The sequence below is a fragment of the Pseudomonas guariconensis genome (genome assembly GCF_015680235.1).
Lineage (GTDB): Bacteria > Pseudomonadota > Gammaproteobacteria > Pseudomonadales > Pseudomonadaceae > Aquipseudomonas > Aquipseudomonas guariconensis_A.
The window spans coordinates 56,468-168,098 of the sequence record NZ_JADLJL010000005.1 but is presented as its reverse complement, the minus strand read 5'-3'; the positions used below and the strand labels follow the sequence as shown (position 1 = coordinate 168,098).

General features: G+C 64.7%; 103 protein-coding genes (2 of these 103 cut by a window edge). 62 read left to right on the top strand and 41 right to left on the bottom strand.

All coding sequences use genetic code 11. The features are described 5' to 3' along the window. Positions 1–386, top strand: partial view of a DUF4399 domain-containing protein gene (locus tag IRZ56_RS06315; protein WP_196144154.1) — the 3' portion only. 91 nt of this gene lie to the left of the window's left edge; only the last 386 of its 477 coding nucleotides appear in the window; its start codon lies beyond the left edge, outside the window; its stop codon occupies positions 384–386. Positions 387–569: 183 nt separating this feature from the next. On the opposite strand, the gene serA is transcribed toward IRZ56_RS06315, so the two are convergent. Further along, positions 570–1,799, bottom strand: a complete 1,230-nt coding sequence (serA, locus tag IRZ56_RS06310) for a phosphoglycerate dehydrogenase (protein WP_196144153.1) — start codon at positions 1,797–1,799, stop codon at positions 570–572. 170 nt (positions 1,800–1,969) lie between these two features. Here serA and IRZ56_RS06305 point away from each other — a divergent pair, with 170 nt between their 5' ends. From IRZ56_RS06305 to IRZ56_RS06290, 4 genes are all read left to right on the top strand, one after another. Then, the gene (locus IRZ56_RS06305) at positions 1,970–3,367 is read left to right on the top strand and encodes an FAD-binding oxidoreductase (protein WP_196144152.1); all 1,398 of its coding nucleotides are present in this window, start codon (positions 1,970–1,972) and stop codon (positions 3,365–3,367) included. 25 nt (positions 3,368–3,392) lie between these two features. After that, complete coding sequence (locus IRZ56_RS06300; protein ID WP_196144151.1) at positions 3,393–4,058, top strand: fumarylacetoacetate hydrolase family protein; 666 nt, start codon at positions 3,393–3,395, stop codon at positions 4,056–4,058. 226 nt (positions 4,059–4,284) lie between these two features. Then, positions 4,285–5,211: an SdiA-regulated domain-containing protein gene (locus IRZ56_RS06295; RefSeq protein WP_196144150.1), complete on the top strand. Its 927-nt coding sequence runs from the start codon at positions 4,285–4,287 to the stop codon at positions 5,209–5,211. Positions 5,212–5,302: 91 nt separating this feature from the next. Next, complete coding sequence (locus tag IRZ56_RS06290; protein ID WP_196144149.1) at positions 5,303–6,214, top strand: SdiA-regulated domain-containing protein; 912 nt, start codon at positions 5,303–5,305, stop codon at positions 6,212–6,214. A 307-nt stretch (positions 6,215–6,521) separates the two neighbouring features. Here IRZ56_RS06290 and rpiA read toward each other — a convergent pair whose 3' ends face one another. Then, positions 6,522–7,196: a ribose-5-phosphate isomerase RpiA gene (gene rpiA / locus IRZ56_RS06285; protein WP_196144148.1), complete on the bottom strand. Its 675-nt coding sequence runs from the start codon at positions 7,194–7,196 to the stop codon at positions 6,522–6,524. Positions 7,197–7,339: 143 nt separating this feature from the next. On the opposite strand from rpiA, the gene ilvA reads away from it, so the two are divergent. From ilvA to ptsP, 4 genes are all read left to right on the top strand, one after another. Next, positions 7,340–8,854 (top strand): threonine ammonia-lyase, biosynthetic, encoded by a 1,515-nt coding sequence (gene ilvA, locus IRZ56_RS06280; RefSeq protein WP_196144147.1) that lies wholly within the window; start codon positions 7,340–7,342, stop codon positions 8,852–8,854. 39 nt (positions 8,855–8,893) lie between these two features. Next, positions 8,894–9,319 carry a DUF2269 family protein gene (locus IRZ56_RS06275; protein ID WP_196144146.1) on the top strand — a complete coding sequence of 142 codons (426 nt, stop codon included), beginning with the start codon at positions 8,894–8,896 and terminating at the stop codon, positions 9,317–9,319. 233 nt (positions 9,320–9,552) lie between these two features. Beyond that, on the top strand, positions 9,553–10,032 hold the full coding sequence (locus tag IRZ56_RS06270) for an RNA pyrophosphohydrolase (RefSeq protein WP_196144209.1): 480 nt from the start codon (positions 9,553–9,555) through the stop codon (positions 10,030–10,032). Positions 10,033–10,054: 22 nt separating this feature from the next. Then, on the top strand, positions 10,055–12,334 hold the full coding sequence (gene ptsP / locus IRZ56_RS06265) for a phosphoenolpyruvate--protein phosphotransferase (RefSeq protein WP_196144145.1): 2,280 nt from the start codon (positions 10,055–10,057) through the stop codon (positions 12,332–12,334). A gap of 102 nt (positions 12,335–12,436) precedes the next feature. On the opposite strand, the gene IRZ56_RS06260 is transcribed toward ptsP, so the two are convergent. Next, entirely contained in the window at positions 12,437–13,183 is a 747-nt protein-coding gene (locus IRZ56_RS06260) for an NRDE family protein (protein WP_196144144.1), read from the bottom strand. 130 nt (positions 13,184–13,313) lie between these two features. Here IRZ56_RS06260 and IRZ56_RS06255 point away from each other — a divergent pair, with 130 nt between their 5' ends. The 3 genes from IRZ56_RS06255 to IRZ56_RS06245 are packed head-to-tail and all read left to right on the top strand — an operon-like array spanning position 13,314 to position 15,954. Beyond that, on the top strand, positions 13,314–14,096 hold the full coding sequence (locus tag IRZ56_RS06255) for a sulfite exporter TauE/SafE family protein (RefSeq protein ID WP_196144143.1): 783 nt from the start codon (positions 13,314–13,316) through the stop codon (positions 14,094–14,096). Between the two features lie 28 nt (positions 14,097–14,124). Next, positions 14,125–14,934 carry a prolipoprotein diacylglyceryl transferase gene (lgt, locus tag IRZ56_RS06250; RefSeq protein ID WP_196144142.1) on the top strand — a complete coding sequence of 270 codons (810 nt, stop codon included), beginning with the start codon at positions 14,125–14,127 and terminating at the stop codon, positions 14,932–14,934. 48 nt (positions 14,935–14,982) lie between these two features. After that, complete coding sequence (locus tag IRZ56_RS06245) at positions 14,983–15,954, top strand: thymidylate synthase (RefSeq protein ID WP_196144141.1); 972 nt, start codon at positions 14,983–14,985, stop codon at positions 15,952–15,954. A gap of 95 nt (positions 15,955–16,049) precedes the next feature. On the opposite strand, the gene cadR is transcribed toward IRZ56_RS06245, so the two are convergent. After that, positions 16,050–16,493, bottom strand: a complete 444-nt coding sequence (cadR, locus tag IRZ56_RS06240) for a Cd(II)/Pb(II)-responsive transcriptional regulator (protein WP_196144140.1) — start codon at positions 16,491–16,493, stop codon at positions 16,050–16,052. A gap of 184 nt (positions 16,494–16,677) precedes the next feature. On the opposite strand from cadR, the gene IRZ56_RS06235 reads away from it, so the two are divergent. The 5 genes from IRZ56_RS06235 to IRZ56_RS06215 all read left to right on the top strand — a co-directional run bounded on the left by IRZ56_RS06235 (position 16,678) and on the right by IRZ56_RS06215 (position 23,893). After that, positions 16,678–18,909: a heavy metal translocating P-type ATPase gene (locus tag IRZ56_RS06235; RefSeq protein WP_196144139.1), complete on the top strand. Its 2,232-nt coding sequence runs from the start codon at positions 16,678–16,680 to the stop codon at positions 18,907–18,909. 10 nt (positions 18,910–18,919) lie between these two features. Beyond that, entirely contained in the window at positions 18,920–19,789 is an 870-nt protein-coding gene (locus IRZ56_RS06230) for a LysR family transcriptional regulator (RefSeq protein WP_196144138.1), read from the top strand. Between the two features lie 257 nt (positions 19,790–20,046). Next, complete coding sequence (locus IRZ56_RS06225) at positions 20,047–21,111, top strand: putative 2-aminoethylphosphonate ABC transporter ATP-binding protein (RefSeq protein ID WP_196144137.1); 1,065 nt, start codon at positions 20,047–20,049, stop codon at positions 21,109–21,111. Position 21,112: 1 nt separating this feature from the next. Beyond that, positions 21,113–22,837, top strand: coding sequence for a putative 2-aminoethylphosphonate ABC transporter permease subunit (locus IRZ56_RS06220; protein ID WP_196144136.1), 1,725 nt, complete (start codon positions 21,113–21,115; stop codon positions 22,835–22,837). A 30-nt stretch (positions 22,838–22,867) separates the two neighbouring features. Continuing rightward, the gene (locus IRZ56_RS06215; RefSeq protein ID WP_196144135.1) at positions 22,868–23,893 is read left to right on the top strand and encodes a putative 2-aminoethylphosphonate ABC transporter substrate-binding protein; all 1,026 of its coding nucleotides are present in this window, start codon (positions 22,868–22,870) and stop codon (positions 23,891–23,893) included. Between the two features lie 102 nt (positions 23,894–23,995). Here the strand turns inward: IRZ56_RS06215 and IRZ56_RS06210 are convergent, their stop codons facing one another. After that, positions 23,996–25,360 carry a GTPase/DUF3482 domain-containing protein gene (locus tag IRZ56_RS06210; RefSeq protein WP_196144134.1) on the bottom strand — a complete coding sequence of 455 codons (1,365 nt, stop codon included), beginning with the start codon at positions 25,358–25,360 and terminating at the stop codon, positions 23,996–23,998. Beyond that, positions 25,353–26,744: a DUF2868 domain-containing protein gene (locus tag IRZ56_RS06205; RefSeq protein WP_196144133.1), complete on the bottom strand. Its 1,392-nt coding sequence runs from the start codon at positions 26,742–26,744 to the stop codon at positions 25,353–25,355. The genes IRZ56_RS06210 and IRZ56_RS06205 overlap by 8 nt, the downstream gene beginning before the upstream one ends. 53 nt (positions 26,745–26,797) lie before the next feature. Between IRZ56_RS06205 and IRZ56_RS06200 the strand changes: the two genes are divergently transcribed. Beyond that, on the top strand, positions 26,798–27,313 hold the full coding sequence (locus IRZ56_RS06200) for a dihydrofolate reductase (RefSeq protein ID WP_196144132.1): 516 nt from the start codon (positions 26,798–26,800) through the stop codon (positions 27,311–27,313). Positions 27,314–27,343: 30 nt separating this feature from the next. Here IRZ56_RS06200 and IRZ56_RS06195 read toward each other — a convergent pair whose 3' ends face one another. Then, positions 27,344–28,735 (bottom strand): L-cystine transporter, encoded by a 1,392-nt coding sequence (locus IRZ56_RS06195; protein WP_196144131.1) that lies wholly within the window; start codon positions 28,733–28,735, stop codon positions 27,344–27,346. Positions 28,736–28,980: 245 nt separating this feature from the next. Here IRZ56_RS06195 and IRZ56_RS06190 point away from each other — a divergent pair, with 245 nt between their 5' ends. Then, positions 28,981–30,036, top strand: a complete 1,056-nt coding sequence (locus IRZ56_RS06190) for a haloacid dehalogenase-like hydrolase (protein ID WP_196144130.1) — start codon at positions 28,981–28,983, stop codon at positions 30,034–30,036. A gap of 123 nt (positions 30,037–30,159) precedes the next feature. Here the strand turns inward: IRZ56_RS06190 and ilvD are convergent, their stop codons facing one another. Beyond that, positions 30,160–32,001 (bottom strand): dihydroxy-acid dehydratase, encoded by a 1,842-nt coding sequence (gene ilvD / locus IRZ56_RS06185; protein ID WP_196144129.1) that lies wholly within the window; start codon positions 31,999–32,001, stop codon positions 30,160–30,162. 509 nt (positions 32,002–32,510) lie between these two features. On the opposite strand from ilvD, the gene mgtE reads away from it, so the two are divergent. After that, entirely contained in the window at positions 32,511–33,566 is a 1,056-nt protein-coding gene (mgtE, locus tag IRZ56_RS06180) for a magnesium transporter (RefSeq protein WP_196144128.1), read from the top strand. A gap of 85 nt (positions 33,567–33,651) precedes the next feature. On the opposite strand, the gene IRZ56_RS06175 is transcribed toward mgtE, so the two are convergent. Together IRZ56_RS06175 and IRZ56_RS06170 are read right to left on the bottom strand one after the other, a co-directional pair. Further along, positions 33,652–34,848 (bottom strand): class I SAM-dependent rRNA methyltransferase, encoded by a 1,197-nt coding sequence (locus tag IRZ56_RS06175; RefSeq protein ID WP_196144127.1) that lies wholly within the window; start codon positions 34,846–34,848, stop codon positions 33,652–33,654. A 626-nt stretch (positions 34,849–35,474) separates the two neighbouring features. After that, positions 35,475–36,014 carry a type 1 glutamine amidotransferase domain-containing protein gene (locus tag IRZ56_RS06170; RefSeq protein ID WP_196144126.1) on the bottom strand — a complete coding sequence of 180 codons (540 nt, stop codon included), beginning with the start codon at positions 36,012–36,014 and terminating at the stop codon, positions 35,475–35,477. A gap of 193 nt (positions 36,015–36,207) precedes the next feature. Between IRZ56_RS06170 and IRZ56_RS06165 the strand changes: the two genes are divergently transcribed. Both IRZ56_RS06165 and mutM read left to right on the top strand, forming a co-directional pair. Continuing rightward, on the top strand, positions 36,208–37,020 hold the full coding sequence (locus tag IRZ56_RS06165; RefSeq protein WP_196144208.1) for an HDOD domain-containing protein: 813 nt from the start codon (positions 36,208–36,210) through the stop codon (positions 37,018–37,020). Positions 37,021–37,024: 4 nt separating this feature from the next. Then, positions 37,025–37,837: a bifunctional DNA-formamidopyrimidine glycosylase/DNA-(apurinic or apyrimidinic site) lyase gene (mutM, locus tag IRZ56_RS06160; protein WP_196144125.1), complete on the top strand. Its 813-nt coding sequence runs from the start codon at positions 37,025–37,027 to the stop codon at positions 37,835–37,837. Positions 37,838–37,967: 130 nt separating this feature from the next. On the opposite strand, the gene IRZ56_RS06155 is transcribed toward mutM, so the two are convergent. The 5 genes from IRZ56_RS06155 to IRZ56_RS06135 form a co-directional block, all read right to left on the bottom strand. Next, on the bottom strand, positions 37,968–38,219 hold the full coding sequence (locus IRZ56_RS06155) for a YfhL family 4Fe-4S dicluster ferredoxin (RefSeq protein ID WP_043208655.1): 252 nt from the start codon (positions 38,217–38,219) through the stop codon (positions 37,968–37,970). Between the two features lie 109 nt (positions 38,220–38,328). Next, on the bottom strand, positions 38,329–38,808 hold the full coding sequence (gene coaD / locus IRZ56_RS06150) for a pantetheine-phosphate adenylyltransferase (RefSeq protein ID WP_014861498.1): 480 nt from the start codon (positions 38,806–38,808) through the stop codon (positions 38,329–38,331). Between the two features lie 111 nt (positions 38,809–38,919). Beyond that, positions 38,920–40,518: a GMC family oxidoreductase gene (locus IRZ56_RS06145; RefSeq protein ID WP_196144124.1), complete on the bottom strand. Its 1,599-nt coding sequence runs from the start codon at positions 40,516–40,518 to the stop codon at positions 38,920–38,922. 25 nt (positions 40,519–40,543) lie between these two features. After that, positions 40,544–41,029: a twin-arginine translocation pathway signal protein gene (locus IRZ56_RS06140; RefSeq protein WP_196144123.1), complete on the bottom strand. Its 486-nt coding sequence runs from the start codon at positions 41,027–41,029 to the stop codon at positions 40,544–40,546. Between the two features lie 13 nt (positions 41,030–41,042). Further along, entirely contained in the window at positions 41,043–42,473 is a 1,431-nt protein-coding gene (locus IRZ56_RS06135; RefSeq protein ID WP_196144122.1) for a coniferyl aldehyde dehydrogenase, read from the bottom strand. Between the two features lie 222 nt (positions 42,474–42,695). On the opposite strand from IRZ56_RS06135, the gene IRZ56_RS06130 reads away from it, so the two are divergent. After that, positions 42,696–43,361, top strand: a complete 666-nt coding sequence (locus IRZ56_RS06130; RefSeq protein ID WP_196144121.1) for a TetR/AcrR family transcriptional regulator — start codon at positions 42,696–42,698, stop codon at positions 43,359–43,361. A gap of 36 nt (positions 43,362–43,397) precedes the next feature. Further along, the gene (locus IRZ56_RS06125) at positions 43,398–44,252 is read left to right on the top strand and encodes a sulfurtransferase (RefSeq protein WP_196144120.1); all 855 of its coding nucleotides are present in this window, start codon (positions 43,398–43,400) and stop codon (positions 44,250–44,252) included. 474 nt (positions 44,253–44,726) lie between these two features. On the opposite strand, the gene IRZ56_RS06120 is transcribed toward IRZ56_RS06125, so the two are convergent. The 6 genes from IRZ56_RS06120 to IRZ56_RS06095 all read right to left on the bottom strand — a co-directional run bounded on the left by IRZ56_RS06120 (position 44,727) and on the right by IRZ56_RS06095 (position 51,998). Next, on the bottom strand, positions 44,727–45,722 hold the full coding sequence (locus IRZ56_RS06120; RefSeq protein ID WP_196144119.1) for a hydrolase: 996 nt from the start codon (positions 45,720–45,722) through the stop codon (positions 44,727–44,729). A 47-nt stretch (positions 45,723–45,769) separates the two neighbouring features. Next, entirely contained in the window at positions 45,770–47,134 is a 1,365-nt protein-coding gene (locus IRZ56_RS06115; protein ID WP_196144118.1) for a M16 family metallopeptidase, read from the bottom strand. Next, entirely contained in the window at positions 47,131–48,462 is a 1,332-nt protein-coding gene (locus tag IRZ56_RS06110; RefSeq protein ID WP_196144117.1) for a M16 family metallopeptidase, read from the bottom strand. Before IRZ56_RS06110 ends, IRZ56_RS06115 begins: the two co-directional genes overlap by 4 nt. Before the next feature lie 89 nt (positions 48,463–48,551). Then, entirely contained in the window at positions 48,552–49,154 is a 603-nt protein-coding gene (gene rsmD, locus IRZ56_RS06105; protein WP_196144116.1) for a 16S rRNA (guanine(966)-N(2))-methyltransferase RsmD, read from the bottom strand. After that, the gene (locus tag IRZ56_RS06100) at positions 49,154–50,650 is read right to left on the bottom strand and encodes a M16 family metallopeptidase (RefSeq protein ID WP_196144115.1); all 1,497 of its coding nucleotides are present in this window, start codon (positions 50,648–50,650) and stop codon (positions 49,154–49,156) included. The genes rsmD and IRZ56_RS06100 overlap by 1 nt, the downstream gene beginning before the upstream one ends. After that, positions 50,643–51,998 carry a M16 family metallopeptidase gene (locus tag IRZ56_RS06095; RefSeq protein ID WP_196144114.1) on the bottom strand — a complete coding sequence of 452 codons (1,356 nt, stop codon included), beginning with the start codon at positions 51,996–51,998 and terminating at the stop codon, positions 50,643–50,645. The genes IRZ56_RS06100 and IRZ56_RS06095 overlap by 8 nt, the downstream gene beginning before the upstream one ends. Before the next feature lie 230 nt (positions 51,999–52,228). Between IRZ56_RS06095 and ftsY the strand changes: the two genes are divergently transcribed. From ftsY to rpoH, 4 genes are all read left to right on the top strand, one after another. Then, on the top strand, positions 52,229–53,692 hold the full coding sequence (gene ftsY, locus IRZ56_RS06090) for a signal recognition particle-docking protein FtsY (RefSeq protein WP_196144113.1): 1,464 nt from the start codon (positions 52,229–52,231) through the stop codon (positions 53,690–53,692). Beyond that, complete coding sequence (gene ftsE / locus IRZ56_RS06085) at positions 53,689–54,360, top strand: cell division ATP-binding protein FtsE (protein ID WP_084853794.1); 672 nt, start codon at positions 53,689–53,691, stop codon at positions 54,358–54,360. Before ftsY ends, ftsE begins: the two co-directional genes overlap by 4 nt. Beyond that, entirely contained in the window at positions 54,357–55,382 is a 1,026-nt protein-coding gene (gene ftsX, locus IRZ56_RS06080; protein WP_196144112.1) for a permease-like cell division protein FtsX, read from the top strand. The genes ftsE and ftsX overlap by 4 nt, the downstream gene beginning before the upstream one ends. A gap of 110 nt (positions 55,383–55,492) precedes the next feature. Next, positions 55,493–56,347, top strand: a complete 855-nt coding sequence (gene rpoH, locus IRZ56_RS06075) for an RNA polymerase sigma factor RpoH (RefSeq protein ID WP_084853798.1) — start codon at positions 55,493–55,495, stop codon at positions 56,345–56,347. Positions 56,348–56,479: 132 nt separating this feature from the next. Here rpoH and mtgA read toward each other — a convergent pair whose 3' ends face one another. Beyond that, positions 56,480–57,178: a monofunctional biosynthetic peptidoglycan transglycosylase gene (gene mtgA, locus IRZ56_RS06070; protein WP_196144111.1), complete on the bottom strand. Its 699-nt coding sequence runs from the start codon at positions 57,176–57,178 to the stop codon at positions 56,480–56,482. A 64-nt stretch (positions 57,179–57,242) separates the two neighbouring features. On the opposite strand from mtgA, the gene IRZ56_RS06065 reads away from it, so the two are divergent. The 4 genes from IRZ56_RS06065 to trmB all read left to right on the top strand — a co-directional run bounded on the left by IRZ56_RS06065 (position 57,243) and on the right by trmB (position 59,498). Then, positions 57,243–57,614 carry a DUF423 domain-containing protein gene (locus tag IRZ56_RS06065; RefSeq protein WP_196144110.1) on the top strand — a complete coding sequence of 124 codons (372 nt, stop codon included), beginning with the start codon at positions 57,243–57,245 and terminating at the stop codon, positions 57,612–57,614. A gap of 103 nt (positions 57,615–57,717) precedes the next feature. Next, positions 57,718–57,918 (top strand): sulfur carrier protein ThiS, encoded by a 201-nt coding sequence (gene thiS / locus IRZ56_RS06060; RefSeq protein ID WP_084854288.1) that lies wholly within the window; start codon positions 57,718–57,720, stop codon positions 57,916–57,918. Positions 57,919–57,971: 53 nt separating this feature from the next. Beyond that, entirely contained in the window at positions 57,972–58,766 is a 795-nt protein-coding gene (locus tag IRZ56_RS06055; protein ID WP_196144109.1) for a thiazole synthase, read from the top strand. A gap of 9 nt (positions 58,767–58,775) precedes the next feature. Continuing rightward, positions 58,776–59,498 (top strand): tRNA (guanosine(46)-N7)-methyltransferase TrmB, encoded by a 723-nt coding sequence (gene trmB / locus IRZ56_RS06050; RefSeq protein ID WP_196144108.1) that lies wholly within the window; start codon positions 58,776–58,778, stop codon positions 59,496–59,498. Positions 59,499–59,884: 386 nt separating this feature from the next. Here the strand turns inward: trmB and IRZ56_RS06045 are convergent, their stop codons facing one another. The 9 genes from IRZ56_RS06045 to IRZ56_RS06005 all read right to left on the bottom strand — a co-directional run bounded on the left by IRZ56_RS06045 (position 59,885) and on the right by IRZ56_RS06005 (position 66,465). Continuing rightward, positions 59,885–60,211, bottom strand: a complete 327-nt coding sequence (locus tag IRZ56_RS06045; protein WP_196144107.1) for a DUF3392 family protein — start codon at positions 60,209–60,211, stop codon at positions 59,885–59,887. A 9-nt stretch (positions 60,212–60,220) separates the two neighbouring features. After that, a complete protein-coding gene (hemW, locus tag IRZ56_RS06040) occupies positions 60,221–61,408 on the bottom strand; it encodes a radical SAM family heme chaperone HemW (protein ID WP_196144106.1) in 1,188 nt (395 codons plus the stop codon). Further along, the gene (gene rdgB / locus IRZ56_RS06035) at positions 61,405–62,001 is read right to left on the bottom strand and encodes an RdgB/HAM1 family non-canonical purine NTP pyrophosphatase (protein WP_196144105.1); all 597 of its coding nucleotides are present in this window, start codon (positions 61,999–62,001) and stop codon (positions 61,405–61,407) included. Before rdgB ends, hemW begins: the two co-directional genes overlap by 4 nt. After that, the gene (locus IRZ56_RS06030; protein WP_196144104.1) at positions 61,998–62,432 is read right to left on the bottom strand and encodes a DUF4426 domain-containing protein; all 435 of its coding nucleotides are present in this window, start codon (positions 62,430–62,432) and stop codon (positions 61,998–62,000) included. Before IRZ56_RS06030 ends, rdgB begins: the two co-directional genes overlap by 4 nt. A gap of 32 nt (positions 62,433–62,464) precedes the next feature. Continuing rightward, complete coding sequence (metW, locus tag IRZ56_RS06025) at positions 62,465–63,085, bottom strand: methionine biosynthesis protein MetW (RefSeq protein ID WP_084853812.1); 621 nt, start codon at positions 63,083–63,085, stop codon at positions 62,465–62,467. Positions 63,086–63,092: 7 nt separating this feature from the next. Next, entirely contained in the window at positions 63,093–64,232 is a 1,140-nt protein-coding gene (gene metX / locus IRZ56_RS06020) for a homoserine O-succinyltransferase MetX (protein ID WP_196144103.1), read from the bottom strand. A gap of 88 nt (positions 64,233–64,320) precedes the next feature. Further along, a complete protein-coding gene (locus IRZ56_RS06015) occupies positions 64,321–64,911 on the bottom strand; it encodes a YggT family protein (RefSeq protein WP_196144102.1) in 591 nt (196 codons plus the stop codon). A 10-nt stretch (positions 64,912–64,921) separates the two neighbouring features. After that, a complete protein-coding gene (proC, locus tag IRZ56_RS06010; RefSeq protein ID WP_196144101.1) occupies positions 64,922–65,740 on the bottom strand; it encodes a pyrroline-5-carboxylate reductase in 819 nt (272 codons plus the stop codon). 38 nt (positions 65,741–65,778) lie between these two features. Beyond that, entirely contained in the window at positions 65,779–66,465 is a 687-nt protein-coding gene (locus tag IRZ56_RS06005; RefSeq protein ID WP_196144100.1) for a YggS family pyridoxal phosphate-dependent enzyme, read from the bottom strand. 66 nt (positions 66,466–66,531) lie between these two features. Between IRZ56_RS06005 and IRZ56_RS06000 the strand changes: the two genes are divergently transcribed. Continuing rightward, positions 66,532–67,539 carry a type IV pilus twitching motility protein PilT gene (locus tag IRZ56_RS06000; protein WP_196144099.1) on the top strand — a complete coding sequence of 336 codons (1,008 nt, stop codon included), beginning with the start codon at positions 66,532–66,534 and terminating at the stop codon, positions 67,537–67,539. 161 nt (positions 67,540–67,700) lie between these two features. Here the strand turns inward: IRZ56_RS06000 and IRZ56_RS05995 are convergent, their stop codons facing one another. Then, complete coding sequence (locus IRZ56_RS05995) at positions 67,701–68,333, bottom strand: C40 family peptidase (protein WP_196144098.1); 633 nt, start codon at positions 68,331–68,333, stop codon at positions 67,701–67,703. A 168-nt stretch (positions 68,334–68,501) separates the two neighbouring features. On the opposite strand from IRZ56_RS05995, the gene IRZ56_RS05990 reads away from it, so the two are divergent. Then, positions 68,502–68,921 (top strand): NINE protein, encoded by a 420-nt coding sequence (locus IRZ56_RS05990; protein ID WP_196144097.1) that lies wholly within the window; start codon positions 68,502–68,504, stop codon positions 68,919–68,921. A 43-nt stretch (positions 68,922–68,964) separates the two neighbouring features. Here IRZ56_RS05990 and IRZ56_RS05985 read toward each other — a convergent pair whose 3' ends face one another. From IRZ56_RS05985 to IRZ56_RS05975, 3 genes are all read right to left on the bottom strand, one after another. Beyond that, positions 68,965–69,663 carry an SPOR domain-containing protein gene (locus IRZ56_RS05985; RefSeq protein WP_196144096.1) on the bottom strand — a complete coding sequence of 233 codons (699 nt, stop codon included), beginning with the start codon at positions 69,661–69,663 and terminating at the stop codon, positions 68,965–68,967. Position 69,664: 1 nt separating this feature from the next. Further along, positions 69,665–71,401 carry an arginine--tRNA ligase gene (gene argS, locus IRZ56_RS05980; protein ID WP_196144095.1) on the bottom strand — a complete coding sequence of 579 codons (1,737 nt, stop codon included), beginning with the start codon at positions 71,399–71,401 and terminating at the stop codon, positions 69,665–69,667. Positions 71,402–71,586: 185 nt separating this feature from the next. Continuing rightward, positions 71,587–73,806, bottom strand: coding sequence for a primosomal protein N' (locus IRZ56_RS05975; RefSeq protein ID WP_196144094.1), 2,220 nt, complete (start codon positions 73,804–73,806; stop codon positions 71,587–71,589). A 168-nt stretch (positions 73,807–73,974) separates the two neighbouring features. Here IRZ56_RS05975 and rpmE point away from each other — a divergent pair, with 168 nt between their 5' ends. The 3 genes from rpmE to IRZ56_RS05960 all read left to right on the top strand — a co-directional run bounded on the left by rpmE (position 73,975) and on the right by IRZ56_RS05960 (position 76,462). Next, positions 73,975–74,190 carry a 50S ribosomal protein L31 gene (gene rpmE, locus IRZ56_RS05970; RefSeq protein WP_084853831.1) on the top strand — a complete coding sequence of 72 codons (216 nt, stop codon included), beginning with the start codon at positions 73,975–73,977 and terminating at the stop codon, positions 74,188–74,190. 2 nt (positions 74,191–74,192) lie between these two features. After that, positions 74,193–75,014, top strand: coding sequence for a thermonuclease family protein (locus tag IRZ56_RS05965; protein ID WP_196144093.1), 822 nt, complete (start codon positions 74,193–74,195; stop codon positions 75,012–75,014). 179 nt (positions 75,015–75,193) lie between these two features. Further along, a complete protein-coding gene (locus IRZ56_RS05960) occupies positions 75,194–76,462 on the top strand; it encodes a malic enzyme-like NAD(P)-binding protein (RefSeq protein ID WP_196144092.1) in 1,269 nt (422 codons plus the stop codon). Positions 76,463–76,769: 307 nt separating this feature from the next. Here the strand turns inward: IRZ56_RS05960 and IRZ56_RS05955 are convergent, their stop codons facing one another. Then, on the bottom strand, positions 76,770–79,220 hold the full coding sequence (locus IRZ56_RS05955; RefSeq protein WP_419183251.1) for a penicillin-binding protein 1A: 2,451 nt from the start codon (positions 79,218–79,220) through the stop codon (positions 76,770–76,772). A 163-nt stretch (positions 79,221–79,383) separates the two neighbouring features. On the opposite strand from IRZ56_RS05955, the gene pilM reads away from it, so the two are divergent. From pilM to IRZ56_RS05835, 24 genes are all read left to right on the top strand, one after another. Then, a complete protein-coding gene (gene pilM / locus IRZ56_RS05950) occupies positions 79,384–80,244 on the top strand; it encodes a type IV pilus biogenesis protein PilM (protein ID WP_196144090.1) in 861 nt (286 codons plus the stop codon). Then, complete coding sequence (locus tag IRZ56_RS05945) at positions 80,241–80,780, top strand: PilN domain-containing protein (protein ID WP_196144089.1); 540 nt, start codon at positions 80,241–80,243, stop codon at positions 80,778–80,780. The genes pilM and IRZ56_RS05945 overlap by 4 nt, the downstream gene beginning before the upstream one ends. Positions 80,781–80,890: 110 nt before the next feature. Then, the gene (locus IRZ56_RS05940; RefSeq protein ID WP_196144088.1) at positions 80,891–81,793 is read left to right on the top strand and encodes a pilus assembly protein PilP; all 903 of its coding nucleotides are present in this window, start codon (positions 80,891–80,893) and stop codon (positions 81,791–81,793) included. Then, a complete protein-coding gene (locus tag IRZ56_RS05935) occupies positions 81,699–82,985 on the top strand; it encodes a type IV pilus secretin PilQ (RefSeq protein WP_196144087.1) in 1,287 nt (428 codons plus the stop codon). Before IRZ56_RS05940 ends, IRZ56_RS05935 begins: the two co-directional genes overlap by 95 nt. A gap of 4 nt (positions 82,986–82,989) precedes the next feature. After that, positions 82,990–83,508, top strand: coding sequence for a shikimate kinase AroK (gene aroK, locus IRZ56_RS05930; RefSeq protein WP_196144086.1), 519 nt, complete (start codon positions 82,990–82,992; stop codon positions 83,506–83,508). A 98-nt stretch (positions 83,509–83,606) separates the two neighbouring features. After that, complete coding sequence (aroB, locus tag IRZ56_RS05925) at positions 83,607–84,704, top strand: 3-dehydroquinate synthase (protein ID WP_196144085.1); 1,098 nt, start codon at positions 83,607–83,609, stop codon at positions 84,702–84,704. Positions 84,705–84,719: 15 nt separating this feature from the next. Further along, positions 84,720–86,324, top strand: a complete 1,605-nt coding sequence (locus IRZ56_RS05920) for an AAA family ATPase (RefSeq protein WP_196144084.1) — start codon at positions 84,720–84,722, stop codon at positions 86,322–86,324. A 372-nt stretch (positions 86,325–86,696) separates the two neighbouring features. After that, complete coding sequence (gene gltB, locus IRZ56_RS05915; RefSeq protein ID WP_196144083.1) at positions 86,697–91,142, top strand: glutamate synthase large subunit; 4,446 nt, start codon at positions 86,697–86,699, stop codon at positions 91,140–91,142. Positions 91,143–91,248: 106 nt separating this feature from the next. Continuing rightward, a complete protein-coding gene (locus IRZ56_RS05910; protein ID WP_196144082.1) occupies positions 91,249–92,667 on the top strand; it encodes an FAD-dependent oxidoreductase in 1,419 nt (472 codons plus the stop codon). Positions 92,668–92,895: 228 nt separating this feature from the next. Continuing rightward, the gene (gene hemE, locus IRZ56_RS05905; protein ID WP_196144081.1) at positions 92,896–93,960 is read left to right on the top strand and encodes a uroporphyrinogen decarboxylase; all 1,065 of its coding nucleotides are present in this window, start codon (positions 92,896–92,898) and stop codon (positions 93,958–93,960) included. Between the two features lie 341 nt (positions 93,961–94,301). Beyond that, entirely contained in the window at positions 94,302–95,762 is a 1,461-nt protein-coding gene (locus IRZ56_RS05900; RefSeq protein ID WP_230386166.1) for a lytic polysaccharide monooxygenase, read from the top strand. 53 nt (positions 95,763–95,815) lie between these two features. Beyond that, the gene (locus tag IRZ56_RS05895; protein WP_196144079.1) at positions 95,816–96,328 is read left to right on the top strand and encodes a cytochrome b; all 513 of its coding nucleotides are present in this window, start codon (positions 95,816–95,818) and stop codon (positions 96,326–96,328) included. A 62-nt stretch (positions 96,329–96,390) separates the two neighbouring features. After that, positions 96,391–96,831, top strand: coding sequence for a type II secretion system protein N (locus IRZ56_RS05890; RefSeq protein WP_196144078.1), 441 nt, complete (start codon positions 96,391–96,393; stop codon positions 96,829–96,831). After that, positions 96,828–98,669: a type II secretion system secretin GspD gene (gene gspD / locus IRZ56_RS05885; protein WP_196144077.1), complete on the top strand. Its 1,842-nt coding sequence runs from the start codon at positions 96,828–96,830 to the stop codon at positions 98,667–98,669. Before IRZ56_RS05890 ends, gspD begins: the two co-directional genes overlap by 4 nt. Next, positions 98,666–100,129: a type II secretion system ATPase GspE gene (gene gspE, locus IRZ56_RS05880; protein ID WP_196144076.1), complete on the top strand. Its 1,464-nt coding sequence runs from the start codon at positions 98,666–98,668 to the stop codon at positions 100,127–100,129. Before gspD ends, gspE begins: the two co-directional genes overlap by 4 nt. A gap of 1 nt (position 100,130) precedes the next feature. Then, positions 100,131–101,336: a type II secretion system inner membrane protein GspF gene (gene gspF / locus IRZ56_RS05875; protein WP_196144075.1), complete on the top strand. Its 1,206-nt coding sequence runs from the start codon at positions 100,131–100,133 to the stop codon at positions 101,334–101,336. Between the two features lies 1 nt (position 101,337). Then, the gene (gene gspG / locus IRZ56_RS05870; RefSeq protein WP_196144074.1) at positions 101,338–101,784 is read left to right on the top strand and encodes a type II secretion system major pseudopilin GspG; all 447 of its coding nucleotides are present in this window, start codon (positions 101,338–101,340) and stop codon (positions 101,782–101,784) included. Further along, positions 101,781–102,245: a type II secretion system minor pseudopilin GspH gene (gspH, locus tag IRZ56_RS05865; protein ID WP_196144073.1), complete on the top strand. Its 465-nt coding sequence runs from the start codon at positions 101,781–101,783 to the stop codon at positions 102,243–102,245. The genes gspG and gspH overlap by 4 nt, the downstream gene beginning before the upstream one ends. After that, positions 102,214–102,606, top strand: coding sequence for a type II secretion system minor pseudopilin GspI (gene gspI, locus IRZ56_RS05860; protein WP_230386167.1), 393 nt, complete (start codon positions 102,214–102,216; stop codon positions 102,604–102,606). The genes gspH and gspI overlap by 32 nt, the downstream gene beginning before the upstream one ends. Then, positions 102,593–103,186, top strand: coding sequence for a type II secretion system minor pseudopilin GspJ (gene gspJ / locus IRZ56_RS05855; RefSeq protein WP_196144072.1), 594 nt, complete (start codon positions 102,593–102,595; stop codon positions 103,184–103,186). Before gspI ends, gspJ begins: the two co-directional genes overlap by 14 nt. Further along, on the top strand, positions 103,183–104,040 hold the full coding sequence (locus IRZ56_RS05850; RefSeq protein ID WP_196144071.1) for a general secretion pathway protein GspK: 858 nt from the start codon (positions 103,183–103,185) through the stop codon (positions 104,038–104,040). Before gspJ ends, IRZ56_RS05850 begins: the two co-directional genes overlap by 4 nt. Then, positions 104,033–105,142: a type II secretion system protein GspL gene (gspL, locus tag IRZ56_RS05845; RefSeq protein WP_196144070.1), complete on the top strand. Its 1,110-nt coding sequence runs from the start codon at positions 104,033–104,035 to the stop codon at positions 105,140–105,142. Before IRZ56_RS05850 ends, gspL begins: the two co-directional genes overlap by 8 nt. Beyond that, complete coding sequence (gene gspM, locus IRZ56_RS05840) at positions 105,139–105,609, top strand: type II secretion system protein GspM (RefSeq protein ID WP_196144069.1); 471 nt, start codon at positions 105,139–105,141, stop codon at positions 105,607–105,609. The genes gspL and gspM overlap by 4 nt, the downstream gene beginning before the upstream one ends. A 71-nt stretch (positions 105,610–105,680) precedes the next feature. Continuing rightward, positions 105,681–106,028 (top strand): YgiW/YdeI family stress tolerance OB fold protein, encoded by a 348-nt coding sequence (locus tag IRZ56_RS05835; protein WP_196144068.1) that lies wholly within the window; start codon positions 105,681–105,683, stop codon positions 106,026–106,028. Between the two features lie 101 nt (positions 106,029–106,129). Here the strand turns inward: IRZ56_RS05835 and IRZ56_RS05830 are convergent, their stop codons facing one another. Then, on the bottom strand, positions 106,130–107,380 hold the full coding sequence (locus tag IRZ56_RS05830; RefSeq protein ID WP_196144067.1) for an MFS transporter: 1,251 nt from the start codon (positions 107,378–107,380) through the stop codon (positions 106,130–106,132). Positions 107,381–107,501: 121 nt separating this feature from the next. Here IRZ56_RS05830 and IRZ56_RS05825 point away from each other — a divergent pair, with 121 nt between their 5' ends. Next, positions 107,502–108,383: a LysR family transcriptional regulator gene (locus tag IRZ56_RS05825; RefSeq protein WP_196144066.1), complete on the top strand. Its 882-nt coding sequence runs from the start codon at positions 107,502–107,504 to the stop codon at positions 108,381–108,383. A 116-nt stretch (positions 108,384–108,499) separates the two neighbouring features. On the opposite strand, the gene IRZ56_RS05820 is transcribed toward IRZ56_RS05825, so the two are convergent. The 4 genes in view from IRZ56_RS05820 to IRZ56_RS05805 are tightly spaced (each overlapping or abutting the next) and all read right to left on the bottom strand, a layout consistent with a single transcriptional unit that may run on beyond the window. Continuing rightward, positions 108,500–109,729: a beta-ketoacyl-ACP synthase gene (locus tag IRZ56_RS05820; RefSeq protein ID WP_196144065.1), complete on the bottom strand. Its 1,230-nt coding sequence runs from the start codon at positions 109,727–109,729 to the stop codon at positions 108,500–108,502. After that, positions 109,729–110,457 carry a 3-oxoacyl-ACP reductase FabG gene (gene fabG, locus IRZ56_RS05815; protein WP_196144064.1) on the bottom strand — a complete coding sequence of 243 codons (729 nt, stop codon included), beginning with the start codon at positions 110,455–110,457 and terminating at the stop codon, positions 109,729–109,731. The genes IRZ56_RS05820 and fabG overlap by 1 nt, the downstream gene beginning before the upstream one ends. Continuing rightward, a complete protein-coding gene (locus tag IRZ56_RS05810; protein ID WP_196144063.1) occupies positions 110,450–110,920 on the bottom strand; it encodes a hotdog family protein in 471 nt (156 codons plus the stop codon). Before IRZ56_RS05810 ends, fabG begins: the two co-directional genes overlap by 8 nt. Beyond that, positions 110,917–111,631, bottom strand: the 3' portion of a protein-coding gene (locus IRZ56_RS05805) for a beta-ketoacyl-[acyl-carrier-protein] synthase family protein (RefSeq protein ID WP_196144062.1). It continues 479 nt past the right edge of the window; 715 of the gene's 1,194 nt are visible here — the last part of the coding sequence; the start codon falls outside the window, past its right edge; it ends in the stop codon at positions 110,917–110,919. Before IRZ56_RS05805 ends, IRZ56_RS05810 begins: the two co-directional genes overlap by 4 nt.

The following is a 111,631-nucleotide window of genomic DNA, read 5'->3' as shown; positions in this document are numbered from 1 at the left end:
AGCCGCCCCAGGGCGCCAAGGTCTTCATCGTTGCCCCTGCCGATGGGGCTACCGTCGACAAGACCTTCACGGTCAAGTTCGGCATCGAAGGCATGGGGCTCAAACCTGCGGGCGACCAGACGCCGCATACGGGCCATCACCACTTGCTGGTGGATGTGGACAAGGCGCCCCTGGCCGACCAGCCGTTGCCGACCAGCCTGATGCCGGAAAACAACGCCCCGCTGCCGGCCGGCCCGCAAGTGCTGCACTTCGGCAAGGCACAAACCGAGGCCACCATTACCCTGACGCCGGGCAAGCACACCTTGCAGCTGGTGTTGGGCGACATGTACCACGTGCCGTTCAAGCCGAGCGTCGAGTCGCAGAAGATCACCGTGAGCGTGAAGTAACTGCGAAATGCGGGCGCTGCACGCCAATCGCCGGCAAGCCGGCTCCCACAAGTAACGCGTCAGCCTTGAGGCCAGCACTGTCTCTGTGGGAGCCGGCTTGCCGGCGATGGGCTGCGTAGCAGCCCCAAGTGCAGCCGATAAGGCTTAACTGACGGGCATTAACCCTTCACGCAGCGGTATGGCTTAAAACAGCACGCGGGAACGGATGGTACCCTTGACCTGCTGCAGCTTCTCCTGCGCCAGGTCGGAGTATTCGGCATCCACGTCGATGACCACGTAACCGACTTTCTCGTCGGTCTGCAGGAACTGGCCGGAGATGTTGATACCGTTCTCGGCGAACACCTTGTTGATCTCGCTGAGCACACCCGGGATGTTTTCGTGGATGTGCAGCAGGCGGTGCTTGCCAGGGTGCGCCGGCAGGGCGACTTCCGGGAAGTTGACCGACGACACGGAAGTACCGTTGTCGCTGTACTTGACCAGCTTCTCGGCCACTTCCAGGCCGATGTTGGCCTGGGCTTCGGCAGTGGAACCACCGATGTGCGGGGTCAGGATCACGTTGTCCAGGCCGCGCAGTGGGCTTTCGAACTGCTCGTCGTTGGAGCGCGGCTCGACCGGGAACACGTCGATGGCGGCGCCGATCAGGTGCTTGTCCTTGATGGCGGCAGCCAGGTGGTCCAGCTCGACCACGGTGCCACGGGCGGCGTTGATCAGGATCGAGCCCTTCTTCATCGCGCGGATTTCCTTCTCGCCGATCATCCACTGGGTGGACGGCAGCTCAGGCACGTGCAGCGAGACGATGTCGGCCAGGCCCAGCAACTCGTGCAGGTTGGTCACCTGGGTGGCGTTGCCCAGCGGCAGCTTGGTCAGCGGGTCGTAGAAATACACCTGCATGCCCAGGCTTTCGGCCAGGACCGACAGCTGGGTGCCGATCGAGCCGTAGCCGATGATACCCAGCTTCTTGCCACGGATCTCGAAGGAGTTGGCCGCGCTCTTGATCCAGCCGCCGCGATGGCAGGACGCGTTCTTCTCGGGGATGCCGCGCAGCAGCAGGATGGCTTCGGCCAGCACCAGCTCGGCGACGGAGCGGGTGTTGGAGTAGGGGGCATTGAACACGGCGATGCCGCGCTCGCGAGCCGCGGCCAGGTCGACCTGGTTGGTGCCGATGCAGAAGCAGCCGACGGCGACCAGCTTCTTCGCGCAGTCGAAGATTTCTTCGGTCAGCTGGGTGCGGGAGCGGATGCCGATGAAATGGGCATCGGCGATCTTTTCCTTCAGCTCGGCTTCCGGCAAGGAACCAGTGAGGTACTCGATGTTGGTGTACCCGGCAGCCTTGAGGGTATCGACCGCATTCTGGTGCACACCTTCAAGAAGAAGGAACCTGATCTTGCTCTTGTCGAGAGAAGTCTTGCTCATCTGCGTAAACCTGTATCCCGGAGAAAAAATGGCAGGGGGGTAAAGCGGCGCGGCGTCGGCCTTAGCACGAACGGCGGGAGCGCTATGCTAGCATACGCGACAGAATCTGAGCTTATCCCGACAGGTGAAGAGTGCTCAGGGTCACTATGAATAGTTCGAGAGTTCTACCGATGACCAACACAGCGGTACTTGATGAGCTGATGACCCTGGTCGACCCGAGCAAGGTCCTCACCGACCCAGCTTCGCTGGAGGCCTACGGCAAGGACTGGACCAAGCACTATCCACCGGCACCTTCGGCAATCGTCTTCCCGCGCTCGATCGAGCAGGTGCAGGCCATTGTCGCCTGGGCCAACCGCCACAAGGTCGCGCTGGTGCCCTCTGGCGGGCGTACTGGCCTTTCCGGCGCTGCGGTCGCGGCCAATGGCGAAGTGGTGGTGGCATTCGACTATATGAACAAGGTCCTGGACTTCAACGCCTTCGATCGCACCGTGGTGTGCCAGCCAGGCGTGGTCACCCGCCAGTTGCAGCAGTTCGCCGAGGAGCATGGGCTTTACTACCCGGTCGACTTCGCCTCGTCCGGCTCCAGCCAGATCGGCGGCAACATCGGCACCAATGCTGGCGGGATCAAGGTCATTCGCTACGGCATGACCCGCAACTGGGTCGCGGGCCTCAAGGTGGTGACTGGCAAGGGCGAGGTGCTCGAGCTGAACAAGGACCTGATCAAGAACGCCACCGGCTACGACCTGCGCCAGCTGTTCATCGGTGCCGAGGGCACGCTGGGCTTCGTGGTCGAGGCGACCATGCGCCTGGACCGGGCCCCGCGCAACCTCACCGCCATGGTCCTGGGCACCCCTGACTTCGATTCGATCATGCCGGTGCTGCACGCCTTCCAGGGCCGGCTCGACCTCACCGCCTTCGAGTTCTTCTCCGACAAGGCCCTGGCCAAGGTCATGGGCCGCGGCGATGTGCCGCCGCCGTTCGAAACCGATTGCCCGTTCTATGCCTTGCTGGAATTCGAAGCCTGCAACGAGGACGTGGCCAACGAAGCCCTGGCCACCTTCGAACAGTGCGTCGAGCAGGGCTGGGTGCTCGATGGCGTGATGAGCCAGAGCGAGACCCAGCTTAAGAACCTGTGGAAACTGCGCGAGTACATCTCCGAGACGATTTCCCACTGGACGCCCTACAAGAACGACATCTCGGTCACCGTCTCCAAGGTGCCGGCGTTCCTGCGCGACATCGATGCCATCGTCGGCCAGCACTACCCGGATTTCGAAGTGGTCTGGTACGGCCACATCGGCGACGGCAACCTGCACCTGAACATCCTCAAGCCCGACGACATGGCCAAGGACGAGTTCTTCGCCCGCTGCGCCACGGTGAACAAGTGGGTGTTCGAGATCGTCGAGCGCTATAACGGCTCGATCTCCGCCGAGCACGGTGTGGGCATGACCAAGCGCGACTACCTGGGCTACAGCCGCTCTGCCGCCGAAATCGCCTGTATGAAAGCGATCAAGGCGGTATTCGATCCAAACGGCATCATGAATCCGGGTAAGATCTTCGCTCCTGAATAAAAAGCAGTATCCAGAGGAGTCGGCCATGAGTTACCAGCACCAGTACCTAGACGGCACGCGCATCCACTTCCCGCTGGGCAAGGTGGTATGCATCGGCCGTAACTACGCCGAACATGCCAAGGAGCTGGACAACCCCATTCCCAGCGAGCCGCTGTTGTTCATCAAGCCGGGCAGTTGCGTCGTGCCTCTGGAAGGTGGCTTCAAGATCCCGAACGACCGTGGTGCGGTGCACTACGAGGCGGAGATCGCGGTGTTGTTGGGCAAGCCGCTGTCCACCCATCCATCCGAGGAAGAGGTGCGTGACGCCATCTCCGGCTTCGCCCCTGCCCTGGACCTGACCCTGCGCGACGTGCAGGCCAGGCTCAAGGAAAAGGGCTTGCCGTGGGAGTTGGCCAAGAGCTTCGATGGCGCCTGCGTACTTCCGCCGTTCGTGGTCGCCGACAGCTTCGAGGACCTGGCCGATATCGGCATCCGCCTGTCGATCAACGGCCAGGTGCGCCAGGACGGCAATAGCGCTCTGATGCTCAACCCCATCGTGCCGATCATCCAGCACATCGCGGCGCATTTCTCGCTGCAGCCGGGCGATGTGATCCTCACCGGTACGCCGGCTGGCGTGGGGCCGCTGGACGTTGGGGATGAGCTGGTGCTGGAGCTGCCGGGGGCGAGCCGGTTCGAAAGCCGGGTGCTCTGACACCGCGTATGGTGTGAGTGTGCTGGGGCCGCTGAGCGGCCCTTTCGCGGCACAAGGCCGCTCCTACAGGGCGCGCCCGTACCCCTGTGCCGCGAAAGGGCTGCGAAGCAGTCCTCCAATCGACGATTTGCCATTTTTTTCACAAAGCATCTGGATAATCCTGCCGATCACCCTCATCCGCCGGCGTTATGGAGAACTTCGGCAACAGATCCAGGAAGCATCGTCGATGGTCGTCTCCCCCAGCGCTCCCGTTCCTCCCCTGCACAAACGCAGCCTCTTGCGGCGCTGGCAGCTCTGGCTCGGCCTGGCCGTGGTACTCGGTTACGGCCTGTCGGTGATCATGCACTGGGATGACCGTGGTCTGCTGTGGATCAAGGAAGCCATGCAGAGCAAGGCCGAGCGGGTGGAAAGCGTCTGGTTGCCGAACTACGTGGCGGACATCGAAGCCAAGGTGCTTCCTGGCATGTCCGACGACGAACCGTCGGACCTGGCGTTCAACCCGCTGACCCGGACCCTGTTCTCTGTCATGGGCAACAACCCCTTCCTCGTCGAGTTGGACCTGGACGGTGAAGTGCTGCGCAAAATGCCGCTGGTGGGCTGGGACAACCCCGAAGGCGTCGCCGTATTGGCCAACGGTCAGCTGGCGATCGTCGACGAGCGTAAGCACGACCTGACCTTGGTGACCGTGGATGCCCATACCGCCAGCCTGAATCATGCCGACTTCCAGCACTACGACCTGGGCAAGTCAGCCAATAAGAACAAGGGCTTCGAGGCGATTGCCTGGGACCCTGCACGCCAGCGGTTGCTGATCGGCGAGGAGCGTCCGCCCAAGCTGTACACCTGGGCCACCGACGGCAAGAGCCCGCTGACGGGCGACAAGCAGGCGCTGCCCAGCGACGAGCTAGACCTGCGCAACCTCTCGGCGCTTGGCGTGGACCCCCGCACCGGCCACGTGCTGGTGCTGTCCGCGGATTCCAACATGCTGCTCGAGCTGGACGAAAAAGGTGAGCAGGTCAGTTTCATGACCCTGTTGGGCGGTTTCAATGGGCTCAAGCATACGATCCCGCGGGCCGAAGGCGTAGCCATGGACGACCAGGGCACGCTGTACATGGTGAGCGAACCTGATCTTTTCTACCGATTCAGAAAAAACTGACTGAGCCCGTCGTTTTTTGGGTAGTGGCATTAAGCTTTATTTCAGCTGATTCGTGGTTAGATTCGTCATTCCTTTGTCGAGCCTGCCCTTCATGCGCCTTAGCCCACGCCTGTTTCGTTTCCTGATCGTCCTCTTGGTGGGGGGGCTCGTGCTCGCTGGGCTCGCGGCGCAGGAGTTTCGCCTGTTCGAGCGCGGCTGGTTCAATCTGCGCACCTGGTGGCAGCCCGCCGAGCTGAGCATGGGGCTCGATCGCTACCAGGTCGTGGTCGAGGGGCAGCCCATCGAGGGGCTGGATGACGACCTCTCGGCGTTGACCTACGACCCGGACCGCAAGAGCCTGTTCACCGTCACCAATGCCCGTTCGGAACTGATCGAGCTTTCCCTGGACGGGCGCATCCTGCGCCGTGTGCCGCTGACAGGGTTCGGCGACCCGGAGGCCGTCGAGTACGTGGGGCCCAACAGCTACGTGATCACCGACGAACGCCAACAGCGGTTGATTCGCGTGCGCCTGGACGACGACACGCTGTTCCTCGACGCCAACGATGCCGAGCAGCTCACGCTGGGCATTGGCTTGAACGGCAACAAAGGCTTCGAGGGCCTGGCCTATGACTCCGTGGGCAAGCGCCTGTTCGTGGCCAAGGAACGCGACCCCATGATGATCTACGAGATCCACGGTTTCCCTCACGACAAGCCCGAACAGCCCTACGCCGTGCATGTCGTGCAGGATCGCAAGCGCGATTCACGGTTGTTCGTGCGGGACCTGTCGAGCCTGCAGTTCGATGAGCGCAGCGGCCATCTGCTGGCCTTGTCGGACGAGTCGAGGCTGGTGCTTGAGCTGGATGTGAAGGGGCGGCCGCTGAGTACCCTGTCGCTGAACAAGGGCTTCCAGGGCCTCAAGCGCAGCGTGCCGCAGGCCGAGGGCATCGCCATGGACGATGCCGGGACCATCTACCTGGTCAGTGAGCCGAACCTGTTCTACGTGTTCAAGCAGCCCGCAGATTGAGGGGCGTTTGCTGCCCATCGCGGGGCAAGCCCGCTCCCACAATGACCGCAGCGACCTCTAGGCATGCGCCGACTTGTGGGAGCCAACAGTCTCCCCGACCCTATCGCCGGCAAGCCGGCTCCCACAGGTACGGCGGTGTCTCTGAAAACAGCGCAGGCCTGGTGGGAGCCAACTGATTTGAGTTGCTTGCCCCGGCCCTATCGCCGGCAAGCCGGCTCCCACAGGTGCGGCGGTGTCTCTGAAAACAGCGCAGGCCTGGTGGGAGCGGGCTTGTCCCGCGATTCGAGGGCGAAGCCCTCGTGGGAGATTACTCGGCCTTGAGGCTCTTCACGCCTTCGGCGGTCCCCAGCAACAGCAGGTCGGCCGGGCGTGCCGCGAACAGGCCGTTGGTGACCACGCCGACGATGGCGTTGATCTTCTGCTCCAGGCCCACCGGGTCGGTGATCTGCAGGTTGTGCACATCGAGGATGACGTTGCCGTTGTCGGTCACCACGCCTTCGCGGTACACCGGGTCGCCGCCGAGCTTGACCAGCTGGCGCGCCACATGGCTGCGGGCCATCGGGATCACTTCCACCGGCAGTGGGAAGGCGCCCAGCACCGGCACCAGCTTGCTGGCATCGGCGATGCAGATAAAGGTCTTGGCCACCGCCGCGACGATCTTCTCGCGGGTCAGGGCCGCGCCGCCGCCCTTGATCAGGTTCAGGTGCGCGTCGCTTTCGTCGGCACCGTCCACGTAGAACTCCAGCTCGCTGACGCTGTTGAGCTCGTAGACAGGAATGCCATGGCCCTTCAGGCGCTCGGCGGTGGCCTCGGAGCTGGCGACAGCGCCGTCGAAGGCGGTCTTGTGCTTGGCCAGGGCGTCGATGAAGAAGTTGGCGGTCGAACCGGTGCCGACGCCGACGACGCTTTTCTCATCCAGCTTGGGCAGAATGAAATCGACGGCGGCCTGGGCGACGGCCTGTTTGAGTTGGTCCTGGGTCATGCGGGCTCCGAGAGGGGCGGGAGTTTGAAAGCTGCCTATTATAGCGGCAAGCGCCAGCAAAACCTCGGTTTCGCTGTGGTCGCCCGACGTGGCGCTGGGGTAGACTCCCAGGCCTTGTCCCGCGGCCCAGTGATGCTTTCCCGATGCTCGAACAGTACGTCAAGAAGATCCTCACCTCGCGCGTCTACGACGTTGCCGTCGAAACCCCGCTGCAGAGCGCCGGCCAGCTGAGCAAGCGGCTGGGCAACCAGGTCCTGCTCAAGCGCGAGGACCTGCAGCCGGTGTTTTCCTTCAAGATCCGCGGGGCGTACAACAAGCTGGCGCAGCTGAGCCCGGAAGAACTGGCCCGTGGCGTGGTCACCGCCTCGGCCGGCAACCATGCCCAGGGCGTGGCCCTGGCCGCGCGGGAGCTGGGTATCAAGGCGACCATCGTGATGCCCAAGACCACCCCGGAAATCAAGGTCGAAGGCGTGCGCTCGCGCGGCGGCAAGGTGGTGCTGCACGGGGATTCCTTCCCCGAGGCGCTGGCCTATTCCTTGAAGTTGGTGGATGAAAAGGGCTTCGTCTATATCCACCCCTACGACGACCCGCACACCATCGCAGGGCAAGGCACCGTGGCCATGGAAATCCTGCGCCAGCACCCAGGTCGCCTGGACGCGATCTTCGTGCCGGTCGGTGGCGGCGGCCTGATCGCCGGCATCGCTGCCTACGTGAAGTACCTGCGCCCGGAGATCAAGGTGATCGGCGTCGAGCCGGACGACTCCAACTGCCTGCAGGCCGCCATGGTGGCTGGCGAGCGGGTGGTGCTGCCGCAGGTCGGGTTGTTCGCCGACGGTGTGGCAGTGGCGCAGATCGGCCAGCACACCTTCGATATCTGCCGCCATCATGTGGATGAGGTGGTGACGGTCAGTACCGATGAAATCTGCGCAGCTATCAAGGATATCTACGACGATACCCGCTCGATCACCGAACCTGCCGGCGCCTTGGGCGTCGCAGGCATCAAGAAGTACGTAGAGCTGCATGGCGTGACGGGCCAGACCCTGGTGGCCATCGACTCGGGCGCCAACGTCAACTTCGACCGCCTGCGCCATGTGGCCGAGCGCGCCGAGCTGGGCGAGAAGCGCGAGGCGATCATCGCCGTGACGATCCCTGAACGCCCGGGCAGCTTCAAGGCCTTCTGCGAGGCCATCGGCAAGCGCCAGATCACCGAGTTCAACTACCGGTACCACGCCGACAAGGAAGCGCACATCTTCGTCGGTGTGCAGACCCACCCGGAAACCGACCCGCGCGCCGCCTTGGTGCAGCAGCTGGTCGAGCAAGGCTTCCCGGTCACCGACCTGACCGATAACGAGCTGGCCAAGCTGCATATCCGCCACATGGTCGGTGGCCATTCGGCAGGCGCCAGCGACGAAATGGTGCTGCGCTTCGAGTTCCCGGAACGCCCGGGCGCCTTGTTCAACTTCCTGACCAAGCTGGGCGGGCGCTGGAACATCTCCATGTTCCATTACCGCAACCATGGCGCGGCCGATGGCCGGGTGGTGGCAGGCCTGCAGGTGCCGGACGACGAACGCCACCTGGTGCCGGCGGCCCTGGCCAAGATCGGCTATCCCTACTGGGACGAGACCGACAACCCGGCGTACAAGCTGTTCCTGGGCTAAAGCGACTAAGCTTGGCCTAACACTCAAGGACGTGAAGCAATGGAATACCTGACCACCCTCAAGGCCGTGCACATCGCCGCCACTGTGTTGCTGCTGGCCGGCGCCTTGGGCCTGGCCGCCTGGACTGTCCTCGCGCGCCGGCGCGGCGACGCCCAGGCTTATGGCAAGCTGCTGCGCCGGCCGCTGGTGTTCGTCTGGCTGCTGATGGGGCTGTGCCTGGTGAGCATGCCGTTCACCGGCTGGTGGCTGGTGCACCTGGTCGGCTGGCCGCTGGGCCAGACCTGGATCCTGGCTTCGAGCGTCATCTATACCCTGGGTGCGTTCAGCGCCTGGTGGCTGCTGGTACGCCTGAACCGGCTGCGCAAGGCCGAACCGACCGGGCTGCGCTTTACCCTGGCGTTGGCGGTGATCAGCGGTGTGTGCTTCCTGTCCATCGCCGGGCTGATGGGCGCCAAGCCGGTTTGACCTTTGGGGGCGCACGCTGTCTCTGTAGGAGCGGCCTTGCGCCGCGAATGGGCCGCGCAGCGGCCCCGTCCTGTCACCTGCCTTTCACCAAAGCCAGGTATACCAGTGTCCCTGGACAGACCCTCGCAAAACACAGAGTTTTCACCTCGCCGCACATAAGCTTGGCGGGCGCGTTGCTGCGCTCGTGACCTTTGTGGAACAATGCGATGACATGCGTTTGCGAGGTTGCTGCCGTGATCGACCCGGATGGTTTTCGCCCCAATGTCGGGATCATTCTCACGAATGATGCCGGGCAGGTGCTATGGGCTCGCCGGATCAACCAGGATGCCTGGCAGTTCCCCCAGGGTGGCATCAACCCTGAGGAGACGCCGGAAGACGCCCTGTACCGCGAGCTGAACGAAGAGGTGGGCCTGGAGCGCGAGGATGTGGAAATTCTTGCCTGCACCCGTGGCTGGTTGCGGTATCGTTTACCCCAGCGGCTGGTGCGCACCCATAGCCAGCCATTGTGCATCGGCCAGAAACAGAAGTGGTTCCTGCTGCGCCTGGTGTCCAACGAGCAGCGGGTGCGCATGGACCTGACCGGCAAGCCGGAATTCGACGGCTGGCGTTGGGTCAGCTACTGGTATCCCTTGGGCCAGGTGGTGACGTTCAAGCGCGAGGTCTATCGCCGCGCCTTGAAAGAGCTTGCCCCGCGCCTGTTGACGCGCGACTGACGACGGAGTCCGACCCCGAGCCATGCTCAATACGCTGCGCAAGATCGTCCAGGAAGTGAACTCCGCCAAAGATCTCAAGACGGCGTTGGGGATCATTGTCTTGCGCGTCAAGGAAGCCATGGGCAGCCAGGTCTGCTCGGTCTACCTGCTCGACCCGGACACCAACCGCTTCGTGCTGATGGCCACCGAAGGCCTGAACAAGCGCTCCATCGGCAAGGTCAGCATGGCCCCCAACGAAGGCCTGGTCGGCCTGGTCGGTACTCGGGAAGAGCCGCTGAACCTCGAGGACGCCGCCGCCCACCCCCGTTACCGCTATTTCGCCGAAACCGGCGAGGAGCGCTTCGCCTCCTTCCTCGGTGCACCGATCATCCACCACCGCCGCGTAGTGGGGGTGCTGGTCATCCAGCAGAAGGAGCGCCGCCAGTTCGACGAAGGCGAGGAAGCCTTCCTGGTCACCATGAGCGCCCAGCTCGCCGGCGTGATCGCCCATGCCGAGGCCACCGGCTCCATCCGCGGCCTGGGCCGCCAGGGCAAGGGGATCCAGGAGGCCCGTTTCGTCGGCGTGCCTGGTTCGCCGGGCGCGGCCGTCGGCAGGGCCGTGGTGATGCTACCGCCGGCCGACCTGGACGTGGTCCCGGACAAGACCGTCGAGGATATCGACACCGAACTCAAGCTGTTCAACAACGCCCTGGAGGGTGTTCGCGCCGACATGCGCAAGCTGTCGGCCAAGCTCGCCACCCAGCTGCGCCCCGAAGAACGGGCGCTGTTCGACGTCTACCTGATGATGCTCGAAGACGCCGCCCTCGGTGGTGAGGTGATCGAGGTCATCAAGACCGGCCAATGGGCCCAGGGCGCCTTGCGCCAGGTGGTGGGCGAACACGTCAATCGCTTCGAACTGATGGACGACGACTACCTGCGCGAGCGGGCCTCGGACGTCAAGGACCTTGGCCGCCGCCTGCTGGCCTACCTCCAGCAAGCGCGCTCGCAGTCGCTGGTGTATGCCGACAACACCATCCTGGTCAGCGAGGAGCTGACCCCGGCCATGCTGGGCGAGGTGCCCGAAGGCAAGCTGGTAGGCCTGGTCTCGGTACTGGGATCGGGCAACTCGCACGTGGCGATCCTGGCGCGGGCCATGGGCATCCCGACGGTCATGGGCCTGGTCGACCTGCCGTATTCGAAGGTCGACGGCATCGAGCTGATCGTCGATGGCTACAAGGGCGAAGTGTTCACCAACCCGGGCGAGGTGCTGCGCAAGCAGTACAGCGACGTGGTCGAGGAAGAGCGCCAACTCGCCCAGGGCCTGGACGCGCTGCGTGAACTGCCCTGCGTCACCCCGGATGGCCACCGCATGCCGCTGTGGGTCAACACCGGCCTGCTCGCCGATGTGGCCCGTGCCCAGCAGCGCGGTGCCGAAGGCGTGGGCCTGTACCGCACCGAAGTGCCATTCATGATCAACCAGCGCTTCCCCAGCGAGAAGGAACAGCTGGCGATCTACCGCGAGCAGTTGCAGGCCTTCCACCCGCTGCCGGTGACCATGCGCAGCCTCGACATCGGTGGCGACAAGGCGCTTTCGTATTTCCCGATCAAAGAAGAAAACCCCTTCCTTGGCTGGCGCGGCATTCGCGTCACCCTCGACCACCCGGAAATCTTCCTGGTGCAGACCCGCGCCATGCTCAAGGCCAGCGAGGGCTTGAACAACCTGCGTATCCTGCTGCCGATGATTTCCGGCATCCATGAGCTGGAAGAGGCGCTGCACCTGATCCACCGCGCATGGGGCGAGGTGCGGGACGAAGGCACCGACGTGCCGATGCCACCGGTCGGGGTAATGGTCGAAATCCCTGCGGCGGTCTACCAGACCCGTGAACTGGCGCGCCAGGTGGACTTCCTCTCGGTCGGCTCCAACGACCTGACCCAGTACCTGCTGGCGGTCGACCGCAACAACCCACGGGTCGCCGACCTTTACGACTACCTGCACCCTGCCGTGCTGCAAGCCTTGCAGACGGTGGTGCGCGACGCCCACGCCGAAGGCAAGCCGGTGAGCATCTGCGGTGAAATGGCCGGCGACCCGGCCGCGGCCGTGCTGTTGATGGCCATGGGCTTCGACAGCCTGTCGATGAACGCCACCAACCTGCCGAAGGTGAAGTGGATGCTGCGCCAGATCAACATGAGCAAGGCCAAGGAACTGCTGACCGAGGCCATGGCCCATGACAACGCGCAAGTTATCCACAGTGCGTTGCAGTTGGCCCTGAAGAACCTGGGGCTGGCGCGCATGATCGGGCCCGGGGCCAACAAGACCTTGTAGCCAAGGTATCTCAAACGCCGGCAAGCCGGCTCCCACAGAAGCGGGATTGCGCTGTCATGTAGCGGGCTTGCCCCGCGATGGGCCGCAAAGCGGCCCCATTCGCTAGGCCAGAATCTCCACCTCGCCCAAATGGCCACCAAACGGCCCGAAACTGCGCTCGATCATCCGCCGCCGCCCTTGGGCATCGACGATCAACACCGTGCTGGCCCGCGTCCCATAGTTCTGGCTGGCGATAAACACACTCGACAGCAACTTCTCGGTCGCCAGCCCCACACCGGTTTCCGGCAGATCTGCCTCTGGCGCGGGCTCGCCATCACCCAGCAACCCCAGCAGCCGCTGCGGGTCCGGGTTGTCGAGCATGCCCTGCAACCCTCTGCGTGCCTTGACCAGCTTGGGCCAGGGTGTATCCAACCCAGCATTGGACACTCCGTATATACCCGGCTCGAGCAGGCGCGGCGCTGCCTCGCGGGCATGAAGGTAACCCAGCCGCTCGCCGTCGCCTACCAGCAGGTTGAACCCTGAATACTGGCTGGCGCGGCTGGCCACCTGGTCCAGGTAGGCGTCCACGCCCAGCGTTCCGCTCAGATACGCTGCCACCAGTTCCCCGCGGGAGCGGGGGCCAAGGGGCTGGCCAGGGTCGCGAATGTTGGTCAAGGCGGCGAACCGGCCGTTCGGGCCGACACCCAGCCAGGTGCCGCCGGCCTCCAGATCGCGCCCGGCATGTACGCCGGGGGCATCCTCCCAGGCGCCCAGGGCCTGGGTGGGGCGGGCATAGAACTCGTCGCGGTTGGCCGCGACGATCAGCGGCAGGGCGTGCCCTGGCCGCCAGGCGAACACGATCAGGCACATGGCGGGGCCTCGGTTGTTTTGGCCACTCTACCGGCTGCTCCCGTGTCGATCCATCATCTAACGCAGAGTTCACTAGAGCCCCAGGGCTGGCATCCGTTACCATGCCGGATTGTTTCCATGGGGGCGGCGAATGGAATTCGTACTCTATCTGTTGTTGGGCGCATGCGCCGGCGTACTGGCCGGGCTGTTCGGCGTGGGTGGCGGCATCATCATCGTGCCGGTGTTGGTGTTCAGCTTCACCTTGCAGGGCTTCGACCCGTCGGTGCTGACTCACCTGGCCGTCGGTACTTCGTTGGCGACCATCGTCTTCACGTCCATCAACGCCGTGCTTGAGCACCAGCGAAAGGGCGCGGTGCAATGGCCGATCTTCGCCTGGATGACCCTGGGCATCCTCATCGGTGCCGGCATCGGCGCCAAGACCGCCTCGCTGATCCAGGGGCCGATGCTGCAGAAGATCATCGGCGTATTCGCCCTGGTGATTGCCGTGCAGATGGCTCTGGATCTCAAGCCCAAGGCCAGCCGTGGCATCCCCGGCAAGCCCGGGTTGGTCGGTGCTGGCGGGGTGATCGGCTGGGCCTCGGCGATCTTCGGCATCGGCGGTGGTTCGCTGACCGTGCCGTTCCTGACCTGGCGCAGCCTGCCGATGCAGAAGGCGGTGGCGACCTCGTCGGCCTGCGGCTTGCCGATCGCCATGGCCAGCGCCCTGAGCTTCATGTGGTTGGGCTGGCATGACGAGCACCTGCCGGCCCACAGCCTGGGTTACGTCTACATCCCTGCGTTGGTGGGCATCGCCGTGACCAGTATGTTCTTCGCCCGCTTCGGCGCGCGCCTGGCACACCGGTTGTCGCCACGCCTGCTCAAGCGTCTGTTCGCCGCGCTGCTGTTCTGCGTCGGCCTGAGCTTCCTGATCTAGCTTCCTGATTTGACCTAGAGGAACCACCATGCTGCCTTACCCGCAGATCGACCCCGTGGCCGTGGCCATCGGGCCGCTGAAAATCCACTGGTACGGGTTGATGTACCTGATCGGCATTGGCGGTGCCTGGCTGCTCGCCTCGCGTCGGCTGAACCGCTTCGACCCCACCTGGACCCGCGAAAAACTCTCCGACCTGGTGTTCTGGCTGTCCATGGGCGTGATCGTCGGTGGGCGCTTGGGCTACGTGCTGTTCTATGACCTGCACCAGTACCTGGCCAACCCGACCTTGATCTTCGAAGTGTGGAAGGGCGGCATGTCGTTCCATGGCGGCTTCATCGGCGTGATGCTGGCGGCGCTGTGGTTCGGCAAGCGCAACAACAAGTCGTTCTTCGAGCTGATGGACTTCGTCGCCCCGTTGGTGCCGATCGGCCTGGGCGCCGGGCGCATCGGCAACTTCATCAACGCCGAGCTCTGGGGCAAGGCCACCGACGTGCCCTGGGCGATGGTCTTCCCGCCGTTCAGCGACCCGGCCCAACTGCCGCGTCACCCGTCGCAGCTGTACCAGTTCGCCCTCGAAGGTGTGGCATTATTTGCCATCCTCTGGCTTTACTCGCGCAAGCCGCGCCCGACCATGGCCGTTTCCGGCATGTTCGCGCTGTTCTACGGCATCTTCCGCTTCATCGTGGAGTTCGTGCGGGTGCCCGACGCCCAGCTGGGCTACATCGCCTTCGGCTGGTTGACCATGGGTCAGCTGCTCTGCGTGCCGATGATCGTCGGCGGCATCTTCCTGATCTGGTGGGCTTACAACCGTAAACCGACGGCCAAGGCCACCGTTTGATTTCCACGGCAGGGGCGATCCTCCTGCCGTTCTTGCTACAGGTAAGCCATGAAACAGTATCTAGACCTGGTCCGCGACGTCATCGAAAACGGCACGTTGCAGGAAAACCGCACCGGCATCCGCACCATCAGCCTGCCGGGCGCGATGCTGCGTTTCGACCTGCAGAAGGGCTTCCCAGCCATCACCACCCGTAAGCTCGCGTTCAAGTCGGCGATCGGCGAGATGGTGGGCTTCCTGCGTGGCGTGAAGAACGCCGGCAAATTCCGCGAGCTGGGTTGCAAGGTCTGGGACCAGAACGCCAACGAAAATGCCCAGTGGTTGGCCAACCCGTTCCGCCAGGGTCATGACGACCTCGGCGAGATCTACGGCGTGCAGTGGCGCCAGTGGCCGGGTTACAAGCGTATCCCGCTGAGCAACCCGGCGGCCATCGAAATGGCCGAGAAGGCAGGGTTCCGCCAGATCGCCCAAGACGAGGAGAACGGCCAGGCGTTCGTCATCCTGTACAAGGCCATCGACCAGGTGCGCCAGTGCCTGGACACCATTGCCAATGACCCGGGCAGCCGACGCATCCTGTTCCACGGCTGGAACTGCGCCCAGCTCGATGAAATGGCGCTGCCGCCGTGCCACCTGCTGTACCAGTTCCACCCCAATGTCGAAACCCGGGAAATCTCCCTGACGCTGTACATCCGCTCCAATGACCTGGGCCTGGGCACGCCGTTCAACCTCACCGAAGGGGCGGCGCTGCTGTCGCTGTTCGGTCGCCTGACCGGCTATACGCCGCGCTGGTTCACCTACTTCATCGGCGATGCCCATGTGTACGAGAACCACCTGGACATGTTGAACGAGCAGATGAAGCGCGAGCCGCTGGCGGCGCCCAAACTGGTGATCAGCGACCGCGTGCCTGAGTTCGCCAAGACCGGCAAGTACGAGCCAGAATGGTTGGAGAAGATCGAGCCGAGCGACTTCAGCCTGGAAGGGTACGAGCACCATGCGCCGATGACGGCGCCGATGGCGGTCTGATCCCAAGTTGCGGGGGCTGCTTTGCAGCCCATCGCCGGCCAGCCGGCTCCCACGGAGCCTGGTGGGTGCCGGCTTGCCGGCGATGGGGCAATCCATCAATGCCCGTGGCTTCTTCCCACATGGGAATGCTCGGTCTCCGGTAGCGACACCGCGCCATTGGTCTCCAGGCGCTGCAAGATCGCGCACTCCGATCCCTTGGCATTGCATCGCTGGCGCAACTCCACCAGTTGCGCCTGCAACGCCATCAACCCATCGATCCGTGCCTGTACATGCTCGATATGTTCGTCGATCAGCGCATTGACGCTGCCGCACGAGCCATCGGGGCTGTCGCGTAGCGTCAGCAGGCTGCGGATTTCGTCCAGGGTCATGTCCAGCGTGCGGCAGTTGCGGATGAAGGTCAGGCGCTCGACATGGGCCTGGGTGTAGAGCCGGTAGTTGCCTTCGGTACGTGCCGGTTCGGGCAGCAGTCGCTCGCGCTCGTAGTAGCGGATGGTCTCCACGGCGCAATCGGTGGCCTTGGCCAGTTCTCCGATCTTCATGGCGAATCTCCAGGAGGGGTTGACCCTATAGTGGCTACAGGGTGTTCACTTGGCAACAACCCCTTCCTGTAGGAGCGGGTTTGCCCCGCGATGCGTCAGCCGCAACGACGCGATTGCCTGACCGGATGCCATCGCTGGGCAAGTCATTCCTACAAAGGCCAGTGCTCACGTTAAGGATGATTCCATGAACCAGCCTGTCAGCCCCGAACACAAGCATGACCACGATCATGGCCATGAACCCCATGCCCACCGTTGCTGCGGCGCCAGTGCTGCGCCGGCCTTGGTGCAACTGACCGAAAAGGCCAGTGGCAGTGCGCGCCTGAGCCGTTTCCGCATCGAGGCGATGGATTGCCCCACCGAGCAGAGCCTGATCCAGGACAAGCTCGGCAAGCTGGCCGGGGTCGAGCAGCTGGAGTTCAACCTGATCAATCGGGTGTTGGGTGTGCATCACACCTTGAACGGCACCGCCGAGATCGAACGGGCCATCGACAGCCTGGGCATGCGCGCCGAGCCCCTGGCCAGTGAGGACGACGGTACCCACACCGCGCCGCAGTCCGGCAAGACGCGTTGGTGGCCGCTGGCGCTTTCCGGCGTGGCGGCGATTGCCGCCGAGGTGGTGCACTTCGCTGGCCTGGCGCCGGAATGGGTCGTTGCCGCGCTGGCGCTGGCGGCCATCCTGGGCTGTGGCCTGGGGACCTACAAGAAGGGCTGGATCGCCCTGAAGAACCGCAACCTCAACATCAACGCATTGATGAGCATCGCCGTGACCGGCGCGGTGTTGATCGGCCAATGGCCGGAGGCCGCGATGGTCATGGTGTTGTTCACTGTCGCCGAATTGATCGAGGCGCGTTCGCTGGACCGCGCCCGCAATGCCATCGGTGGCCTGATGCAACTGAGCCCGGACATGGCCACGGTGCAGCAGCCCGATGGCCAGTGGCGTGAGGTCGAGGTTCGCGAGGTAGCCCTGGGGACCTTGGTGCGGGTGCGCCCGGGCGAACGCATCGGCCTGGATGGCGAAGTGGTCAGTGGACAATCGAGCGTCGATCAGGCGCCGATCACTGGCGAAAGCCTGCCGGTCGAGAAAGCCGTGGGCGACAAACTGTTCGCCGGCACCATCAACCAGGCCGGCGCGCTGGAATACCGCGTCACGGCCCTGGCTGGCCAGTCGACCCTGGCGCGCATCATCAAGGCCGTGGAAGAGGCCCAAGGCGCCCGGGCGCCGACCCAGCGCTTCGTCGACCAGTTCTCGCGCATCTACACGCCAGTGGTGTTCGCCGTGGCCCTGGCGGTGGCGATCTTCCCACCCGTGTTCATGGCTGGCGCCTGGTTCGACTGGATCTACCGTGCTTTGGTGCTGCTGGTGGTAGCGTGCCCGTGCGCACTGGTGATCTCCACCCCGGTGACCATCGTCAGCGGCCTGGCCGCTGCGGCACGCAAGGGCATCCTGATCAAGGGCGGGGTCTACCTGGAGGGCGGGCGCAAGCTGGACTTCCTCGCCCTGGACAAGACCGGCACCATCACCCATGGCAAGCCGGTGCAGACCGACAGCAAAATTCTCGACCCGTTGTTCGAAGGCCGTGTCCAGGCGTTGGCCGCGAGCCTCGCCGGGCGCTCCGACCACCCGGTGTCCGGTGCCATTGCCCAGCATGCCCACGAACAGGGCCTGGCCTTGGGCGAGGTGAGTGACTTCACCGCCCTGGCCGGTCGCGGCGTGAAGGGCGAGATCGACGGCACCCTGTATCACCTGGGCAACCACCGCCTGGTCGAGGAACTGGGCCTGTGCTCGCCCGCGCTGGAAGCCGAGCTCGACCAACTGGAACGCCAGGGCAAGACCGTGGTGCTGCTGCTCGACGGCTCCGGCCCGCTCGCACTGTTCGCCGTGGCCGACACGGTCAAGGACAGCAGCCGCCAGGCCATCGCTGAGCTGCACGCGTTGGGTATCAAGACTGTCATGTTGACCGGCGACAATCCGCACACGGCCCAGGCCATCGCCGCCCAGGTGGGCATCGACCGCGCCGAGGGCAACCTGCTGCCTGCGGACAAGCTCGACAGCATCGAGCAGCTGTATGCCCAAGGGCATCGTGTGGGCATGGTCGGCGATGGCATCAACGACGCGCCGGCCCTGGCCCGTGCCGAGATCGGCTTCGCCATGGCGGCAGCGGGCACCGACACCGCCATCGAGACCGCCGATGTAGCGCTGATGGACGACGACTTGCGTAAAATCCCCGCCTTCGTCAGGCTGTCGCGCCAAAGTGCGGCGATCCTCACCCAGAACATCGTGCTGGCCCTGGGTATCAAGGCGATTTTCCTGGCGATCACCTTCGCCGGCATGGCGACCATGTGGATGGCGGTGTTCGCCGACATGGGCGTGAGCCTGCTGGTGGTGTTCAATGGCTTGCGCCTGCTGCGCAAATAGAGGTAACCCGATGCTGAGCGCCGAGCTCAAGGCTTTCTACATGGTGGCTCGCCTGGGCAGTATTACCTTGGCCGCGAAGAAGCTCGGGCTCAGCCAGCCCACGGTGACCACGCAGATCCGCAACCTGGAGAGCCAATACGCGGTAGAGCTGTTCTACCGTGGCGGGCGGCGCCTGGTGCTGAGCGAGGAGGGCGCGCGGCTGTTGCCGATGGTCAAGGCGTTGCTCCAGCAGGAAGCCGACATCGAGTTCGAGCTGCGCAACAGCGGCCAGGCCCAGGGCGGCTTGCGCATCGCGGCCACCGCGCCGTACTACATCCTCGACCTGGTGAAGGTCTTCCGCGAGCGCCTGCCCCAGGTAGAGCTGACGGTGGAGATCGGCAACTCCCAGCAGGTGCTGGAAATGCTCGAGGACTACCGGGTGGACATTGCGGCGTCGTCGCAGCTGGTGGAGGACAACCGTCTGGTGCGCAAGGTGCTGGGGGCCGACCCGTTGGTGGTGGCGGTGCACCGCAATCACCCCTTGGCCCATCGTGAGGCGGTGTCGATCGAGGCGCTGGCCGGGCATTGCCTGCTGATGCGCGAGCAGGGTTCGACCACCCGCAAGCTGACCGAGCGGATGCTCGAGGGCGCCGGGATCGGTGGTGGGACGCTGCTGGAGATCGGCAGCCGCGAGTCGATCCGCGAGGCGGTGCTGCGCAACATCGGCATCAGCATCATCGCCCGTCATGAAGTGCCGCATAACCCGGAGCTGCGGGTGCTGGCGCTGGACAACGCACCGGTGATGCATGAATACCTGTATTGCCTGAAGGAGCGCCGCCAAGCGCGACTGCCAGCGGCGTTCCTCGGGGTGGCGCAAGAGGTGGCTGGGTCGCGGTTCTGAGCGCCCAATCGCGGGGCAAGCCCGCTCCCACAGGGTTTGCGCAATGCCTGTGGGAGATCACCCAGCCCTTCGGGTTGCGCTGTCGCACAAAGAACGAGTGGTAAGCGCTGCCCTCCGAGCGGGCTTGTCCCGCGATTGGGCCGGCGAATTCACTACAAAATTCTTGAATAGCACTATCGGCAGCTTTTACCTCCAAGCCACATAACCTTCGCATTGAGTTCCTAGCATGGGCCCCATCTGTTCGATGAGGCCCTGTCATGAACAACGTCATCACCACCCCAGGCGCACAAATGAAAGTGCGCGGCATCTACAAGCGCTTCGGCGCCTTCACCGCACTGAACGATGTGTCCCTGGACATCGCCGCAGGCGAACTGGTCTGCCTGCTCGGCCCTTCGGGCTGCGGCAAGACCACGCTGTTGCGCTGCATCGCCGGCCTGGAGCGCCAGGATCGCGGTGAGCTGTACATCGGTGAGCGCGACATCTCCGAGCTGCCACCCCAGGCCCGTGACTACGGCATCCTGTTCCAGTCCTACGCGCTGTTCCCCAACCTCACCGTCGAAGCCAACATCGCCTACGGCCTGACCGGCTGCAGCCGCGAAGAGGCCCGCCACCGCGTGGCCGAGATGCTCGAGCTGGTCGGCCTTTCCGGCAGCGAGAAGAAGTACCCCGGCCAGCTATCCGGTGGCCAGCAGCAGCGCGTGGCCCTGGCCCGCGCCCTGGCGCCGGCACCTTCGTTGCTGTTGCTCGACGAGCCGATGTCGGCCCTCGATGCTCGCGTGCGCGAACACCTGTGCACCGAGCTGCGCCAACTGCAGCGTCAGTTGGGCATCACCACCTTGATGGTGACCCACAACCAGGACGAAGCCATGCTGATGGCCGATCGCATTGCCGTGATGAACCACGGCCAGGTCGAGCAGTACGCCACCCCGCAGGAAATCTACGACCAACCCGCCACCCCCTTCGTCGCCGAGTTCGTCGGTCAGGGCAACTGGCTGCCGTTCCAGCGCAGTGGCGAGCATCATGCCCAGGTCGGTGACGTGAACATGCGCCTGGTCCCGGGCGCCGTGCAGGCGGGCAGTGGCCGCCTGTTCTGCCGGCCGGAGGCGATTACCGTCAACCCGCCGGTGCATGAGGAAAACCTGTTCCCGGCTCTGGTTCGGGAAATCACCTTCCTCGGCAACCGCTGCCGCATGAGTTTCGAACTCAAGGCACTGCCAGGCCATTCCTTGCTGGCGGAAGTGGCCCCGGAGGCCATGCCGCGCCTGGGCTCCCAGGACATCTGGGTGGCCCTGCCGCCGCGCAGCCTGCAGGTCTTTGCCTGAGATGGCCGCGCCAATGTCCGTGCCGATCGCCCAGGCCAAGGCCGCGCCCCGCAGTGGTGTGGCGCTGGGGGATCGCCTTTTCGTCGTCGGCGGCAAGAGCCTGCTGCTGGCCCTGCTCATCCTCGCCGTGCTGATGCCGCTGCTGGCGATTTTCTGGCGCGGCTTCAATGGCGACGCTGGCCAAGGCGGCGGCCTGGTCGCTGCCCGCGAGTTGTTCGCCAGCGAGAACTTCCACTGGTTGCTGGGCAACAGCCTCAAGGTGGCCTTCAGCGTCGCGGCCATCGTCGTGCCGCTGGCCTACCTGTTCGCCTATGCCCTGCAGCGCACCCTGATACCGGCCAAGGGCCTGTGGCGCGGGATTTCCCTGTTGCCGCTGCTGGCGCCGTCCATGCTGCCGGCCATCGCCCTGGTGTACCTGTTCGGCAACCAGGGCCTGTTGCGCGGGCTGCTGACCGACAACGTCTACGGCTTCTGGGGCATCGTCCTGGGCGAGGCCATCTACACCTTCCCCCATGCCTTGATGATCCTGCTCTCGGCGCTGTCGCTGGCCGATGCCCGGCTGTTCGACGCCGCCTCGAGCATGGGCGCAGGGCCATGGCGGGCGTTTCGCAGCGTCACCTGGCCGGGCACGCGCCAGGCGGTGTTCGCCGCGTTCTGCCTGGTGTTCACCTTGACCATCACCGATTTCGGCGTGCCGGTGGTGGTGGGCGGCGACTATCAGGTGCTGGCGCTGGAGGCCTACAAAGCCGTGGTCGGCCAGCAGCAATTCGGCCGTGGCGCGCTGATCGGCATGGTCCTGCTGGTGCCGGCGTTGCTGAGCTTTGCCGTGGATGCCTGGCTGCGTCGTCGCCAGGGCGAGGCCATGAGTGGCCGCGCCCAGGTGTTCCAGCCCAAGCCTTCGGGCAGCCGTGATGCCTGTTTCCTGGCCATAGTGTTGCTGGTGTGCGCGGTGCTGCTGATGGTCATCGGCATGGCGGTGTACTCGTCGCTGGTCACGTTCTGGCCTTACAACCTGTCGCTGTCGTTCAAGCACTATATGTTCGACGATACTGCCGGTGGCGGCTGGCTGGCCTATCGCAACAGCGTGACCATGGCCCTGGCCACCGCCGTGATCGGCAGCGCGGTGATCTTCACCGGTGCCTACCTGATGGAGAAGACCCAGGGCCAACGGCCGCTCAACCAGGCCTTGCGCCTGCTGAGCTTCATCCCCATGGCCGTACCCGGGTTGGTGCTTGGGCTGGGCTATGTATTCTTCTTCAACCTGGCGGGCAACCCGCTGCACGTGTTCTATGGAGGCATGGCGCTGCTGGTGGTGTGCACCATCGCCCACTACCTGACCACCGCGCAGATGACCGCGACCACTGCGTTGCGCCAGCTGGACAGCGAGTTCGAGGCCGCGGCGCTGTCGCTCAAGGCTCCGCTGTACAAGCATTTTGCCCGGGTCACCGTACCGATCTGCCTGCCAGCGCTGCTGGACATCATCCGTTACCTGTTCGTTTCGGCGATGACCACGGTGTCGGCGGCGATCTTCCTGTACAGCCCTGACACCATCCTCGCCGCCGTCGCCGTGCTGAACATGGACGACGCCGGCAACGTGGGCGGCGCCGCCGCCATGTCGACGTTGATCCTGCTGACCAGCGCGACTGCTTCGCTGCTGCTGGCCGGTGCTTCCCGCGGCCTGCTGCGCCGCTCCCAGGCCTGGCGCCAGCGCGCCCCCGGCCATTGACCGACTGCCAACCCTGTAAGGAACCGCATCATGTTCAAGCCCCTCGCACTTGTCGCTGCCGTATCCGCTGTGTTCAGCCTGCAGGCTTCGGCTGCCGCGACCCAGTTGACCGTATACACGGCCCTGGAGGCCGAGCAGCTCAAGAGCTACAAGCAGGCTTTCGAAAAGGCCAACCCGGACATCGAGATCAAATGGGTGCGCGACTCCACGGGCATCATCACCGCCAAACTGCTGGCCGAGAAGGACCGCCCGCAGGCCGATGCGGTTTGGGGCCTGGCCGCATCCAGCCTGGCGATCCTCGACCAGAACGGCATGCTCGAGGCCTATGCGCCCAAAGACCTGGGCAAGATCTCGCCGAACTACCGGGATGCGGCTAACCCGCCGGCCTGGGTCGGCATGGATGTATGGGCTGCGACTATCTGCTTCAACACCATCGAGGCCCAGAAGCAGGGGCTGAGCAAGCCGGTGAGCTGGCAGGACCTGACCAAGCCTGAATACAAGGGCAAGATCGTCATGCCGAACCCGGCGTCGTCCGGCACGGGCTTCCTGGATGTCAGCGCCTGGTTGCAGACCTTTGGTGAACCGCAGGGTTGGGCCTACATGGACGCCCTGCACCAGAACATCGGCCAATACGTCCATTCCGGTTCCAAACCGTGCAAGTTGGCGGCTGCCGGCGAGTTCCCGATCGGTATCTCGTTCGAATACCCGGCCGTGCAGCTCAAGCGCCAGGGTGCGCCGCTGGACATCGTCCTGCCCAAGGAAGGCCTGGGCTGGGAAATCGAGGCCACCGCAGTGATCAAAGGTTCGCCGAAGGCCGATGCGGCCAAGCGCCTGGCCGACTTCTCGGCGAGCCCGGCCGCCATGGAGCTGTACAAGGAAAACTTCGCGGTGCTGGCTGCGCCGGGTATCGCCAAGCCTCAGACCGAGCTGCCGGCGGACTACGAGCAGCGCCTGATCAAGAACGATTTTGCCTGGGCCTCGAAGAACCGCGACCAGATCCTCGCCGAGTGGCGTAAGCGCTACGACGGCAAGTCGGAGAAGGTTGCCCAACAGTAAAGGCATCGCGAGGCCTACGGCCTCGAATCGCCGGCAAGCCGGCTCCCACCTGTCCTGCGCTTGCCGCCGTACTTGTGGGAGCCGGCTTGCCGGCGATTGGGCCTAAAGGTTCTTCACCAAGGCGTCGAGTTGCTCCTGCCGCTCGGTCTGGTTGAGGCGCGCCCCAGGGTTGAGCGACGACCACTGCGGATGTGCCCGCGCACGCTTGAGCGCCTCGGGTAGCTTGCCCTCGCGCCAGGTGCTTTCATCCAGCTCACCCAGGCGAATGCTGTCTTGCGCCGCGTGCCCGCGGCTGTCGAGCGCGGCGATCAGCTGCTGTTGGCGCAACGCCAGCAGGCGCAGCACGGTGTCGTCCACGGTCAGTTCACGCTGGCCCTTGAGCTTGCCCATCAACCGCGACCCATAGTTGCGCGCGGTCTGCAGCGCACCTCCGGCAATGGCCCCGGCCAGCGCTGCGGCGCCCAGGGTCAGGCCGCCCACCAGCAGGTCCACCCCGGCTCCGGCGGCGGCTCCGGCGGCGACGCCGCTGCCCAGGCGCACCCCCAGCAGCTTGAGGGTTTCGGGGTTGAACAGGTCGTCCCCCCAGCGCCCGTCCAGCAAGGGCAGGTCGCTGGCATGGGCGTCCTCGCGGCGGAAGGCGTAGAGTCTGAGCAGCGCCTCGACGCAACGTTGCTCCCGCTGGCGCACTTCGTGGCGCAGGGCTTCGATGGCCTGCGCCTCGGCGGCTGGCTCGGCGGGTACGCTGCGCCGGCAGGCGGCGCAGTCGAGCAGCAGCTCGGCGACCAGGCGCTTGGCACCCTGGCGCCGGGCCAGACGCTGGACCTGTTGGTCATCGACCAGGCGCTGCAGGGCCGGGCGGGCATCTTCCAGGAGCAAGGCCAGACTCTCGTACAGGCGGCGCTCGCCATCTTCCGGTGGCGCCACGCTGTCGAAACGCACCAGCGCATGCAGGCCCAGACGGGCCAAGGCCTCGCGCCACTCCGGCTCACGGTGCTGGTTGCTGGCGACGAAGTTGAGCACCGGTAGCAATGGCTTGCCGCAACTGGCCAGGACTTCCAGTTCGTCGCGGTACTTGGCCAGCACCGGCTCGCGCGCATCGATCACATAGAGCCCGGCGTTGCTGGCCAGCAGCTGGCGCAGCACCTTGGCTTCCTGCTCGAAGCGCTGACGGGCCTCGCTGCCCTGCAGGAAGCGCTCCAGCCGCGCCGGGCCATCCAGGCGTTCGCCGGGGCGTTCCAAGCGCTCCAGGTAGTCGAGCAGGGCGATGGCATCTTCCAGTCCCGGCGTGTCGTACAGCTCCAGCAAGGGCTGGCCGTCCACCGACAGGCGTGCGCCTTCCACGTGGCGGGTAGTGCTGGGGCGATGGGAGACCTCGCCGAAGCCGACGTCACGGGTCAGGGTACGCAGTAGCGAGGTCTTGCCGACGTTGGTATGGCCGACCACGGCCAGCTTCAGGGGCTCAGTCATGGCCATGCTCCAGCCAGGTCAAGGGCGCGGTGTCGGCGTGGGGCAGGCCGAGACGGTCAAGGGCGTCGTGCCAATCGCCCAGGCGGTCGGCATCCAGCGGCTGGCCGGGAAGCGCCTGGAGCAGCCAGATTCGCGTGGCGCCGGCATTGCGTGCTAGCTCGGCCAACAGCGCGAGGCTGCCACGATCCGGCGAGCGGCGCGGGTCGCAGGCGATGGCCAGGCGTGCCGGCGGGAAGCGGCTGAGCTGCTCCAGCAGCTTGTGGCGCGACTCGCGGCTGTCGAGCACACCGGCATTGCCGATGCTATGGGGCAAGGCCGGTGGCCAGGAACGCTGGTCGTCCAGCTCCAGGCCGACCAGCAGGGCGCCGCCGTCCTGGCTTTCGCGCTGGGCTGCCTGGAACTGCGGCAGGGCCTCGGGAGCCGCATCCTGCACGCCGAGCCGCTCGCTGCTGGGCATCAGCACATCGCGCAGCTGGCTATAGCCCGGCAGGTTCAGGTCCAGGGCCAGGCGTTCGCGCCCCTGGCGCCAACGCCACAGGCACAGGGCGGCCAGCAGCAGGCGTGGCAGCAGCCCATACACCAGCACCACGCCGAGCAGCCAGCTGGCCCAGGCCTGGCGTGCCAGCTCCAATGCCGGCAAGGTATCGCCGCTGGCGCGGATCATGGCCTCGTCCGGCACCGCGAAGCCCAGCAGCGACGGTAGTGCGCCCAAGGTTTGGGTCAGGCCGATGAAGGGTTCGGCGGCCAGCAAGGTGGTTTCCCAGACGAAGCCGTAGCGCCGGGTGGCCAGCAGGGCCAGCAGCATGCCCAGCGCGACCGCCATCGCCAGCGACCACAGGCTGTGCACCAGAACGCCCAGCAACCAGCGGTTCAGGCGTTGGCGCTGCAGCATCACCAGCAAGGCCGGGGCCAGGTGTGCGGCCTTGGCGTTGCGCGCCAGGCGTTCGCTGAGCCATAGCCATAGGCGGCCAAGGCCCGCACCGTGCTCGCCGGCCAGTAGCAGGCCCGCAGCCCAGCCCAGCAGCATCAAGAGGTTCAGGCCAAGCAAGCTGCCCACGGCCCAGAACACATTCACCGGGCGCTGGCCATCGCCCAGGGCAGCCAGGCCCAGGCCTGCGCCGCTGAGCGTGGCGAGCAGCGACAGGGCCAGCAAGGCCAGACGCGCGCCTTGTTTCCAATGCCGCAGGGCATCGGCCATGCCATCGCGTTCGGCCAGCCACAGGGCGCGGGTTTCGATGCGCGCCGTCAGGTCGCCGCCCTGCTGGCGGGCGCGACGGTTGGCTTCCTGGTCCTCCAGGGGGCCGGCCTGTTCCTCGCGCAGGCGCACCGCTTCGGTAAGCCAGCGTTTGTCGAATCGGGTGGGTGCAGTCACGAGCTCTTCCATTGCACAAGTCAGGGCAAAGCATAACCCAGGCGCCGGGTGCTATCCTCGCCCCCATGAATACATCACTCCCTCTCAGCCTGATCGCGGCGCTCGCCGAGAACCGCGTGATCGGCATCGACAATTCCATGCCCTGGCACCTGCCGGGGGACTTCAAATACTTCAAGGCCACGACCCTGGGCAAGCCGATCATCATGGGGCGCAAGACCTGGGATTCGCTCGGGCGACCGCTGCCGGGCCGGCTGAACATCGTGGTCAGCCGCCAACCGGGCCTGACGCTTGCCGGGGCTGAAGTGTTCCCGTCGCTGGAGGCCGCGGTGGCGCGCGCCGAACAGTGGGCACGGGAGCAGGGGGTTGGCGAGCTGATGCTGATCGGAGGCGCGCAGCTGTATGGGCAGGCGTTGGAGAAGGGGCTGGTGAACCGGATGTACCTGACCCGGGTGGAGCTGTCGCCGGAGGGGGATGCGTGGTTCCCTGAGTTCGACAAGGCGCAATGGACGCTGACCTCGACTGAGCCGCAGGTCGAGGAAGGCAAGCCTGCCTATCATTTCGAGGTGTGGGATCGGGTTTGAGCACTGGGGCCGCAAAGCGGCCCCAACGCCTTAGGAGTGGCTCAGCTCAGCATGCGCATCGTCGCCCAGCACCTGCTGGTCGGTCTGCTTGAGCAACTGGCTGGTCACGACGCCCGCCATCATCGACCCATTCACGTTCAACGCCGTGCGGCCCATGTCGATCAGCGGTTCCACCGAGATCAGCAGCGCCACCAGTTCCACCGGCAGGCCCATGGCCGGCAGCACGATCAGTGCGGCGAAGGTCGCGCCGCCGCCGACGCCGGCCACGCCCGCCGAGCTGAGGGTGACGATGGCCACCAGGGTGGCGATCCACAGTGGGTCGAAAGTGTCGATGCCCACTGCCGGGGCGACCATCACTGCCAGCATGGCAGGGTACAGGCCGGCGCAGCCGTTCTGGCCGATGGTCGCGCCGAACGAGGCGCTGAAACTGGCGATCGACTGCGGCACACCCAGGCGACGGGTCTGCGCCTCGATGTTCAGCGGGATGCTCGCGGCGCTGGAGCGGCTGGTGAAGGCGAAGGTCAGTACCGGCCAGACCTTGCGGAAGAAGCGCAGCGGGCTGACGCCGGTCGCGGCCAGGACCAGGCCATGAACCACGAACATCAGCCCCAGGCCGAGGTACGAGACCACCACGAAGCTGCCCAGCTTGAGGATGTCGTCCAGGTTGGAGCTGGCCACCACCTTGGTCATCAACGCCAGCACGCCGTAGGGGGTCAGCTTCATCACCAGACGCACCAAGCGCATCACCCAGGCTTGCAGGGTGTCGATGGCGGCCAGCGCACGGTTGCCCTTGTCGGCGTCGTCCTTGATCAGTTGCAGCGCTGCCAGGCCCAGGAACACGGCGAAGATCACCACACTGATGATCGAGGTCGGCTTGGCCCGTGCCAGGTCGCCCACCGGATTGCTGGGGATGAACGACAGCAGCAGCTGCGGGATGTCGAGGTTGGCGACCTTGCCGGCATAGTCGCTGTGGATAGCCTGCAAGCGGGCGCTTTCCTGAGCGCCGGCGACCAGCCCCTCGGCACTGAGGCCGAACAGGTTGGTCAGGACGATGCCGACCAACGCGGCGATGGCGGTGGTCAGCAGCAGCGTGCCGATGCTCAGCACGCTGATCCGGCCCAACGAGGAGGCATTATGCAGGCGGGCGACGGCGCTGAGGATCGAGGCGAAGATCAGCGGCATGACGATCATCTGCAGCAGGCCGACATAGCCGTTGCCGACCAGCTCGAGCCAGCCGATGGTGGCCTTGAGGACCGGGTGGCCGGCGCCGTAGAGCGTATGCAGCACCAGGCCGAACAGCACCCCCAGCACCAGGCCGAGCAATACTTTCTTCGCCAGGCTCCAGTCGGTACGGCGGGTTTGCGCCAGGCCCAGTAGCAGGGCCAGGAACGCCAGCAGGTTGAGTGACAACGGCAGGTTCATTGAAGCTCCAGGGTAAAGCAGAAGGGGCATCGCCTCTGCATGAGCGATTGCGAACGGAAATGCTAACAGCCTGAAAACAAACGAAATTATATCTAAATCGAATTTGCTTAGTCGCTATTGGAATATGCAGGTGTCGTTTTTGCGATGTTGCGTGGCGCTCGAAGCGGGTTGAAGGTCGTTGTAGGAGCTCCGGGCAAGGTGGGGGTTGTCTAGCGTTGCAGGTCCACTGTTCAGGAGAACTTGCAATGAAGTCTGCTCCGAAAGTCCTCGCCGCGGGCCTGGCCCTGCTGCTCAGCGTCGAGACATGGGCCACCGAGCTCAAGCACTGGCCCGCAGAGGCCGCCAAGCAGTTGGACAGCATGATCGCGGCCAATGCCCACAAAGGTAATTACGCAGTCTTCGACATGGACAACACCAGCTACCGCTTCGACCTCGAAGAAGCCTTGCTGCCGTTCATGGAGAACAAGGGTCTGATCACCCGTGACAAGCTCGACCCTTCGTTGAAGCTAATGCCGTTCAAGGACACCGCCGAGCACAAGGAGAGCCTGTTCAGTTACTACTACCGGCTGTGCGAAGTCGACGACATGGTCTGCTACCCCTGGGTCGCCCAGGTATTTTCCGGCTTCACTCTCAAGGAGCTGAAGGTCCAGGTCGACGAGATGATGGCTTCCGGCAAGCCGATACCGACCACCTATTTCGAGGGCGACCAGGTCAAGCGCATGGAGGTGCAGCCGCCGAAGGTCTTCACTGGGCAGACCGAGTTGTTCAATAAGCTCATGGAGAACGGCATCGACGTCTACGTGATCTCCGCCGCGTCCGAGGAACTGGTGCGGATGGTCGCGTCCGATCCCAAGTACGGCTACAACGTCAAGCCGCAGAACGTCATCGGCGTGAGCCTGCTGCTCAAGGACCGCGCCAACGGCCAACTGACCACGGCGCGCAAGCAAATCAGCGAAGGGGGGTATGACCCGAAGGCCAACCAGAACCTGGAGCTGACCCCTTACCTGTGGACCCCGGCCACCTGGATGGCAGGCAAGCAGGCCGCGATCCTCACCTATATCGATGAGTGGAAGAAGCCGGTGTTGGTCGGCGGCGACACGCCCACCAGCGATGGCTACATGCAGTTCCATGGTGTGGATGTGAACAAGGGCGGCATCCACCTGTGGATCAACCGCAAGGCCAAGTACATGGACCAGATGAATGGCATGATCGCCAAGAACGCTGCGGCCCAGGCCAAGGAAGGGCTGCCGGTGACGGCGGACAAGAACTGGGTGATCGTGACGCCGGAGCAGATCCAGTAAGACTGTGTAATGGGGCTGCCTTGCAGCCCTTTCGCGGCACGAGGCCGCTCCTACAGAGATTTGCGTGATCCCTGTAGGAGCGGCCTCGTGCCGCGAAAGGGCCGCGAAGCGGCCCCTTGGCCTTTACAGCCCTTCGAGCATCGCCTTGTTACGCACCGCACCCTTGTCGGCACTGGTGGCCAGCAGGGCATACGCCTTCAGCGCGGTGGTCACCTTGCGTGGGCGGGCTTCGGCCGGCTTCCAGCCTTTCTTGTCCTGCTCGATGCGGCGGTGCGCCAGCTCCTCGTCGCTGACCAACAGGTTGATCGAGCGGTTGGGGATGTCGATGAGGATCTTGTCGCCATCGCGCACCAGGCCGATGGCACCGCCTGCGGCGGCTTCCGGCGAAGCGTGGCCGATCGACAGGCCCGAGGTACCGCCGGAGAAACGGCCATCGGTGAGCAGGGCGCAGGCCTTGCCCAGGCCCTTGGACTTCAGGTACGAGGTCGGGTAGAGCATTTCCTGCATGCCCGGGCCGCCTTTCGGGCCTTCGTAGCGGATGATGACCACATCGCCTGCCTTCACTTCGTCGGCGAGGATGCCGCGCACAGCGCTGTCCTGGCTCTCGAAGATCTTGGCGGTGCCTTCGAATACCAGGATCGACTCGTCGACACCGGCAGTCTTCACCACGCAACCGTCCATCGCGATGTTGCCGTACAGCACCGCCAGGCCACCTTCCTGGGAGTAGGCGTGCTCGACGCTGCGGATGCAGCCTTCGGCGCGGTCGGCGTCGAGGGTGTCCCAACGGGTCGACTGGCTGAACGCGGTCTGGGTCGGGATGCCGGCCGGGCCTGCCTTGAAGAAGGTGTGCACGGCTTCGTCATCGGTCTGGGTGATGTCCCACTTGGCGATGGCTTCTTCCATGCTGCGGCTGTGCACGGTCGGCAGGTCGGTGTGCAGCAGGCCGCCACGGGCCAGCTCGCCGAGAATGCTGATGATACCGCCGGCGCGGTGTACGTCTTCCATGTGGTATTTCTGGATGTTCGGCGCCACCTTGCACAGCTGCGGCACCTTGCGCGACAGGCGATCGATGTCACGCAGGTCGAAGTCCACCTCGGCTTCCTGCGCCGCGGCCAGCAGATGCAGGATGGTGTTGGTCGAACCGCCCATGGCGATGTCCAGGGTCATGGCGTTCTCGAAGGCCTTGAAGCTGGCGATGTTGCGCGGCAGGACCGATTCGTCGTTCTCGCCGTAGTAGCGCTTGCACATTTCCACGATGGTGCGCCCAGCGGTGAGGAACAGCTGCTCGCGGTCGGCGTGGGTGGCCAGGGTCGAACCGTTGCCCGGCAGGGCGAGGCCCAGGGCTTCGGTCAGGCAGTTCATGGAGTTGGCGGTGAACATGCCGGAGCAGGAGCCGCAGGTCGGGCAGGCGCTGCGCTCGTACTCGGCGACCTTCTCGTCCGATGCCGAGGAGTCGGCGGCGATGACCATGGCGTCGACCAGGTCCAGGCCGTGGCTGGCCAGTTTGGTCTTGCCGGCTTCCATCGGGCCGCCGGAAACGAAGATCACCGGGATGTTCAGGCGCAGGGCGGCCATCAGCATGCCGGGGGTGATCTTGTCGCAGTTGGAAATGCACACGATGGCGTCGGCACAGTGGGCATTGACCATGTATTCCACGGCGTCGGCGATGATCTCGCGGCTCGGCAGCGAGTACAGCATGCCGTCGTGGCCCATGGCGATGCCGTCGTCGACAGCGATGGTGTTGAATTCCTTGGCCACGCCACCGGCGCGTTCGATCTCGCGGGCGACCAGCTGGCCCAGGTCCTTCAGGTGCACGTGCCCCGGGACGAACTGGGTGAACGAGTTGGCGATGGCGATGATCGGTTTCTTGAAGTCTTCGTCCTTCATCCCGGTGGCGCGCCACAGGGCACGGGCGCCGGCCATGTTGCGGCCTTGGGTGGAAGTCTTGGAACGATAATCAGGCATGAAGCACTCCTGGCGGCTGAATCAGGTCACGAATAGGGGAGTGAGCTTCTCTTTTCCTTGACGCCGAGGCCGGTTGCCGCTGGCACGGATGGGGGTCGAAGACCGCGCGGGATCGCCGCAGGCTGGACCAGAGCTCATAAACCCGCCGGGGATGACTGGCGATGAATGGGTCGATTCTACACCGCTGGCGCCCGGAGGGAATGGGCATATGGATGGTCGGCGGCCTCTGTACTGGGGTTCGGCGATGTTTTCGTCTTCCCTGGTGTTTGTAGGACGTTTCCCAAATCTGCAAAACCTACCCTGGCGGCGCTGACGCACCCGTTTGCTTGGCCTATTATCCCGGCGCCGCATGTGCGGCTTCACGAGACATGACCTCAATGGACCTTCCCAGTTTCAGTTCTTCGCGAACCTGCAATCTGGCACTGAGCGCGCCGTCGCCAGGGCTTCCGAAGGCTTGAGCCTGTCTGGCTGAGGTCTGCGGGCGCCTGTCACGGCGCCAGGAGAACCTCATGCAACACACCACCGATACGCTTGTTTCGCCCCTCGACCTGCGCCTGGCCGCCCAGGCCCGCCGCGACCACCTGCTGGATGGACGTCGCTACCCCGAAGGCACCGCCGGCGCGTTGATGACCAGCGAATACTCGAGCCTGGACAGTGGCCTGAGCGCCAGCCAGGCCATCGACATGCTGCGGCGCGAAGCCGCCGATGCCGAGACCATCTATCAATCCTACGTCCTGGATGCCCAGCGCAACTTGCTGGGTACCGTATCCCTGCGCGAGCTGATCCTCGCCGCCCCTGACCAGCCGATCGACCGGATCATGGTGCGCAAGGTCATCTGCGTGTGCACCGCCACCTGCCAGGAAGATGTGGCGCGGCTGATGCGCGAGCACGACCTGCTGGCCGTGCCGGTACTGGACGAGCAGGGGCGCCTGGTGGGTATCGTCACCTACGACGATGCCCTGGACGTGGTGGTCGACGAGGCCACCGAGGACTTCCACAAGGGCGCGTCGATCACCAACCATGTCGGCAACCTGAAGGACGCGACCATCGGCCTGCTGTATCGCAAGCGCGTGTTGTGGCTGGTGCTGCTGGTGTTCGGCAACCTGTTCTCGGGCGCGGGTATCGCGGCGTTCGAGGAAACCATCGCTGCACATATCGCCTTGGTGTTCTTCCTGCCGTTGCTGGTGGACAGCGGTGGCAATGCCGGTGCGCAGTCGGCGACCTTGATGGTTCGTGGCCTGGCCACTGGCGAGGTGGTGATGCGCGACTGGTTGCGCATGCTGACGCGCGAATGCGGCGTGGCATTGGCGCTGGGAGGCACCATGGCGGTGGCGGTGGCGTCGCTCGGGGTATTGCGCGGCGGCCCGGAGATCGCCGTGATCGTGGCCAGCAGCATGCTGGTGATCGTGTTGGTCGGCAGCCTGATCGGTATGAGCCTGCCGTTCCTGCTCAGCCGCTTCAGGCTCGACCCGGCTACAGCCAGTGGGCCCTTGGTGACGTCGATCGCCGATGCGGCGGGTGTGCTGGTGTATTTCGGGATCGCGTCGCAGGTGTTGGATATTTGAGTGAAACGGGGCCGCGTTGCGGCCCTTTCGCGGCACTAGGCCGCGCCTACAGGGGGTAGCGTTGTAGGCGCGGCTTTAGTGCCGATCAGCTATTGGGCAGCAACCGGCAGGTGATGCTCTTGATGTAGCGGGTCTCGGCGATGGCCGGGTGTACCGGATGATCCGGGCCCTGGCCACCGCGCTCAAGCAGCTGCAGGTTGCGGTCCAGGTGGCGGGCGCTGGTCAGCAGAATATTGTGCAGGTCGTCCTCTGGCAGGTGCATCGAGCACGAGGCGCTGACCAGGATGCCGTCCTTGGTGAGCATGCGCATGGCCTGTTCGTTGAGGCGGCGGTAGGCGGCCTCGCCGTTCTTCAGGTCCTTCTTGCGTTTGATGAAGGCGGGTGGGTCGGCGATGATCACGTCGAAACGCTCCTCGGCCGCCTTCAGCTCGCGCAGGGCCTCGAACACGTCGCCTTCGATGCAGGTCAGCTTCTCGGCGATGCCGTTGAGCGCCGCGTTGCGCTCCACGCCATCGAGGGCAAAGCCCGAGGCATCCACGCAGAACACTTCGCTGGCGCCGAATGCGCCGGCCTGTACGCCCCAGCCACCGATGTAGCTGAACAGGTCCAGCACGCGCTTGCCCTTCACGTACGGAGCCAGGCGCGCGCGATTCATGCGGTGGTCGTAGAACCAGCCGGTCTTCTGGCCGTCACGCACCGGCGCCTCGAACTTCACACCGTTTTCTACCAGCGGCACCCAGTCCGGTACTTCGCCATAGACTGTCTCGACGTAGCGTTCCAGGCCTTCGGCATCGCGGGCGGCGGAGTCGTTCTTGAACAGGATGCCGCTGGGCTTGAGCACCTGCACCAGGGCGGCGACCACGTCGTCCTTGTGGGCTTCCATGGTGGCCGAGGCCAGCTGGACTACCAGGATGTCGTGGAAGCGATCGACCACCAGGCCCGGCAGCAGGTCGGAGTCGCCGTAGACCAGGCGGTAGCAGGGCTGGTCGAACAGGCGTTCGCGCAGGGACAGGGCGACGTTCAGGCGGTGCACCAGCAGCGACTTGTCCAGCGGCAGCTTGGCGTCGCGCGACAACAGGCGGGCGCAGATCAGGTTGTTGGGGCTGACCGCCACCACGCCCAGCGGTTTGCCGGTGGCCGTCTCGAGGATCGCCTGCTGGCCGGCGCGCAGGCCTTGCAGCGGGGTCGCGGCGACGTCGACTTCATTGCTGTAGACCCACAGGTGGCCGGCGCGCAGGCGGCGGTCGGCATTGGCTTTGAGGCGAAGGCTGGGCAGGGACATGACGTCGCTCCGGGAAAAAAGAGCGGGATTATAGCGTGTTGGCCGAGGCGTGGGCGGTGGCCCTGTCGGGATTTCAACGCGCTTGAAGGCCCAATCGCCGGCAAGCCGGCTCCCACAAGTTGCTCTGTTCCTTGAGTCTGCGAGATCCCTGTAGGAGATTACCCAGCCCTTCGGGCTGCGCTGTCGCGCAGAGGACAAGCTGCTAGCGCCACCTTCTGTGGGAGCGGGCTTGCCCCGCGATCAAGGGCGAAGCCCTTGCCAGGCGACGGTGATATCGGGCCCGGCCCAATCGCGGGACAAGCCCGCTCCCACAGGGCCTACGAAATCAAATAGTTATGCGTTGTTCTATGAGAGCCGGCTCCCACAAGTTGCTCTGTTCCTTGAGTCCGCGAGATCCCTGTAGGAGATTACCCAGCCCTTCGGGCTGCGCTGTCGCGCAGAGGACAAGCTGCTAGCGCCACCTTCTGTGGGAGCGGGCTTGCCCCGCGATCAAGGGCGAAGCCCTTGCCAGGCGACGGTGATATCGGGCCCGGCCCAATCGCGGGACAAGCCCGCTCCCACAGGGCCTGCGAAATCAAATAGTTATGCGTTGTTCTATGAGAGCCGGCTTGCCGGCGATCAGGGGCTCAGGCCGCCAGGGCCTTGACCAACTGTTCGCTGAACGCCGGGATGTCATCAGGCTTGCGGCTGGTGATCAGGTTGCCGTCGACCACCACTTCCTCGTCCACCCAGTTGCCGCCGGCGTTGCGGATGTCGTCCTGCAGGGTCTTGTAGCTGGTCAGCCGGCGTCCCTGGGCCAGTCCGCACGACACCAGCAACCAGGCGCCGTGGCAGATCACCGCCAGCGGCTTGTTGGCCGAGTCATGGCTCTTCACCAGTTTTTGCGCCGCCGGGATGATTCGGATGGTGTCTGAGTTCTGTACCCCGCCTGGCAGTACCAAGGCATCGTAGAGGTCGAGGCTGGCCGCTTCGAAGGTGGCATCCACGGCAAACTCCTCCGCGGGTTTGTCATGGTTCCAGCCGCGCACGCTGCCCTCTTTGTCGCTCAGGATGTCGACCACCGCACCGTTGCGTTCCAAGGCCTCGCGCGGGCCGGTGAGCTCCGCCTGCTCGAAGCCGTCGGTCACCAGGAAAGCCACGCGCTTGCCGTTGAGTGTTGCGCTCATGGGAGTGTTCTCCTATTTCGGGATGGGCCTGTGAAAGGAGGCCTGCAAGGCATGGGGAAAGTTCCGACGTAACGCGCCAGTGGGTGCCCCGCCGGGCGGACGAGGGTAGAATTCGTCGTCCTTACCAAGTGTGCGCCCCATGTCCCAGGAACTCAGCCCCGAACAGATCCAGCAAGCCCTGCAAGGGATCAGCATTCCACCGCAGCCGCAGATCATGGTCGACCTGCAGTTCGAGCAGTACATGCCCGACCCGGACCTGGAGACCATCGCCCGGCTGATCGCTCAGGATCCGGGGCTGTCCGGTGCCTTGCTCAAGCTGGTGAACTCGCCGTACTTCGGCCTGGCCAACAAGATCGGCTCGATCCAGCGCGCGGTGAACTTGTTGGGCAGCCGCTCGATCATCAACCTGATCAACGCCCAGTCGATCAAGGGCGAGATGAGCGACGAAACCATCGTGACCCTCAACCGCTTCTGGGACACCGCCCAGGACGTGGCCATGACCTGCCTGACCCTGGCCAAGCGCACGGGTATCCAGGCGGTGGACGAAGCCTACACCCTGGGCCTGTTCCATGATTGCGGCGTGCCTTTGATGCTCAAGCGCTTCCCCGATTACATGGGGGTGCTGGAAGCGTCTTATGCCAACGCCGGCATGGACACGCGAGTGGTGGACACGGAAAACCGCATCTTCAACACCAACCATGCGGTGGTGGGCTATTTCACCGCCAAGTCCTGGCGCCTGCCGGAGCACATCAGTTCGGCGATCGCCAACCACCACAACGCCTTGGCGATCTTCCGCGACGAGTCTTCGCGCAACACCCCGCTCAAGAACCTGCTGGCGGTGCTGAAGATGGCCGAGCACATCTGCGCATCCCACCGGGTGCTGGGCAACCAGGCCCAAGACCATGAGTGGAACGTGGTCGGCCCGCTGGTGCTCGACTACATCGGGTTGTCGGAGTACGACTTCGAACACCTCAAGCAAACCATTCGCGAACTGGGCGGGCACTGACACCATGCCGGAACTACCTGAAGTCGAGACAACCCGGCGTGGCATCGCGCCGTACCTGGAAGGCCAGCGGGTCAGCCGTGTGCTGGTGCGCGACCGGCGCCTGCGCTGGCCAATCCCCGAGGACCTGGACGTTCGCCTGTCCGGGCAGCGCATCGTCACCGTGCAGCGGCGCGCCAAGTATTTGCTGATCAATGCCGAGGTGGGCACCTTGATCAGCCACTTAGGGATGTCGGGCAACCTGCGTCTGGTAGAGCAAGGCCTGCCGGTGGGCAAGCACGAGCATGTGGATATCGAGCTGGAGTCGGGGTTGGCGCTGCGCTACACCGACCCGCGCCGTTTCGGCGCCATGCTCTGGAGCCTGGACCCGCTCAACCATGAGCTGCTGGTGCGCCTGGGCCCGGAGCCACTGACCGACCTGTTCGATGGCGAGCGTTTGTTCCAGCTGTCCCGCGGGCGGTCCATGGCGGTCAAGCCGTTCATCATGGACAACGCCGTGGTGGTGGGCGTGGGCAACATCTACGCCACCGAGGCGCTGTTCGCGGCCGGCATCGACCCACGCCGCGAAGCCGGGGGGATTTCCCGGGCCCGCTACCTGAAGCTGGCGATCGAGATCAAGCGCGTGCTGGCCGCGGCGATCGAGCAAGGCGGGACCACGCTTCGCGATTTCATCGGCGGCGATGGGCAGCCGGGGTATTTCCAGCAGGAGCTGTTCGTCTACGGGCGCGGCGGGCAGCCGTGCAAGGTCTGCGGCACGACATTGCGGGAAGTGAAGCTGGGGCAGCGGGCGAGCGTCTATTGCCCACGCTGCCAGCGCTGAATTGGCAGGCCCAATCGCCGGCAAGCCGGCTCCCACAGGGGCCGCAATTTAGCTGGCTACCACATAGGCCGCAATTCAGCCTTGTAAGAGCCGGCTTGCCGGCGATTGGGCCCTGCAGGCTGGCCTGGGCTCAGGCCTTGCCGGTGATGCGCTTGTACTTTTCCATCAGCTCGTCGTGGGTCTCCGGGTGGGCTTCATCCAGAGGGATGCAGTCGACCGGGCAGACCTGCTGGCACTGCGGCTCGTCATAGTGGCCTACGCACTGGGTGCACAGGTTGGGGTCGATCACGTAGATCTCTTCGCCTTGGGAGATGGCCGCGTTCGGGCACTCGGGTTCGCAGACGTCGCAGTTGATGCAATCGTCGGTGATGATCAGGGACATGGGGGCTCCGGCCGGGGCTCTTGGCCCGGGCATGTATCAAACCAGTGGGCACAATTGTGCCGCATTCGCGCCCGCTGTGCACGCGGGCGCGATGATCAGGCAGTGGCGGTCACTTTTTGAAGCGTTCGGTCAGCGCCTCGGCCACCACCGGGTGGACGAACTTGCTGATGTCGCCGCCCAGCGCGGCGATTTCCCGGACCAGGGTCGAGGAAATGAACGAGTAGCGCTCCGAAGGCGTCAGGAACAGGCTCTCGACGTCAGGTGCCAGCTGCCGGTTCATGTTGGCCAGCTGGAACTCGTACTCGAAGTCCGACACCGCGCGCAGGCCGCGCAGGAACACGTTGGCACCTTGCTCCTTGGCGAAGTGCGCCAGTAGGCTGGAAAAACCGATGACTTCGACATTGGGCAGGTGCTTGGTGACCTCACGGGCCAGTTCCACGCGTTGTTCCAGAGGGAACAGCGGGTTTTTCTTCGGGCTGGCCGCCACCGCGATGATCACATGGTCGAACAGACGCGAGGCGCGCTCGACCAGGTCGCCATGGCCTTTGGTAATGGGGTCGAAAGTACCCGGGTACAACACTCGGTTCATCGCGTCATCCTGGCTGGAGTGCGTTGGGGAGTCGGATGGTAGCGCAGCGACTGCGCCCGGCCAAGTCGCGCGGCTGATTGGGGGCACTATAGACAGCCTGCCCGTGGCTTGTCATGCGCCCTGTGCCAATCGGCTGGCCAAGGCATCGCTGAGCAAGGCGCAAAGCGCATAGACCGACAGCTGCGGGTTGGCACCGATGCTGGTGGGGAAGAGCGAGCCGTCATGGATCGACAGGTTCTCCAGCTGGTGATGCCGGCCAAGGCTGTCGCACACCGCCTGGCGCGGGTCTTCGCCCAAGGCGCAACCGCCCATCACATGGGCACTGCCTAGCTTGGTTCGGAAGGGCTCCAGGCGCAGCTCGTCGATCATCGCCAGGGTTGGGCGCAGTTCACCGGCGAAGCGGGCATCGCTGTGTATCGGCATCACCCGCACAGCGCCGGCGGCGAACTGGATCTGCGCCATGCTCCGGTAGGCCCGGCACAGGCCATCGCGCAGGTAGTCGGTGAGCGGGTAGTCGAGCACGGGCGAGCTGTCGCCGCGCAGCTCCACCTGGCCGCCCCGGCTTTGCGGGTGGAAGCCGTCGCGCAGGAGCGCCAGCATCATATGGGTGTGGGGCAGTTCGGCCATGCGCCGGGCGTTTTCCTGGCCATGGGCGCCCAGCAGGGTACTGGCCAGGGCCGGGTGCAGCGGGGGCACTTCCAGTTTGTAGCCGATCGGCCCGTCGATACCCCCCTGCCATTGGAACTGGTCGCTGTAGATCGACTGGGGGGCACCGTAGTAGGGGTCGATGCGATCGGCGAACACGGCCGCGCTGAAATTGACCAGGTGCAGGAAGGTGCGCTTGCCCAGGCGCTGGTGCGGGTCGGGCGCTTCGGAGCGCAGCAGCAACCCTGGGCTGTTGATGCCGCCGCCGGCCAGGACATAGTGCCGGGCCCGTACACGGACCTGATGCCCGTTCGGCTGTACACCCTGGCTGTCGAGCGCCTGGCACAGCAGTTGGGAGATGCGTTCGCCGTTGTGCTCCAAGCGCTGCGCACGGGCCAGGTACAGCAGCTCGCCGCCTTGGTCGAGGGTCGCCGGGATGCGGGTCACCAGCATCGACTGCTTGGCATTGACCGGGCAACCCATGCCGCAATAGCCCAGGTTGCGGCAGCCGCGCACATTACGCGGGATCACCGCCCAGCGGTAGCCGAGTGCCTCGCAGCCACGGCGCAGCACATCGTTGTTGGCGTTGGGCGGCATGATCCAGGGCGTGATACCAAGGTCCTGTTCCACGCGTTCGAACCAGGGACGCAGTGCTTCGCTGTCCAGCCCCTTCACGTTGTGTTCGCGCGCCCAATGCTCGAGGGTTTGCGCAGGCGTGCGAAAGCTCGACGTCCAGTTCACCAGGGTGGTACCGCCCACGGCGCGGCCCTGGAGGATGGTGATGGCGCCATCCTTGCTCATGCGCCCAAGCCCTTCTTGGTAGAGGTGGGCGTAGGCCTCGTTTTCCAGCAGGTGGAAGTCGCTGCTGGTCTTGAGCGGGCCCTCTTCGATCAACAGCACCTTGAAGCCTGCGGCGCTGAGGATTTGCGCGCTGGTGGCGCCGCCTGCGCCGCTGCCGATCACGGCGACGTCCGCCTCCAGCGTCAGGTCCTGGCTCAGGCGCGAGCCATCATGGGTGATCCAGCCGCGGGCAAGGCCTTGGCGAAACGGGTCGGTCGTAGGCATTCGGGGATGCTCTTGTGGTTATGGGTCAGATCTTCGGCGGCCCTGGGTAGCCACAGGCGGCCCAGGCTTCGGGGCGCTCGTACCAGGCCATCAGCAGCAATTGCAGCAGCGAGGCGTGGCCCATGCGCAGTAGGTCCAGCGAACTGTTGCTCCAGCGGCGCAAGAAGGCATTCACCTGGGCCGGGCTGGCAGTTTCCCAATGGCCCCAGATGCCTGTCAGCGGGCCACGGGTCAGCGGCAGGCTGAGCACGTCGAACAGCTGGCGGGTGAGTTTGAGCATCTGCGGCGACAGTGCCGCCAGGGTGTGGTCCAGGCTGTGCAGCACCAACGGCGTGGAGGCCTGGGTGCCGGCGAGCACCACAGGTATCAGTGCATTGAGCATCGGCAGGTCATCGTCGCGCAGCACGCGCAAGCCCGCCGCCGGCGCTTGGGGCGCGCAACCGACCAGGCTGGCGGTGGCAAGGAAGGCGCTGGCGCCGAGGCTGAAGGCAAGCAGGTCACGGCGGTGCATGGCAGGGCCTCGCTCAGCGGATGAACAGTTTGAAGACCAGGCGCTGCAAGGCTTTGCCATAAGGCGGGTAGATCAGCCGGGCGGCGTTCAAGCGCTGCTTGGCCAGCACCGCCTTGGCCTTGCTGAAGGTCAGGAACCCCTCGTGCCCATGGTAATGGCCCATGCCGGAGGCGCCGATACCGCCGAATGGCAGGTCGTCCTGGGCGACGTGCAACAGGGTGTCGTTCAGGCATACGCCACCAGAATGGGTATGGCGCAGCACATGGGCCTGCTCGCCACGGTCATACCCGAAGTAGTACAGCGCCAATGGTCGTGGGCGTTGCTGGACATAGGCCAATGCCTGTTCGAGGGTGTCGTAGGGCACCAGCGGCAGCAGCGGGCCGAAGATTTCGTCCTGCATCACCTGCATATCATCGCTTGCCTCCAGCACCAGATGGGGTGGCAGGCGTCGGCCCTGGCGGGGTTCGCCGGGGTAGAGGTCGAGCACCCGGGCACCCTTGTCACGGGCGTCGGCCAACAGGTGTTCCAAGCGTTGCAGTTGCCGCGGGTTGATGATGGCGCTGTAGTCGGGGTTGTCGGCAATGCGTGGGTACAGCCGGTGCACGGCGCGCCGGTAGGCTTCGGCAAAGGCGTCGAGGCGCTCGCCGGGCACCAGCACATAGTCGGGCGCTACGCAGGTCTGGCCGGCATTGACCAGCTTGCCGAAGGCGATGCGCTCGGCTGCGGTGTCCAGCGGTACGCTGCCGGAAACGATCGCCGGCGATTTGCCGCCCAGTTCGAGGGTGACCGGGGTGAGGTTCTGTGCCGCGGCCGACATGACATGACGGCCTACGGTGGTGGCGCCTGTGAACAGCAGGTGGTCGAAAGGCAGGCGGGAAAAGGCCTGGCCAACCTCCACCTCGCCGAGCACGACGCTGACCAGGTCGCTGGGGAATACGCGCTCGAGCAGGGCCTTGAGCAGCAACCCGGTGGCTGGCGTGGCTTCGCTGAGCTTGAGCATCACCCGGTTGCCGGCGGCCAGGGCGCCGGTCAGCGGGCCGATGGCCAGGAGCAACGGGTAGTTCCAGGGCACGATGACCCCTACCACACCCAAGGGCTGGTAGAGCACCTGGGCGCGGGCCGGCTGGAAGGCCAGGCCGACCTGGCGCCGCGAGGGTTTCATCCAGCGATACAGGTGTCGCTCGGCATGGCGAAGCCCTTGGACGGACGGCAGCAATTCGGCCAGCAAGGTCTCGTCGGCACTGCGGCCTTCGAAGTCGCGATCAATCGCCTCGATCAACGGCTGTTGGTGCTCCAGCAACAGCTCGCGCAGGCTTTTCAGCCATTGCCGGCGCTGGGCCGCCGGGGGCATCGGGTTCGCGGCGAAGGCGGTGCGCTGGGCGGCGAACGTCGCCTGCAGGTCGCGGTCAGAATGCACAGGAGGCTGGGTGATTGGCGAGTTCATGGCGGCTCCGCGAAGGTGCGTGATGGCTAGAGCCTATACTCTAGTTTTTGCCTTGTGCAGCCCAGCAGGGGCAGGGAATTGAATTATTTATTGGCAGCAGGCTGTCGGAGCGGGTTTATCTGCGGATATCTCGGGTGCCGCGATCAAACACCACACAAACCATCGGTACATCCTTTGGCCGATACGCCGTAAGATGAAGCATCGCAGAACATGGAGCTGAGCATGGCCCCGCGCATGAAGACCCGAGAGCGCATCGTGCAGAACAGCCTGGAGCTGTTCAACCAGCAGGGCGAACGCAGCGTCAGCACCAACCACATTGCCGCGCACATGGAAATATCGCCCGGCAACCTGTACTACCACTTCCCTAACAAGCAGGCGATCATCGCCGTGCTGTTCAGCCAGTACGAAGAGCTGGTGGACAGCTTCCTGCGCCCGCCCCAGGGCCGGGTCGCTACGGTCGAAGACAAGCGTTTCTACCTCAAGGCCCTGCTGGCCGCGATGTGGAACTACCGTTTCCTGCACCGCGACCTCGAGCACCTGCTGGAGAGCGACCCTGAGTTGGCGGCCCGTTATCGGCGCTTCTCCCAGCGCTGCCTGCAGCAGGCCCAGGCCATCTACCGGGGCTTTGTCGACGCCGGCATCCTGGCGATGGACGCAGCGCAGATCGAATCGCTGACCATCAACGCCTGGATCGTCCTGACGTCCTGGGTGCGTTTTCTCAGTACCACCCGCGAGCACTCCGCCCACCTGGGCGAAGAGGCCTTCAAGCGCGGGGTCTACCAGGTACTGTTGCTGGAGCTGGGCTTCGTCACGCCCAGTGCCCGGGCTGCCGTGGACGCCCTTTGCGATGAGTTCCACGTTCCTTTCAACCAGGCCCTGGAGCAGTGAGCCGGGGTCTTTCGTGCCATCGATCAGGAGATTGTCATGCCCCTTGCGCAATTGATCACCCCACCACAGTTGGCCGAGCGCTTGGACGCGCCGGGGTTGGTGATCCTCGATTGTCGTTTTGCCTTGGAGGATGTGGATTACGGCCAGCGCAGCTATGCCCAGGGGCATATCGCCGGTGCGCACTTCGCTGACCTGGAGCGTGACCTGAGCGGGCCGGTGGTCAAGGGCCACACGGGGCGTCATCCATTGCCCGACCCACAGCGGCTGGTGGAGCGCCTGCGCGAATGGGGTGTGGATAACGACAGCCAGGTGGTGCTGTACGACGACGGCCCTGGTGCATTCGCCGCCCGCGCCTGGTGGTTGCTGGCTTGGCTGGGCAAGCGCGATGGGGTATTGATCCTCGATGGTGGCCTGAAGGCCTGGCACGCAGCGCATCTGCCGTTGAGCCTGGACCCTCCGGCCCGACGCGAAGGGACCTTCACCGGCACGCCGGACATGAAGTTGCTGATCGACGCCGAGCACCTGGCCAAGCGTCTGGACAAGCCGGAGCTGACCCTGATCGATGCCCGCGGTCTGCCGCGTTTTCGCGGCGAGGTCGAGCCGATCGACCCGGTGGCCGGGCATATCCCTGGCGCCCAGTGCGCAGCGTTCACCGACAACTTGGGGCCGGATGGGCGTTTTCTGCCTGTGGAGCAACTCAAGCAACGCTTTGCGGAAAAACTCGCAGGGCGGGCGCCGGAACAACTGGTGGCCTATTGCGGTTCAGGTGTGACCGCATGCCACAACCTGTTCGCCCTGGCGTTGGCGGGGTATCCATTGGGGCGGCTGTATGCCGGATCGTGGAGTGAGTGGATCAACGACCCGTCGCGTGGTGTGGCCAGGGGGGACTGAGCACGCTCCGATCGCCGGCAAGCCGGCTCCCACCGGTACTTCGCCAACCACACCCTGTGAGAGCGGGCTTGTCCCGCGATCAAGGGCGAAGCCCTTGCTTGGTGGCGGTGATAGCGGGCCTGGCCCAATCGCGGGGCAAGCCCGCTCCCACAGGCCCTGTGTACGCTTGTTGCGGGAGGTCACCCAGCCCTTTGGGCTGCGCTGTCGAGCAAAGAACAAACGGCCAGTGCTGACCCTCTGTGGGAGATTCTATGGTTGTGGGCAAGCCGGCTCCCACTGGTGCAGCGCCAACCACACCCTGTGGGAGCGGGCTTGTCCCGCGATCAAGGGCGAAGCCCTTGCTTGGTGGCGGTGATAGCGGGCCCGGCCCAATCGCGGGGCAAGTCGGAACGCCGCACCGCCGCTCCTACAAGGGCCCGCAAAGGTTATTGACTGTTCTAGGGGGCCGGCTTGGCGGCGATTCTGCTCTGAAGCTCAAGCCCCTTCGGCCAGCCATTGCGGGATCCTGCGCTCCAGGTAATACCCTGGGTTGCGCAGGCTCCCCTCGACAAACCCCACATGCCCGCCGCATGCGTGCAGCTCGAATTCGGTCTGCGGCGCCAGCTCCTCCCTGCCCGGCAGGCTATGCCTGAACACGAACGGGTCATCGCTGGAATGGATGATCAACGTTGGCGTACGGTTCTCGCCCAGGTAATAGCGGCTCGACGCACGCCGATAGTAGTCGTTCGCGTCGCGAAAACCATTGAGCGGCGCCGTGACCTTGCCGTCGAAATCCCAGAAGGTGCGTAGATTGCGCAACGACCCCAGCCTTTCCAGTTCGGCCAGGCGTTCGGCGTGGCCATTGTCACGGAAATGCCGCTGTTTCTGCTGTACGTATGCGCGCATCTCGCGCATGAAATGTGCCTGGTAAACCCGGGAAAACCCCATGCCGATACGGTCGGCGCACTGGTCCAGGCGAAACGGCACCGACACGGCAACTGCCGCTTCCAGTTGGCTGGCCGAGCCACTTTCGCCCAGGTACTTGAGCAGTACGTTGCCCCCCAGCGAATAGCCCACTGCATACAGGGGCGCCAGTGGCCGTTGGGCGCGCAGGTGGCGAATGGCTTCGGCCAGGTCCTCGCTGGCACCGGAGTGATAACTGCGCGCCAACAGGTTCGGCTCGCCGGAGCAACCACGCCAGTTCACCGCGACACTGGCCCAGCCACGTGCGTGCAAGGCCTGTTGCAGGCCTTTCACATAGGGCGAGTGGGACGAGCCGGTCAGGCCGTGCAATACCAGCACCAGCGGCGTATCGGCTTGGTGCGGGCCATGCCAGTCAAGGTCGAGGAAATCGCCATCGGCGAGCCACAGGCGTTCACGGGTACGCGGCAGGTCTGCAAGCTTGCGCCACAACGGCCCCCACAACGTCTGCAGATGGGGGTTGGCGAGGCCTGTGGCGGGAACGAAACGGGGTGGGGCAGGGTTTGGCATGCTAGGCGGCTCGTGTTGTGCCTGCCTAGCTTGCCATGAAGTGTTGCCTAGGGTGAGGCCGGTTCGCCAATGGTCGGTAGTGGCTGCTGGTCGACGGCCGGGCCGGCGGTCACGATAAACGCTTCGTTCAGGTTCATGCCACGGGCGACTTGGCGGATGTTCTCGGGTTCAAGTACCGCGAGCTTATCCAGGTAGTGGGCCAATTGATCGGCGGGATGTTTCCGGTGGCCGAGTATCGTCAGGCCTTTGGCGAGTGCAGCACTGTCGGCCATGAGACGCAGCAGTTGGCCTGCAAAATGGTTGAGGGCGAATTCACATTCGGCTTTGGTCGGCCCCTGCTCGCCGAAACACTTGATCAGGTCCAATACCAAGGCCAGGGAGGCATCTCGGTATGCTGGCCTGGTGTCCCAGATGATGTGCCACAGGCAACCTGCATCCCTCGACACCAGTACAGACTGGATGGAGTAGGTCAGGCCGCGTCGCAGACGCAGTTCTGTGGTCAAACGTGATTCGAAGTTAGCGCCCAACATCTTGTCGACCATCAACAATGCTGGGTAGTCCGTATCGGTGGGATAGGCGCGTAGTGGCAGGGTCAGCCATATCCTGGTGTTGGAGCTGGGTTGCTCCAAGTGCACGGTCTGCCCCTTGGTAATGGGTAAAGGAGGGGGTGTGATGGCCATCCAGTGTTGCGGCAGCGCCTGTACGAGAGGCGCGATGAGGGTTTCGGCTTCCTCGAGTGACAAGTCGCCGACCAGGCCTATCTCCAGGTTCCCGGAACCATACGCTTGCCTATGGAAGGTCGCGACCTGTTCCGGCGTAATCCTGGCGAGGCCTTCTGTTGTACCGGTATGCCCAGTGGCATAGGGGTGTCCGGCGAACATGTGCGCCTCTATCGTGCCTAACAGCATCGCGTCCACGTCGTTCGAAGCCTTCTGTTCGTCGAGCAGGCGCTTGCGAGCAGCCGAGAAATCGGGAGGTCCAAAGGCCGGTCTAGCGATCATTTGCGTGACCAACTGCATCACGCGGGCGCGCAGAGCAGGCAGGCTCAAGCCGCGAAGCATGAACATCGTGTAATCGCGGGTGATGTTATGTTCCATGATCGCCCCGACCCCTTGTAACTGCTCGGCGACCCGAGCACCATCCAGTAGCTCGAATGTCAGGGCTGCCAGGCCCGGCTTGTCGCCATCAAAGGCGCTTCCGGCCTTGAAGCGCAGTACCAGGTCGAACATCGGCCGGTCACGGTTCGCGATGAGCTGGACATGGGCTCCTTCTGCGGTATGCCATTGATGTATGTCGTGCGTTGGCGGCTGGATTCGCTGCAGATCCAGACCCTGGGTCGAGCTCAGTTGGTCCAGCGCCACGGTGAAGCTGTGATCAGTCATCTGGGCGCACGTAGAAGACGTACCGTTCATACGGGTTCTCCTCGCTGCAGGTAAGTCGTGGTCAAACGGTCGCGGTGCAGGTATCGGGCTGCAACCTGTTGCAAGGTCGAACTGGACAGGTTCCGGATGATGCGCGGTGCCTCTGCCAGGCTGGCTGGGTCCAGCCCGGCCGCCGCTGCATGACCGATGCGCGTTGCTTGCTTGTCGATATCGGCCTGAGCGTAGAGCTCACGGGCAAGCAGCCGTAGTTTTTCGCGCTCAAGCACTTCGTCCGGCAAGGCTGTGGTTCGAAGCTCGTCGATAAGGTTCCAGATTTCGAGCGCAGCCTCCTGGGCGGTAAGCGTGTTCGCAGCGAGGGTTGCCTCGATGCCCAACAAGGTATCTCCCCGCATCTGATAGTCGTAGGTGACCTTGCTCGATGTGAGAACGGGCCTGTCTCGGGTCAGGCGCCTGTAAAGCAGGGCGTTGGACTCGGTACCCAGGATACTTTCGAGCACAAGCAGTGCCAGGGCGACTTCCTGTGATGGGGCGCTCGCCAGGCTGGGCACGTTGAAGGACATGAGCAGGCCGTCTTCAAGTCTCGGATCGACCAATTGCTGGCTACGCGCCTGAAGCGTTGCGCTGTATCGAATCAGAGGTCGGTCCCACAGGGGGGCAGGGGGTATCGGGGCAAAGTAAGTATCCACATGCCGACGAAGGTCCTGCAGGCTGGCCGCACCCACGACGACGAGTGTTGCGTTATTGGGGTGATACCAGGTGCGGTACCAGGTGCGTACCGTTTCCAGGTCTGTTTGGGCAAGGTCGATGGCATGACCGAAGATGGATGCTGCGTAAGGGGTGCCGTCGTAGGCGAGCTTTCGATGGCGTTCTTCTGCCCACTCAAGCGCTGAATGATCAACGTTAAAGCGGCGTTCAGCATCGACTGTAAGGACCTCCAGCTCGAATTCCGATTGGCCGAACGATGCACCGGTCATGGCATCGGCCATCAGTTCCAAGCCAACTGGCAGCCTTGCGGCAGGCAAGGTCATTTCAAACGCAGTCGAGTCATCATAGGTAGTGGCATTGGCTATGCCGCCCAGCTGCGCGATCAAGCGTGAATATTGACCGTTAGGAAGCTTGCTGCTTCCTTGGAAGATCAGATGCTCCAGCAGATGCGATAAGTTCGAGTGGCCTGGTGGTTCATCGCTCGTGCCGACGTGATACCAGAGTTGAACCGCGACCAAAGGGGCGGTGTGGTTCTCGCACAAATAGACCGAAAGGCCATTTTCCAGCCTGAAGTGGTGGAGGGATGGCGGCTTGGCGGCCACCAGTGCATCCAGGCTGACGGAGATCGTCTGGGCATCTGAGGGGGGATTCATCACTGAAGTGCTCCGTTAGGACAATAAGCCGGAGCAGCTTCAGTGAAAGGCGGTGCCCGCCTGCGTTACATAGTTAGGCCGGGCGGGTATCAGCCGCGTTGCCAGAGGGCGTAATGCACCTGGCCGGTCTTCTTCTCCCGGTGCAGGCGCCAGTTGCCGGGCATCTGCAGAGAGGAGGGCGCGGCTTCGCTCTCGGTGTAGATCCAGGCTTGGCCTCGTAGCCACTGGTTCTGTTCGAGCAGGTTGCAGGTATCGGCCAGTAGGTCCTGGTGGAAGGGCGGGTCGAGGAACACCACGTCGAACTGATGCTTCGCTGTGTTCTGCAGGTAGCGCAAGGCATCGGTCTGCAGGATCTGGCCGCGTGGGCAGCGCAGGATCTCCAGATTGTTCTTCAGGTTGGCGATGGCCGCCGGGTTGCTGTCCAGGGCCACGGCATCCTCGGCCCCGCGGGACAAGGCTTCGAGCACCAGGGCGCCACTGCCGGTGAAGGCATCCAGCACCAGGGCACCCTCGATATGGGGCGCCAGCCAGTTGAACAGGGTTTCGCGCACGCGGTCTGGCGTCGGGCGCAGGCCTTCGCCTTCAGGCACGGCCAGGCGACGGCTGCGCCACTCGCCGGCGATGATGCGCAGGTGACCTTGCCCTTTGCTGTGGGCCGGGCCCGGGCGGGCGGTGTGGGTTGGCTTGGCCATTAGTGCTCCGGTACGCCAAGCGGTTGCTCGGCGGGTTTGTCAGTGGGCGGTGGCAGCGGTTTTTGCGCCACGGTCGGGCCGACAGTGACGATCACCAGCTTGTCCACGGCCAGGTGCTTGTTCATCGCTGCCTTGACCTGCTCGACGGTCAGGGCCTGGGACTGTTGCATGAAGTCCTCCAGCCAGGTCAGCGGCAGGTTGTAGAAGCCGATAGCACCCAGCTGACCAACGATGCTCGAGTTGCTGGCGTTGGACAACGGGAAGCTGCCGGCCAGCTCGCGCTTGGCATCGTCCAGCTCTTGCTGGGTGGGACCGTGCTTGAGGTAGTCGGCGAGAATGTCCTGGACCAGCTTGAGGGTCCCTTCGCTGAGTTCGGCGCGGGTCTGCAGGTTGATCATGAACGGGCCGCGTACCTGCATCGGGCTGAAGGCCGAATAGACGCCGTAGGTCAGGCCGCGTTTCTCGCGTACTTCGCTCATCAGGCGAGTGCCGAAGGCACCGCCGCCGAGGATCTGGTTACCCAAGGACAGGGCGGCCCAGTCCGGGTCCTGGCGGTCGATGCCCATCTCGGCGAGCATCAGGTGAGTCTGCTTGGTCGGGAAGTCGATGTGGGTCAGGCCCGGTTTGGGTTCGACAGGCTCGGTGGGCTTGGGCAGCGCCGGGCCCTTGGGCAGGCCGGCGGATACCTGGGCGGCGATGGCTTCGGCTTCGGCGCGGCTGAGATCGCCGACCAGGGCGATGACCGCGTTGCCAGCCGTATAGGCCTTGGCGTGGAAGGCGCGCAGTTGCTCCAGGGTGATGCCCGGAATGCTCTGGGCGGTGCCGTCGCTCGGGTGGGCGTAGGGGTGGTCGCCGTAGAGCTTGGCGAACAAGGCCTTGCCGGCGATCTTGCCCGGGTTCTGTTTCTCGTATTCGAAACCGGCCAGCAGCTGGTTCTTGATGCGCTTGAGGGCATCCTCGGGGAAGGTCGGCTTGCCCACCACCTCGGCGAACAGTTTCAGGGCCGGCTCGCGCTTGTCCGCAGTGCTGAGGCTGCGCAGCGTGGCCACGGCCATGTCACGGTACGAGCCGTTGCCGAAATCCGCCCCCAGGCTTTCGAAGCCCTGGGCGATGGCGGTGACGTCCTTGCCGGCCACGCCTTCGTTGAGCATGGCGTTGGTCAGCGTCGCCAGGCCTGGCACGTCGCCGTCCTGGCTGCTGCCGGCGGCGAAGGTCAGGCGTAGGTCGAACATCGGCAGTTCGCGCGCCTCGACGAACAATACCCGGGCGCCTTCGACGGTGTTCCAGTTCTGGATGTTCAGCGTGCGCCGGCTGGGCGCCTTGCCGTCCAGCTCGGCCAAGGACTGCAGGGTATTGGCCGGGCGGGCCGCCGGCGCCTTGCCTTCGGCAGGGCTGCCCGACTGCGCCGGACGGGCCAGGACGAGGGCCAGGGCCACCACCACGGCGATGATGCCGAGGCCAAGCAGGGTATAGCGGGGGGCGCTGCGATCACTCATGAGCGGACTCCTCGGGCAGTACATGGGCAACGCTCAGGCGTTCGCGGGTGAAGTAGGTGCGTGCGGCGTCCTGGATGTCCTGCGGGGTCACGCGCTTGAGCTCGTCCAGTTCGCTGTCGATCAGCTTCCAGGACAGGCCCACGGTTTCCAGCTGGCCGATGGTGGTGGCCTGGCTGCTGATGGAGTCGCGGTCGTAGACCAGGCCGGCGATCACCTGGGCGCGCACGCGCTCGAGCTCCTCGGCGGTAGGCGGCGTGGTCTTGAGTTCATCGAGCAGCTGCCAGATGCCTTTTTCCACGTCGGCGAGGGTCTTTTGCTTCTGCACGTTTGGCGTGGCCGAGATCATGAACAGGCTGTCGCCGCGGGTGAAGGCGTTGTAGCCGGACGACGCACCGGCCACCAGCTCCTGGCCACGCTCCAGGCGGGCCGGCATGCGCGCGCTGTAGCCGCCGTCGAGCAGGGCGGAGATCAGGCGCAGGGCATGGACGGTGCGCGGGTCCTTGGCAGTGGCCAGGCCCGGCACGTTGAAGCCGTAGATCAGGCTGGGCAGCTGGGTGCGCACGTGCAGGGTCAGTTGGCGCAGGCCGGGTTCGGCCAGCTCCAAGGGCAGCTTGGCCGGTGGCACCGCACGCTTGGGGATGGCGCCGAAGTACTTTTGCGCCAGGCCCTTGACCTCCTCGGGGGTGACATCGCCGACCACCACCAGGGTGGCGTTGTTCGGCGCGTACCAGGACTCGTACCAATGACGCAGCTCCTCGACCTTCATGCGGTCCAGATCGGCCATCCAGCCGATGGTCGGCGTGTGGTAGCCGCTGGCCGGGTAGGCCATGGCGCGGAACAGCTCGAACGCCTTGGCGTTGGGCTGGTCGTCGGTGCGCAGGCGGCGTTCTTCCTTGATGACCTCGATCTCGCGGCTGAACTCGTCGGCCGGCAGGCGCAGGCTGGCCAGGCGGTCGGCTTCCAGCTCCAGGGCCACGGGCAGGCGGTCGCGGGCGAGTACCTGGTAATAGGCGGTGTAGTCGTCGCTGGTGAAGGCGTTTTCCTCTGCGCCGAGGTCGCGCAGGATGCGCGAGGCCTCGCCTGGGCCGATCTTGGCACTGCCCTTGAACATCATGTGCTCCAGGGCGTGGGACAGGCCGGTCTGGCCTGGCGTCTCGTAGCTGGAGCCGACCTTGTACCAGATCTGCGAGACCACCACTGGCGCGCGGTGGTCCTCGCGCACGACCACCTTCAGGCCGTTGTCGAGGATGAACTCATGGGTGGGTTGCAGATCGGCGGCCAGGGCCGCGAACGGCAGACAGAGCGTGCCGAGCAACAGGCCAGCGGCGCGGCGGGCTAGAGCATTCATACGTTGGATAACCTGTACGGCGGCCCGCTTGGCTTAGCGTCGGCGGGCCAGGAGGTGCTAGGATACTGATCCGGTTGCCTGGCGACCATGCCTGTCGCCGTTCTGGCCTGCGGGCTTGGCGACAAAATATTGCGCATGAACCAGCCGGATTCAAAATAGTCTGTTCTGCGTTTAGAGAATTCCCGATGCGCCACTGGTGGCCCATCGCTACCCTGAGATAGCCGTCTTCCATGTTTGGTTCCAACGACGACAAAAAAGCGCCGGCCGAGGCTGGCGAGAAGAAAGGCCTGTTCAGCTGGTTTCGCAAGAAGCCGCAGCAACCTGTCGCCGAACAGCCGCAAACCCCTGAACCGCAGGCCGTAGAGCCGGCCGCGCCGCAGGCCCCCGTCGAGCAGCCCGAAGTCGCTCCGGTCGAGCCCGTGGCCCCGGTCGTGCAAGCGCCTGCTCCCGAGCCGGTCGCGTCCGAGCCGCTGCAGGCGCCCCAGCCCGAGCCGGTCGCGTCCATGCCGGTGCAAGCGCCGGCACCGGAGCCCGTGGCGTCCATGCCCCTGCAAACCACGCAACCGGTCGTGGAACCGGCGCTCGAGCCTGCGGCACCGGTCAGCAACCTGGTGTTGCCGGTCGCCGAAGAGCCGGTAGCCCTGGTGCCGGACCTCGAACAGAAGGCCCCGCCAGCCATTCCCGAGCGCCCTGTCGTCGAGCCTGCTCCTGAACCTGAGCCCGAGTCGGCTGCACCGGCACCGGTCGTCACCGAGCAGGCCAAGGTCGGCTTCTTCGCCCGCCTCAAGCAGGGGCTGTCCAAGACCAGCGCCAGCATCGGCGAAGGCATGGCCAGCTTGTTCCTGGGCAAGAAAGCCATCGATGACGACCTGCTCGACGAGATCGAGACCCGCCTGCTGACCGCCGACGTGGGCGTCGAGGCTACCTCGGTGATCGTGCAGAACCTGACCCAGAAGGTCGCCCGCAAGCAGTTGGCCGACGCCGATGCGCTGTACAAGTCGCTGCAGGAAGAACTGGCCGCGCTGCTGCGCCCGGTCGAGCAACCGCTGAAGATCCAGTCGCAGTCCAAGCCCTACGTGATCCTCGTGGTTGGCGTGAACGGTGCCGGCAAGACCACCACCATCGGCAAGCTGGCCAAGAAGCTGCAGCTGGAAGGCAAGAAGGTCATGCTGGCGGCCGGCGATACCTTCCGCGCCGCGGCGGTGGAGCAACTGCAGGTGTGGGGCGAGCGCAACCAGATCCCGGTCATCGCCCAGCATACCGGTGCCGACTCGGCCTCGGTGATCTTCGATGCCGTGCAGGCCGCCAAGGCCCGCGGCGTGGATGTGCTGATCGCCGATACCGCCGGTCGCCTGCACACCAAGGACAACCTGATGGAAGAGCTGAAGAAGGTGCGCCGGGTCATCGGCAAGCTCGACGCCGAGGCGCCCCATGAGGTGCTCTTGGTGCTCGACGCCGGTACCGGGCAGAACGCGATCAGCCAGGCCAAGTACTTCAACCAGAGCGTCGAGCTGACCGGCCTGGCGCTGACCAAGCTGGACGGCACTGCAAAAGGCGGGGTGATCTTCGCCCTGGCCAAGCAGTTCAACCTGCCGATCCGCTTCATCGGCGTGGGCGAAGGCATCGACGACCTGCGCACCTTCGAAGCCGAGCCTTTCGTCAAAGCCTTGTTCGCCGAGCGGGAGCATCCATGATCCGATTCGAACAGGTTGCCAAGCGCTACCCCAACGGCCATGTCGGCCTGCACGAGCTGAGCTTCCGGGCGCGCCGGGGCGAGTTCCTGTTCGTCACCGGCCACTCGGGCGCGGGCAAGAGCACCTTGCTGCGCCTGTTGCTGGCCATGGAGCGCCCGACCAGCGGCAAGCTGATGCTGGCCGGACAGGACCTGGGGCAGATCAGCAACGCACAGATTCCCTTCCTGCGTCGGCAGATCGGCGTGGTGTTCCAGAACCACCAGTTGCTGTTCGACCGCACGGTGTTCAACAACATCGCGTTGCCTTTGCAGATTCTCGGCCTGTCCAAGCCCGAGATCGCCAAGCGCGTGGACTCGGCCCTGGAGCGAGTTTCCCTGAGCGACAAGGGCGAGCTGTTCCCGGCGGACCTGTCCACCGGGCAGCAGCAGCGTGTGGGCATCGCCCGCGCCATCGTCCACCAGCCAGCCTTGCTGCTGGCCGACGAACCCACCGGTAACCTCGACCCGCGCCTGGCCGCCGAGATCATGGGCGTGTTCGAGGACATCAACCGCCTGGGCACTACGGTATTGATCGCCAGCCACGACCTGGCGCTGATCGCGCGCATGCGTCACCGCATGTTGACCTTGCAGCGCGGTCGCTTGATCGGCGATGGGGAGGCCGGGCAATGAATACGACACGTACGCCGAAGGTCTCCGAGCGCGTCGCGCCGAAAGCGGCCGACCCGCAGCCGGGCAAGCAGCGCGGCGGCCACGACGATGACGGCCCGGATTTTCGCACCCTGCTGCACGCCTGGCTGGAAAGCCACCGCGCCAGCCTGGCCGACAGCCTGCGCCGTCTGGGCAAGCAGCCGATTGGCAGCTTCTTCACCTGCCTGGTGATGGCTGTGGCGCTGAGCATGCCCATGGGCCTTTCGTTGCTGCTCAAGAACGTCGAGAAACTCGGTGGCTCCTGGCAGCGCGCCGCGCAAATCTCGCTGTACCTCAAGCTCGAGGCGGGCAGCAAGGAAGGCGAGGCGCTGCGTGACGAGATCAAGGGCATGCCCGGCGTGGCCGATGCCCAATATGTCAGCCGCGAGCAGGCGCTGGAGGAATTCCAGCAGCAATCGGGCCTGGGCGAGGCCCTGCGCGAACTGCCAGACAACCCGCTGCCCGGTGTGGTGGTGGTGACCCCGACCGAGGTCGACAAGCCGGCCCTGGAAGCCTTGCGCCAGCGCCTGTCGGAGCTGCCACGGGTTGAAGTGGCGCAGCTGGACCTGGTCTGGGTGGAACGCTTGGCGGCGATCCTCAAGCTGGGCGATCGGTTCGTGTTCGGCCTGGCCGTGATGTTGATCTCGGCCTTGTTGTTAGTAATCGGTAACACAATTCGTCTACACATCGAGAACCGCCGCATCGAGATCGAAGTGATCAAGCTGGTGGGGGGGACCGACAGCTATGTCCGCCGCCCCTTCCTGTACATGGGCGCGCTCTACGGCCTGGGTGCCGGCGTGCTGGCCTGGGGCATCCTGGCCTTCTCGCTGGACTGGCTCAACGATGCGGTCGTGGACCTTTCCGGGCTGTACGGCAGTGATTTCGCCCTGGCAGGTGTACCAGGGTCGGATGGACTTTCGCTCTTGATCGGTGCTGTACTGTTGGGGTATATCGGTGCGTGGATCGCGGTCGCTCGTCACCTGAACGAGCTGGCACCACGATAATGTTTTTTAGCCAGCATTGACTTTCTGATCATTCTGGGAACTTGTTTCGCGGTTTCCGGTCAATGTTGGCAGTGCCCAAAAGGCACGAGTTCGTGAGTCGGAGGTACTTAATGACCACTTCGTTGCAACCTGCCTATGCCTTGGTTCCCGGTGCAAACCTGGAAGCCTACGTGCACACGGTCAACAGCATTCCGTTGCTGACGGTCGAGCAGGAGCGTGAACTGGCCGAGCGTCTCTACTATGAGCAGGATCTCGAGGCCGCTCGGCAAATGGTGATGGCCCACCTGCGTTTCGTCGTACATATCGCCCGTAGCTACGCCGGCTACGGGCTGGCCCAGGCCGACCTCATCCAGGAAGGCAACGTTGGCCTGATGAAGGCGGTAAAGCGTTTCAACCCGGAAATGGGCGTGCGTCTGGTGTCCTTCGCGGTGCACTGGATCAAGGCCGAGATCCATGAGTTCATCCTGCGCAACTGGCGTATCGTCAAGGTGGCGACCACCAAGGCCCAGCGCAAGCTGTTCTTCAACCTGCGCAGCCAGAAGAAGCGCCTGGCCTGGCTGAACAATGACGAAGTCCATCGCGTGGCCGAAAGCCTGGGCGTGGAGCCGCGTGAAGTGCGCGAAATGGAAAGCCGCCTGAGCGGCCAGGACATGGCCTTCGACCCGGCCGCCGAGGCCGATGACGACAGCGCCTTCCAGTCGCCTGCACATTACCTGGAAGACCACCGCTACGACCCGGCCGTCCAGCTGGAAGATGCCGACTGGAGCGACAACTCCACCAGCAACCTGCACGATGCCCTGCAGGGCCTGGACGAGCGCAGCCGGGACATCCTCTACCAGCGTTGGCTGGCCGAGGAAAAGGCCACCTTGCATGAGCTGGCGGACAAATACAGCGTTTCGGCGGAGCGTATCCGCCAGTTGGAAAAGAACGCGATGAACAAGGTCAAGGCGTTGATCACGGTCTGATCACCCTTGGCCGAATGTAAAAAGCCGCTGCGCTCGAAAGAGGCAGCGGCTTTTTTTTGGGGCTGCTGTGCAGCCCTTTCGCGGCACAAGACCGCTCCTACAGGAGGGGATGCGGCCTGTTGGCCCCGGTCTTCAAGGGCGAAGCTGCATCAGGTAGCTGGGCCCGCCCAGCTGGCTCATTTGCCGGCGGATCCAGCCGGCGCGGTTGGCCACGTAGGCGCTGGGGCGGCTGGCACTCCACTTCAACGGGCTGGGCAGCACGGCTGCCAGCTGCGCCGCCTGCTGGCGCGAAAGGCGGCTGGCATCCACGCCGAAGTGGTAGCGGGCGGCGGCCTGGGCGCCGAATACACCCTTGCCCCATTCGGCGCTGTTCAGGTAGACCTCGAGGATCCGCTCCTTGGACCAGAACAGCTCGATCAGGGCCGTGAACCAGGCCTCCAGCCCCTTGCGCAGCCAGCTGCGGCCGGACCACAGGAACAGGTTCTTGGCCACCTGCTGGGTCAGGGTACTGGCCCCGCGGATCTTGCCGCCGCGCTCGTTGTAGGCCAGCGCGGCCTGGATGGCCGGCAGGTCGAAGCCCCAGTGGTTGGCGAACTTCTGATCCTCACCGGCGATGACCGCCACCTTGAGCTCGTCGGAGATCCGTTCCCATGGTGTCCAGTCGCGCTGCAGGTCGATCGGCTCGCCGCTGACCCAGGATTGCACCTTGCGCTCGACCATCAATGCCGTACCCGGCGGCGGCACCCAGCGCAAGGCCAGCACCACGACGATGCTGCCGGCGGCGAACCAGAGCAAGGCGCGGACGAGGCGGCGGATAAGGGATGACAACATGGTGATGGCTTGGCCGGACCGGTGGAACGGGCCATTATACAGACCCGTTTCCAGGAGTCGTCCCATGCTTCGCAGCTTCCTGATGCTCGCCGCCTTCTTCGGCTTCACCGGTGTGGGCCTGGGCGCTTTCGCCGCCCATGGCCTGAAGAGCCGCCTGAGTGCCGATTACCTGGCGATCTTCCAGACCGGTGTGACCTACCAACTGGTGCATGCCCTGGCCCTGCTTGGCGTCGCGCTGCTCTCGGTGCACCTGCCCGGGCGCCTGGTCGGCTGGGCCGGTGGGCTGTTCGCCCTGGGGATCGTGCTCTTCTCCGGCAGCCTGTATGTGCTGACCCTCAGCGGTCTGGGCAAGCTTGGCATCATCACACCCATCGGTGGCCTGTGCTTCCTGGCCGGCTGGTTGTGCCTGGGCCTGGCCGCCTGGCGCCTGAGCTGACCAAGTGGTCCACAATCGCGACTAATGGCGTCGGCCACCCTTGGGTTGGAGTGCGGATCGGGGCTAGAATGCGGACCCCCAAAGCACAATGGTGGCCGTGCGCATGCGCATTCAACTGAACGGTGAACCTTACGAATTGCCCGATGGCGAGAGCGTCGCGTCCCTGCTGGGCCGGCTGGAGCTCGCTGGCCGCCGGGTGGCGGTGGAACTGAACCTGGACATCGTCCCGCGCAGCCAGCACGAAAGCACGCAGCTGAGCGAAGGCGATCAGGTCGAAGTGGTCCATGCCATCGGTGGCGGCTAAGCCCCGCCCGGCGATTCACTGCAAGTCCCGCAACCTTTTCCAGAGGATCCACGATGAGCAACGTTCGTAGCGACAAGCCCTTCACCCTGGCCGGGCGCACTTTCCAGTCGCGCCTGCTGGTCGGCACCGGCAAGTACCGTGACATGGAAGAAACCCGCCTGGCCATCGAGGCCTCGGGTGCCGAGATCGTCACCGTCGCCGTGCGCCGTACCAACATCGGCCAGAACCCGGGCGAGCCGAACCTGCTCGACGTGCTGCCGCCGGACCGTTACACCATCCTGCCGAACACCGCCGGTTGCTACGATGCGGTCGAGGCGGTGCGCACCTGCCGCCTGGCCCGTGAGCTGCTCGACGGCCACAACCTGGTCAAGCTGGAAGTGCTGGCCGACCAGAAGACCCTGTTCCCCAACGTCATCGAGACCCTCAAGGCCGCCGAAGAGCTGGTCAAGGACGGTTTCGACGTGATGGTGTACACCAGCGACGACCCGATCATCGCCCGCCAGCTGGCCGAAGCCGGCTGCATCGCGGTGATGCCGCTGGCAGGCCTGATCGGCACCGGCCTGGGCATCTGCAACCCATACAACCTGCAGATCATCCTGGAAGAATCCAAGGTGCCCGTGCTGGTCGATGCCGGCGTGGGTACCGCGTCCGACGCCACCATCGCCATGGAGATGGGCTGCGAGGCGGTGCTGATGAACTCGGCCATCGCCCATGCCCAGCAGCCGGTGCTGATGGCCGAGGCCATGAAGCACGCCATCGTCGCCGGCCGCATGGCCTACCTGGCCGGGCGCATGCCGAAGAAACTCTATGCCAGCGCCTCGTCGCCGCTGGAAGGTCTGATCAAGTAAGAGCCCCTGATGACTGAATCGCACGACACGCCGATCCCCGCCGACGGCGAAGCCCGCCCGCACCGCCGTATCAAAAGCTTTGTGATGCGCGCCGGGCGCATGACCGAAGGCCAGCAACGCGGCCTGGAGCAGGGCGGCCCCCTGTTCATCCTGCCTCTGGCCGACAGCCCGGTGGACTACGACCAGGTGTTCGGCCGTTCGGCACCGCGCACCCTGGAGATCGGCTTCGGCATGGGGCATTCCCTGCTGGAGATGGCCGCTGCGGCGCCTGAGCTGGATTTCATCGGCGTCGAAGTGCACCGTCCGGGTGTTGGCGCGTTGCTCAATGGCGTGCTGACCCAGGGCCTGAAGAACCTGCGGGTATACGACTGCGACGCCATCGAAGTGCTTAACCGCTGCGTGGCCGACAACAGTCTCGACCGTTTGATGTTGTTCTTCCCCGACCCGTGGCACAAGGCGCGTCACCACAAGCGCCGCATCGTCCAGCCGGCGTTCGCCGAGCTGGTACGCCGCAAGCTCAAGGTCGGTGGTGTGTTCCACATGGCCACCGATTGGGAGCCCTATGCCGAGCACATGCTTGACGTGATGAAGGTTGCCCCCGGCTACCGTAACCAGGCGCCTGACGGCACCTACGTCCCGCGCCCTGAAGAGCGTCCGATCACCAAGTTCGAGCGCCGTGGCGAGCGTCTGGGGCATGGGGTATGGGATTTGAAGTTCGAGAAAGTCAGCTGATCGACTGCTTCGATTTCCCAAGCAATGCGAACGAAAAACGCCCGGGCTGGGTAATGCCTGTCAGTTAATGGCACGGGGCGCTGCACGCCCATCGCCGGCGAGCCGGCTCCCATAAGTAACGCGCCAGCCTTGAGGGCAGCACTGTCCCTGTGGGAGATCACCCATCCCTCCCGGGCTGCGCTGTCGCACAAAGAACAAGCGGCTAGCGCAGCCTCCCACAAAGGACCTGCAAATCAAATAGTTATGCGTTGTTCTGTGGGAGCCGGCTTGCCGGCGATGGGCTGCGTAGCAGCCCTAAGTGCAGCCGATAAGGCTTTCTGGCTGGCATTACCCGTTTTCGTATCTTGCTCGTATAGGAGCGGATTGGGGCGTTGGACGCAAGCGGATCAGCCGCGGCGGTCTGCCACCACGCCGATCAGGACCAGCACCACCAACAGGACCGGTGCCAAGGCATAGTTGTTGAACTGGGCCAGCCCCTTCACCACCCAGGGCGTCGCATAGATCAACGCAGCGCCACTGCCGATCATCACCAACAACGCCATGAACGGCACGCGCAGGGCGCCGGCCAGGCCGCCCAGGCGTCCTTCTACCCAGCTCTTGATGTCAGTGCCGAACAGCACCAGCAGGCAGCCTACCAAGGCCAGGGAGATTTCCGACAGGTTGCTGCGGCTCCAACGAGAAACGGTCGCGAGCAGGTCAAGTACCAGATCCATGGGTCATCCTTAGGTCAAGAAATACTGCAACAGGTCATTGAGGAACAACTGGCCCCGGGGCGTAGCCGCCAGCCGATCCGGTTCGACCTGCAAAAGGCCCTTTCGTTCTGCCTCGCGCCTGGCTTGCGCCAACTGCGAAAGCGCAAGCCCGGTGCGCTGGCTGAACAGTTCGGCTTCCACCCCTTGGGTCAGGCGCAGGGCGTTCATCAGGAACTCGAACGGTAGCTCGTCGACGGGCAGTAGCTTTTCCCCGGCCTTGAATGGCTTGGCCAGGTTCAGGTAGTCCTTGGGCAGGCGCGTCTTCCAGGTGCGCAGGATGCGCCCGTCGGCGAAGGTCAGCTTGCCGTGGGCGCCGGCACCGATGCCGATGAAATCACCAAAGCGCCAGTAATTGAGGTTGTGCTTCGCGGCGCGGCCTGCTTGGGCATAGGCCGATACTTCGTACTGCTGGAAGCCGTTCGCGGCCATCAAGGCTTGCCCGGCTTCCTGGATGTCCCAGAGGATGTCGTCCTCGGGCAATTCCGGCGGCTGGTTCCAGAACACGGTGTTCGGCTCGACGGTCAGCTGGTACCAGGACAGGTGGGTCGGCCCCAGGTCGATGGCCTGGCGCAGGTCGGCCAGGGCGTCTTCCAGCGACTGGTCGGGCAGGCCGTGCATCAGGTCCATGTTGAAGTTGTCGAAGCCGGCAGCCCGCGCCATGCCGGCGGCGCGGACCGCCTCGTCGCCATTGTGGATGCGCCCCAGGGCCTGGAGCTTGGCCGCCTGGAAGCTCTGCACGCCGATGGACAGGCGGTTGATGCCTGTTTGCCGGTAGGCCTTGAACTTCTCCTGCTCGAAGGTCCCGGGGTTGGCCTCCAGGGTAATTTCGATGTCTGGGGCGAACGGGATGCGCTGTTCCACGCCACGCAGCAACCGCCCCAGGGCATTGGCGCTGAACAGGCTTGGCGTGCCGCCGCCGAAGAAGATCGAGCTGAGCACACGGCCCTGCACCGCGGCCATCTCCTGATCCAGATCGGTCAGCAGGGCATCGACATACGCCTCTTCCGGCAGCTCAGGGCCGGCGGCATGGGAGTTGAAGTCGCAATAGGGGCATTTGCGCACGCACCATGGAATGTGGATATACAGGGCCAAGGGCGGCAGCGTGGCGAAACCCACCGCGCCGGGGTAGCGCAGCTGGGTGGACAGCGTTTCGGTCATGCCAGGCCCAGACGTTGACGCAGCAGGGCCATGGCGCGGGCGCGGTGGCTGAGCTGGTTCTTTTCCAGGGGGCTGAGGTCGGCGCTGGAGCATTTACGCTCCGGCACCCAGAACAACGGGTCGTAGCCGAAGCCGTGCTCGCCGCTGGCTTCGAACAGGATGCTGCCGTGCCACAGGCCTTCGCAAAGAATGGGCAATGGGTCGTCGGCATGGCGCACCAGGGCCAGGACGCAGACGAACTGTGCGCCGCGCGCCTCTACCGGAACGTCTTTCAAGGCTTCGAGCAGCTTGGCGTTGTTCGCCGCATCGCCCTTGCCGTCAGCGTAGCGTGCCGAGTAGATGCCCGGCGCGCCACCGAGGTAGTCCACTGCAAGGCCAGAATCATCCGCCAGGGCGGGCAGGCCGGAGATGCGCGCGGCATTGCGGGCCTTGAGAATGGCGTTCTCGACGAACGACAGGCCGGTCTCCTCAGGCTCCACCTGGCTGAATTCGCCGATCGAGCGCAGGTGCACGGACTCGCCGAGCATGGCCTGCAGCTCCTTGAGTTTGCCGGCGTTGTGGCTGGCCAATACGAGTTGCTGGAAATTCATCATTCGCCTGGGAACACTTCCTGGTTGAAGCTGAGTTTATGGCTGACACCGCCGGTCTCGACGTTCACGTCGAAGGTCAGGGTTTCGGCCTGTTCGATCTTGAACTGGGCGATGTAGTACACCGCGCCCTGGTCGTTGATCTGCTTGAACGACAACGGGCTGCTGCGCCCGGTCAGGTCCTTCACCGTGCCGCTGACCACCGCCATGCCTGGCTTGCCGGCCTTGAGCACGGCAATGTTGAGCACGCCCTGGTTCTTGCTGCGGGTCAGGCCCGTGGCGGCTGCCACGTCCGGTTGCAGCATGCTCGAAGTGAAGGCGCTGTAGTGCACCGTGACGTCGCCGAAGACTTCCTTGCGCTCCGGCCTGGCGGGGTCTGCGGCCAGTACCGGCAGGGCCAGGCACAGGCTGATCAGGAATAGGGCTAGGCGACGCATGGTGCGATCCTCCAATGGGTTGGGCGCGAGGTTCAGACCGCGACCTGATGTTCTGGCAGGCCTCGACTGCTGACGCGATAAATGCCGATCTCCCCTAGAAGATTAGGCCATAGCCGGCCCGCCCACCCATTACGGTGCAGATGGTCGACTGCCAGGCGGTCGATGACCTTGGCATTGCGCTCGTGGCACAGCTCTTCGAAGTCGGCGAAGGTGCAGAAGTGGATGTTCGGCGTGTTGTACCAGGTATAGGGCATGAAGTCCGAGACCGGCATGCGACCTTTGGTCGCCAGGTACCAACGACAACGCCAGTGGCCGAAGTTGGGGAAGGTGATGATGCATTGACGCCCCACGCGCAGCATCTCGTCGAGGATGCGGTCGGGGTACTCCACGGCCTGCAGGGCCTGGGTCATGACCACCACGTCGAAGCTGTTGCTGGCGAAATTGCCCAGGCCCTTGTCCAGGTCCTGCTCGATGACGTTGACGCCCTTGGCTACGCAGGCGGCGATGTTGTCGGCGTCGATTTCCAGACCGTAGCCGGTGACTTGCTTGCGCTCGCGCAACGAGGCCAGCAGCTCGCCGCTGCCGCAGCCCAGGTCGAGTACCCGGCTGCCGGCGGGGATCCAGTCGTGGATGATTTCCAGGTCGGCTCTCATGCTGTCCTCAGATGGCGATGCGGTTCATGTAGTTCGCGAAACCCTGCATGTAGCGAGGCGTGGGGATCAGGAAGGCATCGTGCCCGTAAGGTGAGTCGATCTCCAGGTAGCAGACGTTCTTGCGCGCTGCCATCAGGGCGTCGACGATCTCCCGCGAACGCGCTGGCGAGAAGCGCCAGTCGGTGGTGAACGACATGATGCAGTAGTCGGCCGTGACGTGCCCGAGGGTGGCGGCCAGGTCGCCGCCGTGGCTGGCGGCCGGGTCGAAGTAGTCCAGGGCCTTGGTCATCAGCAGGTAGGTGTTGGCGTCGAAGCGCCCGGAGAATTCCTCGCCCTGGTAGCGCAGGTAGCTCTCGACCTGGAATTCGACGCTGTGGAAGTCGTAGTTGAGCTTGTCGCTCTTGAGCTCGCGGCCGAATTTCTCGCCCATGGAATCATCGGACAGGTACGTGATGTGGCCGACCATGCGCGCCAGCATCAGGCCGCGCTTGGGAATCACGCCCTGGTCCTGGAACGAGCCGCCGTGGAACTCCGGGTCGGTGAGGATGGCCTGACGCGCCACCTCATTGAAGGCGATGTTCTGTGCCGAGAGCTTGGGGGCCGAGGCGATGTCCACGCAATGGCGAACGCGGTCCGGGTAGCTGATGGTCCACTGCAGTGCCTGCATGCCGCCCAGGCTGCCGCCGACCACGGCGGCCCACTGGCCGATGCCCAGGCGGTCGGCCAGGCGTGCCTGGCTGTGTACCCAGTCCTCCACGGTCAGGACCGGGAATTCCGCGCCGTAGGGTTTGCCGGTGGCCGGGTTGATGCTGCTCGGGCCGGTGCTGCCGTTGCAGCCGCCCAGGTTGTTCAGGCTGACCACGAAGAAGCGGTTGGTGTCGATCGGCTTGCCGGGGCCGATGCAGCTGTCCCACCAGCCCGGCTTGCGGTCGGTGGGGGCGTGGTAGCCGGCAGCATGGTGGTGGCCGGACAACGCATGGCAGATCAGCACGGCATTGCTGGCGGTGCTGTTGAGGGTGCCATAGGTTTCGTAGACCAGCTCGTAGCTGGCCAGGGAGCGGCCGCAGGCCAGGGCCAGCGGTTCATCGAACCGGGCGGTTTGCGGTGTTACCAGACCAACGGAATCTTCGGGAAGGACAGTGGACATCGACCCTGCTCACGCTTGACGGAGGCGTAAGTCTAAAGAGGGCCACCGGCAGCGGCAAGCGAAGGCTTGCCGCTGCGGGCAAGGTCGGTCAGATCATCCGCCACAGCTCTTGTGGCATGCCGGCGTAGGCGGCCAGCGGGGGCATGACGAACGACTGGATCACCTGGATCGCCAGGAACGCGAAGATCGGCGAGATGTCCATGCCGCCGAGGTTCGGAACCAGGCGACGGAACGGCGCCAGCACCGGTTCGCTGATCTGGTAGGCCAGTTCGGCCGCTGGGTTGTGGCTGTTGGGTGCGACCCAGGAAACGATCACCATGACGATCATTGCCACCCAGAAAATCTTCAGGAACAGCGAGGTGATGCCGATGATCGCCCACATCAGCAGGTGCAGGACGTCGCCGAAGGTGCCGTAGGTGACCATCAGCACGAAGGCCATCAACAGCGCTTGGATCACCACCGACAGCACTAGGGACGAGGTGTCCAGGCCACCGATGCTGGGGATGATGCGGCGAAGCGGCTTGAGCAGCGGCTGGGTGGCGCGCACCGCGAACTGGCTCAGCGGGTTGTAGAAGTCGGCCTTGACCAGTTGCAGCACGAAGCGCAGCAGGACGATCACCAGGTACAGGCTGACCAGGGTTTGCACCACGAAGATCGCGGCGCCGGACAATGCATTCATCGACAGCTCCTTATTTGCCCAATTGCTCGGCCAGTTCGGCGGAACGTTTCGCCGCAGCCTCCAACGCCTGCTCGACGATGGCCTCGAAGCCATTGCCCTGGAACGACTTGATCGCAGCCTCGGTGGTACCGGCCGGCGAGGTCACGCGGCGGCGCAGTTCGGCGGCATCGACGTCGCTGGCGACGGCCATATGCGCGGCGCCCAGGGCAGTCTGCAGGGTCAGCTGGGACGCGGTTTCGCGAGGCAGGCCGAGTTTTTCACCGGCGGCGGTCATGGCCTCGATCAGCAGGAAGAAGTAGGCCGGGCCGCTGCCGGAAACGGCGGTGACGGCATCGAGCTGTTGCTCCTGCTCCAGCCACAGCACGGTACCCACGGCAGACAGCAGTTGCTCGGCCTGCTGGCGCTGCTCGGCCGAGACCTCGGCGGTGGCGTACAGGCCGCTGGCGCCCTGGCGCAGCAACGCTGGGGTATTGGGCATGCAGCGCACCACCGGGCGGGCACCGACCCAGGCCTGGAGGCTGGCGCACGTGATGCCGGCAGCGATGGAGACGATCAGCTGGCCTGGCGCAAGGTGTGGCTGCAGGGCTTGGCACACGCCCTTCATGACCTGCGGCTTTACCGACAGGACGATCACGTCTGCGCCGGCGATGGCCTGGGCGTTGTCTTCGAAGGCTTCGATACCGTGGTCGGCGGTGATCCGCGTGCGGGTCTCGGCGCCCGGGTCGCTGGCGCGGATATGCGCGGCATCCAGGCCCTGGGCACGCAGGCCGCCGATCAGGCTGGCGGCCATGTTGCCGGCGCCGATAAAGGCAATTCGTGTCTTGCTCATGTCAGGTCCTTGAGGGAAAGAGTGAGTAAAGCATGGATTCAGACGGCGCCGTAATCGCGCGCCCCGAACAGGGCGGTGCCGATGCGTACCCAGGTCGCTCCCTGGGCGATCGCTGCCTCGAGGTCGTGGCTCATGCCCATGGACAGGGTGTCCAGGCCAAGACCCAGGCCTTCCTGCAATTGGCGCAGGCTGGCGAAGGCGGCCTCCTGGGCGGCGCGGTCGTCGGTGGGCTCGGGGATCGCCATCAGGCCGCGCAGGCGCAGCCGGGGCAGGGCCGCCACGGCCTGGGCCAGGGCGGGCAGGTCGGCGGGTGCGCAGCCGGACTTGCTGTCCTCGCCGCTGACATTCACTTGCAGGCAGATGTTCAGCGGCGCCAGGCCTTCGGGGCGTTGTTCGGACAGGCGTTGGGCGATCTTCAGGCGGTCCACGGAGTGTACCCAGTCGAAATGCTCGGCAATGGCTTTGGTCTTGTTCGACTGGATGGGGCCGATGAAATGCCAGATCAAGGGCAGGTCATCGAGCTCGGCCTGCTTGGCCAGGGCTTCCTGGAGATAGTTCTCGCCGACATCGCGCACACCCGCGGCATGGATCTGGCGGATGGCGCTGGCCGGTTTGGTCTTGCTCACCGCCAACAGCTGGACGCTGGCCGGGTCGCGCCCGGCGGCCCGTGCTGCGCTGTCGATGCGTGCGGCGAGGGCGGAAAGGTTGTCTGCTATGGTGGACATGGAATCGATGCCGACGGCTCTGTGGTCTGCGGCATTCTACCTGCTTGATGGCCTTTGGGGAGTCTCATGGATGTGACCGACCTGTTGGCCCGGGCCAGAGCTGCAGGGGCTTCGGACCTGCACCTGGCCACGGGCGAAGTCCCTGTGCTGCGTGTGGATGGACTGCTGCAACGCCTGGACCTGCCGCCTTTGGCGGCTACCCCCCTTGAAGATGCACTCGCGCCGCTGCTCGACGAGGCGCAGCGGCGGCAATGGGCGGGCGGCGATGAACTGGACCTGGCCGTGACCCTGCCGGGCGCCGTGCGTGCCCGCCTGAACCTGTACCGTCAGCGCAATGGCCCGGGAGTGAGCCTGCGCCTGCTGCCGACCCGGGTACCGACCGTGGACGAACTCGACCTGAGGGAAGTGTTTCAGTCTGTTGCGCAGTGGCGCGACGGCCTCGTGCTCGTCGGCGGGCCCACCGGCAGCGGCAAGACGTCCACCATGGCGGCTTTGGTCGACCAGCTCAACCGCCAACACGCCTTGCACATCATCACCTTGGAAGACCCGGTCGAGGTGCTTCACATCGGCCAGCGCAGCCTGGTCAACCAGCGGCAGGTCGGTCGCGATTGCCGCAGCTTCGCCCAGGGCTTGCGCAGTGCCTTGCGCCAGGACCCGGATGTCATCGTGATCGGTGAATTGCGCGACTTGGAGACCATTCGCCTGGCTTTACGCGCGGCGGAAACCGGCCACCTGGTGCTGGCGACCGTGCATACCCGCTCGGCAGTGAACAGCATCGACCGCTTGGTGGAGGTATTCGCCGCAGAAGAAAAAGCCCTGGTGCGGGCGATGCTCGCAGAATCGCTGCGCATGGTGGTGGCGCAGGTGCTGCTCAAGCGAACAGGCGGCGGACGGGTAGCTGCGCGGGAAGTACTGGTGGCGACACCTGCGGTGCGCAACCTGATTCGCGAAGGGCGGATGGCGCAGTTGCAGTCCGTGATGCAGACCGGTGCGGCGGTGGGGATGAAGACGATGGAGATGGCGCTGCAGGCGTTGCGGGGGCAGATTGATGCAGATAAAAGAATAACTAATTGATTTGCGGGTCCTCTGTGGGAGCGGGCTTGTCCCGCGATCAAGGGCGACGGTGATATCGGGCCCGGCCCAATCGCGGGACAAGCCCGCTCCCACAAGGACCTGCAAAATCAAATAGTTATAGGAGCAGAGTCACCCACGAAGTGGCGGGCAGCGATTTCAGCTCAGCGCTTGGCCAGTGCCAGCGTCTGCTCTTTGGGCAACACCCGCTTGGCCACCACGTAATGCCGCTGCCAGTACGGTTTGCTAAGGGTATCGATGCTCACCCGCTTGCCGGTACGCGGCGCATGGATGAAGCGGTCGTTGCCCAGGTAGATGGCAACGTGGTTGACCCGGCGGCTCTTGATATTGAAGAAGATCAGGTCGCCTGGCTTGAGGTCGCTTTTGGCCACCTTGACGCCATGCCCGCGGGCCATGGCATTGGAGGTACGTGGCAGGTCGACGTCGGCGACATCGGTGAAGGCGTACTTGACCAGCCCGCTGCAGTCGAAGCCCTTGCTCGGGCTGCTGCCGCCCCAACGGTAGGGTGTGCCCAGTACATTGACGGCACGGCTGAGCACATTGCTGCTCTGCTTGGGCGACATCATGGCAACGGGCAGTTGGCTGGACACCTTGGCGGCATTGCTCGGGCGAGCGCGCAGGCTGGTTTGCTTGATCGGCGTGCGCTTTACGGTGCTGCTGGCATTGGTGGTATAGCCAGTAAAACCGTTGGGAAGACGTTGCTCACGGTTGGTGGCGTGGGCGGCCAGGGGTAACAAAAGGCAGAGGGTCAGCCATGTCTTGAACAAAGGCGGCATAGTTGAAACTCTTTTAGGTATGTGTTGGCTGTATGGCGCGCAACTCTATAACACTCAGGATGGGTTTTTCGTTCCGTTGGTCGATTGCGCGGGTACCATACGTCGGCTTCCAAGGAAAAAGTCACAAATTTCCTTAGAAAATTTTTCACTAACCCAAGGAGGACAAGCATGAATGGTTATCAACAGGGGGCGCCGATGCACGACACCCACAGCAAGGTCCTGGGTTATCTCCTGTGGATCTTCGGCTTCACCGGCTCGCACCGCTTCTACTATGGCAAGCCGATCACCGGCACGATCTGGTTCTTCACCCTGGGCCTGCTCGGCATCGGCTGGCTGATTGACCTGTTCCTGATCCCTTCGATGGACCGTGAAGCAGACATGCGCTTCCAGCCGGGGCGGGTGGACTACAACCTGGCGTGGATCCTTCTGACCTTCCTAGGGATCTTCGGTGCGCATCGCCTTTACCAGGGCAAGTGGATCAGCGCCTTGATCTACCTGCTCACCGGCGGCCTGTTCCTGGTGGGCGTGCTATATGACTTCTGGACGCTCAACAGCCAGATTTCCCAAGTCAACGCTGAACGTCGCTGATAGAAAAAAGGCCTTGTCGCGCAGGGCGGCAAGGCCTTTTCCGTTACTGGCGGGTCTGTCGCTGTTGCAACAGCAGGTTGCCGAAGCCAGCTCCGGCCAGCTGCTTCTGCGCCCCGGTCAGCTGTTCGCGGTTGCTGAACGGGCCGACCAGTACGCGGTACCAGGTTTCATCCTTCACCGTCCCCGATTCCACCTTGACCGACTGGCCCAGCAGGATGATCTGCGCACGGACCTTGTCGGCATCGGCCTGCTTGCGGAACGAGCCGGCCTGGAGGAAGAACTGCGTGGTCGCCGCCGGCTTGATCACCGGGGGGGCGGGCGGAGGCGTCTGCCCCATCAGGGCGGCCTGGGCACGGGCGGTGTCGATCTTCGCCGCTTCGGCCGGTGTGACCGGCTTGACCGGTTGCGCCGGCACCGGTGGGGTTTTCTCCGGCACGGCTTCGGGCGGCACGATGACCTCCGACTCCGGCAGCAGCGTATAGAAGTCGTACTTGGGCTTGACCGGCTGTTGCTGCACAGGCGCGCTGCCCTTGCTGGCCTCGGCGACCTTCGCCGGCTTCTGCTGTTCAGGCTTGGTGCGCTTGATATCGTCGCCGCCAGGCTCGAGCTTCATCAGGAAGACAATGAAGGCGCCGACGGTCAGGCCGACCGCCAGCCAGATCCAGCCTGGGATCGGCTGCTTGGCCGGTGCCTGGTTACGGCTGGCGCCACGCTTTGGTGCGGGTTTTTTCTTGGCAGCCAACTTACATGCGCTCCAAGGTTTCCAGGCCGAGCAGTTCCAGGCCCTGCTTGAGGGTTCGACCGGTCAGGGCGGCCAGGCGCAGACGGCTCTGCTGCTGTTCGGCGTTCTCGGCGGCGAGGATCGGGCAGTTCTCGTAGAAGCTGGAGAACAGGCCGGCGATGTCGTACAGGTAGCTGCACAGTACGTGTGGGGTGCCTTTGTCGGCGACGTTGTTGAGCACTTCACCGAACTGCGCCAGGCGCGCGGCCAAATCCTGCTCGTGGGCGGCCTGCAGGGTGATCTTGCCCTCGACTTCGTCAAAGCCTTTGCCCAGCTTGCGGAACACACTGGCCACGCGGGTGTAGGCGTACAGCAGGTACGGCGCGGTGTTGCCGTCGAAGTTGAGCATCAGCTCGAAGTTGAAGCTGTAGTCGCTGGTGCGGTGCTTGGACAGGTCGGCGTACTTCACCGCGCCGATGCCGACCACTTCGCCGATGCGGCGCAGTTCGTCCTCGGACAGGCTCGGGTTCTTGTCCTTGACCAGGGTGTAGGCGCGTTCCTTGGCTTCGGTGAGCAGGTCGATCAGCTTCACGGTGCCGCCATCGCGGGTCTTGAACGGGCGGCCATCGGCGCCGTTCATGGTGCCGAAGCCCATGTGCTCCATCTGCATCGGGTGGCCGACGAAACCTGCGCGGCGGGCGACTTCGAACACCTGGTTGAAGTGCAGGGCCTGGCGCTGGTCGACGAAATACAGGGCGCGATCGGCCTTGAGTACGTTGCTGCGGTAGCGCACGGCGGCAAGGTCGGTGGTGGCGTAGAGGTAGCCGCCATCGGCCTTCTGCACGATCACCGGCAGCGGCTCGCCTTCGGCGTTCTTGAACTCGTCGAGGAACACGCACTGGGCGCCCTGATCCTCGACCAGCAGGCCCTTGGCCTTGAGGTCGGCGACCACGTTGGCCAGGTCGGCGTTGTAGGCGCTTTCGCCCATCACGTCGGCCATGGTCAGCTTGACGTTGAGCAGCTCGTAGGTTTTCTGGCAGTGGGACAGGGAGATGTCCTTGAAGCGGGTCCACAGTGCCATGCACTCGGGGTCGCCGGCCTGCAGCTTGACCACCAGGCCACGGGCGCGGGTAGCGAAGTCTTCGGACTCGTCGAAGCGCTTCTTCGCCGCGCGGTAGAAGTTCTCCAGATCAGAGAGTTCGTCGCTGGTGATCGGGTTCTCCTCCAGGTAGGCCAGCAGCATGCCGAACTGGGTGCCCCAATCGCCCACGTGGTTCTGGCGGATCACTTGGTCGCCGAGGAACTCCAGGACCCGGGCGACGCTGTCACCGATGATGGTCGAGCGCAGGTGGCCGACGTGCATTTCCTTGGCCAGGTTCGGTGCCGACAGGTCGATCACCACCTTCTCGCTCGGGCCGGCCTTGCGCACGCCCAGGTGGCCATCGGCCAGGGCGGCGTCCAGGCGGTTGGCCAGGGCCTGGGTGTTCTGGAAGAAGTTCAGGAAGCCCGGGCCTGCGATCTCGACCTTGGTGATGTCGTCGCTGGTTGGCAGGGTCTCGATGAGTTTTTCGGCCAGGTCGCGTGGCTTCATGCCGGCGGGCTTGGCCAGCATCATGGCGATGTTGCTGGCGAAGTCGCCGTGGGTCTTGTCCCGGGCATTTTCCACCTGGATCGCCGGCGTCAGCCCTTCAGGCAGCACGCCGTCGGTGACGAGTTGGGTGAGGGCTTGCTGGATCAGCTGGCGAATGGTGTCTTTCATGGCGTTCTCTTTTCGACCGCAAGCGCGGTGGGGCGCTTCGATGCGCAGGTGGAAAAACTGGGCATTATCCGTTTCCAAAGGCGGGTTGCCAACCTTTGACGCTGTATGTTCCGGCCCTATCGCCGGCAAGCCGGCGCCCACAGGGCGCGTGGGAGCCGGCTTGCCGGCGATAGGGACGATCGATATCAGTACAGATCGACCGGGTCCACATCCAGCGACCAGCGCACCTGGCGCCCGCTCGGCATGTGCTCCAACACTAGCAACCAGGCGCTGATCAGTCGATGCAAAGGCGCCCGGGCATTGGCCTGGAGCAATAATTGCGCACGGAAGCGCCCAGCGCGGCGCTCCATGGGCGCCGGTACCGGGCCGAGCAGCTCGATACCGTGCAGGTTGTGCTCGGCCAGCAGGCGTTCGGCCGCGGCGCAGGCCTCGTCGAGAAACCCCTCTGCCTGGCCCGGCTTGTGCGCCTCGGCGCGCAGCAGGGCCAAGTGGGCGAAGGGGGGTAAGCCTGCGGCCCGGCGTTCGCTCAGGGCTTGTTCGGCGAAGGCGAAGTAGCCCTGCTCGGTCAGTTGCACCAGCAGCGGGTGTTCGGCCAGGTGGGTCTGGATGATCACCTTGCCCGGTTCTTCGGCCCGCCCGGCGCGGCCGGCCACCTGGACGATCAGCTGGGCCATGCGCTCGCTGGCGCGGAAATCGCCGGAGAACAGGCCGCCATCGGCGTCGAGGATGGCCACCAAGGTTACCCTTGGGAAGTGGTGACCCTTGGCCAGCATCTGTGTTCCCACCAGGATGCTGGGCTGGCCGCGCTGGATGGTGGTGAACAGGTTGTGCATGGCGTCCTTGCGCGAGGTGCTGTCGCGGTCCACGCGCAGGATGGGGTAGTCGGGGAACAGGGTTTTCAGGCGCTCTTCGGCCCGCTCGGTACCTGCACCCACCGGGCGCAGGTCGACATGGGCGCACTGCGGGCACTGGTGCGGCAGGCGTTCGTCGTGGCCGCAGTGGTGGCAGCGCAGCACGCCGGAGCGCTGGTGCACGGTCATCCGCGCGTCGCAGCGCGGGCATTCGGAGAGCCAACCGCAGTCGTGGCACAGCAGCGTCGGGGCGAAGCCGCGGCGGTTGAGGAATACCAGCACCTGCTGGCCGGCTTCCAGGGTCTGGCGGATGGCCTGCTGCAGTGGGCCGCTGATGCCGCTGTCCAGGGGCAGGCTGCGTACGTCCAAGCGCAGGAAGCGGGGCGCGCGTGCGCCGCCGGCGCGCTGGTTCATGCGCAGCAGGCCGTAGCGCCCGCTGTGGGCGTTGTGCAGGCTTTCCAGCGAGGGCGTTGCGGAGCCGAGCAGGATCGGGATGTTTTCCTGGTGGGCACGTACCACAGCCAGGTCCCGGGCGTGGTAGCGCAGGCCTTCCTGCTGTTTATAGGAGCCGTCGTGCTCCTCGTCGATGATGATCAGGCCGGGGTTCTTCATGGGCGTGAACAGCGCCGAACGCGTGCCGATGATGATATCGGCCTCGCCGTCGCGGGCCGCCAGCCAGGCATCGAGGCGTTCGCGATCGCCTACCGCCGAGTGCAGCAGCGCGATGCGAGCATTGAAGCGCTGCTCGAAACGCGCCAGGGTCTGCGGCCCCAGGTTGATCTCGGGGATCAGGATCAACGCCTGTTTGCCCGCTTCCAGGGTTTCGCGGATCAGCTGCAGGTAAACCTCGGTCTTGCCGCTGCCTGTCACCCCGGCCAGGAGGAAGGCGTGGAAGGCACCGAAGCCCGAGCGCACGGCATCGAAGGCTGCCAGCTGCTCCTCGTTCAGGGGCAGTTCCGGCTGCGCCAGCCAATGTTCGTGACGCGCCTGTGGCAGGTGGCGGCGTATTTCCAGCTGGACCAGCTCCTTGGCCAGCAACAGGTCCAGGCTGTCCTTGTTCAGGCCCAGTTTGGCCAGCAGGCTGTGGGCGACCCCATGGGGATGTTGCGACAAGGTCTTGAGCGCTTCGCGCTGGCGCGGTGCGCGGGCGATGCGCGGGTCTTCCAGGCGGGCGCCGGGCGCCACGTGCCAGAAGCGCTCCTGGCGCATCTCGGCCGGCTCGCCCTGGCGCAGCAGGGTCGGCAGGGCCCAGTTGAGGGTGTCGCCCAGGCTGTGCTGGTAATACTGCGAGGTCCACAGGCACAGCTTGAACAGCGAGGCGGGCAGCGGCGAGACCGGGTCGAGCAGGGCGCTGGCCGGCTTGAGTTTGTCTGCCGGGACCTCGCTCTTGTCGCAGACTTCCACCAGCACGCCGATCATCTCCCGGCGCCCGAACGGCACGCGGATGCGCATGCCGGGCACCAGCGCCTGGCGGGCCATGTTGGCCGGGGCCCGGTAGTCGAACAGGCGACGCAGGGGCGAAGGCAGGGCAAGGCGCAGGATGACGTCGGACACGCGGAAGGTCTCTGGAGGGTATTTCGGAATCCGCCGAGACTAGCAGACGACAGTCGGTGCTCGCGACAACTTGCGTTGGCGTGATGCTCTGGTATTATTCGCCGCCTAATTACGTGCGGTATTCAACAATTGGTGTTGGGTGGCGGCACGCAGCTCGAGGAAGTGACGATGAAACCAGAAATTCACCCGAATTACGAAGTAGTTGCAGTCACCTGCAGCTGCGGCAACAAGTTCGAGACCCGTTCGACCCTGGCCAAGCCTCTGTCGATCGACGTCTGCTCCCAGTGCCACCCGTTCTACACTGGCAAGCAGAAGGTCCTGGACACCGGTGGTCGCGTACAGAAGTTCGCCGATCGCTTCGGTATGTTCGGTACCAAGAAGTAATCATGCATATGGCGAACCCCTCGGGTTTCGCGCTGCTGCAGAAAAAGGCGCCCCTTGTGGGCGCTTTTTTTGTGGCTGCGTTCTGGCACCTGCCGACCCTGGCCTACTGCCCCGTCCCTGACAAGCCGCAGCAAGTGGCGGTGCGCCAGGTGGTCGACGGCGACACCTTGCGCCTGAGCGATGGGCGCAGCGTGCGCATGATCGGGCTCAACGCACCGGAAATCGGCCGCAAGGGGCGCACCAGCGAACCCTACGCCGAGGCCGCCAAGCGCCGCCTGCAGGCCTTGGTGAACGCCAGCGACGGGCGCGTCGGGCTGGTGCCGGGCGTGGAGTCGAAAGACAAGTACGGCCGAACCTTGGCGCATATCTACGGCCGCAATGGCGACAATCTCGAGGCGGTATTGCTCAGCGAGGGCCTGGGCTATCGGGTCGCGGTGGCGCCCAACGTCAACCTCGCCTCCTGCCAGCAGCAAGCCGAACAGGCGGCCAGGGTGGCCCGTGCCGGGCTCTGGCGGCAGTCGCCGGTGCTGCGTGACGGCGATGTGCGTCAGTCTGGGTTTGCCGTCATCAGCGGCAAAATCCAGGGCATCGAACGCAATCGCGGTGGTGTCTGGCTCGATCTTGGCGACCAGGTGGTGTTGCAGGTTCCCGCTCGTCTGCAACGCAACTTCCCGGCAAGGTTCTTCGATAATCTCAAGGGACGCCAGGTCGAGGCGCGTGGCTGGGTGCTGGACCGTTCCCGCAAGGGCGGCTTGAAGCCGGGGCAGCGACGCTGGTTGTTGCCATTGACCGATCCGAGCATGTTGGAGCGTGTTTCAGGTTAAATAGTTGTAGACATTTCGCTATTGGATTGTACACACTTGATGGCGTATGCCCCGTGGGTTATAGCGTAAAGTCGTAGGCTAAAGGCCTTGACACAAGTGACCGGGCAGTCTTGTAGCTCCCCGGCTCTTTGCGTATCCTCGGCGGTCCGTCAGAACAGTAAACAAGCGGAATGCCCACCATGTCAGACCTGAAAACCGCCGCTCTCGAATATCACGCTCAGCCTCGTCCGGGGAAACTGAGCGTCGAACTCACCAAGCCGACCGCAACCGCCCGTGACCTGGCCCTGGCCTACAGCCCGGGCGTCGCCGAGCCGGTGCGCGAGATTGGCCGTGACCCAGAGCTGGCCTACAAGTACACCGGCAAGGGCAACCTGGTCGCGGTGATTTCCGATGGTACCGCCATCCTCGGCCTCGGCGACCTGGGCCCGCTGGCCTCCAAGCCGGTCATGGAAGGCAAGGGCGTTCTGTTCAAGCGTTTCGCCGGCATCGACGTGTTCGACATCGAAGTCGACTCGGAAAGCCCACAGGCCTTCATCGACACCGTCAAGCGCATCTCCATCACTTTCGGTGGCATCAACCTCGAAGACATCAAGGCGCCTGAGTGCTTCGAGATCGAGCGCACCCTGATCGAGCAGTGCGATATCCCGGTCTTCCACGATGACCAGCACGGTACCGCGATCGTCACCGCGGCCGGCATGATCAACGCCTTGGAAATCGCCGGCAAGAAGCTCGAAGAAGCCAAGATCGTCTGCCTGGGTGCCGGCGCTGCCGCCATCTCCTGCATGAAGCTGCTGGTCAGCATGGGTGCCAAGGTCGAGAACATCTTCATGATCGACCGCACTGGCGTCATCCACGCCGGCCGCGACGACCTGAACCAGTACAAGGCCCAGTTCGCTCACGCTACCGACAAGCGCACCCTGGCCGACGCCCTGGAAGGTGCCGACGTGTTCGTTGGCCTGTCCGGCCCGAACCTGCTGAGTGCCGAAGGCTTGAAGTCCATGGCGGCCAACCCGATCGTGTTCGCCTGCTCGAACCCGGACCCGGAAATCGCCCCGGAGCTGGCCCACGCCACCCGCAGCGACGTGATCATGGCCACCGGTCGTTCCGACTACCCGAACCAGGTCAACAACGTACTGGGCTTCCCGTTCATCTTCCGTGGTGCCCTGGACGTTCGCGCCAAGCGCATCAACGAAGAGATGAAGATCGCCGCCGCCATCGCCCTGAAGGACCTGGCCAAGCTGCCAGTGCCGAAGGAAGTGTGCGACGCCTACGGCGTACAGGCCCTGGAATTCGGCCGTGAGTACATCATTCCGAAGCCGATGGACCCACGCCTGATCACCGTCGTCTCCGACGCCGTGGCCAAGGCTGCCATCGAATCCGGCGTGGCTACCCTGCCGTATCCGAAGCACTACCCGCTGCAGAGCGTGAACGACGTGTTCAACGGCTGATCCAGACCGTAGCGTCATGAAAAAGCCCCGGCTCGTGAGAGTCGGGGCTTTTTCGTTTGGGGCTGCACGTCCGACTTGCTCCTCGGTCAAGGGCGCAGCCTTTGCCAGGCGACGGCGATATCAGGCCCGGCCCAATCGCGGGGCAAGCCCGCTCCCACAGAGGTCAGCGCTTGCCACTCGTTCTCTGCGCGACAGCGCAGCCCCTGTAGGAGCGGGCTTGCCCCGCGATCAAGGGCGTAGCCCTTGCCAGGCGACGGTGATATCAGGCCCGGCCCAATCGCGGGACAGGCCCGCGATGATCGGTTTTTTAGAACAGATCCATGGGTGCCGCTTCGTCTGCCGGCAGTGGGCTGCCAGGTATCGCGCCATTGCCCAGCTCGTCCACCGAAGGCGGCGAATCCTCGGCCTTGAACAGCTCGAAATAGGCGTTCGGCGTGCTCGGTGTAGCGGCGCGGCCGCTGACCGGGTCGACCCGCAGGCTGAGGATGCCCTCCGGTTCGGCAGGCGCGTGCTCGGGTTTGTCCTTGAGCGCAGCGCCCATGAAACTCATCCAGATCGGCAGCGCCGCAGTGCCGCCATACTCGCGTCGGCCCAGGGTTTCCGGCTGGTCGAAGCCGACCCATACGGTGGTGACGTAGTCGGCGTTGTAGCCGGTGAACCAGGCATCCTTGGACTCGTTGGTGGTGCCGGTCTTGCCTGCCAGGTCACTGCGGCCCAGGGCCAGGGCGCGGCGGCCGGTACCACGCTTGATCACATCCTGCAGCATGCTGGTGAGGATGTAGGTGGTACGCCCATCGATGATGCGTTCGGCCACCGCCGGCATCTGCAATTGCGGCGTAGCCTGGCCCGCGGCCACAGGGGCTTCGCCGGGCAGGGCAGGGGTGCTGATCGGCTGTTCCGGCGCGGCGATGCCGGCCTCGTCCTGGCCGCCTTGCGGGACCCGGGCCGGGTTGGCGGTGAACAGGGTCTCGCCGTTACGGCTCTCGATCCGCTCGATCAGGTACGGGCTGATCTTGTAGCCGCCGTTGGCGAAGGTGCTCCAGCCGGTGGCGATCTCCATCGGCGTGAGGGTCGCGGTGCCCAAAGCCAGGGACAGGTTCGGCGGCAGGTCCTGCTTGTTGAAGCCGAACTTGGTGATGTAGTCGATGGTCTTGCCCACGCCCATCGATTGCAGCAGGCGAATCGAGACCAGGTTACGCGACTTGTACAGCGCTTCGCGCATGCGGATCGGGCCGAGGAAGGTGTTGGTGTCGTTCTTCGGGCGCCAGACCTTGTCCAGGTACTCGTCGACGAACACGATCGGCGCGTCGTTGACCAGGCTGGCTGCGGTATAGCCGTTGTCGAGCGCGGCGCTGTAGACGAACGGCTTGAAGCTCGAACCCGGCTGGCGCTTGGCCTGCATGGCGCGGTTGTAGTTGCTCTGCTCGAACGAGAAGCCGCCGACCAGGGCGCGGATGGCGCCGCTGTACGGGTCGAGGGTGACCAGGGCGCTCTGCGCGCCGGGGACCTGGCTGAACTTGAGCGTGCCGTCTTCCAGGCGCTGGACGCGGACCAGGTCGCCGACCTGGGCCACATCCTTCGGCGACTGCGGGGAGCGGCCCTGGGCATTGCTGTTGATGAACGGGCGGGCCCACTTCATGGTGTCCCAGCCGACATGTTCCTGCTGACCGCTACGGGTCAGCACTTGCAGGCCATCGGCCTGCACCTGGGTCACGATGGCCGGCTCCAGGCCGCCCAGGGTGCGCTGTTTGCCTAGTTCCTGCTGCCAGGCTTCGAGGGTCTTGCCCGGGAAGCGTGCCTCCGGGCCGCGGTAGCCGTGGCGTTCATCGTAGCTGGACAACCCGTTGAGCACGGCCTTGTTGGCCATTTCCTGCAGGTCGCTCGGCACCGTGGTGGTGACGCGGAAGCCTTCGGTGTAGGCCTCGCTGCCGTAGCGGCCGACCATTTCGGCGCGGGCCATTTCGGCGATGTAAGGCGCGTTCACTTCCGGCGTCGGCACGTGGTAGCTGGCGTTGAGCGGCTCTGCCAGGGCGGCCTCGTAGCTGGCCTGGTCGATCTTGCCGAGCTTGTACATGCGCCCAAGGATCCAGTCGCGCCGCTCTTTGGCTCGCGCCGGGTTGGCCAGCGGGTTGAACCGCGAAGGAGCCTTGGGCAGGCCGGCGATCATGGCCATCTGCGCCAGGCTGACGTCACGGATCGACTTGCCGTAATACACCTGGGCCGCGGCCTCGATGCCATAGGCGCGGTTACCTAGGTAGATCTTGTTGACGTACAGCTCGAGGATCTCGTCCTTGGTCAGCTCGCGTTCGATCTGCAGGGCCAGGAGGATCTCGTTGGTCTTGCGCGAGAAGCTGCGCTCGCTGGTGAGGAAGTAATTCTTCGCCACCTGCATGGTGATGGTGCTGCCGCCGGTCTGGATGTGGCCAGACTTCACCAGCTGGGTCGCGGCGCGCATCAGGCTGCTCGGGTCGACGCCATAGTGGTTGAGGAAATTGTCGTCCTCGGCTGACAGAAGCGCCTGGATGAATTGTGGGGGAATGTCCGCGAAGCGGATCGGCGAGCGGCGCATTTCGCCAAACTCGGCAATCAGCTTGCCGTCGCTGCTGTACACCCTCAAGGGGATCTGCAACTGGATGCTTCTGAGGGACTCGACCGAGGGGAGGCTGGGGCTAAGATACAGAAACGCACCGCTCACACCGAGTACGAGCGCGCAGATGACTGCGACGAAAGACCACCAGAAGAACTTCAGCAGACGTATCAAGGCTTTTGGGTGTCCAGGTTGGGAGTGGATTGCACGCGGTCCGGCGGACAGGAAAAAACGCTGGGCATTATAAGCATTTTTCGCTTTGCCGGGGTGACCGGCCGGCCTGGTCGGTCGGCTCCGGTGGCGCGGTATTGCGACGAACTGTCAGGAAAAAGCCATGCTTGGACGCTTCGGCAGGGATGCCGGTTCACTACTGGGGGTGGAAATTGCCTCCGATTCCGTTCGAATCCTTCAATTGCAGGGGCGCCAGGCGCGTCGTTCGGTTGGCGCCTGGGCGCTGGAACCCTTCGAGCCGCCGGCGGGCGGGTGGGCTGCTCGCCCCGATGTCGTGGCCGGTGCGCTGCGGCGCGCCTGGCATCGCAGCGGTAGCCGGCAACGCCAGGCGGCAGTCGCCGTGTCTGCCTCGGAGGTGATCTGCAAAGTCTGCCGGCTGCCTGCGGGGTTGTCCGAAGCCGAGATGGAGGCGCAGCTGCTGGTGGAGGCCGAGCACCTGTTTCCCTTTCCTTTGCAGGACCTGGCGCTGGATTTCCAGGTCCTGGAGCCCGTGGCAGGCCAGGCCGGTGAAGCCCGGGTGCTGGTGGGCGCGTGCCGCCAGCAGGCCCTCGGGCCGTTGGAGGAGGTGCTCGGCTGCGCCGGGCTGCAGGCCGTGGCGGTGGAAGTCGACAGCATTGCCCTGGAGCGGACCTTGCCATCAGGCGCTGATTCACCGGCATTGCTTCGGATCGAGTCGGACTGCGCGGTTCTGCATGCTTGGCCGGAGCCTGCGATACCCCAGCGGTCTACGCTGCGGCTGCTGGCCTCGGAAGACCGCTCGCTGGCTGCCGAGCGTATCGCGCAATGGTTGCACAGTGCATTGCCACTGGCTCGGTTCGAGCATCTGCTGGTCGCCGCCGACGGCGATTGGGTCGATGCCTTGTCCGAGCGACTGGGTATGCCCTGCAAGGCATTCTTGCCGTTTACCCGATTCGATCCGAGCCTGGTACTGGCGTTGGGCCTGGCGATGGGGGATGCCCGATGACAGTGCGCCTGAACCTGTTGCCGTGGCGCGAGCATCGCCGCCTGGTGGCCATCCGCCGATTCAAGGTGGCGCTGGTCGTCAGCCTGCTGTTCGCGCTTGGTGGCGTGATGTCGCTGGATCACCTGGCACGCCAGCGCCTGCAACAACAAGCCTCGGCGGCCGCGGCCCAGCAAGCGGCCCTGCAACCGATGGAGCAGGCCCTGGCGCGTATCGAGGCGCTGCGTGAGCAGCGTGCGGTCATCGAAGGGCAGACCCAGGCGTTGGCGCGCTTGAGGTCCGGCCAGGGCGCGTTCGTGGCGATGCTGCTGGCGCTCGAACGGGTAATGCCAGGCGGGTTGCACCTGAGCGAGCTGCAGCTCGAGGGTGAAGACCTTCGGCTGTTGGGTATGGCGGCTTCTTCGGCGGTGCTTGCACAGTTCATGCGTGACCTGACGCACGCTGCGGTGGTGCAGGGGCTGGAGTTGAAGCGGCTGCGTAATCTGCCTGGCGCAGATGAGTTCCTGCTGGTCGCGCGCCTCTCGGCAACCTGGTCATGAGAGGGCTGGGCGGAGCGCTCGGGTCGGAATGGATTGTCCAGTCATGGGTTGGTAGGGTGGCTGCCACAGGGCTGCTCGTGCTGGCGGTGTTTTTCCTGGGGTGGCTTCTCTTGCTCCAGGAAGGCTACCGTGCCTTGCGCCAGGGCGAGGCAGCAGCAGATGGCCTGCGCCTGGCGTACGATCACAAGGCTCAGGCCGCTCGCCACCTGCTGCCGGCCACCGAGGCGCTGGCGGATGTGCAACGCCAGTTGCTCGATGCGCGGTGGCGACTCTCGGCAGGGGAGGACATGAGCGACCTGCTGGACGGGTTGGCCAGCTCCGGGCATGCCTTGGGGCTGGTGTTCGAGCAGCTCGATGTATTGCCAGAGGGCACCGAGCCGGGGTACCGGGTGGTGCCGCTCGACATCCAGGTCATCGGCGCCTACCCGGCCTTGCGAGCCTGGCTTCAGGCATGGCTGGGCCAGGTTCGCCTGTTGCGGCCGACGCGCCTGGAGCTGGCGGGCGTACAGGATCGGCCGGATGTGCGGCGCCTACGCTTGCAGGTCGAGTCCTACCATTCTGATGAGAACTTGATGCCGCCCGCTTCGCTTGCCCATGAGCCAGCACAGCCGGCCGCGCAGCCTGTCGGCATCGATCTGTTTGCGCCCTGGTCGATGCAAAGGCCGGCACAAGGGCTGGCCGGCGTCGCGCTTGCGCAGTTGGAAATGGTCGGAAGCCTCTCGCGCAACGGGCGAAGCCAGGCATTGCTGCTGTCGGCGGGGCGCCTTTACCGGGTGGGCGAGGGCGACCAGCTGGGCCGGGACCAAGGAATCGTCGTGGCGGTGGATGGCCAGCAGGTCGAAGTGCGTGAACGTGTATTCGTCGCGGGTGGCTGGCACGAGCGGTCGGCGTACCTGAGGCTAAGGAAGCAGGTGGGTAATGAGGTCATGGATGAGCGTGAACAGTCTGAGGAAGTGGATGCTGGCGATACTCTTGGCGGGCCTGGCCGGCACGGCGCTGGCCAGTCGGGATGAGCCGCTCTCGCTGAACTTCCAGGACATCGAAGTGCGTGCGGCGCTGCAGGTGCTCGCCGACTTTGCCGGTATCAACCTGGTGGCCAGCGACACTGTGCAAGGCCGCCTGACTTTGCGCCTGGAGCGCGTACCCTGGGAACAGGCCCTTGACCTGGTGCTGCGCAGCAAGGGCTTGGCCCGCCGCGAAGAGGGCAATGTACTGCTGGTGGCACCGGCAGCCGAGCTGGCCGAGCAATTTCGCGAAGCACGCCTGGGGCAGGCGCTGGATGCGCAACAGCAACCCATGCGCCGGGCGTTGTTGCCGATCCACCACGCCAACGCGGCGGACCTGGCCGAGCTGTTGCTGGCCGCACTGGCCGACGATGGCATCCTCACCGGGCGCGGCAGTCTGAACGTGGATGCCCGCACCAACACGCTGGTGGCGTACCAGCCTGCCGACCGCCTTGCCGAGTTGCGGCAGTTGGTGGCGCAGCTGGACGTGCCGGTGCGCCAGGTGCTGATCGAGGCGCGCATCGTCGAGGCGAATGTCGACTACGAAAAGAGCTTAGGGGTGAGGTGGGGTGCGCCGCTATCAGGCGAGGCCGCCCGCCTGGGCAAGGACCTGTTCGTCGACCTGGGTGTCGAGCGGGCCGGCTCGGCTGTCGGCCTGGGCCTGCTGCGCGGCGGCACGTTGCTGGACCTGGAGCTCAGCGCCATGGAAAAGAGCGGCAACGGCGAAATCATCTCCCAGCCCAAGGTGGTCACGGCAGACAAGGAAACGGCGCGGATCCTCAAAGGCACGGAAGTGCCCTACCAGGAGACCAGCAAGAGCGGCGCCACCTCCACGTCGTTCCGTGGGGCGTCGCTGTCGCTGGAGGTCACGCCGCAGATCACGCCGGATGGCAAGGTCATCATGGCGGTGCGGGTGACCAAGGACGAGCCTGACTACGTCAATGCACTGAACAACGTACCGCCGATCCGCAAGAACGAGGTCAATGCCAAGGTCCGGGTGGCTGATGGGCAGACCGTCGTCATCGGTGGCGTCTATTCGACCACGCAAAACAAAGTGGTCGACAAGGTGCCATTTTTAGGCGATCTGCCGTATGTTGGTCGGCTGTTTCGACGCGATGCATTACAAGAGAAAAAATCCGAGCTGCTGGTCTTCCTGACTCCGCGTATCATGAGTGACCAGGCGATTGCTGTGAGTCGTTGATTCTGTGCGAAATTTGATACTTGTGGGGCCCATGGGCGCTGGTAAAAGCACCATCGGACGCCTTTTGGCCAAAGAGCTGCGGCTGCTGTTCAAGGATTCCGACAAGGAAATCGAACTGCGAACCGGCGCCAATATCCCGTGGATCTTCGACAAGGAAGGCGAGCCGGGTTTTCGTGACCGCGAGCAAGCCATGATCGCCGAGCTCTGCGCCCTCGATGGCGTGGTTTTGGCGACCGGAGGCGGCGCGGTGATGCGCGAGGCCAATCGCAAAGCCTTGCACGAGGGCGGGCGGGTGATCTACCTGCATGCCTCGGTGGAGCAGCAGGTCGGGCGCACCGCGCGCGACCGCAATCGCCCCTTGCTGCGCACTGCCAACCCGGAGGCGACCCTGCGCGCCCTGTTGGAAACCCGCGACCCGCTGTACCGAGAAATTGCCGACCTGGTGGTGGAAACCGACGAACGGCCGCCACGCATGGTGGTGCTCGACATTCTCGAGCGCCTGGAGAAGTTGCCGCCCCGGTAAGCCGGGACTATGCTCGGCGACCAGCGCCGAGGCGGGGTTGAACGTTACCGCGCGGTGTCGCCTGGACGATGCCGCGCCCTAGTACATTGTGGGGATACATGCAGACACTAAAGGTCGACCTGGGCGAACGTAGCTACCCGATCTACATTGGCGAAGGCCTGTTGGACCAGCCCGAACTGCTGGCGCCGCACATTGCCGGGCGGCAGGTCGCCATCGTCTCCAACGAAACCGTCGCGCCCCTGTATCTCGAGCGCCTGAGCCGTACCCTCGGTGCCTATTCGGTGCTGCCGGTGGTGCTGCCCGATGGCGAGGCCCACAAGAACTGGCAAACCCTGCAACTGATCTTCGATGCCCTGCTCACTGCACGCCACGACCGCCGTACCACCGTGGTGGCCCTGGGCGGTGGCGTGATCGGCGACATGGCCGGTTTCGCCGCCGCTTGCTACCAGCGTGGCGTCGACTTCATCCAGGTGCCGACCACCCTGTTGTCCCAGGTGGACTCGTCGGTCGGCGGCAAGACCGGCATCAACCACCCGTTGGGCAAGAACATGGTAGGCGCCTTCTACCAGCCCAATGCGGTACTGATCGACACCACCAGCCTCAAGACCCTGCCCGAACGCGAGCTGTCGGCGGGCCTGGCCGAAGTGATCAAGTACGGGCTGATCTGCGACGAGCCATTCCTGACCTGGCTCGAAGAGCACATGGGAACCCTGCGCGCCCTGGAGCCTGCCGCCCTGACCGAGGCCATCGGCCGCTCCTGCGCCGCCAAGGCGGCCGTGGTCGGTGCCGACGAGCGCGAGTCCGGCGTACGGGCCACCTTGAACCTTGGTCATACCTTCGGCCATGCCATCGAGACCCACATGGGCTATGGCGTCTGGCTGCATGGCGAAGCCGTGGCTGCTGGCACCGTGATGGCCCTGGAGATGTCCATGCGCCTGGGCTGGATCGACCAGCCGGCACGGGACCGCGGCATTCGCCTGCTGCAGGCTGCGGGCCTGCCGGTGGTGCCGCCCGAGGAGATGACCCCGGCGCATTTCATGGAACACATGGCGGTCGACAAGAAGGTACTCGACGGTCGCCTGCGTCTGGTGCTGCTGCGCCAGATGGGCGAGGCCGTGGTGACTGACGACTATCCGAAAGAGATTCTTCAAGCCACGCTGGCGGCGGACTACCGCGCGATCGTGGCCCAGCTTTGAGGTTGTGACAGCGCGATGACCAGTTTGCATGCCGATGAGGCGTTTCTCGACCACTACCAGTTGAGCCATGACCCGTTCGCACCCCGGGTGCCCGGCTTCAAGTTCTTCCCCGCCCAGCGCAAGCCGGTGCTGGGCCAGCTCCATCACCTGGCACGCTACAGCCAGCTGATGCTGGTGGTCACCGGCCCCATGGGCAGCGGCAAGACCCTGCTGCGCCAGGCCCTGGTGGCCAGTACCAACAAACAATCCGTGCAGAGCGTGGTAGTGTCTGCCCGCGGCGCGGGCGATGCGGCCAGTGTGCTCGGCCAGGTGGCCCAGGCGCTCGACGTGGCGCATGCCGAAGTCCAGGCCATTCTTGCCCAAGTGGTGCAGTTGGCCCTGACCGGCCAGGAAGTCTATTTGCTGGTGGACGATGCGGAACAACTGGACGAGTCGGCACTCCAAGCGTTGCTGGAGTTGGCGGCTGGCGTGCCGGAAGGGCGTCCGCATGTGTTCCTGTTCGGCGAGCCCTCGTTGATCGCCGGCCTGGAAGGGCTCGATGCCGGTGGCGAGCGGTTCCATGTCATCGAGCTTGCGCCCTATAGCGAGGAGGAGACCCGCGAGTACCTGGAGCAGCGCCTGGACGGCGCGGGCCGGGGTATCGAGGTGTTCACCCGCGAACAGATCGTCGACATCCATGAAAACTCAGACGGCTGGCCTGGGACTATCAACCAGGTTGCCCGCGATACCTTGATCGAAGCCATGATCGCCAGCCGCAGTACGGCCAAGCGACCATCCATGGGGTTCAATATGCCTAAGAAACATGTGCTCGCGCTGTCCGCTGTCGTCGTGGTCGCGGTTGCCGCGGCGGTGCTGATGCCCAAGAAGAGCGACAAGCCCGCCGAGGCGCCGGCCGCACAGGCCCAGCTGCCCTTGGGTGAAGGTCAGCCGGCCATCGAGTTCTCCGGCTCGTCGCAGCCCATGCCGCTGCCGCTGGTTGGTCAATCGCAGCCGGTGATGCGCGAACCGCTGGCCCAGGCGGCCGGCATGGGTGATGGCGAGGAAGGCAGCCCGGCTGGCGACACCGCGCTGCAGCCCGCTGTTCCGCCCACCGTGACCACCACTGCGCCGCCACAGGGTGTGCCTGCAGGCCCTGCGCCGACCCCGGCGCAGCCTGTCACCAGCGCTCCGGCCCAGACCGTCGCCACGGCGCCTGCGCAGCCGGTTGCACCAGCGCCAAAGCCTGTCGCTACCCAGCCGGCCAAGCCGGTTGCACCCGCCAAGCCAGCTCCGGCACCGACCCAGGTGGCCACGGCCAAGCCTGCCGCCAAACCTGCCGCTGGCGGTTCGGGCAATAGCAGCTGGTATACCGGCCAGAAAGCCGGCAACTATGTCGTGCAGATCCTGGGGACCAGCTCCGAGGCATCGGCCCAGGCCTTCGTCAAGGCCCAGGGTGGCGACTATCGCTACTTCAAGAAAACCCTGCAGGGCAAGCCGCTGTACGTGGTCACCTACGGCAATTTCGCCAACCGCGATGCAGCGGTTGCGGCAATCAAGAACTTGCCAGCCAAGGTCCAGGCTGGTAAACCTTGGCCTCGTACCGTCGGCAGCGTCCAACAAGAGCTGGCGGCGGCCCGCTGATACCTTCCGGGCGGCAACACCCCGCCGCCCAGTTGCAAAGCGATTCCCGACTTGTAGAGCCTGCTGCGCCTGAGCGCGGCAGGCTTTTCTGTCCCAGACTGCCGGCCACAAGCCCACTCTTGCAGTCCTGGCTGAAACGCTTCAGACTCGAGCCAGGCCGCTATCACGGCTCATGGCGCAAAAACATTCAAAAATGCGACATAAGTTTTCAATGATGCGTCATGAAAATTTGTGGGCGTTGCTGTCCCTGTGCAACAATGGTTTCCCATTGCCCACCGCAAAAAGCTGGCGTTTGATCGGCGTGGATGGTAAGTGGTTGTACTAAAAAGAGATTTGCCTTCGTTGAGAGGCGAACCTGGTGAGAAAGTGTCTATGAAAACAGGTCTGTACCATCCCGAAGAATTCAAGGACAACTGTGGTTTTGGCCTGATCGCCCATATGACGGGCGAGGCGAGCCACCATCTTTTGCAAACCGCCATGCAGGCACTGACCTGCATGACCCATCGCGGCGGTATCAACGCCGACGGCAAGACCGGTGACGGTTGCGGCCTGCTGATGCAGAAGCCCGATCAGTTCCTGCGTGCCGTGGCCCAGGAACACTTCGCCGTCGAGCTGCCCAAGCAGTATGCCGTCGGCATGGTGTTCTTTAACCAGGACCCGGTGAAGGCCGAAGCGGCCCGCGCCAACATGGACCGCGAAATCGTCAATGCCGGCCTCAAGCTGGTCGGCTGGCGCAAGGTGCCGATCGACACCCGCGTGCTCGGTCGTCTGGCCCTGGAGCGCCTGCCGCAGATCGAGCAGGTGTTCATCGGCGGTGAAGGCCTGAGCGACCAGGAATTCGCGATCAAGCTGTTCAGCGCCCGTCGCCGTTCGTCCGTGGCCAACGCCCACGACGCCGACCACTACATCTGCAGCTTCTCGCACAAGACCATCATCTACAAAGGCCTGATGATGCCGGCGGACCTCGCCGCCTTCTTCCCGGACCTGGGTGACGAACGTCTGAAGACCGCCATCTGCGTCTTCCACCAGCGCTTCTCCACCAATACCCTGCCGAAGTGGCCGCTGGCCCAGCCCTTCCGCTTCCTCGCCCACAACGGCGAGATCAACACCATCACCGGCAACCGCAACTGGGCCGTGGCCCGTCGCACCAAGTTCGCCAATGACCTGATCCCCGACCTCGAAGAGCTCGGCCCGCTGGTCAACCGCGTCGGTTCCGACTCCTCGAGCATGGACAACATGCTGGAGCTGATGGTCACCGGTGGCATCGACCTGTTCCGTGGCGTGCGCATGCTGGTGCCGCCGGCCTGGCAGAACGTCGAGACCATGGACGCCGACCTGCGCGCCTTCTACGAATACAACTCCATGCACATGGAGCCGTGGGACGGCCCGGCCGGCATCGTCATGACCGAAGGCCGCCATGCGGTCTGCCTGCTCGACCGCAACGGCCTGCGTCCGGCACGTTGGGTCACCACCAAGAATGGCTACATCACCCTGGCCTCGGAAATCGGCGTATGGGACTACAAGCCCGAGGACGTTCTGGCCAAGGGTCGCGTCGGCCCGGGCCAGATCTTCGCCGTGGACACCGAGACCGGCCAGATCCTCGACACGGATGCCATCGATAACCGCCTCAAGTCGCGCCATCCGTACAAGCGTTGGCTGCGCCAGCATGCCCTGCGCATCCAGGCGACCCTGACCGACGACCAGGGCGTGGCCAGCTACGACGCCGACCAGCTCAAACAGTACATGAAGATGTTCCAGGTCACCTTCGAGGAGCGTGACCAGGTGCTGCGTCCGCTCGGCGAGCAAGGCCAGGAAGCGGTGGGCTCGATGGGCGACGACACGCCGATGGCGGTATTGTCCCAGCGCGTGCGTTCGCCGTACGACTTCTTCCGCCAGCAATTCGCCCAGGTGACCAACCCGCCGATCGACCCGCTGCGCGAAGCGATCGTCATGTCCCTGGAAATCTGCCTGGGTGCCGAGCGCAACATCTTCCAGGAGTCCCCCGAGCATGCCTCGCGGGTGATCCTCAGCTCGCCGGTGATCTCCCCGGCCAAGTGGCGCTCGCTGATGAATCTCGAGCGTGAAGGCTTCGACCGTCAGCTGATCGACCTCAACTACGAGGAAAGCGTCGGCCTGGAAGCAGCCATCCGCAATATCGCCGACCAGGCCGAAGAAGCCGTGCGCAGTGGCAAGACCCAGCTGGTGCTGAGCGACCGCTACATCGCCCCAGGCAAGCTGCCGGTGCACGCTTCCCTGGCCGTCGGCGCGGTGCACCATCGCCTGACCGAGCAAGGCCTGCGTTGCGACAGCAACATCCTGGTGGAAACCGCCACCGCCCGTGACCCGCACCACTTCGCGGTGCTGATCGGCTTCGGTGCTTCTGCCGTGTACCCGTACCTGGCCTACGAAGTGCTGGCCGACTTGATCCGTACCGGCGAGGTGCTGGGCGACTTGGACGAGGTCTTCAAGTACTACCGCAAGGGCATCTCCAAAGGCCTGCTGAAGATCCTGTCGAAGATGGGTATCTCGACCATCGCCTCGTACCGTGGCGCCCAGCTGTTCGAAGCCGTGGGCCTGGCCGAGGAAGTGGTCGGCCTGAGCTTCAAGGGCGTGTCCAGCCGTATCAAGGGCGCACGTTTCGTCGACCTGGAGAGCGACCAGAAGCTGTTGGCCGCCGAAGCGTGGAGCGCGCGCAAGCCGATCCAGCAGGGCGGTCTGCTCAAGTTCGTCCATGGTGGCGAGTACCACGCCTACAACCCGGATGTGGTCAACACCCTGCAGGCTGCCGTGCAGAAGGGCGACTACGCCAAGTTCAAGGAATACACCACGCTGGTCGACCAGCGTCCGGTGTCGATGATCCGCGACCTGCTGAAAGTGAAGGTCGCAGACCAGGCGCTGCCGCTGGACCAGGTCGAGCCGCTGGAGGAGATCCTCAAGCGCTTCGACTCCGCGGGCATCTCCCTCGGCGCCCTGTCGCCGGAAGCCCACGAGGCTCTGGCCGAGGCTATGAACCGCCTGGGCGCGCGCTCCAACTCCGGTGAGGGCGGCGAAGACCCAGCGCGCTACGGCACCATCAAGAGCTCGAAGATCAAGCAGGTGGCCACCGGCCGTTTCGGCGTCACCCCCGAATACCTGGTCAATGCCGAAGTGCTGCAGATCAAGGTGGCCCAGGGCGCCAAGCCCGGTGAGGGCGGCCAGCTGCCTGGCGGCAAGGTCAATGGCCTGATCGCTCGCCTGCGCTACGCCGTGCCGGGCGTGACCTTGATCTCGCCACCGCCGCACCACGACATCTACTCGATCGAAGACCTGGCCCAGCTGATCTACGACCTCAAGCAGGTCAACCCGCAGGCCCTGGTGTCGGTCAAACTCGTGGCCGAAGCCGGCGTGGGCACCATCGCCGCTGGCGTGGCCAAGGCCTATGCGGACCTGATCACCATCTCCGGCTACGACGGCGGCACCGGCGCTTCGCCACTGACCTCCATCAAGTACGCCGGCGCACCGTGGGAGCTGGGCCTGGCCGAAACCCACCAGACCCTGCGTGGCAACGACCTGCGCGGCAAGGTACGGGTACAGACCGACGGCGGCTTGAAAACCGGCCTGGACGTGATCAAGGCCGCGATCCTCGGCGCCGAAAGCTTCGGCTTCGGCACCGCGCCGATGATCGCCCTGGGTTGCAAGTACCTGCGCATCTGCCATCTGAACAACTGCGCCACGGGCGTTGCCACCCAGAACGACAAGCTGCGCAAGGACCACTACATCGGTACCGTCGACATGGTGGTGAACTTCTTCACCTTCGTCGCTGAAGAAACCCGTGAGTGGCTGGCCAAGCTGGGCGTGCGCAGCCTGGGCGAGCTGATCGGCCGCACCGACCTGCTCGACGTGCTGCCGGGCGACACCGAGCGCCAGCAGTTCCTGGACCTGTCGCCGCTGCTGGGCAGCTCGCACATCCCGGCTGACAAGCCGCAGTTCTGCGAAGTCGACAAGAACCCGCCGTTCGACAAGGGCGAGCTGGCCGAGAAGATGGTCGAGATGGCCCTGCCGGCCATTCGCGACCTGGCCGGTGGCGAGTTCAGCCTGGATATCTGTAACTGCGACCGTTCCATCGGCGCGCGCGTCTCCGGCGAAATCGCCCGCCTGCATGGCAACCAGGGCATGGCCGGGGCGCCGATCACCTTCCGCTTCAAGGGGACTGCGGGCCAGAGCTTCGGCGTCTGGAACGCCGGTGGCCTGAACCTGCACCTGGAAGGCGACGCCAACGACTATGTGGGCAAGGGCATGACTGGTGGCAAACTGACCATCGTGCCGCCTGCCGGCAGCCCGTTCGAAACCCAGCACAGCGCCATCATCGGCAACACCTGCCTGTATGGTGCCACCGGCGGCAAGCTGTTCGCTGCCGGCACCGCGGGCGAGCGCTTCGCTGTGCGTAACTCCGGCGCCCACGCTGTGGTCGAGGGTACCGGCGATCACTGCTGTGAATACATGACCGGCGGCTTTGTCTGCGTCCTGGGCAAGACCGGTTACAACTTCGGTTCTGGCATGACGGGCGGTTTCGCCTACGTGCTCGACATGGACAACACCTTCGTCGACAAACTCAACCACGAGCTGGTGGAAATCCAGCGTATCAGTGGCGAGGCGATGGAGGCCTACCGCAGCCACCTGGCGCGGGTCCTTGCCGAATACGTGGAAGAGACCGGCAGCGAGTGGGGGCGCGAGCTCTCGGAGAACCTGGACGACTACGTGCGGCGCTTCTGGTTGGTCAAGCCGAAGGCGGCCAACCTCAAGCAACTGCTGTCCAGTACCCGTGCCAACCCGCAGTAACAACAGCTGCAAGTGGCAGGCCCCATGCGCGGGGCTTGTCCGGCTCAAGTGATCGTCTTGCAGCTTGCGGCCCAGGCCAGCAACTGCGGTATAGAGGTTTTTAAAAATGGCTGAACGTCTGAACAACGACTTCCAGTTCATCGAAGTAGGGCGCAAGGACCCCAAGAAGAAGCTCCTGCGCCAGCGCAAGAAGGAGTTCGTGGAAATCTACGAGCCCTTCAAGCCGCAACAGTCCGTGGAGCAGGCACACCGCTGCCTGGGCTGCGGCAACCCGTATTGCGAGTGGAAGTGCCCGGTTCACAACTTCATCCCCAATTGGCTGAAGCTGGTTTCCGAGGGCAACATCCTCGCGGCGGCAGAACTTTCGCACCAGACCAACACCCTGCCGGAAGTGTGCGGCCGCGTGTGCCCGCAGGACCGTCTCTGCGAAGGCGCCTGCACCCTCAACGACGGCTTCGGTGCGGTGACCATCGGCTCGGTGGAGAAGTACATCACCGATACCGCCTTCGCCATGGGCTGGCGCCCGGACATGTCCAAGGTCAAGCCGACCGGCAAGCGCGTCGCGATCATCGGTGCGGGCCCTGCGGGCCTGGGCTGTGCCGACGTGCTGGTACGTGCCGGTGTGACCCCGGTGGTGTTCGACCGCAACCCGGAGATCGGTGGCCTGCTGACCTTCGGCATCCCCGAGTTCAAGCTGGAAAAGACCGTGCTCAGCAATCGCCGTGAAGTCTTCACCGGCATGGGCATCGAGTTCCGCCTGAACACCGAGGTGGGCAAGGACATCACCATGGAACAGCTGCTCGCCGATTACGATGCGGTGTTCATGGGCATGGGCACCTACACCTACATGAAGGGCGGCTTCCCCGGCGAAGACCTGCCAGGCGTGCATGACGCCTTGGACTTCCTGATCGCCAACGTCAACCGCAACCTGGGCTTCGAGAAGTCGCCGGAAGACTTCGTCGACATGCAGGGCAAGAAGGTCGTGGTGCTTGGCGGTGGCGACACTGCGATGGACTGCAACCGTACCTCGATCCGCCAGGGCGCCAAATCGGTGACCTGTGCCTACCGTCGTGACGAGGCCAACATGCCGGGTTCGCGCCGCGAGGTGAAGAACGCCAAGGAAGAAGGCGTGAAGTTCCTGTACAACCGCCAGCCCATCGCCATCGTCGGCGAAGACAAGGTCGAAGGTGTGAAGGTGGTCGAGACCCGTCTCGGCGAACCGGACGCCCGTGGCCGCCGCAGCCCCGAGCCGATCCCCGGTTCCGAGGAGATCCTGCCGGCCGACGCCGTGGTGATCGCCTTCGGCTTCCGCCCGAGCCCGGCGCCATGGTTCGAGCAGCATGGTATCCAGTTGGACAGCCAGGGCCGTGTGGTGGCGCCGGAGAAGGGCAAGTTCAAGCACCAGACCAGCAACCCGAAAGTGTTCGCCGGTGGCGACATGGTGCGCGGTTCGGACCTGGTGGTGACGGCTATCTTCGAAGGGCGTACCGCCGCTGAAGGCATCCTGGACTACCTGGAAGTCTGATCCATTGCTGGGGGCCGCTGTGCGGCCCTTTCGCGGCACGAGGCCGCTCTACAAGGTATATGCGATCCTCCTGTAGGAGCGGCCTCGCGCCGCGAAAGGGCTGCAAAGCAGCCCCTACATGCATTTTGTATACAAAAACTGTTGATCTACGGCATCCAATAGACAAACAGCCGTGCCTTTTCTCTGTGCGTCTGAGAAAATGCCCGCACTTTTTTGCTGGATGCCGACATGACTGCCCTGAAGAACGATCGTTTCCTGCGTGCACTGCTCAAGCAACCCGTAGACGTCACCCCGGTCTGGATGATGCGCCAAGCCGGCCGCTACCTCCCGGAGTATCGCGCCAGCCGCGCCAAGGCCGGTGACTTCATGAGCCTGTGCATGAACCCGCAGTTCGCCTGCGAGGTCACGCTGCAGCCGCTGGACCGCTACCCGCTGGACGCGGCGATCCTCTTCTCGGACATCCTCACCATCCCCGACGCCATGGGCCAAGGCCTGTATTTCGAGACCGGCGAAGGCCCGCGTTTCAAGAAGGTCATCAGCACCCTGGCCGACATCGAGGCGCTGCCGGTGCCCGATCCGCACAAGGATCTGGGCTATGTGATGGACGCCGTCAGCACCATTCGCCGCGAGCTCAACGGCCGCGTGCCGCTGATCGGCTTCTCCGGCAGCCCCTGGACCCTGGCCACCTACATGGTCGAAGGCGGCTCCTCCAAGGATTTCCGCAAGACCAAGGCCATGCTCTATGACAACCCGCAGGCCCTGCACCTGCTGCTGGACAAGCTGGCCCAGTCGGTTACGAGCTACCTCAATGGCCAGATCCAGGCCGGTGCCCAGGCGGTGCAGATCTTCGACACCTGGGGCGGCAACCTGTCGGCGGCGGCCTATCAGGAGTTTTCCCTGGCCTACATGCGCAAGATCGTCAGCGGCCTGATACGCGAGCATGACGGGCGCAAGGTGCCGGTGATCCTGTTCACCAAAAACGGCGGCATTTGGCTGGAAAGCATCGCCGAGGCCGGTGCCGACGCCCTGGGCCTGGACTGGACCTGCGAGATCGGCGATGCCCGTCGCCGTGTCGGTGATAAGGTCGCCCTGCAAGGCAACATGGACCCGACCGTGCTGTACGCCAAGCCCGAGGCCATCCGCAAGGAAGTGGCGCGAATCCTGGCCAGCTACGGCCATGGTAGCGGGCATGTATTCAACTTGGGGCATGGCATCACGCCGGAAGTCGATCCGGAACACGCGGGTGTCTTCATCAATGCAGTGCATGAGCTGTCGGCGCAATACCACGGCTGAGTGCTTCGACATGGCCTGCTCTTCTGCGGGGCAGGCCTGACGTCGTGTTCCATTTCAAGGTTAATTGTTCTTATCGAGCTCTATATTTGAACTGATGGGTTCTGTAATTTTCCCGTGAGTCTGTCTCGTACTGGGATTTGGCTTTCGTATAAATGTAATACTTGCCAGTTATTGCAAGATGTTTCCGGGATAAGAGCGGCTCGTTTTTATTCTTAAATGTGCAGTTTTTTCCTACATATATATCGCGAACGTCATCGCTAGACTCTTGCCCGCCAGCCGCCCCGTCTTGTACGTCGAGGCGGCTTGGCTCATAGACCCCAGCGATGTGTTCGGAGTTATTAATGAAGACAAGAAGTACACTGCGCAAACGTTTTATGTTGAGCGGCCTTTGGCTGGCCGTTGCAGGTGCGGGACTGCACACGCAATTGGCGAGTGCTCATGGCTATATCACTGATCCTCCCTCCCGTCAGGACCTTTGCTCAAAGGGCATAAACACGGGTTGTGCGGAGGTAGGCTATAACAAAGCGGGCGCCGGCGAACATCCTAAGGGCTTCCCTTTGGCGGGTCCAAAAGATGGTGAAATTCCCAGTGGGGGTAAGCCACTCTTCAAGGTATTGGACGAGCAGGCCGCTAATCGTTGGCACGTAACTCCAATTGTTGACCGAAAAGTTGCTTTCGACTGGTTTTATACCACTCCGCACAGGACGACCAAGTGGGAGTACTTCATCACCAAGACAGGCTGGAATCCTAACGTCCCGCTGAGCCGTGCTGCATTCGAGCTTACGCCGTTCTGCACCGTAGATTGGGATGGAGATTATGCCAACGGCTACGGTGATCTGAGACAGGGGCCCGCGAAGGACAAACACCAATGTGAACTGCCTGCGGACCGTTCTGGCCATCACGTTATTCTCGGCCTGTGGACAGTGGACGACACGGGTAATGCGTTCCATAACATGATGGATGTGGATATTCAGGTAGAGGGTGGCGTACCCCCTGAATGGCCGCGTGTGGCTGAAATTACCCCTTATCGCGATCTTGATGTTGGCGACAAGGTCAAGACTCGGGTCTTTGTCAATGGCGTGGAGAACGCACAATACAGCGTGGAAGTAGTCATTGAACATGCTGAGGAAGGTGTGGGTGCCAATTGGGCATACAAACTGGCCAAACGTATCAACGAAACTCAAACTTTGCTGCGTGCAGGTCAACTTGACAATGGTGGCAACATTGAACCTGTGAAGGGCGCCAATACCATCTTCGCCAAGAAAGAATCCGGTATTTCCAGCATTGAACTGGACATCGACGCTGCCGCTGGCGAACCGGCCACGATGCACCTGCATGGCGTCAACCCCGAGTACACGATCGTGGACGGCAAGGGCGGCGTGGACTTCAGCGTCATGACCACCAAGCCCCTGACCGTGACGGCCCAGCTGTTCGATGCCAACAACAAGCAGGTCTCCTACTCGCGTCAGAAAGTGGATGGCAACGAGCCGTTCACGCTGAATGTCGAGAGTGTCGCAGGCGAGCATACTCTCAAGGTCGTGGGCGTGGACAAGCGCGAGCGCGTGCTGCTGCAAGAGGAGCGCACCGTTCAGCTGAAGGCCGCTGGCGACGTGGAATTCGAGTACGAATATCCACAGTCCATCGGCAGCTACGGACCCGGCACCAAAGTGCTGCAGCCTAAGACTGGCGAAGTCTTCGAGTGCAAGCCGTTCCCTTACAGCGGCTGGTGCAACAACCCTAGCGCTATCCATTACGAGCCTGGTTTCGGAAGCAACTGGGCCGACGCTTGGGAAAAGCTCTAACGGATTGAACCGGGTGCCCGTTAACGGGCACTCGGTTTCCTATCGGTATTTTTATGCAAGTGCAAAAGTATTGCTGGCAGCAGATCCTCCTGCACTGGATCTCTGCCCTGGTCATCATCTGGGTGTTGATCAGCGGTTTCTCTGTCGCGCACCTCGATGTCGACCCTTCCACTTTCCACCTGGTCGCGTTCTTCAACGTCGCCCTGACCACACTGTTCATCCCGGTCTTCCTGCTGCGCTGGCTGGTGCGCCTGGTCAAGCCCGCGCCGAAGAGTCTGCATGACGACCCGCGCAGTCGCCGTATCGCTCATTTTGTGCATGAAGCCCTGTACTGGACCATCGCCACCGTGCTGCTGTCCGGCGTGCTGATGATGGACCGCGACATCGATGTCTTCGGCTGGTTCGCCATCGCGCCTGTGCTGAGCGACCCGTTCTGGCACGGTGTCTGGTTCAACATCCACATTGCATCCTGCCTGCTACTGGCGTTGGGCGTGGCGATGCACATCGCTGCGGTGGTGCTGCATGAGCTGTCCGGGCGGCGGGTGCTTCGGCGGATGCTGCCCTGAACACGATGAAGCTTTCCGTGCATCTACCCTGGGTCGCGATGATGCTGGCTACAGGTGTCTTGTTGACCTGGCGTGAAATGGCCGGCCCGGGTGTGGCAAGCGCTACCATCGCGACTTTGCCCGTGGCCCCTGCATCGGCTGCGGAAAAACCGTTGCCGGTGGCCACCCTGGCCCTGGCATTCGGCTTCCAGGCGCCTGGCCAGCCCCAATCGAGCCGCTCGGACATCACGCTCAAGGCCACCTTCGTTTCCAGCCAGGGCGATGCCCGCGCGCTGGTCAAAAGCGCCAATGGCGATGCCATCCACCGGGTCGGCGACCGCCTGCCGGGCGGCGGCGTGCTGCGGCGCATCGACGTGCGCTCCATTGTGTTGTGGCTTAACGGCCGGGAAGAAGTGGTGTCGCTGTCAGCCAGCGCTTCACCCGTGTTCCAGCCCTCCGGCAGCACCACGGGTGCTGCTTCTGTTTCCTCTTCTTCGCCCCGCCTGTTGCGGGAGGTGCAATGACTCTCAAACGATACCTGCGTGCCGCCTCGCTCGGCGCCTGCCTTACCTTGACCTGTTCCATGGCCCTGGCCGACGAGGCGACCTGGCAACTGGCAATGAGCGATGCCGACGTGCGCGACGTGGTGCGTGAGGTGGGGGCGATACTCGACCAGACGATCATCCTGGACCCCCGCGTACAAGGCCGCATCACCGTCCTGTCCAGCGAGGCGCTCGACCGTGAAGGGATACGCCGGCTGTTCTACTCGGTGCTCAACGCTCAGGGCTTCGCCGCGGTGAACGACGGTGACCGGCTGTTGGTGCTGCCGGCCAGCGAAGCCAAGGCCTGGGCCAACCAGCAGGTCGAGGCCATCCCTGCGGCATTCACCACTCGGGTGTTGCCGCTGTCGGGCAGTACGGCCTCGGACCTTGCGGGGCTGTTGCGCCCGCTGGTGTCGAGCAATGGCTATATCGGGCCTTCCAGTTCGGCCAACGCCCTGGTGGTGACCGATTCGGCCGCCAATCTGGACCGCCTGGAAGACCTGGTGTTGCAGCTCGACAGCGGCCAGCGGCACGACTACGAACTGGTGACCTTGCGCAAGGCCCAGGCCAGCGACGTGCTGGCGGTGGTGGAAGGGGCCGCAGGTGGCCCGGACAGCGGTGTGCGGGTACTGGCTGACCTGCCGGGTAACCGCCTGCTCATCCTCGGGCCCGCCAAGTCGCGCCAGCGCCTGGCACAGTTGAGCCGTTCGCTGGATGTCCCAGCGCCTACCGCTTCGCAGAACTGGCGTGTGGTCCGCCTGCAGCACAGCAACGCCGAGCAGTTGGCCGAGGTGCTGGGCGATGTGGGCAAGCGCCTGGACGGCAAGCCGACCGGCGACGGCCTGGGCGAGGCGCTCAGTGGTGAAGCCATGGTCAAGGCCGATGCCAACCAGAACGCCCTGGTGCTGCTGGGCGAGCCCCAGACCCTGGGCAGTGTTGAACAGATCATCGAGCAATTGGATCAACCACGGGCCCAGGTGTTGATCCACGCGGCCATCGTCGAAGTCAGCGGTGACATCAACGAGGCCCTCGGCCTGCAATGGGGCATCGACAAGGGCGGCCTGAAGGGAGGCATCACCTTCCCGGACAGCGGTGCCTCGCTGGCCGACTTGCTCGGCGAGGGTAAGTCGATCCCGGCGGGCGCGGCCCTGGCCATCGGCTCGGATCGCTTCGGCCTGCTGGTCTCGGCCCTGGCCAGCAATACCCGCAGCAACTTGCTGTCGACTCCCAGCCTGCTGACCCTCGACAACCAGGAGGCGCAGATCCTCGTCGGCCAGAACGTGCCGTTCAAGACCGGGTCGTACACCACCACCGGCAGTGGCGCGGACAACCCGTTCACCACCGTCGAGCGCAAGGACATCGGTATCAGCCTGAAGGTGCGCCCGCACATCAACGAAGGCCGGACCTTGCGCCTGGAAGTGGAGCAGGAAAGTTCGGAGCTTGCCCCCAGTACGCTGGAAAACGACCTGATCACCAACAAGCGCACGCTCAAAAGCACCATCCTCGCCGCCGACGGCGAGATCATCGTGATCGGTGGCCTGATCAAGGACAGCGTGAGGAAAGAGCAGCGTGGCGTGCCGTTGCTCAGCCGAATTCCCTGGGTGGGCGGCCTGTTCCGCTGGAACCGGGATGTCCAGGAAAAGACCAACCTGATGGTCTTCCTGCGCCCTACCATCCTGCGTAGCCAGGACGAGCTGGTCCAGGCCGGGCGACGCGCCTACGAGAACGTTCGCACAGTGGACGATTCCGTGCTGCCCAAGGATGCCCGACAGCTGTTCGAGGCCAAGCGCCTGCCCGACAACCCAGGCGACCGTCGATGAGCGCCGCTCTGCCCTTCAGCTTCGCCCGGCGCCACGGCATCCTGTTCGACCAGCAGGCGGATGAACCCGCCTTGCTGATGCGCAAGGATGCGTCGCTGGCCGCCATGGCCGAGGCCTGTCGCGTGGTAGGCAGTGCCTGGCCCCTGCGCCAGGTGGACGACGCCTGCTTTGCCGAGCGCCTGGCCAGTTGCTATGGCGGCAGCCAGGACGCGGCGCAGGCGGTGGTCCAGGGCTTGGACCAGGAAATCGACCTGTCCCGCTTGGCCGAAGCCTTGCCGCAGACCAGCGACCTGCTCGACCAGCAGGACGATGCGCCGATCATTCGCCTGCTCAATGCCTTGCTCAGCGAGGCGGTGCGCTCCCGGGCGTCGGACATCCACCTGGAAACCTTCGAGCAGCAACTGCGGGTGCGCATGCGCATCGACGGCGTGATGCGCGAAGTGCTGGCACCGCCACGGGAGCTGTCCGCGCTGCTGGTCTCGCGCATCAAGGTCATGGCGCGCCTGGACATCGCCGAGAAGCGCGTGCCCCAGGACGGCCGGATCAGCCTGCGCCTGGCTGGCCATGAAGTGGACGTGCGGGTGTCGACCCTGCCGGCGGCCCATGGCGAACGGGTGGTGCTGCGTTTGCTGGACAAGCAGGCGGTGCGCCTGGACATCGACCACATGCAGATGCAAGGGGCGGTGCGTACCGGCTTCATGCGCATGCTGGAGAAGCCCCATGGCATCTTCCTGGTCACCGGGCCCACCGGCTCGGGCAAGACCACGACGCTGTACACCGCGCTTTCGTACCTCAACCAGGTGTCGCGCAACATCCTCACCGTCGAAGACCCGATCGAGTATCACCTGCCCGGTATCGGCCAGACCCAAGTCAACACCAAGGTCGACATGACCTTCGCCCGCGGCCTGCGTGCCATCCTGCGCCAGGACCCGGACGTGGTCATGGTCGGCGAGATCCGTGACCGGGAAACCGCCGATATTGCCGTCCAGGCTTCGCTTACCGGGCACCTGGTGCTGTCCACCCTGCATACCAACAGCGCATTGGGTGCCATCACACGCCTGGCGGACATGGGCATCGACACCTGCCTGCTCGCCTCGTCGCTGGCCGGGGTCATGGCCCAGCGCCTGGTACGCAAGCTTTGCCCGCACTGCAAGGTCGCCTGCGACGTGGACGAGGCCATTGCCAACGCTCTCGGCCACCCCGCTGAGCGGCCTGCGGTGGTGTACAAGGCGCAGGGGTGTGCTGAGTGCCAGCAAGGCTACAGCGGCCGTCTGGCCCTGCATGAAATGGTGGTGGTAGGGCCGCCGCTGGCCCAGGCGATCCATACACGCGCGTCCCAGGCGCAGATGCTCGAGCTGATCCGCCAGGACACGCCGAGCTTGTTCCAGCATGGCGTCCAGCGTGTCTGCCAGGGGCAGACCAGCGTGGAAGAACTGCTGCGCGTGACGGGGCAGGGCTGATATGGCGGTGTTTCGTTACCAGGCCCAGGACACCCAAGGCGTTCGCCAGCGGGGCACCCTGGAGGCGCCGAGCGCGCGCCAGGCCCGCCAGGCGCTGCGCGACCAGGGGCTGCTGGTGCTGCAGGTCGAACCGGTACGGGCGTCTTTCTTCAATGGCTTGTTGGCGCGCAACCGCCTGAGCCTGGCCCGGCGCTCGCTGCTGACCCGGCAGCTGGCGACCTTGCTGCATGCGGGCGTGCCGCTGACCGAAGCCCTGCAGGCCGTCGCTGCGCAAACCAGCCAACGCCAAGTACGGCAAATAGTGCGTGGCGTGGCTGAGCGCGTTGCCGAAGGCCACGCCCTGGCGCAAGCACTGGGGGCTTATCCACAGGCGTTTCCCATGGTCTACCGGGCCACCATCGCGGCGGCGGAACGCTCCGGCCACCTGGCCGGGGTGCTCGACCGCCTGGCCGAGCATGGCGAGAACCAGCAGGCCCTGCGCCAGAAAGTACAACTGGCGATGGTGTACCCGGTGATCCTGCTGGTGGTCTCGTTGCTGGTCGTGGGCTTTCTGCTGGGCTATGTGGTGCCAGATGTCGTGCAGGCGTTCGCCCGGGACCAGGCCCAACTGCCCATGGCGACCCAGGTACTGATCGCGCTCAGCGACGCCACCAACCGCTATGGGCTGATAGGCGTTCCGGCCCTGGCGGCAGCGGCTACGGTGGTGTACCTGGCCTTGCGCCAACCCACCCGGCGTCGGCAGTGGCATGGGGTGTCCTTGCGCCTGCCGGCTTATGGCGAATTCGTCCGCGCCAGTGAGGCGGCGCGTTTCATCAGCACCTTGGCGATTCTGGGGCGCAGCGGTGTCGCCCTGGTCGAAGCCATGCACATCGGTGCCGGTGTCATCGGCAACCTGGTGCTGCGCGAACGCCTGCTGGAAGCGGCCCGGGAGCTGGGTGAAGGCGCCACGCTGGCCAACTGCCTGGCACGCAGCGAGACCTTGCCGCCCCTGATGCTGCACATGATCGCCAGCGGCGAGCGTGCCGGTGACCTGGACACCATGCTCGAACGTGCCGCCGACCTTCAGGGCAAACAGCTGGCGGGGCGGATCTCCCTGCTGGTGAGCCTTTGCGAGCCGCTGATGCTGCTGGTGATGGGCGGCATCGTGCTGTTCATCGTGCTCGCCATCCTGCTCCCCATTCTCAACCTCAACCAACTGGTCAACTGATATGTCCATTCGTTCAGCACGCCGCGCGCAACGCGGTTTCACCCTCATCGAAATCATGGTCGTGGTCATCATCCTGGGCGTGCTTGGCGCCTTGGTGCTGCCCAACGTGATGAGCCGCCCGGACCACGCCAAGCTCACCGCCGCCCGCACCGATATCCAGTCGATTTCCACGGCCCTGGAAATCTATCGGCTGGACAACGGCCGCTACCCAAGCACCGCCCAGGGCCTCGATGCCTTGGTCAAACAGCCGACCGTGGCGCCGCTGCCGCGCCAGTGGAACGCCCAGGGCTATCTGAAGAGCACGCCTACCGACCCGTGGGGTTCGCCTTACCAGTACACGAGCCCTGGTACGCGCTCGAGCCAAGGCTATGACCTGTATACCCTGGGCGCCGATGGCCAGCCTGGCGGCGAGGGCATGGACGCCGACATCGGTAACTGGCCTGAATGAAACGGCGCCAAGCCCAGGGTTTTACCCTGTTGGAACTGTTGGTGGTCATGGTGCTGCTGGGGATCGTCATGGGAATGGCGGGGCTGAAGTTCGGTCGTGACCCGCAGCGTGTGGCCAACCAGGAGGCCAGCCTCTTTCTGCAAATGCTGCAGCATGCACGGCAACAGGCGGTGCTGGAGGGGCGCACCCTGGGTTTGCGCCTCGACGGTCAGGGCTACCAGTTGTTCCGCGCCGCCGAGCAAGGCTGGGAGGCTGCGGGCCGGCATCGTGCGTTGGAGCTGGATTTGCGCCTGGAGGTCGATGGGGTGCCGGTATCGACCGCTGCACGCGGCAACGCACCGCAACTGGTGATCTCCAGCAATGACGAGCACACGCCGTTCTCGTTGTATTTCATGGCGATGGACAAGCGCCTGGCCACGGTGTCGAGTGATGGACTCAATGATCCCAAGCTCGCACCGTGAACGTGGATTCACCTTGCTGGAAGTCTTGGTGGCGCTGGCGATCTTCGCCGTCCTGGCGGTGGCGGTGAGCACGGCGACCCGGCATGTGCTGATGCAGTCGCAAGGCTTGCAGGACCGCCTGTTCGCCAGCTGGATCGCCGATAACCATCTGACCGAGCTGCGCTTGCTGCCGACGCCGCCGGCTGGGCAGCGCACGCTGGAGGTGACCTACGACCGGCGCCGCTGGACGCTGGTCGAGACCCGTCGTCGCCTGGCTGGGCGTGGCCTGGTCGAAGTCCATGTGCGTGTGGGCCTCGCCGCGAATGGCCAGGTGCTGCACCAGGCCACCGGGTGGACGGAGGACGCCGATGCTGCCGAATGAAGCGGGCAGGGCGCGCCGCCAGCAGGGCTTTACCCTGATCGAGTTGCTGCTGGCCATCGCCATCTTCGCGCTACTGGCGGTCGGCACCGGGCGCCTGCTCGATGTGCTGGTACGTGCCGATGCCAAGCGCCAGGACCAGGCCGAAGCCGTGCGCGCGTTGGGGCGGGCAATGAGCCTGGTTCAGCGGGATGCGCTGCAAGCGTACCTGCCAGGGAGCCTGAACAAGAACGGCTATGGCTTCACGCTGGGGCAGCAGCGCATGGGCTGGCTGCTCGCCGGCACCCAGGACAGCCAACCCTTGCCACGCAGCGACGTGAGGTTGGTCGACTATTGGCTGGAGGATGGCGTGCTGTGGCGGCGGCGCAGCACCTTGGAACAAGGCCTAGGTCTTCCCCAGCGTCTGCTCGACGGTGTCGTCGAGCTGCGCTGGCGCGTGTATGTGCCCGAGGTCGGCTGGCAGACGCGCTGGCCCTTCGCGCAGCGCCGGCCAGCACCACCGCAGGCACTGGAAATCATCGTGTCGACACAGCGCTTCGGGCAGGTGCGGCGGGTGCTTCCCCTGGCGGGGGCCAATCGATGACCCAGCAGCGGCAAAAGGGGCTGGCGCTCGTCACGGTACTGTTGATCATGGCGCTGTTGTCGTTACTGGTCGCCGGCATGTTGCGTAGCCACCAACTGCTGCTGGGCGGTGTGACCCAGCAGATCGAGGCCACACGTTTGTTGCAGCTGGCCCATGGCGCAGAACGCAGGGTCCTGGGGCAGCTTCGCCAGGCGGTGGTCGAGGTCGTTCAGGTCACCCATGGCGGGCAGCACTGGGCGCGTCCCCAGGCCTTCACCCTCGGCCAGGGGCGGGTGCGCACGCAGCTTGAGGATCTCTCGGCACGATACAACCTCGGTGCCTTGCTGGCGCCCAAGACGCCCGACCCGATCTTGCTCGAACGGTGGGAACGCCTCTGTCGGTCACTGCAGATAGAGCCCCCCGTGTTGGACAGCTTGATGGGGAAACCGCTGCTCGACATCACCCAGCTACGTGCCTTGCCGGAGGTTTCCGCAGCGGTCATGGAGCGCTTGCGGCCCTGGGTCGTGGCATTGCCCAAGGAGGCCAGGCTCAACATCAATACCGCACCTGCGCAGGTGCTGGCCGCGCTCGAGGACCTGTCGCCCGACGTGGCGCGCCGGCTGGTGGCTGGGCGACCCGAAGAGGGCTACGCCAGAGTCGACCAGTTCCTGGCCCTGCCCCAAATGGAGGGCCTTGGCGTGACCAGCCGCGGGCTGACCGTGAACAGCCAGTGGTTTCGACTCGAGGTCCAGGTAGAGCTGGGCGGCAGGCGGATGTACCTGTACAGCGACTTGGAAATCGATCTGAACACGCACCAGGTTCGTGTGGTGCGACGTGTGTTTTCTGCAGTGCGGGAGCAAATGCCGAATGAGTGAAAATTGGTTGTACCTGCTGCCCGCAGGAAAAGAGACGGCCGATGCGCAGTGGCCCGTGTGGGTGCGAACGGCAGGTGGCGAGCAACACCGCGTGAGCATCGGTGACGTGGCCTCGATCCTGAGCGGCGCGGCCGTGGTGGTGGTGCCGATGGAAATGGTGGGCACCTGCGAAGTCGGCCCGCTGCCGGGCAGGCGGCCCAAGCCCGATACCTTGGCTTATGCCGCCGAGGACCAGTTGGCAGCGCCGCTGGAGACGGTGCACCTGGCTTTCGGCCCTGCCGATGAGCAGAAGCAACGGCGGGGACTGGTGATTGACCGAGACGTCATGGACAACCTGCTGGCCCTGCTGCAAGCCCAGGGTGTCGAACCGCTTGCCTTGCATGTCGATGCCGACCTGCTCACGGGCGAGCCCGCGTGTGCGCTGTGGCTCGAAGGCCGTTGGTTGATAGGCGGTGCTGGCGCCCCCCGGTTGGCTGCCACCCCCCAGGCCGCCCAGGCGCTGGCACCGCAGTGGCCGACCATCGCATGGCTGGCCGAGGCGCAGCAGGCAGAGCTGCCCCTGTGCACCCGATCGGTCACCTGTGCCTTCGATACGCTCAGGCAAGGCCGCATGCAGGCCATCGACCTGCTTCAGGGCGCCTACCGACGGCGCCGTGCGAGCGTGCCCTGGCGAGCCCTGGCCGTTGGGGTGTCGATAGCGTTCGCGATGGTGTGCGTGGCCGATTACCTGAGGGCTGAATGGCTGCTGCAGCGCACCGCCCAATTGCAGGCAGACAATCGCCAGGCCTTCCAACGCTGGGCGCCCGGGCAGCCGGTCAGCGCAGATCTTGCCAGCCAGATCCGTGCGCTCGAGTACCGCCCGCACCCGGCGACGGCGATCGAAGGGCTGGCGTCGCTCGGCGAGCAGTTGGTGGAAACCGGGAACCTGACTGTGGCGCAGGCAACCCTGAGCCCTGTCGAAGGCTGGCGCATGGAGGTGTTGGCGCAAGGGTTCGAAGACCTCGAGCGCCTGCGCCAACGCGTGCCGGCAGTATTGATCGACCAGGCCCGTCAGGACGAACAAGGTGTACGGGCGACCCTGACCTGGAAGGAGGCGCGATGATGCAGTGGAAGGAACATGCCCTGGTGCGCCAATGGCGGCTGATCTCGGGCGAGCGGCGAAGGGTGATCGTAGCCGCCCTGTGGGCATTGACCCTGGTTGCGGCCTGGCAGCTGGCGTGGGAGCCAGGCCAGGCGCGCCTGCAGCAGGCCGGCCAGGCATTGGCCCGCGAACAGGCATTGGCCGACCACCTGCAACGGGTATCGGCAGGGCCTGCCCGGATGCAGGAAGCCTGGCCGGTGCTGACACCGGCCAGGCTGAGCGAGCGGGCCCAGGCGGCGGGCGTGCGCATCACTGGCCTTGAGACCAGGGCCCAGCAGGTCGATGTCAGCTTCGAAGGCTCGCCGGCCGTGATGTTTGCATGGCTGCATGCGCTTGAGCGTGAAGGCGGCCGGGTACGGGACATGCAATTGCAGGTCATGGACGACCAGCTCCAGGCCAGGGTCAGTCTGGAACTGGACGAGGCATGAGGCTGATTAAGCTTCGCTTCAGCCAGCCTCGGTAGGCTGTTCCCATCGAAACCCCAACAGGACCTGACACCATGAAAGCTCGTTACCTCGCCCTGATCCTCGCCCCTCTGTTCAGCACTGCCGCCCTGGCAGCCGGCTACACCGGCCCAGGCGCCCAGTCGGTGACCACCGTCGCCGCCGCCAACGATGCCGCTGACGACACCCCGGTGGTGCTGCAAGGCTACGTGACCAAGAAGATCAACAACGACGACAAGTACGAGTTCAAGGACAACACCGGCACCATCACCGTCGAGATCGACGACGAGGACCTGCCGCAGACGCCGTTCAACGACAAGACCAAGGTCAAGCTGACCGGCGAGGTGGAGAAGCACCTGATGAGCCGTGAAGTGGACGTGGACATCGTCGAGATCGTCAACTGATCCCAGGCTTCATCGCCGGCAAGCCGGCTCCCACAGGTTCAGCGCAGCGCGAGACAGGTGGGAGCCGGCTTGCCGGCGATGGGCTGCAAAGCAGCCCCTGTTCAGGCAGTCTTGGGTGGCAACCGGCTCAGGTGCAACGCCACCAGCAATGCCACCGCCAGCAGGCTGCCGATGAACAGCCCGATGCCGTTCCACCCGGCCTGGTGCCAGAACACCCCACCGGCCGTACCGGCCACGCTGGAGCCTGCGTAGTAGCAGAACAGGTACAGCGACGAGGCCTGCCCCTTGGCCTTGAGCGCCCGTCGGCCGATCCAGCTGCTGGCCACTGAGTGCGCGCCGAAGAAGCCGAAGGTGAACACCAGCATGCCCAGGATCACCAGCGTGAGCGGGCTGGCCAGGGTCATCAGCAGCCCGCCGGCCATCACCAGGATGCTCGCCCAGAACACCTTGCGCCTGCCCAGTTTGTCCGCCAGCGCGCCCACCTGGGCGGAGCTGTAGATGCCCGACAGGTACACCACCGAGAGCAGGCCGACCAGGGCCTGGTTCATGTGGTAGGGCTCTGCCAGCAGGCGGTAGCCGATGTAGTTGAACAGGGTGACGAAGGCCCCCATCAGCAGGAACGCCTCGAGGAACAACCACGGCAGGCCTGCGTCACGAAAATGCATGACGAAGCCGTCCAGCAGGCTGCGCGGGTTCATGGCCTGGGGGCGGAAATTGCGCGATTCGGGCAGCACCTTCCAGAACACCAGCGCCGCGACCAGGGCCAGGCCGCCGATGGCCAGCATCGCCGTGTGCCAGCTGACGAAGTCGATCAGTACCCCGGTGATCAGGCGTCCGCTCATGCCGCCGATGGCATTGCCACCGATATACAGGCCCATGGCCAGGCCGATGTGCTGCGGGTGGATTTCTTCGCTCAGGTAGGTCATCGCCACGGCGGCCAGGCCGCTCAGGGCCAGGCCCACCAGCGCGCGGGTGGCCAGCACCAGTTCCCAGGTCGGCATCACTGCGCTGGCCAGGGTTGCCAAGGCCGCACAGAGCAGGGCGAAGACCATGACCGGCTTGCGGCCGATACGGTCGGAAATCGGCCCGGTGACCAGCAAGCCGAAGGCTAGCATGGCCGTGGAAACCGAAAGCACCAGGCTGCTCTGCGCGGCGTTGATGGAAAACTCCTGCGACAGCAACGGCATCATCGGCTGCACGCAATACAACAGGGCGAAGGTGGCGAAGCCGCCGCTGAACAGCGCCAGCACGGTCTTCATGAAGGCGGGCGTGCCTTTTTCGATCCAGGTGTCGTTCAGGGCAGGCGTGACAGGCTCGGGGTCGATGGAGAGCGGAGCGACGGCGGATTTCACGGAGGGGACCTCTGGCGCTGGGCCGGTGTTGCGATGAAAAAATCATATAGCTGGCTAATGGATACATCCAATATATTGTTCGACCTATTTAAGACGTTATGCGACCTAATCGGAGCCCGTCATGGAGTTGCGTCATCTGCGGTATTTCATCGCCGTGGCCGAAGAGTTGCACTTCGGTCGCGCGGCCCAGCAGTTGGGTATCTCACAACCTCCGTTGAGCCAGCAGATCCAGGCCCTGGAGCAGGAACTGGGCGCACGCCTGTTCGAGCGCACCAACCGGCGGGTCGAGCTGAGCGAGGCCGGGCGGCTGTTCCTCGACGAAGCGCGCCAGGTGCTGGCCCAGGTGGAAAAGGCAGCGGATGTCGCCCGGCGCGCGCAACTGGGCGAGCTGGGCGAGATGAAGATCGGCTTCACCTCTTCGGCGCCGTTCACCTCGAGGATTCCCAAGGCGCTGCATGCCTTTCGCCAGCGCTTTCCCGCGGTGCACCTGAACCTGCGCGAAATGAGCAGCCGTGACGTGGCCGAGGCGGTGTTCGACGAGAGCATCGAAGTCGGCCTGATGCGGCCGATGCCATTGCCCGAAGGGCTGGTGGCCACCGAACTGTTCAGCGAGCCGCTGGTGGCGGTGATCCACGCCTCCCACCCCCTGGCCCAGGGCAGCGAACAGGGCGTGTTCATGCAGGCGCTGGCCAACGAGCCCTTCGTGTTCTTCCCGCGCAGCTACGGCAGCGGGTTGCATGCGCAGTTACTGAGCCTGGCGCGCCAGGCCGGGTTCAGCCCGCATTTCGCCCAGGAAGCGGGCGAGGCGATGACCATCATCGGCCTGGTGTCGGCGGGGCTGGGGGTGTCGGTGTTGCCGGCTTCGTTCCAGCGCATGCGTATCGATGGCGTGGTGTACCGGACCCTGCTGGACGAGGGCGCGACGACTGCGGTGTGGCTGGTCCAGCGGCAGGCGGCAGGGTCGGCCATGGCCAGGGCGTTTGCCGAGTTGTTGACCCGGTAGCTCCGTAGGCGTTCGCCGTGGCGGCTGCGGTGTCTGTGGGATCGAGCGCCGCCCGCGCGGCGCTTGATCTTGCAGGCACCGAAGCGCTTCAAATGAACAGCATTAATCTACGCGCACTAGGCTTGCCAGCGCCGAAACACTAGCGACGTATTCACGCCACCAAAGGCGAAGTTGTTGTTCATCACATGCTCATGCTGCATGGCCCGGAACCCGCCGCGCAGGTAGTCCAGCTCACCGCAGCGGGGGTCGATGTGGTCGAGGTTCAGGGTATGCACGTACTGATCGCGGTTCATCATCTCGATGCTGAACCAGGACTCCAGCGCTCCGCAGGCCCCCAGGGTGTGCCCAAGGAAACTCTTCTGCGAGCTGATGGGCATGCGCGGGCCGAACAGTTCATGGGTGGCCAGCGTTTCGGCGATGTCGCCTTGTTCGGTGGCGGTTCCATGGCCATTGACGTAGCCGATGGCCTCCGGCCCAAGCCCTGCGTCTTCCAGTGCCAGCTCCATGGCCCGGCGCATGGTGGTCTGCTCGGGGCGGGTGATGTGCTGGCCGTCGGCATTGCTGCCGAAACCGACGATCTCGGCATGGATCCGAGCGCCACGGGCCAGGGCGTGCTGTAACTCCTCGAGCACCAGCATGCCGGCGCCTTCGCCCACCACCAAGCCATCCCGGGCGCTGTCATAGGGCCGTGGCGTCAGGGACGGGGTATCGTTCTTCAGGCTGGTGGCGTACAGCGCGTCGAATACCATGGCCTCGCTGGGGCACAGTTCCTCGGCGCCGCCGGCGAGCATTAGCGGCAGGCGCCCGTACTTGATCGCCTCGTACGCATAGCCGATGCCCTGGCTGCCGCTGGTACAGGCGCTGGACGTGGGGATCAGGCGCCCGGTGAGGCCGAAGAAGATGCTGATGTTGGCCGCGGTGGTGTGCGGCATCATGCGTACGTAGGAATTGGCATTGAGGCCGTCGGCCTTGGAATTGAGCAGCATGTTCCCGAAGGCCTTGATCTCTTCGGTACTGCCGATCGACGAGCCGCAGGCAACGCCCATGCGGCCGTCACGAATGCTCGGCTCGTCGAGCAACCCGGCGTCGAGCAGCGCTTGCTCGGCAGCCGCCACCGCCAGGTGTGCCACGCGGCCCATGCTGCGCAGTTGCTTGCGGGTCCAGTGCGCGGGCACCTGGAAGCCGTCCACGGGCCCGGCCAGGCGGGTGTTGAGCTCCTCGAAACGGTCCCATTCGTCCATGCGCCGGATACCGCTGCGGTTGGCGGCGAACTGTGTGGCGATGCTGGCCCAGTCGTTGCCCAGGGCAGTGATGCCGGCCATGCCGGTGACCACGACGCGGCGCATCAGCACAGCCCTCCGTTGACCGCCAGGACCTGGCGGGTGATGTAGGCGGCCTCGTCCGACATCAGGAAATTCACCGCCCCCGCCACTTCCTCGGGCGTGCCCATGCGTTGGGCTGGAATCATCTTCAGCAGCTCCTCCACCGGCACTTGTTCGTCGAGCATGGCGGTATCGATCAGGCCTGGCGCCACGCAGTTGACGGTGATGCGGCGCTTGCCCAGTTCGATCGCCAGCGCCTTCGCCGCTCCGATCAGGCCGGCCTTGGAGGCGCTGTAGTTGACCTGGCCGCGGTTGCCGATCAGGCCGGATACCGACGTGATGCAGACGATCCGGCCAGGGGCACGGCGGCGGATCATCGGCATGATCAGCGGGTGCAGCACGTTGTAGAAGCCGTCGAGGTTGGTGCGCATGACGGTGTCCCAGTCGTCCTCGGTCAGCGCCGGGAAGGCACCGTCACGGGTCAACCCGGCATTGCACACCACGCCATAGTAGGCGCCATGGGCCTCGACATCGGCTTCGAGTGCCGCGGCGCAGCCGCCACGGTCGGCCACGTCGAATTGCAGGACCCGCGCCTGGCGGCCCAGGGTACGGATTTCGCCGGCAACCGCCTCGGCCTCGTCTCGCGCGCTGCGACAATGCAGGGCCAAGTCGAAGCCCGCGCGGGCCAGGCGCAGGGCGATGGCGCGCCCGATCCCTCGGCTGGAACCGGTGACCAAAATGGTGTCAGTCATGCTGCGACTCCTCCGGGCGCGCCTCGGCCAGGTAGCTGGCAGCTTGCGGCGGGCGGTAGACATTCAGGCGGGCACTGGCATGGATGCCTTCGCCACGCAGGTGGCACTCGAACACGCCCATGCCGTTTTCATCCTCGAGCGAACGCAGGGCATGGATGTGCAGCTGCACACCGGCGGGAAACGCCTCGACATTGCATTCGAACTTGCGCGTGCCGAGCAAAAAGCCCATTTCCACGGGGCGCCCCTGGCGACGCGCCTGGCAGCCGGCATAGGCCGCCACGCTCTGGGCCATCAGCTCCAGGCCAAGCCAGGCCGGCAGGCTGCCATCGGCCCGGTTGAACTGGCCATCGGGGCGAACCGTCGTGCACGTGTGAATCTGCTCGTCGTCGCAGCTGTCGATGCGCTCGATGAGAATCATGTCCCCAGCGTGAGGCAGCAATTCGGCCAAGGGCCAAGTGATCATGAGGCATCTCCGAGAATCAGGCTGACATTGTTGCCACCGAAGGCGAACGAATTGCTCATCAGCCGGCGTGGCCCTTGCGCGGGCAGGCGCTGGCGGCCATCGACCAGGTGCAGCGCCGGCAAGCCCGGGTCGGGCTGGCCATCCCAGCAATGGGGTGGCAACAGGCCCTGCGGGTTGTGCATGCTCAGGCTCAACCAGCAGAACGCGGCCTCCAGCGCGCCGGCGGCACCCAGGGTATGGCCGGTCATGGGCTTGCTGGACGAGCAGGGCAGGTGGCTGCCGAACAGGCTGTGCACGGCCAGGCATTCCATGGCGTCGTTGTGCGCGGTGGCGGTGCCGTGCAGATTCAGGTAATCGACCTGCCCTGGCGTCAGGCCTGCATTGTCCAGTGCTTTGCGCATGGCCTGCAAGGCGCCTTTGCCGCTGGGCTCCGGTGCCGAGATGTGGAACGCATCGGAACTGGCACCTGCGCCGAGTAGGGCGATGGCAGGCCCCTGGGCCGATGATTGGCGTGTCATCAGGAACAAGGCGGCCCCTTCGCCGATGTTGATGCCGTCGCGGTTGGCCGAGAACGGGTTGCAACGCTGCGCACTGACGGCTTCCAGGGCGGTGAAGCCGTTGAGCGTCAGGTTGCAGAGGCTGTCCACGCCACCGCACAGCACGGCATCGCACAGGCCCAGGTCGAGCAGGCGCCGAGCGCTGAGCAAGGCA

Excerpts from the sequence above, each read along its gene's own strand:
- serA (WP_196144153.1), bottom strand. The coding sequence starts at position 1,799 with ATGAGCAAGACTTCTCTCGACAAGAGCAAGATCAGGTTCCTTCTTCTT.
- IRZ56_RS06305 (WP_196144152.1), top strand. The coding sequence starts at position 1,970 with ATGACCAACACAGCGGTACTTGATGAGCTGATGACCCTGGTCGACCCG.
- IRZ56_RS06300 (WP_196144151.1), top strand. The coding sequence starts at position 3,393 with ATGAGTTACCAGCACCAGTACCTAGACGGCACGCGCATCCACTTCCCG.
- IRZ56_RS06295 (WP_196144150.1), top strand. The coding sequence starts at position 4,285 with ATGGTCGTCTCCCCCAGCGCTCCCGTTCCTCCCCTGCACAAACGCAGC.
- IRZ56_RS06290 (WP_196144149.1), top strand. The coding sequence starts at position 5,303 with ATGCGCCTTAGCCCACGCCTGTTTCGTTTCCTGATCGTCCTCTTGGTG.
- rpiA (WP_196144148.1), bottom strand. The coding sequence starts at position 7,196 with ATGACCCAGGACCAACTCAAACAGGCCGTCGCCCAGGCCGCCGTCGAT.
- ilvA (WP_196144147.1), top strand. The coding sequence starts at position 7,340 with ATGCTCGAACAGTACGTCAAGAAGATCCTCACCTCGCGCGTCTACGAC.
- IRZ56_RS06275 (WP_196144146.1), top strand. The coding sequence starts at position 8,894 with ATGGAATACCTGACCACCCTCAAGGCCGTGCACATCGCCGCCACTGTG.
- ptsP (WP_196144145.1), top strand. The coding sequence starts at position 10,055 with ATGCTCAATACGCTGCGCAAGATCGTCCAGGAAGTGAACTCCGCCAAA.
- IRZ56_RS06260 (WP_196144144.1), bottom strand. The coding sequence starts at position 13,183 with ATGTGCCTGATCGTGTTCGCCTGGCGGCCAGGGCACGCCCTGCCGCTG.
- IRZ56_RS06255 (WP_196144143.1), top strand. The coding sequence starts at position 13,314 with ATGGAATTCGTACTCTATCTGTTGTTGGGCGCATGCGCCGGCGTACTG.
- lgt (WP_196144142.1), top strand. The coding sequence starts at position 14,125 with ATGCTGCCTTACCCGCAGATCGACCCCGTGGCCGTGGCCATCGGGCCG.
- IRZ56_RS06245 (WP_196144141.1), top strand. The coding sequence starts at position 14,983 with ATGAAACAGTATCTAGACCTGGTCCGCGACGTCATCGAAAACGGCACG.
- cadR (WP_196144140.1), bottom strand. The coding sequence starts at position 16,493 with ATGAAGATCGGAGAACTGGCCAAGGCCACCGATTGCGCCGTGGAGACC.
- IRZ56_RS06235 (WP_196144139.1), top strand. The coding sequence starts at position 16,678 with ATGAACCAGCCTGTCAGCCCCGAACACAAGCATGACCACGATCATGGC.
- IRZ56_RS06230 (WP_196144138.1), top strand. The coding sequence starts at position 18,920 with ATGCTGAGCGCCGAGCTCAAGGCTTTCTACATGGTGGCTCGCCTGGGC.
- IRZ56_RS06225 (WP_196144137.1), top strand. The coding sequence starts at position 20,047 with ATGAACAACGTCATCACCACCCCAGGCGCACAAATGAAAGTGCGCGGC.
- IRZ56_RS06220 (WP_196144136.1), top strand. The coding sequence starts at position 21,113 with ATGGCCGCGCCAATGTCCGTGCCGATCGCCCAGGCCAAGGCCGCGCCC.
- IRZ56_RS06215 (WP_196144135.1), top strand. The coding sequence starts at position 22,868 with ATGTTCAAGCCCCTCGCACTTGTCGCTGCCGTATCCGCTGTGTTCAGC.
- IRZ56_RS06210 (WP_196144134.1), bottom strand. The coding sequence starts at position 25,360 with ATGACTGAGCCCCTGAAGCTGGCCGTGGTCGGCCATACCAACGTCGGC.
- IRZ56_RS06205 (WP_196144133.1), bottom strand. The coding sequence starts at position 26,744 with ATGGAAGAGCTCGTGACTGCACCCACCCGATTCGACAAACGCTGGCTT.
- IRZ56_RS06200 (WP_196144132.1), top strand. The coding sequence starts at position 26,798 with ATGAATACATCACTCCCTCTCAGCCTGATCGCGGCGCTCGCCGAGAAC.
- IRZ56_RS06195 (WP_196144131.1), bottom strand. The coding sequence starts at position 28,735 with ATGAACCTGCCGTTGTCACTCAACCTGCTGGCGTTCCTGGCCCTGCTA.
- IRZ56_RS06190 (WP_196144130.1), top strand. The coding sequence starts at position 28,981 with ATGAAGTCTGCTCCGAAAGTCCTCGCCGCGGGCCTGGCCCTGCTGCTC.
- ilvD (WP_196144129.1), bottom strand. The coding sequence starts at position 32,001 with ATGCCTGATTATCGTTCCAAGACTTCCACCCAAGGCCGCAACATGGCC.
- mgtE (WP_196144128.1), top strand. The coding sequence starts at position 32,511 with ATGCAACACACCACCGATACGCTTGTTTCGCCCCTCGACCTGCGCCTG.
- IRZ56_RS06175 (WP_196144127.1), bottom strand. The coding sequence starts at position 34,848 with ATGTCCCTGCCCAGCCTTCGCCTCAAAGCCAATGCCGACCGCCGCCTG.
- IRZ56_RS06170 (WP_196144126.1), bottom strand. The coding sequence starts at position 36,014 with ATGAGCGCAACACTCAACGGCAAGCGCGTGGCTTTCCTGGTGACCGAC.
- mutM (WP_196144125.1), top strand. The coding sequence starts at position 37,025 with ATGCCGGAACTACCTGAAGTCGAGACAACCCGGCGTGGCATCGCGCCG.
- IRZ56_RS06155 (WP_043208655.1), bottom strand. The coding sequence starts at position 38,219 with ATGTCCCTGATCATCACCGACGATTGCATCAACTGCGACGTCTGCGAA.
- coaD (WP_014861498.1), bottom strand. The coding sequence starts at position 38,808 with ATGAACCGAGTGTTGTACCCGGGTACTTTCGACCCCATTACCAAAGGC.
- IRZ56_RS06145 (WP_196144124.1), bottom strand. The coding sequence starts at position 40,518 with ATGCCTACGACCGACCCGTTTCGCCAAGGCCTTGCCCGCGGCTGGATC.
- IRZ56_RS06140 (WP_196144123.1), bottom strand. The coding sequence starts at position 41,029 with ATGCACCGCCGTGACCTGCTTGCCTTCAGCCTCGGCGCCAGCGCCTTC.
- IRZ56_RS06135 (WP_196144122.1), bottom strand. The coding sequence starts at position 42,473 with ATGAACTCGCCAATCACCCAGCCTCCTGTGCATTCTGACCGCGACCTG.
- IRZ56_RS06130 (WP_196144121.1), top strand. The coding sequence starts at position 42,696 with ATGGCCCCGCGCATGAAGACCCGAGAGCGCATCGTGCAGAACAGCCTG.
- IRZ56_RS06125 (WP_196144120.1), top strand. The coding sequence starts at position 43,398 with ATGCCCCTTGCGCAATTGATCACCCCACCACAGTTGGCCGAGCGCTTG.
- IRZ56_RS06120 (WP_196144119.1), bottom strand. The coding sequence starts at position 45,722 with ATGCCAAACCCTGCCCCACCCCGTTTCGTTCCCGCCACAGGCCTCGCC.
- IRZ56_RS06115 (WP_196144118.1), bottom strand. The coding sequence starts at position 47,134 with ATGAACGGTACGTCTTCTACGTGCGCCCAGATGACTGATCACAGCTTC.
- IRZ56_RS06110 (WP_196144117.1), bottom strand. The coding sequence starts at position 48,462 with ATGAATCCCCCCTCAGATGCCCAGACGATCTCCGTCAGCCTGGATGCA.
- rsmD (WP_196144116.1), bottom strand. The coding sequence starts at position 49,154 with ATGGCCAAGCCAACCCACACCGCCCGCCCGGGCCCGGCCCACAGCAAA.
- IRZ56_RS06100 (WP_196144115.1), bottom strand. The coding sequence starts at position 50,650 with ATGAGTGATCGCAGCGCCCCCCGCTATACCCTGCTTGGCCTCGGCATC.
- IRZ56_RS06095 (WP_196144114.1), bottom strand. The coding sequence starts at position 51,998 with ATGAATGCTCTAGCCCGCCGCGCCGCTGGCCTGTTGCTCGGCACGCTC.
- ftsY (WP_196144113.1), top strand. The coding sequence starts at position 52,229 with ATGTTTGGTTCCAACGACGACAAAAAAGCGCCGGCCGAGGCTGGCGAG.
- ftsE (WP_084853794.1), top strand. The coding sequence starts at position 53,689 with ATGATCCGATTCGAACAGGTTGCCAAGCGCTACCCCAACGGCCATGTC.
- ftsX (WP_196144112.1), top strand. The coding sequence starts at position 54,357 with ATGAATACGACACGTACGCCGAAGGTCTCCGAGCGCGTCGCGCCGAAA.
- rpoH (WP_084853798.1), top strand. The coding sequence starts at position 55,493 with ATGACCACTTCGTTGCAACCTGCCTATGCCTTGGTTCCCGGTGCAAAC.
- mtgA (WP_196144111.1), bottom strand. The coding sequence starts at position 57,178 with ATGTTGTCATCCCTTATCCGCCGCCTCGTCCGCGCCTTGCTCTGGTTC.
- IRZ56_RS06065 (WP_196144110.1), top strand. The coding sequence starts at position 57,243 with ATGCTTCGCAGCTTCCTGATGCTCGCCGCCTTCTTCGGCTTCACCGGT.
- thiS (WP_084854288.1), top strand. The coding sequence starts at position 57,718 with ATGCGCATTCAACTGAACGGTGAACCTTACGAATTGCCCGATGGCGAG.
- IRZ56_RS06055 (WP_196144109.1), top strand. The coding sequence starts at position 57,972 with ATGAGCAACGTTCGTAGCGACAAGCCCTTCACCCTGGCCGGGCGCACT.
- trmB (WP_196144108.1), top strand. The coding sequence starts at position 58,776 with ATGACTGAATCGCACGACACGCCGATCCCCGCCGACGGCGAAGCCCGC.
- IRZ56_RS06045 (WP_196144107.1), bottom strand. The coding sequence starts at position 60,211 with ATGGATCTGGTACTTGACCTGCTCGCGACCGTTTCTCGTTGGAGCCGC.
- hemW (WP_196144106.1), bottom strand. The coding sequence starts at position 61,408 with ATGACCGAAACGCTGTCCACCCAGCTGCGCTACCCCGGCGCGGTGGGT.
- rdgB (WP_196144105.1), bottom strand. The coding sequence starts at position 62,001 with ATGATGAATTTCCAGCAACTCGTATTGGCCAGCCACAACGCCGGCAAA.
- IRZ56_RS06030 (WP_196144104.1), bottom strand. The coding sequence starts at position 62,432 with ATGCGTCGCCTAGCCCTATTCCTGATCAGCCTGTGCCTGGCCCTGCCG.
- metW (WP_084853812.1), bottom strand. The coding sequence starts at position 63,085 with ATGAGAGCCGACCTGGAAATCATCCACGACTGGATCCCCGCCGGCAGC.
- metX (WP_196144103.1), bottom strand. The coding sequence starts at position 64,232 with ATGTCCACTGTCCTTCCCGAAGATTCCGTTGGTCTGGTAACACCGCAA.
- IRZ56_RS06015 (WP_196144102.1), bottom strand. The coding sequence starts at position 64,911 with ATGAATGCATTGTCCGGCGCCGCGATCTTCGTGGTGCAAACCCTGGTC.
- proC (WP_196144101.1), bottom strand. The coding sequence starts at position 65,740 with ATGAGCAAGACACGAATTGCCTTTATCGGCGCCGGCAACATGGCCGCC.
- IRZ56_RS06005 (WP_196144100.1), bottom strand. The coding sequence starts at position 66,465 with ATGTCCACCATAGCAGACAACCTTTCCGCCCTCGCCGCACGCATCGAC.
- IRZ56_RS06000 (WP_196144099.1), top strand. The coding sequence starts at position 66,532 with ATGGATGTGACCGACCTGTTGGCCCGGGCCAGAGCTGCAGGGGCTTCG.
- IRZ56_RS05995 (WP_196144098.1), bottom strand. The coding sequence starts at position 68,333 with ATGCCGCCTTTGTTCAAGACATGGCTGACCCTCTGCCTTTTGTTACCC.
- IRZ56_RS05990 (WP_196144097.1), top strand. The coding sequence starts at position 68,502 with ATGAATGGTTATCAACAGGGGGCGCCGATGCACGACACCCACAGCAAG.
- argS (WP_196144095.1), bottom strand. The coding sequence starts at position 71,401 with ATGAAAGACACCATTCGCCAGCTGATCCAGCAAGCCCTCACCCAACTC.
- rpmE (WP_084853831.1), top strand. The coding sequence starts at position 73,975 with ATGAAACCAGAAATTCACCCGAATTACGAAGTAGTTGCAGTCACCTGC.
- IRZ56_RS05965 (WP_196144093.1), top strand. The coding sequence starts at position 74,193 with ATGCATATGGCGAACCCCTCGGGTTTCGCGCTGCTGCAGAAAAAGGCG.
- IRZ56_RS05960 (WP_196144092.1), top strand. The coding sequence starts at position 75,194 with ATGTCAGACCTGAAAACCGCCGCTCTCGAATATCACGCTCAGCCTCGT.
- pilM (WP_196144090.1), top strand. The coding sequence starts at position 79,384 with ATGCTTGGACGCTTCGGCAGGGATGCCGGTTCACTACTGGGGGTGGAA.
- IRZ56_RS05945 (WP_196144089.1), top strand. The coding sequence starts at position 80,241 with ATGACAGTGCGCCTGAACCTGTTGCCGTGGCGCGAGCATCGCCGCCTG.
- IRZ56_RS05935 (WP_196144087.1), top strand. The coding sequence starts at position 81,699 with ATGAGGTCATGGATGAGCGTGAACAGTCTGAGGAAGTGGATGCTGGCG.
- aroB (WP_196144085.1), top strand. The coding sequence starts at position 83,607 with ATGCAGACACTAAAGGTCGACCTGGGCGAACGTAGCTACCCGATCTAC.
- IRZ56_RS05920 (WP_196144084.1), top strand. The coding sequence starts at position 84,720 with ATGACCAGTTTGCATGCCGATGAGGCGTTTCTCGACCACTACCAGTTG.
- gltB (WP_196144083.1), top strand. The coding sequence starts at position 86,697 with ATGAAAACAGGTCTGTACCATCCCGAAGAATTCAAGGACAACTGTGGT.
- IRZ56_RS05910 (WP_196144082.1), top strand. The coding sequence starts at position 91,249 with ATGGCTGAACGTCTGAACAACGACTTCCAGTTCATCGAAGTAGGGCGC.
- hemE (WP_196144081.1), top strand. The coding sequence starts at position 92,896 with ATGACTGCCCTGAAGAACGATCGTTTCCTGCGTGCACTGCTCAAGCAA.
- IRZ56_RS05900 (WP_230386166.1), top strand. The coding sequence starts at position 94,302 with ATGAAGACAAGAAGTACACTGCGCAAACGTTTTATGTTGAGCGGCCTT.
- IRZ56_RS05895 (WP_196144079.1), top strand. The coding sequence starts at position 95,816 with ATGCAAGTGCAAAAGTATTGCTGGCAGCAGATCCTCCTGCACTGGATC.
- gspD (WP_196144077.1), top strand. The coding sequence starts at position 96,828 with ATGACTCTCAAACGATACCTGCGTGCCGCCTCGCTCGGCGCCTGCCTT.
- gspE (WP_196144076.1), top strand. The coding sequence starts at position 98,666 with ATGAGCGCCGCTCTGCCCTTCAGCTTCGCCCGGCGCCACGGCATCCTG.
- gspF (WP_196144075.1), top strand. The coding sequence starts at position 100,131 with ATGGCGGTGTTTCGTTACCAGGCCCAGGACACCCAAGGCGTTCGCCAG.
- gspG (WP_196144074.1), top strand. The coding sequence starts at position 101,338 with ATGTCCATTCGTTCAGCACGCCGCGCGCAACGCGGTTTCACCCTCATC.
- gspH (WP_196144073.1), top strand. The coding sequence starts at position 101,781 with ATGAAACGGCGCCAAGCCCAGGGTTTTACCCTGTTGGAACTGTTGGTG.
- gspI (WP_230386167.1), top strand. The coding sequence starts at position 102,214 with ATGGACTCAATGATCCCAAGCTCGCACCGTGAACGTGGATTCACCTTG.
- gspJ (WP_196144072.1), top strand. The coding sequence starts at position 102,593 with ATGCTGCCGAATGAAGCGGGCAGGGCGCGCCGCCAGCAGGGCTTTACC.
- IRZ56_RS05850 (WP_196144071.1), top strand. The coding sequence starts at position 103,183 with ATGACCCAGCAGCGGCAAAAGGGGCTGGCGCTCGTCACGGTACTGTTG.
- gspL (WP_196144070.1), top strand. The coding sequence starts at position 104,033 with ATGAGTGAAAATTGGTTGTACCTGCTGCCCGCAGGAAAAGAGACGGCC.
- gspM (WP_196144069.1), top strand. The coding sequence starts at position 105,139 with ATGATGCAGTGGAAGGAACATGCCCTGGTGCGCCAATGGCGGCTGATC.
- IRZ56_RS05835 (WP_196144068.1), top strand. The coding sequence starts at position 105,681 with ATGAAAGCTCGTTACCTCGCCCTGATCCTCGCCCCTCTGTTCAGCACT.
- IRZ56_RS05825 (WP_196144066.1), top strand. The coding sequence starts at position 107,502 with ATGGAGTTGCGTCATCTGCGGTATTTCATCGCCGTGGCCGAAGAGTTG.
- IRZ56_RS05820 (WP_196144065.1), bottom strand. The coding sequence starts at position 109,729 with ATGCGCCGCGTCGTGGTCACCGGCATGGCCGGCATCACTGCCCTGGGC.
- fabG (WP_196144064.1), bottom strand. The coding sequence starts at position 110,457 with ATGACTGACACCATTTTGGTCACCGGTTCCAGCCGAGGGATCGGGCGC.
- IRZ56_RS05810 (WP_196144063.1), bottom strand. The coding sequence starts at position 110,920 with ATGATCACTTGGCCCTTGGCCGAATTGCTGCCTCACGCTGGGGACATG.